The sequence below is a fragment of the Xylanimonas allomyrinae genome (genome assembly GCF_004135345.1).
Classification (GTDB): Bacteria; Actinomycetota; Actinomycetes; order Actinomycetales; family Cellulomonadaceae; genus Xylanimonas; species Xylanimonas allomyrinae.
Window position 1 is genome coordinate 2,014,779 of the sequence record NZ_CP035495.1, and the last position, 115,343, is coordinate 2,130,121.

General features: G+C 72.8%; 94 protein-coding genes and 5 pseudogenes (2 of these 99 cut by a window edge). 62 read left to right on the plus strand and 37 right to left on the minus strand.

What is annotated here, in order from left to right; translation table 11 throughout:
• From ET495_RS09190 to ET495_RS09245, 12 genes are all read left to right on the plus strand, one after another.
• Positions 1 to 1,085 carry the 3' portion of a hypothetical protein gene (locus ET495_RS09190; protein ID WP_129204454.1) on the plus strand. 307 nt of this gene lie to the left of the window's left edge, so only the last 1,085 of its 1,392 coding nucleotides appear in the window; its start codon lies beyond the left edge, outside the window; it ends in the stop codon at positions 1,083 to 1,085.
• 1,038 nt (positions 1,086 to 2,123) lie between these two features.
• A complete protein-coding gene (locus tag ET495_RS09195; RefSeq protein ID WP_129204456.1) occupies positions 2,124 to 2,768 on the plus strand; it encodes a hypothetical protein in 645 nt (214 codons plus the stop codon).
• Between the two features lie 479 nt (positions 2,769 to 3,247).
• Entirely contained in the window at positions 3,248 to 3,949 is a 702-nt protein-coding gene (locus tag ET495_RS09200; RefSeq protein ID WP_162616422.1) for a sugar phosphate nucleotidyltransferase, read from the plus strand.
• Positions 3,946 to 4,794, plus strand: a complete 849-nt coding sequence (locus ET495_RS09205; protein WP_162616423.1) for an NAD-dependent epimerase/dehydratase family protein — start codon at positions 3,946 to 3,948, stop codon at positions 4,792 to 4,794. The genes ET495_RS09200 and ET495_RS09205 overlap by 4 nt, the downstream gene beginning before the upstream one ends.
• Positions 4,791 to 5,984 (plus strand): polysaccharide biosynthesis protein, encoded by a 1,194-nt coding sequence (locus ET495_RS09210; protein ID WP_162616424.1) that lies wholly within the window; start codon positions 4,791 to 4,793, stop codon positions 5,982 to 5,984. Before ET495_RS09205 ends, ET495_RS09210 begins: the two co-directional genes overlap by 4 nt.
• A complete protein-coding gene (locus ET495_RS09215; protein WP_129204464.1) occupies positions 5,981 to 7,117 on the plus strand; it encodes a glycosyltransferase family 2 protein in 1,137 nt (378 codons plus the stop codon). Before ET495_RS09210 ends, ET495_RS09215 begins: the two co-directional genes overlap by 4 nt.
• Entirely contained in the window at positions 7,110 to 7,544 is a 435-nt protein-coding gene (locus ET495_RS09220; RefSeq protein ID WP_162616425.1) for a GtrA family protein, read from the plus strand. The genes ET495_RS09215 and ET495_RS09220 overlap by 8 nt, the downstream gene beginning before the upstream one ends.
• 136 nt (positions 7,545 to 7,680) lie before the next feature.
• A complete protein-coding gene (locus tag ET495_RS09225; protein ID WP_162616426.1) occupies positions 7,681 to 8,643 on the plus strand; it encodes an FkbM family methyltransferase in 963 nt (320 codons plus the stop codon).
• The gene (locus tag ET495_RS09230; RefSeq protein WP_129204470.1) at positions 8,640 to 10,169 is read left to right on the plus strand and encodes a glycosyltransferase; all 1,530 of its coding nucleotides are present in this window, start codon (positions 8,640 to 8,642) and stop codon (positions 10,167 to 10,169) included. The genes ET495_RS09225 and ET495_RS09230 overlap by 4 nt, the downstream gene beginning before the upstream one ends.
• A complete protein-coding gene (locus ET495_RS09235) occupies positions 10,166 to 11,653 on the plus strand; it encodes a glycosyltransferase family 4 protein (protein WP_129204472.1) in 1,488 nt (495 codons plus the stop codon). Before ET495_RS09230 ends, ET495_RS09235 begins: the two co-directional genes overlap by 4 nt.
• 48 nt (positions 11,654 to 11,701) lie before the next feature.
• Entirely contained in the window at positions 11,702 to 12,616 is a 915-nt protein-coding gene (locus ET495_RS09240) for an ABC transporter permease (RefSeq protein ID WP_245993000.1), read from the plus strand.
• Positions 12,616 to 13,836, plus strand: a complete 1,221-nt coding sequence (locus ET495_RS09245) for an ABC transporter ATP-binding protein (protein WP_129204474.1) — start codon at positions 12,616 to 12,618, stop codon at positions 13,834 to 13,836. Before ET495_RS09240 ends, ET495_RS09245 begins: the two co-directional genes overlap by 1 nt.
• A 64-nt stretch (positions 13,837 to 13,900) precedes the next feature.
• Here ET495_RS09245 and ET495_RS09250 read toward each other — a convergent pair whose 3' ends face one another.
• From ET495_RS09250 to ET495_RS09260, 3 genes are all read right to left on the minus strand, one after another.
• The gene (locus ET495_RS09250) at positions 13,901 to 15,358 is read right to left on the minus strand and encodes a DUF4214 domain-containing protein (RefSeq protein ID WP_129204476.1); all 1,458 of its coding nucleotides are present in this window, start codon (positions 15,356 to 15,358) and stop codon (positions 13,901 to 13,903) included.
• Positions 15,355 to 15,891: a hypothetical protein gene (locus ET495_RS09255; protein WP_129204478.1), complete on the minus strand. Its 537-nt coding sequence runs from the start codon at positions 15,889 to 15,891 to the stop codon at positions 15,355 to 15,357. The genes ET495_RS09250 and ET495_RS09255 overlap by 4 nt, the downstream gene beginning before the upstream one ends.
• 94 nt (positions 15,892 to 15,985) lie before the next feature.
• Positions 15,986 to 17,995, minus strand: a complete 2,010-nt coding sequence (locus tag ET495_RS09260) for a DUF4214 domain-containing protein (protein WP_129204480.1) — start codon at positions 17,993 to 17,995, stop codon at positions 15,986 to 15,988.
• 196 nt (positions 17,996 to 18,191) lie between these two features.
• Here ET495_RS09260 and rfbB point away from each other — a divergent pair, with 196 nt between their 5' ends.
• From rfbB to ET495_RS09275, 3 genes are all read left to right on the plus strand, one after another.
• Positions 18,192 to 19,187: a dTDP-glucose 4,6-dehydratase gene (gene rfbB / locus ET495_RS09265; protein WP_129205960.1), complete on the plus strand. Its 996-nt coding sequence runs from the start codon at positions 18,192 to 18,194 to the stop codon at positions 19,185 to 19,187.
• 275 nt (positions 19,188 to 19,462) lie between these two features.
• The gene (locus tag ET495_RS19160; protein ID WP_281276117.1) at positions 19,463 to 20,689 is read left to right on the plus strand and encodes an LCP family protein; all 1,227 of its coding nucleotides are present in this window, start codon (positions 19,463 to 19,465) and stop codon (positions 20,687 to 20,689) included.
• Positions 20,690 to 20,693: 4 nt separating this feature from the next.
• Positions 20,694 to 21,959 (plus strand): LCP family protein, encoded by a 1,266-nt coding sequence (locus tag ET495_RS09275; protein WP_245993001.1) that lies wholly within the window; start codon positions 20,694 to 20,696, stop codon positions 21,957 to 21,959.
• 251 nt (positions 21,960 to 22,210) lie between these two features.
• Here the strand turns inward: ET495_RS09275 and purE are convergent, their stop codons facing one another.
• The 5 genes and pseudogenes from purE to ET495_RS09300 all read right to left on the minus strand — a co-directional run bounded on the left by purE (position 22,211) and on the right by ET495_RS09300 (position 26,509).
• Complete coding sequence (purE, locus tag ET495_RS09280) at positions 22,211 to 22,714, minus strand: 5-(carboxyamino)imidazole ribonucleotide mutase (protein WP_129205962.1); 504 nt, start codon at positions 22,712 to 22,714, stop codon at positions 22,211 to 22,213.
• A gap of 54 nt (positions 22,715 to 22,768) precedes the next feature.
• Positions 22,769 to 23,952, minus strand: a pseudogene (locus tag ET495_RS09285) (5-(carboxyamino)imidazole ribonucleotide synthase).
• 47 nt (positions 23,953 to 23,999) lie between these two features.
• A complete protein-coding gene (locus tag ET495_RS09290) occupies positions 24,000 to 24,482 on the minus strand; it encodes a GtrA family protein (protein WP_129204482.1) in 483 nt (160 codons plus the stop codon).
• A gap of 3 nt (positions 24,483 to 24,485) precedes the next feature.
• Positions 24,486 to 25,822 (minus strand): annotated as a pseudogene (locus ET495_RS09295) (ATP-binding protein).
• A 3-nt stretch (positions 25,823 to 25,825) separates the two neighbouring features.
• The gene (locus ET495_RS09300) at positions 25,826 to 26,509 is read right to left on the minus strand and encodes a response regulator transcription factor (protein ID WP_129204486.1); all 684 of its coding nucleotides are present in this window, start codon (positions 26,507 to 26,509) and stop codon (positions 25,826 to 25,828) included.
• Positions 26,510 to 26,669: 160 nt separating this feature from the next.
• On the opposite strand from ET495_RS09300, the gene ET495_RS09305 reads away from it, so the two are divergent.
• From ET495_RS09305 to ET495_RS09325, 5 genes are all read left to right on the plus strand, one after another.
• Positions 26,670 to 28,046, plus strand: coding sequence for a sensor histidine kinase (locus tag ET495_RS09305; protein WP_129204488.1), 1,377 nt, complete (start codon positions 26,670 to 26,672; stop codon positions 28,044 to 28,046).
• Positions 28,047 to 28,164: 118 nt separating this feature from the next.
• A complete protein-coding gene (locus ET495_RS09310; protein WP_245993436.1) occupies positions 28,165 to 28,821 on the plus strand; it encodes a response regulator in 657 nt (218 codons plus the stop codon).
• Positions 28,822 to 29,006: 185 nt separating this feature from the next.
• Complete coding sequence (locus ET495_RS09315) at positions 29,007 to 29,843, plus strand: ABC transporter ATP-binding protein (protein ID WP_425471125.1); 837 nt, start codon at positions 29,007 to 29,009, stop codon at positions 29,841 to 29,843.
• The gene (locus ET495_RS09320; RefSeq protein ID WP_129204492.1) at positions 29,843 to 32,410 is read left to right on the plus strand and encodes an ABC transporter permease; all 2,568 of its coding nucleotides are present in this window, start codon (positions 29,843 to 29,845) and stop codon (positions 32,408 to 32,410) included. Before ET495_RS09315 ends, ET495_RS09320 begins: the two co-directional genes overlap by 1 nt.
• Positions 32,411 to 32,656: 246 nt before the next feature.
• On the plus strand, positions 32,657 to 37,312 hold the full coding sequence (locus tag ET495_RS09325) for an FtsK/SpoIIIE domain-containing protein (RefSeq protein ID WP_129204494.1): 4,656 nt from the start codon (positions 32,657 to 32,659) through the stop codon (positions 37,310 to 37,312).
• Here ET495_RS09325 and ET495_RS09330 read toward each other — a convergent pair.
• The gene (locus ET495_RS09330; RefSeq protein ID WP_129204496.1) at positions 37,275 to 37,739 is read right to left on the minus strand and encodes a hypothetical protein; all 465 of its coding nucleotides are present in this window, start codon (positions 37,737 to 37,739) and stop codon (positions 37,275 to 37,277) included. The two genes, ET495_RS09325 and ET495_RS09330, sit on opposite strands and share 38 nt — an antisense overlap.
• Positions 37,740 to 37,989: 250 nt before the next feature.
• Here ET495_RS09330 and ET495_RS09335 point away from each other — a divergent pair, with 250 nt between their 5' ends.
• The gene (locus ET495_RS09335; protein WP_066133069.1) at positions 37,990 to 38,238 is read left to right on the plus strand and encodes a WhiB family transcriptional regulator; all 249 of its coding nucleotides are present in this window, start codon (positions 37,990 to 37,992) and stop codon (positions 38,236 to 38,238) included.
• A gap of 113 nt (positions 38,239 to 38,351) precedes the next feature.
• Here the strand turns inward: ET495_RS09335 and ET495_RS09340 are convergent, their stop codons facing one another.
• Complete coding sequence (locus ET495_RS09340; RefSeq protein WP_129205964.1) at positions 38,352 to 39,833, minus strand: sensor histidine kinase; 1,482 nt, start codon at positions 39,831 to 39,833, stop codon at positions 38,352 to 38,354.
• Between the two features lie 108 nt (positions 39,834 to 39,941).
• On the opposite strand from ET495_RS09340, the gene ET495_RS09345 reads away from it, so the two are divergent.
• From ET495_RS09345 to ET495_RS09370, 6 genes are all read left to right on the plus strand, one after another.
• Positions 39,942 to 40,448, plus strand: a complete 507-nt coding sequence (locus ET495_RS09345; RefSeq protein WP_129204498.1) for a DUF2505 domain-containing protein — start codon at positions 39,942 to 39,944, stop codon at positions 40,446 to 40,448.
• A 349-nt stretch (positions 40,449 to 40,797) separates the two neighbouring features.
• Positions 40,798 to 42,129, plus strand: coding sequence for an ABC transporter substrate-binding protein (locus ET495_RS09350; RefSeq protein WP_245993002.1), 1,332 nt, complete (start codon positions 40,798 to 40,800; stop codon positions 42,127 to 42,129).
• A gap of 119 nt (positions 42,130 to 42,248) precedes the next feature.
• Positions 42,249 to 43,328, plus strand: coding sequence for a carbohydrate ABC transporter permease (locus ET495_RS09355; protein ID WP_211340813.1), 1,080 nt, complete (start codon positions 42,249 to 42,251; stop codon positions 43,326 to 43,328).
• On the plus strand, positions 43,325 to 44,242 hold the full coding sequence (locus ET495_RS09360; RefSeq protein ID WP_129204502.1) for a carbohydrate ABC transporter permease: 918 nt from the start codon (positions 43,325 to 43,327) through the stop codon (positions 44,240 to 44,242). Before ET495_RS09355 ends, ET495_RS09360 begins: the two co-directional genes overlap by 4 nt.
• A gap of 128 nt (positions 44,243 to 44,370) precedes the next feature.
• Positions 44,371 to 45,924, plus strand: coding sequence for a glycoside hydrolase family 1 protein (locus ET495_RS09365; protein ID WP_129204504.1), 1,554 nt, complete (start codon positions 44,371 to 44,373; stop codon positions 45,922 to 45,924).
• A complete protein-coding gene (locus ET495_RS09370) occupies positions 45,921 to 46,928 on the plus strand; it encodes a LacI family DNA-binding transcriptional regulator (RefSeq protein ID WP_129204506.1) in 1,008 nt (335 codons plus the stop codon). Before ET495_RS09365 ends, ET495_RS09370 begins: the two co-directional genes overlap by 4 nt.
• Positions 46,929 to 46,936: 8 nt before the next feature.
• Here ET495_RS09370 and ET495_RS09375 read toward each other — a convergent pair whose 3' ends face one another.
• The 3 genes from ET495_RS09375 to ET495_RS09385 all read right to left on the minus strand — a co-directional run bounded on the left by ET495_RS09375 (position 46,937) and on the right by ET495_RS09385 (position 55,066).
• Positions 46,937 to 49,420 (minus strand): glycoside hydrolase family 94 protein, encoded by a 2,484-nt coding sequence (locus ET495_RS09375; RefSeq protein WP_129204508.1) that lies wholly within the window; start codon positions 49,418 to 49,420, stop codon positions 46,937 to 46,939.
• Between the two features lie 162 nt (positions 49,421 to 49,582).
• Positions 49,583 to 51,205, minus strand: coding sequence for an amino acid permease (locus tag ET495_RS09380; RefSeq protein WP_129204510.1), 1,623 nt, complete (start codon positions 51,203 to 51,205; stop codon positions 49,583 to 49,585).
• Between the two features lie 366 nt (positions 51,206 to 51,571).
• Positions 51,572 to 55,066: a proline dehydrogenase family protein gene (locus tag ET495_RS09385; protein ID WP_129204512.1), complete on the minus strand. Its 3,495-nt coding sequence runs from the start codon at positions 55,064 to 55,066 to the stop codon at positions 51,572 to 51,574.
• A 42-nt stretch (positions 55,067 to 55,108) separates the two neighbouring features.
• On the opposite strand from ET495_RS09385, the gene ET495_RS09390 reads away from it, so the two are divergent.
• From ET495_RS09390 to ET495_RS09400, 4 genes are all read left to right on the plus strand, one after another.
• Positions 55,109 to 55,879, plus strand: coding sequence for a helix-turn-helix domain-containing protein (locus ET495_RS09390; RefSeq protein ID WP_129204514.1), 771 nt, complete (start codon positions 55,109 to 55,111; stop codon positions 55,877 to 55,879).
• Positions 55,880 to 55,976: 97 nt separating this feature from the next.
• Positions 55,977 to 57,242 carry a Glu/Leu/Phe/Val family dehydrogenase gene (locus ET495_RS09395; protein ID WP_129204516.1) on the plus strand — a complete coding sequence of 422 codons (1,266 nt, stop codon included), beginning with the start codon at positions 55,977 to 55,979 and terminating at the stop codon, positions 57,240 to 57,242.
• Between the two features lie 14 nt (positions 57,243 to 57,256).
• Positions 57,257 to 57,421, plus strand: a complete 165-nt coding sequence (locus tag ET495_RS17645; RefSeq protein ID WP_162616427.1) for a hypothetical protein — start codon at positions 57,257 to 57,259, stop codon at positions 57,419 to 57,421.
• A complete protein-coding gene (locus ET495_RS09400; protein ID WP_129204518.1) occupies positions 57,418 to 58,362 on the plus strand; it encodes a class I SAM-dependent methyltransferase in 945 nt (314 codons plus the stop codon). Before ET495_RS17645 ends, ET495_RS09400 begins: the two co-directional genes overlap by 4 nt.
• A 144-nt stretch (positions 58,363 to 58,506) precedes the next feature.
• On the opposite strand, the gene hemQ is transcribed toward ET495_RS09400, so the two are convergent.
• Positions 58,507 to 59,274, minus strand: coding sequence for a hydrogen peroxide-dependent heme synthase (hemQ, locus tag ET495_RS09405; protein WP_129204520.1), 768 nt, complete (start codon positions 59,272 to 59,274; stop codon positions 58,507 to 58,509).
• Positions 59,271 to 60,416, minus strand: a complete 1,146-nt coding sequence (locus ET495_RS09410; protein WP_129204522.1) for a ferrochelatase — start codon at positions 60,414 to 60,416, stop codon at positions 59,271 to 59,273. The genes hemQ and ET495_RS09410 overlap by 4 nt, the downstream gene beginning before the upstream one ends.
• A gap of 139 nt (positions 60,417 to 60,555) precedes the next feature.
• On the opposite strand from ET495_RS09410, the gene ET495_RS09415 reads away from it, so the two are divergent.
• Complete coding sequence (locus ET495_RS09415; protein ID WP_129204524.1) at positions 60,556 to 61,722, plus strand: AAA family ATPase; 1,167 nt, start codon at positions 60,556 to 60,558, stop codon at positions 61,720 to 61,722.
• Positions 61,723 to 61,810: 88 nt separating this feature from the next.
• Here the strand turns inward: ET495_RS09415 and ET495_RS09420 are convergent, their stop codons facing one another.
• The 4 genes from ET495_RS09420 to ET495_RS09435 all read right to left on the minus strand — a co-directional run bounded on the left by ET495_RS09420 (position 61,811) and on the right by ET495_RS09435 (position 64,898).
• Complete coding sequence (locus ET495_RS09420; protein WP_129204526.1) at positions 61,811 to 62,254, minus strand: transferase; 444 nt, start codon at positions 62,252 to 62,254, stop codon at positions 61,811 to 61,813.
• A gap of 104 nt (positions 62,255 to 62,358) precedes the next feature.
• Positions 62,359 to 63,537, minus strand: coding sequence for a glycerate kinase (locus tag ET495_RS09425; protein ID WP_129204528.1), 1,179 nt, complete (start codon positions 63,535 to 63,537; stop codon positions 62,359 to 62,361).
• 102 nt (positions 63,538 to 63,639) lie between these two features.
• The gene (locus ET495_RS09430) at positions 63,640 to 64,140 is read right to left on the minus strand and encodes a MarR family winged helix-turn-helix transcriptional regulator (RefSeq protein WP_129204530.1); all 501 of its coding nucleotides are present in this window, start codon (positions 64,138 to 64,140) and stop codon (positions 63,640 to 63,642) included.
• Entirely contained in the window at positions 64,137 to 64,898 is a 762-nt protein-coding gene (locus ET495_RS09435; protein ID WP_129204531.1) for an isoprenyl transferase, read from the minus strand. Before ET495_RS09435 ends, ET495_RS09430 begins: the two co-directional genes overlap by 4 nt.
• A 212-nt stretch (positions 64,899 to 65,110) precedes the next feature.
• Between ET495_RS09435 and trhA the strand changes: the two genes are divergently transcribed.
• From trhA to ET495_RS09455, 4 genes are all read left to right on the plus strand, one after another.
• Entirely contained in the window at positions 65,111 to 65,869 is a 759-nt protein-coding gene (gene trhA, locus ET495_RS09440) for a PAQR family membrane homeostasis protein TrhA (protein WP_129204532.1), read from the plus strand.
• 66 nt (positions 65,870 to 65,935) lie between these two features.
• Positions 65,936 to 66,193, plus strand: a complete 258-nt coding sequence (locus ET495_RS09445; RefSeq protein WP_129204533.1) for an exodeoxyribonuclease VII small subunit — start codon at positions 65,936 to 65,938, stop codon at positions 66,191 to 66,193.
• A gap of 53 nt (positions 66,194 to 66,246) precedes the next feature.
• Positions 66,247 to 66,939 carry a carbonic anhydrase gene (locus ET495_RS09450; protein WP_129205966.1) on the plus strand — a complete coding sequence of 231 codons (693 nt, stop codon included), beginning with the start codon at positions 66,247 to 66,249 and terminating at the stop codon, positions 66,937 to 66,939.
• Between the two features lie 44 nt (positions 66,940 to 66,983).
• Entirely contained in the window at positions 66,984 to 68,414 is a 1,431-nt protein-coding gene (locus tag ET495_RS09455; RefSeq protein ID WP_129204534.1) for a class II fumarate hydratase, read from the plus strand.
• Positions 68,415 to 68,463: 49 nt separating this feature from the next.
• Here ET495_RS09455 and ET495_RS09460 read toward each other — a convergent pair whose 3' ends face one another.
• Positions 68,464 to 69,093, minus strand: coding sequence for a TetR/AcrR family transcriptional regulator (locus ET495_RS09460; protein ID WP_129204535.1), 630 nt, complete (start codon positions 69,091 to 69,093; stop codon positions 68,464 to 68,466).
• A 184-nt stretch (positions 69,094 to 69,277) separates the two neighbouring features.
• Here ET495_RS09460 and ET495_RS09465 point away from each other — a divergent pair, with 184 nt between their 5' ends.
• From ET495_RS09465 to ET495_RS09490, 6 genes are all read left to right on the plus strand, one after another.
• Positions 69,278 to 70,957: an ABC transporter substrate-binding protein gene (locus ET495_RS09465; protein ID WP_129204536.1), complete on the plus strand. Its 1,680-nt coding sequence runs from the start codon at positions 69,278 to 69,280 to the stop codon at positions 70,955 to 70,957.
• Positions 70,958 to 71,071: 114 nt separating this feature from the next.
• The gene (locus tag ET495_RS09470) at positions 71,072 to 71,965 is read left to right on the plus strand and encodes an ABC transporter ATP-binding protein (protein ID WP_129204537.1); all 894 of its coding nucleotides are present in this window, start codon (positions 71,072 to 71,074) and stop codon (positions 71,963 to 71,965) included.
• Positions 71,962 to 72,810: an ABC transporter ATP-binding protein gene (locus ET495_RS09475; RefSeq protein ID WP_129204538.1), complete on the plus strand. Its 849-nt coding sequence runs from the start codon at positions 71,962 to 71,964 to the stop codon at positions 72,808 to 72,810. The genes ET495_RS09470 and ET495_RS09475 overlap by 4 nt, the downstream gene beginning before the upstream one ends.
• Complete coding sequence (locus ET495_RS09480; protein WP_245993004.1) at positions 72,807 to 73,799, plus strand: ABC transporter permease; 993 nt, start codon at positions 72,807 to 72,809, stop codon at positions 73,797 to 73,799. Before ET495_RS09475 ends, ET495_RS09480 begins: the two co-directional genes overlap by 4 nt.
• 2 nt (positions 73,800 to 73,801) lie before the next feature.
• A complete protein-coding gene (locus ET495_RS09485; protein ID WP_129204539.1) occupies positions 73,802 to 74,830 on the plus strand; it encodes an ABC transporter permease in 1,029 nt (342 codons plus the stop codon).
• Positions 74,827 to 77,067 (plus strand): exo-beta-d-1,3/1,6-glucosidase, encoded by a 2,241-nt coding sequence (locus ET495_RS09490; RefSeq protein WP_129204540.1) that lies wholly within the window; start codon positions 74,827 to 74,829, stop codon positions 77,065 to 77,067. Before ET495_RS09485 ends, ET495_RS09490 begins: the two co-directional genes overlap by 4 nt.
• A 66-nt stretch (positions 77,068 to 77,133) precedes the next feature.
• On the opposite strand, the gene phoH2 is transcribed toward ET495_RS09490, so the two are convergent.
• A complete protein-coding gene (phoH2, locus tag ET495_RS09495) occupies positions 77,134 to 78,504 on the minus strand; it encodes an RNA 5'-3' helicase PhoH2 (RefSeq protein ID WP_211340814.1) in 1,371 nt (456 codons plus the stop codon).
• Positions 78,505 to 78,917: 413 nt separating this feature from the next.
• On the opposite strand from phoH2, the gene ET495_RS09500 reads away from it, so the two are divergent.
• Both ET495_RS09500 and nhaA read left to right on the plus strand, forming a co-directional pair.
• Entirely contained in the window at positions 78,918 to 79,337 is a 420-nt protein-coding gene (locus ET495_RS09500; protein WP_129204542.1) for a pilus assembly protein CpaE, read from the plus strand.
• 138 nt (positions 79,338 to 79,475) lie between these two features.
• Positions 79,476 to 80,729, plus strand: a complete 1,254-nt coding sequence (gene nhaA, locus ET495_RS09505; RefSeq protein ID WP_129204543.1) for a Na+/H+ antiporter NhaA — start codon at positions 79,476 to 79,478, stop codon at positions 80,727 to 80,729.
• A 63-nt stretch (positions 80,730 to 80,792) separates the two neighbouring features.
• Here nhaA and ET495_RS09510 read toward each other — a convergent pair.
• A pseudogene (locus ET495_RS09510) lies at positions 80,793 to 82,294 on the minus strand (helix-turn-helix domain-containing protein).
• Positions 82,295 to 82,460: 166 nt separating this feature from the next.
• Here ET495_RS09510 and aceA point away from each other — a divergent pair.
• From aceA to ET495_RS09525, 3 genes are all read left to right on the plus strand, one after another.
• The gene (gene aceA, locus ET495_RS09515; RefSeq protein ID WP_129204544.1) at positions 82,461 to 83,780 is read left to right on the plus strand and encodes an isocitrate lyase; all 1,320 of its coding nucleotides are present in this window, start codon (positions 82,461 to 82,463) and stop codon (positions 83,778 to 83,780) included.
• 37 nt (positions 83,781 to 83,817) lie between these two features.
• The gene (aceB, locus tag ET495_RS09520; RefSeq protein WP_129204545.1) at positions 83,818 to 85,479 is read left to right on the plus strand and encodes a malate synthase A; all 1,662 of its coding nucleotides are present in this window, start codon (positions 83,818 to 83,820) and stop codon (positions 85,477 to 85,479) included.
• Between the two features lie 192 nt (positions 85,480 to 85,671).
• Complete coding sequence (locus ET495_RS09525) at positions 85,672 to 86,952, plus strand: hypothetical protein (protein WP_129204546.1); 1,281 nt, start codon at positions 85,672 to 85,674, stop codon at positions 86,950 to 86,952.
• Between the two features lie 314 nt (positions 86,953 to 87,266).
• On the opposite strand, the gene ET495_RS09530 is transcribed toward ET495_RS09525, so the two are convergent.
• The gene (locus ET495_RS09530) at positions 87,267 to 87,923 is read right to left on the minus strand and encodes a response regulator (protein WP_129204547.1); all 657 of its coding nucleotides are present in this window, start codon (positions 87,921 to 87,923) and stop codon (positions 87,267 to 87,269) included.
• Between the two features lie 32 nt (positions 87,924 to 87,955).
• A complete protein-coding gene (locus tag ET495_RS09535) occupies positions 87,956 to 89,212 on the minus strand; it encodes a sensor histidine kinase (protein WP_129204548.1) in 1,257 nt (418 codons plus the stop codon).
• A gap of 181 nt (positions 89,213 to 89,393) precedes the next feature.
• Between ET495_RS09535 and ET495_RS09540 the strand changes: the two genes are divergently transcribed.
• Positions 89,394 to 90,308, plus strand: coding sequence for a DUF4190 domain-containing protein (locus ET495_RS09540; RefSeq protein ID WP_129204549.1), 915 nt, complete (start codon positions 89,394 to 89,396; stop codon positions 90,306 to 90,308).
• A 222-nt stretch (positions 90,309 to 90,530) separates the two neighbouring features.
• Here the strand turns inward: ET495_RS09540 and ET495_RS09545 are convergent, their stop codons facing one another.
• Positions 90,531 to 92,219 (minus strand): acyl-CoA dehydrogenase family protein, encoded by a 1,689-nt coding sequence (locus tag ET495_RS09545; RefSeq protein ID WP_129204550.1) that lies wholly within the window; start codon positions 92,217 to 92,219, stop codon positions 90,531 to 90,533.
• Positions 92,216 to 93,046, minus strand: coding sequence for a TetR/AcrR family transcriptional regulator (locus tag ET495_RS09550; RefSeq protein WP_129204551.1), 831 nt, complete (start codon positions 93,044 to 93,046; stop codon positions 92,216 to 92,218). The genes ET495_RS09545 and ET495_RS09550 overlap by 4 nt, the downstream gene beginning before the upstream one ends.
• Positions 93,047 to 93,166: 120 nt before the next feature.
• Here ET495_RS09550 and ET495_RS09555 point away from each other — a divergent pair, with 120 nt between their 5' ends.
• Together ET495_RS09555 and ET495_RS09560 are read left to right on the plus strand one after the other, a co-directional pair.
• A complete protein-coding gene (locus tag ET495_RS09555; RefSeq protein WP_129204552.1) occupies positions 93,167 to 94,681 on the plus strand; it encodes a class I adenylate-forming enzyme family protein in 1,515 nt (504 codons plus the stop codon).
• 179 nt (positions 94,682 to 94,860) lie between these two features.
• A complete protein-coding gene (locus ET495_RS09560; RefSeq protein WP_129204553.1) occupies positions 94,861 to 95,250 on the plus strand; it encodes a DoxX family protein in 390 nt (129 codons plus the stop codon).
• Here the strand turns inward: ET495_RS09560 and ET495_RS09565 are convergent.
• The 5 genes and pseudogenes from ET495_RS09565 to ET495_RS18695 all read right to left on the minus strand — a co-directional run.
• Complete coding sequence (locus ET495_RS09565) at positions 95,247 to 95,633, minus strand: DUF779 domain-containing protein (protein WP_129204554.1); 387 nt, start codon at positions 95,631 to 95,633, stop codon at positions 95,247 to 95,249. The two genes, ET495_RS09560 and ET495_RS09565, sit on opposite strands and share 4 nt — an antisense overlap.
• Positions 95,634 to 95,719: 86 nt before the next feature.
• A pseudogene (gene exaC, locus ET495_RS09570) lies at positions 95,720 to 97,241 on the minus strand (acetaldehyde dehydrogenase ExaC).
• 203 nt (positions 97,242 to 97,444) lie between these two features.
• Positions 97,445 to 97,681: a hypothetical protein gene (locus ET495_RS18685; RefSeq protein WP_245993539.1), complete on the minus strand. Its 237-nt coding sequence runs from the start codon at positions 97,679 to 97,681 to the stop codon at positions 97,445 to 97,447.
• Complete coding sequence (locus ET495_RS18690; RefSeq protein ID WP_245993542.1) at positions 97,630 to 97,983, minus strand: hypothetical protein; 354 nt, start codon at positions 97,981 to 97,983, stop codon at positions 97,630 to 97,632. Before ET495_RS18690 ends, ET495_RS18685 begins: the two co-directional genes overlap by 52 nt.
• Before the next feature lie 203 nt (positions 97,984 to 98,186).
• Positions 98,187 to 98,789 (minus strand): annotated as a pseudogene (locus ET495_RS18695) (transcriptional regulator); the annotation flags it as partial.
• 230 nt (positions 98,790 to 99,019) lie between these two features.
• On the opposite strand from ET495_RS18695, the gene ET495_RS09580 reads away from it, so the two are divergent.
• Positions 99,020 to 99,916, plus strand: coding sequence for a sulfurtransferase (locus ET495_RS09580; protein WP_129204555.1), 897 nt, complete (start codon positions 99,020 to 99,022; stop codon positions 99,914 to 99,916).
• A gap of 44 nt (positions 99,917 to 99,960) precedes the next feature.
• On the plus strand, positions 99,961 to 100,404 hold the full coding sequence (locus ET495_RS09585; RefSeq protein WP_129204556.1) for a SufE family protein: 444 nt from the start codon (positions 99,961 to 99,963) through the stop codon (positions 100,402 to 100,404).
• 79 nt (positions 100,405 to 100,483) lie between these two features.
• On the opposite strand, the gene ET495_RS09590 is transcribed toward ET495_RS09585, so the two are convergent.
• The 3 genes from ET495_RS09590 to eda all read right to left on the minus strand — a co-directional run bounded on the left by ET495_RS09590 (position 100,484) and on the right by eda (position 103,356).
• The gene (locus tag ET495_RS09590) at positions 100,484 to 101,467 is read right to left on the minus strand and encodes a bile acid:sodium symporter family protein (protein ID WP_129204557.1); all 984 of its coding nucleotides are present in this window, start codon (positions 101,465 to 101,467) and stop codon (positions 100,484 to 100,486) included.
• 138 nt (positions 101,468 to 101,605) lie between these two features.
• A complete protein-coding gene (locus ET495_RS09595; protein ID WP_211340815.1) occupies positions 101,606 to 102,709 on the minus strand; it encodes a sugar kinase in 1,104 nt (367 codons plus the stop codon).
• Between the two features lie 2 nt (positions 102,710 to 102,711).
• Positions 102,712 to 103,356 carry a bifunctional 4-hydroxy-2-oxoglutarate aldolase/2-dehydro-3-deoxy-phosphogluconate aldolase gene (gene eda, locus ET495_RS09600; protein WP_129204558.1) on the minus strand — a complete coding sequence of 215 codons (645 nt, stop codon included), beginning with the start codon at positions 103,354 to 103,356 and terminating at the stop codon, positions 102,712 to 102,714.
• Positions 103,357 to 103,493: 137 nt separating this feature from the next.
• Between eda and ET495_RS09605 the strand changes: the two genes are divergently transcribed.
• The 3 genes from ET495_RS09605 to ET495_RS09615 all read left to right on the plus strand — a co-directional run bounded on the left by ET495_RS09605 (position 103,494) and on the right by ET495_RS09615 (position 105,392).
• Positions 103,494 to 104,261 (plus strand): IclR family transcriptional regulator, encoded by a 768-nt coding sequence (locus ET495_RS09605; RefSeq protein ID WP_129204559.1) that lies wholly within the window; start codon positions 103,494 to 103,496, stop codon positions 104,259 to 104,261.
• Between the two features lie 13 nt (positions 104,262 to 104,274).
• A complete protein-coding gene (locus ET495_RS09610; protein ID WP_129204560.1) occupies positions 104,275 to 104,658 on the plus strand; it encodes a universal stress protein in 384 nt (127 codons plus the stop codon).
• Between the two features lie 71 nt (positions 104,659 to 104,729).
• Entirely contained in the window at positions 104,730 to 105,392 is a 663-nt protein-coding gene (locus tag ET495_RS09615) for a vitamin K epoxide reductase family protein (RefSeq protein ID WP_245993005.1), read from the plus strand.
• 33 nt (positions 105,393 to 105,425) lie between these two features.
• Here ET495_RS09615 and ET495_RS09620 read toward each other — a convergent pair whose 3' ends face one another.
• Positions 105,426 to 105,914 (minus strand): dsRBD fold-containing protein, encoded by a 489-nt coding sequence (locus ET495_RS09620; protein WP_129204561.1) that lies wholly within the window; start codon positions 105,912 to 105,914, stop codon positions 105,426 to 105,428.
• Between the two features lie 72 nt (positions 105,915 to 105,986).
• On the opposite strand from ET495_RS09620, the gene ET495_RS09625 reads away from it, so the two are divergent.
• Complete coding sequence (locus ET495_RS09625) at positions 105,987 to 106,583, plus strand: dihydrofolate reductase family protein (protein ID WP_129204562.1); 597 nt, start codon at positions 105,987 to 105,989, stop codon at positions 106,581 to 106,583.
• 107 nt (positions 106,584 to 106,690) lie between these two features.
• Here ET495_RS09625 and ET495_RS09630 read toward each other — a convergent pair whose 3' ends face one another.
• Complete coding sequence (locus tag ET495_RS09630; RefSeq protein WP_211340816.1) at positions 106,691 to 107,281, minus strand: biotin transporter BioY; 591 nt, start codon at positions 107,279 to 107,281, stop codon at positions 106,691 to 106,693.
• 224 nt (positions 107,282 to 107,505) lie between these two features.
• On the opposite strand from ET495_RS09630, the gene ET495_RS09635 reads away from it, so the two are divergent.
• From ET495_RS09635 to ET495_RS09660, 6 genes are all read left to right on the plus strand, one after another.
• The gene (locus tag ET495_RS09635; RefSeq protein WP_129204563.1) at positions 107,506 to 109,395 is read left to right on the plus strand and encodes a VanW family protein; all 1,890 of its coding nucleotides are present in this window, start codon (positions 107,506 to 107,508) and stop codon (positions 109,393 to 109,395) included.
• A gap of 141 nt (positions 109,396 to 109,536) precedes the next feature.
• The gene (locus ET495_RS09640; protein WP_129204564.1) at positions 109,537 to 111,624 is read left to right on the plus strand and encodes a primary-amine oxidase; all 2,088 of its coding nucleotides are present in this window, start codon (positions 109,537 to 109,539) and stop codon (positions 111,622 to 111,624) included.
• A gap of 2 nt (positions 111,625 to 111,626) precedes the next feature.
• The gene (locus ET495_RS09645; protein WP_129204565.1) at positions 111,627 to 112,133 is read left to right on the plus strand and encodes a hypothetical protein; all 507 of its coding nucleotides are present in this window, start codon (positions 111,627 to 111,629) and stop codon (positions 112,131 to 112,133) included.
• A gap of 20 nt (positions 112,134 to 112,153) precedes the next feature.
• The gene (locus ET495_RS09650; protein ID WP_129204566.1) at positions 112,154 to 112,696 is read left to right on the plus strand and encodes a TetR/AcrR family transcriptional regulator; all 543 of its coding nucleotides are present in this window, start codon (positions 112,154 to 112,156) and stop codon (positions 112,694 to 112,696) included.
• 172 nt (positions 112,697 to 112,868) lie between these two features.
• Positions 112,869 to 113,747 carry an AraC-like ligand-binding domain-containing protein gene (locus ET495_RS09655; protein ID WP_211340817.1) on the plus strand — a complete coding sequence of 293 codons (879 nt, stop codon included), beginning with the start codon at positions 112,869 to 112,871 and terminating at the stop codon, positions 113,745 to 113,747.
• A gap of 50 nt (positions 113,748 to 113,797) precedes the next feature.
• Positions 113,798 to 114,481, plus strand: a complete 684-nt coding sequence (locus ET495_RS09660) for a FadR/GntR family transcriptional regulator (RefSeq protein ID WP_129204570.1) — start codon at positions 113,798 to 113,800, stop codon at positions 114,479 to 114,481.
• Positions 114,482 to 114,533: 52 nt separating this feature from the next.
• Here the strand turns inward: ET495_RS09660 and ET495_RS09665 are convergent, their stop codons facing one another.
• Positions 114,534 to 115,343 carry the 3' portion of an ABC transporter substrate-binding protein gene (locus ET495_RS09665; RefSeq protein WP_129204572.1) on the minus strand. Its footprint extends 150 nt past the window's final position, so only the last 810 of its 960 coding nucleotides appear in the window; its start codon lies beyond the right edge, outside the window; it ends in the stop codon at positions 114,534 to 114,536.

Sequence of the window (115,343 nt, forward strand, 5' to 3'; positions counted from 1 at the left end):
GGTGGCCAGCCGGACAGGTCCTTAGATTCCTCCCCGCTCAGGTTTCCGCGCTCGCCGTAGTTCTCTGGATCGGCGCGTCGATCAGGTTCCTCGCGGGTCGTTCAACCTTATGGCAAGTCCTTGCCATCGGAGCACCGCTCGCCGGTCTCCTCACCTACCAGGCACCGGCCGGAGCTCTCTGCGTCGGGGCGGTCGCGATTTCCGCCGTGCATGGCTCAACAATACGTCGCCGCCTTTGGCACGTCGGATTGACAGTGTGCACGGTTGTAGCCGCAATGGCTTGGTCCGCGGTGATCGCTCCCAGAATATCGCCTGATTCCTACGAATCTGGCCTGATGACTGCACCCCTGGATGTACGCCGGGCGTTGTGCGCAATCGCACGGACGTTGGCGATCGAGTCTCCTGAACTTCTCATCGTCGGCGCGATCTTGGCGCTCATCATCATCGTCTTGCTGGGTCGCACCGCAATCGCGACATGGCAGGCACTTGTCCTACTCGCGTGCGTCTTCATGGCTCCGTTGACAGCGATGTCGTTCGCATTCAATCTCGCCCACCTGAACGACCCAGAGCGCGTTGCCCAGCCTGTTGGGATGACTCTCTGGATCGTCGCAACAGCCGTCTCCATACTGGGGGCATGGCGCACACGGTTGCCTCACCTCATAGCATCTGTCGGGATCGTCGCAAGCACCGCGGGAGCGATGGGGGCATACTCGACCTGGACTGCTTTCGCGGAGCTTCAGCAAGCCCTCTTAACATCTGTCGCGCCTATTCGAAGCGATGCATCGCCCTCGACCCGCCTAGTGGTCGAGGATCTCAGTGGTGAGTTCGGTGATGTCTATACCTTCCTTCCGCCGCATCTCAATATCGCCTTCTACGTCGAGGAGGGCCCGGGCGCAACTGTCACGTTATGTACGCCCGCGGACGTTCCTCGCGACCACCCCATTGCCGCACGATTCCCGATCACAACGACCCCCACCTGCGAGGATCTGCTCGTTGGAAAGACGGTCGAGAGGGTCGAAACGGTGGACGCCGACGGCCGGGCACTGCGAGTGCTGATCGTCAGTCAGCGATCGCTGATTGACTGAGGGTTCGGGGGCACCGCCACCACGAAGTGAACCTCGCACACCTGACCGTCCGTTCTTGATCGTTCCCGATCGTCGGCACGTTGAATGCCCTCCCCGACATGGCGATGCGGCTCATCGTGCCGGGCAGGGAGCCGGCCCAAACTGGGCCGGCGGAACGTGACCGCAGGCGGGCTGGCCCTCAGTTCCTCATGAAGGGAGTCTTCGCCGCGATGGCCGATGTTCTGCAGGCGACCCGACAGCGGGCCATCGAGTTCGCGGCTACTACGCCCGCGAGCCTCCGGCTCATCCATCGTCTGTTCGTCACCGTTCCCAGTGCGCATTTGCCCACGGAGTCCCGGACGCAGAGCGTCTCTGCTGGCAGGTAGGGCAGGTGCCACCATCGAGACAATCATCTGGAACCACTCACCGCACCGTCGCCTCACCTTTTGAACGCTGGCATCTGTACACGCTGTCGTTTGACCACTCGACCGCGCCGAACATGGACCCTTTCCATGCCCCAGCGCCAACATCAGTCAGCAAGGAACTGGAGAGCGGCTATAGTCATTCCGTGCCCGAGCCGCTGCCAACGCCACACGCGATCAGCATCGCGGCAACCCGTCTATCGGAGAAAACTGTCGCTCCGGGCGTTGATCACAAACGTCACTCCGATCGCCCAGGACCCCTTGTTGCCAGGAGGCCTCAAGGCTCATGCCAGAGAGGGCCTGCGGGGCGTGGCTACCTTCGGTTTCGCGGCCGCCAGAGAGCGAGTCGGCGCTGTCGAGCGTTCGCCACGCGATGTCACGCTGACTCCAGGGCCAGGCTGCGTTCGTGCGCGGACGTTCCACTCACGAAGTGGGCGACCGAGCACGCCATCGCGGCGGTCGTGCACTCGCAGTGGCACGCCGCGCGCATCGACGGAACACTGATCGGCGACGTCACCGTGGCGCCCCTGCCCATTCCCCGGCCCGAGTCGGTTTCGACGACAGCCAGAACCACGAACTAGGGACGCTCCTCGCCGAGCTCCCCCCAGACGCCATCCTCGTCGTCACAGTCGGGCACATGAATGCGAACCGGGGCCTCAACATCCAGCTTCGTGCCATGCCTGGCGACGAACAGTTGATTCGTGTTCATCCTTGGGCTGCCGGCCCTCGCCAGGGTTCGGCAGCGGCCGCGACGCTGCGCCGTGCGTCAAAACCGGAACTCGCGGGCCACTTCGCCGCTCCGGGCGCGGTCGGAGATGCCGAACTCGCTCGCGTGCTCAGTCGCGCCGACATCGCCACGGCGTTCCGCGACCCCGTCGTTGAAGGGCAGTCGGCATCCGTGATGACCCCGGAGCTCGCCGGTAGACCGGTCATCGTCTTCGACCACGCGCACTACTCCGAGTTCTCCGACGACGCAGCGTTCATGATCGAATCTGCTGCGGGCGTCGGCGGCGTCGGGGCCGCGCTCCGCGACCTGGTCCACGACCCCGACTGCAGAGCGAGACTCGGAGAGGCAGGGCTCGACTTCATGCTCACGACTCGCAGCGGTGCTGCGTACGCCGAGGCACCATTCCGCGCAGGCGACTTCGCACTCGCGGCGCGCCCGCGCATGCCACTCGCTCGGGACGGCACGCAACTGCGGCGCAGACTCGGCGTCGAGAAAGAAGCCATCGTGACCGACAGGGTCGGCGAGCCCGCATTCGATCTCCTTGAACTTGCATGAATTGGCGAAAATGTCATTAGCACCCCCCTGCCCGGATGGGAGCACGTTCTTGATGTCGAACCCCACCGTTCAGCGAGCCCGAACAGTGGATCTCGCACACCGCACCTGGCTGGTGGCGGCGGTCGCTGTCTCATGCCTAGTCGCGTTCTTCGCCCACTTCCGACCTTGTTTCACGACCGTCAGTGGGCGACTCCGCGCCGCCGAGTGTTCGCCACGCGAGGTCACGCTGACGCTGGTCTCTGGGCCAGAGTCCGTTACCAAGACGGTCCATCTGGACTCCTTCGCCCTCGGGACGTTCACTCTCTCGCTTGACCATGCCGCGACAGTGGGCGAACTGGTCGTCGAAATGCCCGCTGACGGGGGCTGCTCGTCCGACGCCGATCCGCAGCCCCGGGCAGTTGCGCTCCTTGACCCGGTCGCCACTGGCTAGCCTGCTCGCCAATAATCCCCCTCAGGTCCGCTCAGACAGGAACTCAGACGTGCGCTACGGATTCATTCTCGCCGGAGGCCTTGGTACGCGGCTCCGCCCTTATACGTTCGTTCTTCCAAAACCGTTGATCCCGCTCGGCAACGAGACGATCATCGAGCGAGTCCTCCGGTCGTTCCGGCAGGCCGAACTCAGAAACGTTGCCGTCAGCCTCGGCTACCTGGGCCATCTCTTGGAAGCCGTGGTCGGCAATGGCGCGAAGTACGAGCTTAACGTCGAGTACACGCACGAGGATGAACCCCTCGGCACAGCGGGCGCTCTCGGCCTGCTTCCTTTCAACGTCGCGGACGACGACGTCGTCCTGGTGATGAACGGCGATACGCTCACGTCACTCGACCTCAATGAGTTCCTCACGTGGTTCGAACAGAGTCACGCGGACGCAGCAATGGCCTGCGTTCAGCGCGAAGTCAGAATTGATTACGGTGTCGTAACGACAGATGTCAACGGAAACCTCGAGGCGATCGCCGAAAAGCCGTCGAGCGTTAATCTACTAAGCACGGGGATCAACGTCTTCCGAGGGTCCGCGCTTCGTGAGCTCCCTGCGGGCCGGGTCGATATGCCGAACTTCCTGGTTCAGCTCGCGATGTCGGGAAAGACCATCGCATGCAAGACGATCGACGACCTATGGATGGATCTCGGGCGCGTCGAAGATCTCACGGCCGCAAACGAACTAGTCGATCGGGGTGTCCTGTGAGCACTGACAGGCCGGTATTGATCATCGGCGGTTCCGGCTACTTGGGCGGACGGATCGTGGATGCTCTCCCGGGAGCGTTAGCGCTTTCGGACGTGGCTGCCCGTGGGCACACCGCACTGCGCGCCGCAGTGGAGGACCTCCGCCCAGAAGTCATCGTGAACGCCGCAGGGGCACTGAGAGGGGATTTGGCCGACCTCAAGGCCGCCAATGTCGACCTGCCGCGTCAGCTTGCCCAGATCTCGGACTTTGTCGGCGCTCACCTGGTGCACCTTGGCTCTGCCGCCGAGTATGGGACAAGCCAACCCAACGGCTGGTGCACAGAGGCTGCCGAGCCGCGTCCCGAGTCGGACTACGGCCGCACGAAACTCCAAGGGACGCTCGCCGCGGCGTCTGCTTGTTCGTCGACGGTACTGCGGGTCTTCAACCTGGCGGCCGAGCCGACACAGTCGGGCACGCCCCTTGAGGACGTGATCACGCGGACCTCCGACGCGCTAAATCGTCAGTCGCCAGCCAATCTCTGGTCACCGGGGACTATCCGCGACTGGGTCCTCCCCGCCTTCGTCATCCATAGCGTCGCCCGAGCCGTCGAGATTCGACCGCGCGGCGTCTTCAACGTCTGCTCGGGTGTCGGAGTCTCGTTCGGGGACGCCGTCGATTCCGCACTGCGGTCGCTCGGGTCAGACCTCGGGGTCAGGGCGGGCCGCCCTCCGGGTGGGCCTGTGATTGGTGATCCGCAACAGTGGGAGTCGGTGTCTGGGCTGGCAGAGCAAGTGACCACCGAGGTGCTTGCCGGCGTCATCGCTCGTCAAGCCTCCTCCCGACGACCGAAAATGGAGACAAGGTGACCCCGATCACTTCGCACGACATCGAGATCCTGAGCGAGTCCGTCACCGGTCGCACCGAGTCGGTGTTCGCTGCCGCGCAGGCCGCGACCACACAGACCGCCCGCGAGGTTTACACGGGCGCCCGAGTGTTGGTAACAGGAGCTGCCGGCTTCATTGGCGGCCAAACGCTCCGTCTGATCCTCGATCTCGAACCCTCACTCGTCGTTCTCGCCGACACCTGGGAGAACGGCCTTGCCGAGAGGGTGCGCCACCTGCGCTCAAGCGGCGCCGTTCGACCTGGCACGCGCATCGAACCGCGCCTTGTCGATGTCACCAGTCCGCTCATGGACCGAGTGGTAGCTGAAGAGGGGCCGTTCGAGATCGTCTTGGCGTTCGCTGCAGCCAAGCACGTCCGCAGCGAGCGCGACGCCGCCTCAGCGCTACACATGCTCAGCGTCAACGTGAACGGCACATTCCGAGTGATCGCCGCAGCCGCAAAGCAGAACCCGGCCTGTCGGCTGTTCATGGTCTCGACGGACAAGGCAGCGGACCCGTCGAGCCTCATGGGCGCGAGCAAGCGCCTTATGGAGCGGGCGGTCTACTCCCGGTTCCCGACCGCGACATCGACCCGTTTCGCGAACGTGGCGTTCTCCAACGGGTCGCTTCTCGAGAGCTGGCTCATCCGGCTCGCAAACGGCCAGGTGCTGCCGGTACCGACTCAGACGTCGCGCTTCTTCGTTCAGCCTTCCGAGGCTGGACAGCTCTGCCTCGTTTCTTCGCTCGCCCCGCAGGGCAGCATCGTCGTCCCCGCAGCTGGCGTCGTCGAGGACACGCTGCTAGAGGATGCCCTCGAGCGCGTACTCCAGCGTCTCGCGCTCCGTGCCGAGCACGTCGATGACGAGTCCAAGGCATCTCCGTCGGTGGTCCCCGGCGTCGTGACTGTCCTGCGCACGCCGCGTGACACGGCAGGTGAGAAGGCCGCCGAAGTCTTCGTCAGCGCCAACGAGCAAGCCACTCGCTGGCTCCCCGCCCTTGAGACCATCTCCGGCACCGCCGAGAATCCGGACGTCGGCGACACCCTCGCGTGGATTACCGACGCCTGCGAGGGGCGGAGCGCACCGACACTGCACGAGATCATGGCGCGCGTCGCCAACGCGGTCCCAGAGTTCCATCACGTCGACAGCATCAAGCGATTGGACGACCGGATATGAGCGCCGAACCGGCCGAACCGGCCGAACCTTCCGAACCGGACACCGAGACCGGACGCTCGCGAACGCTTGACGTCGTCGTGCCGTTGTACAGGGAGGCCGAGGGGCTCAGGAACTTCCACCGCGTACTCACCTCGCAACTGAACGACCTCAACGACCGATACGACTGGAACGTCGTCTACGTGGCCGACCCGAGCCCGGACGCGACCGCGGACATCGTGCGGGAACTCGCCTCGCGCGACCGGCGCGTCCGCGGCGTCGTCATGCTCAGGCGCGCTGGCCACCAGATGTCGCTCATCGCAGGCATGGAGTGGTCGACGGCAGACGCGGTCATCACGATGGACGGAGACCTCCAGCACCCGCCCGCGCTTATTCCCCAACTCCTGGAGCACTACGAAGCCGGGGTCGACGTCGTCCAGACCATTCGCACCAGGAGCGCCGGTCGCAGCCGGCTGGGCGGTGCGATGTCGCGCGGCTTCTACCGTGTGATCCGGGGCATCTCCGACGTGCCGATCACGGAAGGCGGTGCAGACTTCCGCCTCCTGTCCGCTCGCGCGGTGCGGATCCTCACGGCAGAGGTTCGGGAAAGCGACCGCTTCATTCGCGGACTGGTGCCCTGGATGGGGCTGCCGACCGCAACCGTCGAGTTCGAGGCGCCAGCACGCGAGCACGGCACGTCCAAGTACAACCTCGCGCGCAGCCTCGACTTGGCGGGCTCTGGTGTCGTGTCGTTCAGCAAGGCGCCCCTTCACCTTGCGATGGTGCTGGGCCTCATCGTGAGCGGCCTCGGTCTGCTGATCGGCATCGCCGCTCTCCTGGCGCGGCTGGCAGGCAGCAACGTCCCGGCCGGCTGGGCAACACTCGTAGTCATGGTCGCGGTGCTCTCTGGAGTGCAACTCGTCTGTATCGGGTTCATCGGCCTTTATCTAGGGGTTGTCTTCGACGAGGCGAAGCGTCGACCGCAGATCCTGGTGGAGGAGTACGTCTCAAGTTCCGAAGACCCGCACTCCGGCAAGGCGCCCACCGCATCGAGACGCATTCGCGCGGTGCCGCCGCGCACCTCGCACCCGGCCCTCGACTCGTGCGAGCGTGGCGGCAGTCGCGTGTCAGTCGCAGGTGGGAGCCACGGTGCCTGACGGCGCGACTCCGCTCCGTCGCTCCAGAACTGCTTCGATCATCCAGAGCAGGCTGACGCGGTTTGCCGTCGTCGGCGGCGGGGCAGCGCTGCTTGAGTTTGCCGTGTTTGCTGGACTCATCGCGGTCGGCACATGGCCTGCGCTGGCGAGCCTGTTGAGTTTCGCAGTCGGAATGACTTCAAGCTTTGTCGGCTACCGCCGGTGGACCTTCTCCGGAGATCAAGCCCTGCCGATGTTCAGCCAGTTCGGCGCGTACCTTGCCTTGGCCGTGGTCAACGCTGTGGTGTCAGCGACTCTGGTCCAGGTCATGGTCAACGTCGGCCTGGACGCCCGCCTTGCAAAGGTGGTCATGATGGCCGCGGTCGCGTGCTGGAACTTCGCGATCCTGGACCGTCTGGTGTTCCGTCGCGATCTCCCGAAACCGTGACTGCGTCAGCGGGCGAACCCGGTCTCGCCCGCTGGCGCCCTCAGTTCGGCCGGCGAGGGCGACCACACGTAGGCGTCGGTCGATCCTCAACGCGACTGCCGCCTACCCGGAAACTTGCGCCGATATGATGCCCACCATGCCTCAGCCCCCCCTTACCTCGTACGCACAGAACCGTGAGGACGTCGTCCTCTGGCGTGCGCTCGGCACCCTGAAGTCAGGCCGGTACGTCGAGGTCGGGGCGAATCACCCGGAGCAGGACTCCGTCAGCAAGTCGTTCTACGACCACGGCTGGCACGGCATCACGATCGACCCGGTGGAGGACTTCGTCGCGATGCACCGCGAGCGGCGGCCGCACGACGTACAGCTCGCCGCTGCGATCACCGCGCGCCCCGTGGACTCCGTGACCCTCCACGCCGTCCCCGGAACCGGCCTTTCCACCCTGGTCGACTCCGTGTCGGAGAAGGCCTCGCGCGACGGCTACCAGCCCGTCGACGTGACGGTGCCCGCGCGCCGCCTCGACTCCGTGCTCGAGGAGGCGGGGTGGGCCGGGACCGACATCCACTTCCTGCTGATCGACGTCGAGGGCGCCGAGGCCGACGTGCTCGCCAGCATCGACCTTTCCGTCTGGCGTCCTTGGGTCCTGGTGATCGAGGCGACCGATCCTCGCTCGACGACGCCGACGCACGAGGCGTGGGAGCCGGCGTTGCTGGCAGCCGGCTACGAGTTCTGCCTCTTCGACGGGCTGTCCCGGTTCTACGTTTCCACCGAGCACGCGGATCTGAAGCCCACCCTGAGCTATCCCGCCTGCCCCCTCGACTCCTTCGAGATCGCCGGAGCCGCGGAACGGCGTGCGGCTGAGATCGTCGAGAAGGAGCAGGAGATCGAGTCGCTGACCCGGCAGCTGGTCCACTGGCGCTCGACCGCGCTCCGCGGCTGGGCCGATGCTCTTGCCGCGTCCGCCGTAGGCGCGGCGAACGCGGCGAACGCGGCGGACGCTGGCGCAGCGGCAGAGCTCGCCGCGATCCGCCAGACCGTGTCGTGGCGGGTCACAGCACCTCTGCGTGGTGCGCTGCGCGTCGCGCGGCGGGTGCGGCGGTGACGGCCGTTTCGGACGCCCAGAGGCACCTCTCGGCACGGGTCCTGGCCGCGCTCGATGCTCGCGTCGTCGAGGCGTCGCGGGTCGTTCTCCCGCCGTCGGTCGTCGAGTCGGCGCTCGAAGAACCCGCGGGCACCGTGACTGCGGTCCTGCTGCCGCAGCTCGTCGCCGCGGCACGCCGGCCGAACGGGCAGCCGGAGGCGTGGCTCCTCTTCGTCGCGCTCCTCGGCCGGTTCCCGACAACCGCGGAGTTCCTGCGGGTCATGCGCGCCGTCGAGCTTGAGCCGCCCGACATCATGGCGACGACGCTCCTCGCCCAGGCGCTTGGCTCGCGCGGCCCGTACATGGACCGCGGCATGCGCGTCGTCACGGACCGCCCGGTCGTGGAGGTCGCGTACTCGGCGATGCACGATCATCACAGCGGCATCCAGCGCGTCGTCCGGGAGACCGTCCCGCGGTGGGCCGCGGCACACCCGCTCGAGCTCGTCGCGTGGACCACGACAGGGGACGCGTTCCGCACTCTGACTCCGCGGGAGCAGGGCCGGGTCCTCGAGTGGACGGGACCGATCGACGACCCGACCGTTGACGCGGCCTTTCCATACGAGCTCGTCGTGCCGTTTCGCACCGACGTCCTGCTTCCCGACGTCCCCGTGGCGGCCCAGGCGCCCACCCTCGCGGCCGTGGCCCGGTTCAGCGGCAACCGCCTCGGCCACGTCGGCTACGACCTGATCCCGATGACCAGCGCAGACCTGCGCCCTGACGGTGAGGCGAGTGCGACCGCCTCCCAGTTCTCCGTGGTCAAGCACTCGCACCGTGTGGCATGCATCTCGGGCTCGGCGGCCTCGGAGTTCTCCGGGCTGGTCCAGGCCTTGCCCACCCAGGGGCTCGTCGGGCCGGAGGTTCGCACGGTGCTGCTGCCCGCGGTGGGTGCGCCGCTCCCCGCGAGCGGCGGTTCCCGCCGACAGTCGACCCGACCCGTCATCCTCGTGACGGGCACCCGCGAACCGCACAAGAACCAGCGCACCGTGCTCCATGCTGCCGAACGGCTGTGGCGTGAGGGGCTCGACTTCGAGGTGCGGCAGGCGGGCGGCGAAGGCTGGAGCGACCGGGACTACGCCCCGGCAGTCGAGCGCCTCATCGCGGCGCGTCGCCCGCTCACGCTCCTTGGCCGCGTGTCGGAGCAGACCCTCTGGGACGAGATGCGGGCAGCGGACGCCGTCGCCTTCATCTCGCTGCACGAAGGCTACGGACTCCCCATCGCGGAGGCACTGTCGGTCGGCACGCCCGTGATCACGACGAACTTCGGCAGCCAGGCCGAGGTCGCCGCCGAGGGTGGCTGCCTCCTGGTCGACCCACGCGACGACGACGACGTCACGGCGGCCCTGCGCCGCATCGTGACGGAGCCGGCACTGCGTGCGTCGCTCGCCGCAGAGGCAGTCCAGCGACCCGTACGGACCTGGGACGACTACGCCTCGGCACTGTGGGCGTTCCTCGTCGACGGCGTCACCACGGAAGGAGGCCAGCGATGACCCGGAGCCACCGCACGGCGGGGGTGAGACTCGACCGCACCGTCCTCGCACCGCGTCTCGCGACCCTGGCGGCCACGCTCGGCAGACCTTCCCCTGCCGTGGACGACCCCGGCGAGGCCGTCAGCCGGCTTGTCGACGCATCCGACCGCGCGGAGGTCTGGCTCGCGCTCGCGGTGCTCAGCGGACGGCTCCCCGACGAGTCGACGGTCGTCGAGACGGTGCGCGCCGCCGAGTTCGACCCCACCGCACTGCTCGCCGCCGCAGAGGCCGAGGCGACCGATCTCAGCGTCGCAAGGACGGTCCGCGTGGAGAGCGAGCGCGTCCTGGTCGACGTCGCCCACACGGCGAGCACCACGCTCATGACGGGGATCCAGCGCGTCGTCCGGGAGACCGTGCGGCGCTGGCAACGCGACCACGACGTCCTGACGGTCTCCTGGACCGCCGAGTGGGACGCGCTGCGAACGCTGACCCCGGCCGAGGCAGACCGCATCGCTCACGCGAAAGCTGCCGACGAGGACGAGACCGTCAGGGGCACGCAAGAGATCGTGGTGCCCTGGCGGTCGCGCTACGTCCTGCCCGAGGTCGCGCTCGACACTCCGCGCGTTGCACGGATGCGAGCGCTCGCGCGATTCTCAGGCAATGCCTTCGCCGCGATCGGCTACGACCTCATCCCGCTGACGACAGGCGAGACCACGGCTCCGGCCATGCCGGGCGCCTTCGCCGGCGCGACGACGGTGATGCGGTACGCCGAGCATGTCACGCCCATCTCGGAGGCCTCCGCGGTCGAGTACCGCGGCTGGCGCACGACGCTCGCCGCCACTGGCATCCAGGGCCCGCGGATCACCGCCGTCGAGCTCCCTGTCGAGTCGGTCGCGGTGTCCGACGCGGCGATGGAGGCCACCGCCGAGCGGCTGCTGGTCGGCGGGCTGCCGATGGTGCTCGTCGTCGGCAGCCACGAGCCACGGAAGAACCATCTCGCCGTGCTGCACGCCGCCGAGGTGCTGTGGCGAGAAGGCCAGAGGTTCTCCTTGACGTTCGTCGGCGGGAACTCGTGGGGTAGCGAGGAGTTCTCGGCGCAGCTCCTCGATCTCCAGCGCGCGGACCGCCCCGTCGAGTCGATCTCGAAGGTCTCCGAGGACCTGCTCTGGGCGGCCTACCGCCTCGCCCGGTTCACGGTCTTTCCGTCGTTCAACGAGGGTTTCGGGCTGCCCGTGGCCGAGTCGCTCTCCGTCGGCACGCCGGCCATCACATCCGACTTCGGAAGCATGGCCGAGATCGCCGCGCTCGGCGGGGCGCTCACCGTCGACCCCAGGTCCGACGTGTCGATCCGTGACGCGATGCGCCGCCTGCTCGCCGACGACGACCTGCGCGCCCGGCTGTCGGAGGCAGCGCTCGGCCGCCCGCGGAGGTCCTGGGACGAGTACGCGAAAGGTGTGTGGGCGCACCTTGGCACAGCGCCTACGACGTCCGACTCCGGTTCCTGAAGCCGTAGGCTGTGTGGCGCTGCGCCTGAGCGCGGCGTCTCTGAGACGATGGGAAAGACAATGGTCGACCCGCGTGACGTTCGTGCGTCCGCGCTCGCATCCGAGCCCCTCCGCCCTGCCGGTCCCCGCCCCGGCTTCGTCGGTGGAACCGTTCAGTCCGTCAAGGACATCTGGACACACCGAGAGCTGCTCGGCCTGCTGACCCGGCGAGAGATCAAGGCGCGCTACAAGGACAGCGCGCTCGGCCTCGTCTGGAGCCTGTTGAAGCCGATCGCGCTGCTGTGCGTGTACTGGCTGGCCATCGGCAAGTTCCTCGAGGCCGACCGCAGCATCGACGACTTCTCCGTCTACATCTTCGCCGGCCTCACGGCCTGGCAGCTCTTCAGCGACATCATCCTCGCGGGGACAAGCTCGATCGTCGGCAACTCAGGCCTCATCAAGAAGGTGTACGTCCCGCGCGAGGTCTTCCCGCTGAGCTCGATCGGGTCCGCGCTGTTCAACTTCTCGCTCCAGCTGATCATCCTCATCGGCTTCACGGTCATTCGAGGCGCCTTCCCGACGGGCACGCGCTGGCTCTACGCAGCGCTGGGCCTTGCCGTGCTGGTCACCTGGGCGACGACGCTCGTGCTCGTGCTGTCCGCGGTGAACGTGTACCTGCGCGACGTGCAGTACCTCGTGGAGATCGCCCTGATGCTCTTCATGTGGGTGTCCCCCATCGTGTACGCGTGGAGCATGGTCGCCGACCGCGTACCGCACTGGCTGGCCGAGGTGTACCTGTCCAACCCGATGACGCAGGTCGTCCTGTCGTTCCAGCGCACGTTCTGGGTTCGCGGTGACGGCTCGCCGATGCCGACACACCTCGCCGCACGCATGGGTGTCACCCTCGTCGTCTCCCTCGTTCTCCTCTGGGTGGCGCAGCGCACGTTCGCGCGCCTCCAGAGCAACTTCGCCCAGGAGCTGTGATGAGCACCCCCGTCATCTGCATCGACGATCTCTCCAAGCGCTTCGTCATCCGCAAGGAGAAGTCGCTCAAGGAGCGCCTGGTCAACTTCGGTCGGTCCGAGCTGCACAAGGACGACTTCTGGGCGCTGCGCAACGTCGGGCTCGAGATCGAGTCCGGGTCCACGGTCGGGCTCGTCGGGCCGAACGGCTCAGGCAAGTCGACGCTGCTGAAGATGGTCGGCGGCATCCTGCAGCCGACCACGGGCACCGTCAGCGTCCGAGGGCGGCTCGCCGCTCTTCTCGAGCTCGGCGCCGGCTTCCACCCCGACCTGACGGGCCGCGAGAACGTCTACCTCAACGGGTCCATCCTCGGCCTCTCGCGCGAACAGACGGAGAAGTACTTCGACGCGATCGTCGACTTCTCGGGGATCGAGAAGTTCATCGACACCCAGGTCAAGTTCTACTCGTCAGGCATGTACGTGCGGCTCGCGTTCGCCGTTGCCGTCCACGTCGACCCGGACATCCTCCTCGTCGACGAGGTCCTCGCCGTCGGTGACGAGCCGTTCCAGCGCAAGTGCATGGACCGGATCCGGCAGTTCCAGTCCGAGGGCCGCACGATCCTGTTCGTCAGCCACGGACTGGACCAGGTCGCGGAACTCTGCGACCGCGCCGTCGTGCTGGAGTCCGGTCACGTGATCGCGGACGGAGAGCCACGCGACGCGCTTCGGGTCCTGCGGACGGAGTTCGACCAGATCCGTGCCGAGGATCTCGCCCGGCGCGCCGAAGGGACGTCGTCCACGGCCGCGAGCGAGCGGATCACCGTCGAGGCCGTCGAGGTGTCCGACCTCGACGACGTGCCCCTCTCGGACGCCGGTCCCGTCGCCGACCTGAAGGTTCGCGTCACGGTCAACGTGCCCACGCGAACCGAGGGCCTCGTCGTCGGTTGCGGCATCGACAGCGCGCTCGGCGTCCCCATCGTGGGCACCAACTCCAAGCTGGTGGGGGTCGACCTCCCCCCTCTTGAGGGCCGCCAGCAGATCGTGTTCACGCTGTCCGACCTCCGGCTGGGCGAAGGCAACTACTCGTTCCACGGGGCCGTCGTCAGCCACTCCGGTGAGGAGCTCGACCGCAAGCGAGACGCGGCGCCTCTTCACGTGTCCGGCGATGGCCGCACCAGCGGGTTCACCTGGGCACGGCCCGAGGTGCGCGTCGCCAGCGCCGTCGGTGGTCCGGCTCGCTGACATCGTCCGCCGGGGCCCGGCACGTCGTCGCGGGGCGCGGACCGCGCCCCGCGACGAGGATCGATCAGGAGTAGTCGCGAATCGCGAGGTTGCGGTACTCGACCGATCCCGCGATTCCTTCCCGGACGGCCCCTTCACCGCTCGCGAGCATCACATGCGCCCACTGGTCAAGCCCGACCGGGTCGGGCGCCCGGCCGAGGAACGTCTGGTAGTACTTTCCGGCACGAATCATCGCGGCCTCGAGCGAGAACCACACCCCGGCCGTCGCGGGAACGACGCCGTAGTGCGCGATCTGGTCGGTCCAGTACGCAATCTCCCACGCCGAAGCCTCACGATTCAGCATGACGCGGTACATGTGCTTGACATAATCCGTCGGGTTGGCGCCACCCTGGAGATAAAACTCCTCGGTGCGATAGAAGACGAACTGAACCTCGTCGACCGTGTACACGCCCTCCTGGATCCACCTCACCCAGTCCACATAGTGCGGGTCAGGCTCCCTCCGAAGAACCTCGCGATACGCCTGAACCACCCGCAGCGTCCGATACTCCGTCGAACTCGTCAACGTCCGCACAAGCTCACTCTGCGAACGGCCGGCACGCAGGTCGTTCGTCCACGTTGCCAAACCTGACGGGTCGACCTCCCTTCCCAGCAGGTCCGCGTACAGCTTCTTGACAATGGGCGCCTCGGATCCTCGCGGGTCGCCGAACCAGTCGCTGAAGATCCTGAAGAAGTTTCGGTTGCCGTACGAGGAGCAGCTGTCACCCGTACCGTAGAAGTTCGCCAGCGCGGCAGCGTTGGGAACGTACGGGGTGTAGTTGTACAGCCCCGCGGTGGCCTGGTTCTGGATGTAGACCTGGGCAGAACCGCAGGCCGTGTTGGGGTTGTAGAGGATCGAGTTGACGCGGCCCGCCTGATAGCCGTAGCCCGTCGGGTTGTTGCGGTAGCGCAGGTACTGACGTGCCGCGCGGTACAGCTGGTTGAAGAACCCGTAGTACGCCGCGTCGCAGTTCGCCGTGTGGTTGGGCCCCGTGTCCGGGCACCCGAAGCCGGTCGCCCGGTTGTAGTTCGACGTCGTCGGGCGCGTCTTGGTGACGAGCGACGTCTCCTTCTGCAGCAGGACCAGGAGCACCTGCTGGTTGATGCCGCACGCCCGGCCCACGTTCGTGATGATCTCGGCGGCCGACTGGCTGCCCGAGCCCGAGTACGCGCCGCAGAGGCCCGCCTCCGCCGCCATCGACGGTGTCGCGGTCCGGTAGTCCTTGAGACACGGCTGCTCGCCCGCCACGCATCCTGCGCCCTGCTGGTTCAGGAACGCCTGGACCTGCCCGGCGTCCATCGTGCTCGGGGCGTAGAAGACGCCGTCGGCGATGATGTTGCCCGCGTCGAACTGGCTTGCGCTCGTGGCCGTGCGCAGCGGCGCCGCATCCGCGCGGGGCTCGCCTGGCAGACCGGGGAGAGCCGCGAGCACGAGCGCACCGACCAGCGCCGTCGCGATAGCGCCGGCCGTGTTCGTTCGCCTCACGAGACTTCTCCGGTCGACGTCACGGTGCCGGTCCCCACGGAGGTGGGCGACTCGTAGCGCATCTCGAGCGACCACGGCTGGTCGGCGACAGGCAGCGCAAGGTCCACGTTGGCACACCACGTCGTCGTCGCGTCAGGCTCGGCGGCCGACTCACCGGTCACCGACTGCTCGCCCTGCGTCAGCGTGTAGCGGCACGTCCCACCCAGTTCGATGACGCCTCGGACGTAGCCGCCCGCCGTGACGACTGCCGGCCCGCCGACCGTCCCCACGGGGACCACGTCGACGACGGTGCGGCCGTCGGGCACTGCTTGCGTCTCCGTGGGGGCCGGAACGTCCGGCTGCTCCGGCGCTCCCGACTGCTCCGGCTGCTCCGGCTGCGGCGTCGTGTCCGCCGGCGTCGCGTCGTCCGACTGACCCACCTCGGGTGGCTCGCCACCCGCAGCGGTGATGCCTGCGCACCCGGACATCGCCCACGCGATGGCCGCGATGACCCCTGTTGCACCGACCAGCGCTCGCGTTCTCGACGTACGCATCCTGCCTCCATGTTCTTCGATGTGCGGTCGACCGATCGGCGGCGCACCGCACAGGAATGCTCACTACGAGTCTGGGTGTGCGAGGCCTGAGGTCCTACGCTCCGGAGTGGGACAGCGCGAGGTTGCGGTACTCGACCGATCCCGCGATTCCTTCCCGGACAGCCCCTTCACCGCTCGCGAGCATCACATGCGCCCAGTCGTCAAGCCCGACCGGGTCGGGCGCCCGGTCCAGGAACGTCTGGTAGTACTTTCCGGCACGAATCATCGCAGCCTCGAGCGAGAACCACACCCCGGCCGTCGCGGGAACGACGCCGTAGTGCGCGATCTGGTCGGTCCAGTACGCAATCTCCCACGCCGAAGCCTCACGATTCAGCATGACGCGGTACATGTGCTTGACATAATCCGTCGGGTTGGCGCCACCCTGGAGATAAAACTCCTCGGTGCGATAGAAGACGAACTGAACCTCGTCGACCGTGTACACGCCCTCCTGGATCCACCTCACCCAGTCCACATAGTGCGGGTCAGGCTCCCTCCGAAGAACCTCGCGATACGCCTGAACCACCCGCAGCGTCCGATACTCCGTCGAACTCGTCAACGTCCGCACAAGCTCACTCTGCGAACGGCCGCTCATGAGCAGGTCCGTCCACGTTGCCAGGCCCGAGGGATCGACGTCCCGTCCGAGCAGGTCCTGATAGAGCGCTCGGACCAACGCCGCGGCCTCCTCCGGCGAGACCGTCGAGCCCAGGTTGGCCGCCGCGACCGCCCGGATCGCCTCCAGCTGCGTGTACCCCACGTTCCCCGGGCACTCCGTGTACGCGACGTCGCGGTGTCCGAAGATCGTCCGCAGGTTCACGGTCGACCCGGCGGGATAGCGCGAGTTCTCGCCGCCACCGGTCGTGTACGAGATCGACCCGGCCGGGTTGACCCCGGCGAGCCCGAGTTTCCACCCGAGGATCCTCCCGACGGCGTAGACGGCCTCCTGCGGCATCGCAACCGTCGAGAACGTCCCCAGCACGGACACACCCACGGTCCCGGTGTTGAACCCGCCCGCGTGCACGCCGATGACGGCGGCGTCCATGCTGCCCGCGCGGCCCTCGTAGATGTTGCCCCACTTGTCGACGACGAAGTTGTACCCGAGGTCGCACCACCCGCGGGTCTTGATGTGGTACGCCTGGTCGTTGCGAATCTGCGTCATGGCAGCGGCCTGCGTCGCGTAGTTGTTCGACCCTGCCGTGTGGTGGACGACGCCGCCGACGAGGCGGGCAGCGTTGGGCATGGAGCATGTCGGTGGGGCGGCGCCCCACTGGGCCCGCGTGACCACCGCCGGACGCGCCGCCGCCTGCTGCACCGATCGCTCCGTGGTGAACACCGCGGAGGTGGCGGCCCCCGGCTCGGCCGAACGGTTGACGGCGTCACGCGCGCGAGCGCCGTCGATCACGGTCGGCTCGGGCGAGCCGATGAGGGTGAGCTGGACGTCGGGAGCCAAGGGCGACCCGTCGGCGGGCCCGACCGTCGCGACCTGAACGGCGTCGGCCTCGCCGACGTGCACCGACTCGGTTCCCGCGCGCGTCTCCTGCTGCTCGTCGGGGGTGCCCGCGTCCGGGGCGTGGTCGTCAGCCTCCAGGGCGAACCACTCACCCCACTCGCCGTCGATGCTGCTGCGCACGCGTGCCTGGAGCTCTGGCGTGGCCTGAGCGTCCAGGGGCCAGGTCACCGCGACGGTCTGGAACGTCGAGTCGGGGACCACCGCCGCCCCGGCCACACGCGAGCTCTCGTCGACCGTGTCGAGCTGGAGCGCCGCTCCGGCGTCCGGCACCTCGACCTCTGCCTCCGGCTCGGCGGACAGCACGTCGGGCACGATGTCGACGGGTCCGCTCGCTCCTGGCGTCGGCGTCGGGCTCTCCGGCTGCTCGCCGTCGAGCACGGCCGCGACGTCGTCGGGCACCTCGAGCGGGATCTCGGTGATGGTGGGGGCTTCTTCAGGAGCCTGGTAAGCGAGCGCCGCAGAGACGCCGGCCACCGGCCGGCCCAGGATCCAGCGGTCGCCGCTGCCTGAAACCTCGCCCGGGGCGCACCCGGTGAACGTGAGAGCGAGAACGACCATGCCACCCGCTGCTGTCCGACGACGCATGCTTCCCCCTTTCGAGTCGATTGCTTGCCGAAGAGTCAAGGGCGGCAGGCGCCGACCGGCAACCGGCCGCGCCTGCCGTTGCTGTTCCGTGACCTGCGCCAGATCCCGGGCGCGCGCCCTGGCCTCCGCTAGGATTTGCCGGTCGCCCTCACCCTTGGAGACCAAGAACATGCGCGTACTCGTCACCGGCGGAGCCGGCTTCATCGGCTCGAACTTCGTCCACCAGACCGTCCGGGAACGCCCCGACGTCCAGGTCACGGTTCTCGACGCGCTCACCTACGCGGGTGACCGCGAGTCGCTGGCCCCGGTCGCGGACAAGGTCGCCCTGGTCGAGGGCTCCATCACGGACGCAGCGCTGGTCGACGGTCTCGTCGCGAGCAGCGACCTGGTGGTCCACTTCGCGGCCGAGTCGCACAACGACAACTCGCTCAACGACCCGAGCCCGTTCGTCCAGACGAACCTGGTGGGCACGTTCACGCTGCTGGAGGCGGTGCGCAAGCACGGTGTGCGCTTCCACCACATCTCGACCGACGAGGTCTACGGCGATCTCGAGCTGGACGACCCGGCGAAGTTCACGCCGACCACCCCGTACAACCCGAGCTCCCCGTACTCCTCCACCAAGGCAGGCTCCGACCTGCTGGTGCGCGCGTGGGTCCGCTCCTTCGGCGTGCAGGCCACGATCTCGAACTGCTCGAACAACTACGGCCCGTACCAGCACATCGAGAAGTTCATCCCTCGTCAGATCACCAACCTGATCGACGGCGTGCGCCCCAAGCTGTACGGCGCCGGCCAGAACGTCCGCGACTGGATCCACGTCGAGGACCACAACTCGGCCGTGTGGGCGATCATCGAGAAGGGCCGCATCGGCGAGACGTACCTCATCGGCGCAGACGGAGAGAAGAACAACCTCGAGGTCGTCGAGACGCTGCTGGAGATCTTCGGCCTGGCCAAGACGGACTTCGAGCACGTCAACGACCGCCCGGGGCACGACCTGCGCTACGCGATCGACGCGTCCAAGCTGCGCGACGAGCTCGGCTGGACCCCCCGCTACACAGACTTCCGGACCGGGCTCGAGGCGACCGTCGACTGGTACCGCGCGAACGAGTCGTGGTGGCGCCCGGCCAAGGAGGCGACCGAGGCGAGGTACGCCGCCCAGGGGCAGTAGCCCCGCGGCGGCGCCGCACGCCCCCGCGGCCTGCACTCCCCTTCGAGCAGAAGCCCAGGGCCGCTTCACAAACCCTGCACCGTCTGAACGCCGCCGACCCCGATGCTCCGCCGATGCGCCACGTATGCTCATCGACCGTGACGAGCACGAACCGACGCGACTCCACACCCCGGCACGCGCGTCTGTCGACGCCGGGAACTCTCGCGGAGGAGGCCGCCATTCCCCACGGTGCACCTCGCCGTCCTGCCCACGCGCGCTCGCTGCAACGCCACCGCGTGATCCGCGGCATCGCGATGGGCGTGACCGCCGTCCTCGCGTTCGGCGTCGGCGGCGCCGCCGCCGCGACGCTCCGGTTCACCAACAACATCCAGACGGTCGACGCCGACGCGGCTCTCGCCGTCGTCGAGCGCCCCGAGGTCGTCGTCCCCGAGGACCCGAACGCGGGCACCGCGCTCAACATCGTGCTCATGGGCAGCGACGACCGCAGCGGCGAGAACGCCGCCCTCGGCGGCGAGAACGAGGGCATGCGGTCGGACACGACGATGATCCTGCACATCTCGGCGGACCGGTCCCGGGCGGAGATGATCTCGATCCCCCGCGACTCCATCGTCGACACGCCGCAGTGCCCGACGTCGGGCGGCAAGCTCGCGCCCGCGATGAAGAACACGCGGTTCAACGCGGCCTTCGCGCAGGGCGTCATGTACGGCAAGGACGTCCAGTCGGGCGCGCTGTGCACCATGACGACGATCGAGAACCTCACCGACGTGCGGATGGACGGGTTCGTCGTCATCGACTTCGCCGGGTTCAAGAACATGATCGACGCGCTCGGTGGCGTCACGATGTGCATCCCGCAGGACGTCTACTCGCCCAAGGCCGACCACCTGCGACTGGCGGCCGGGAACCAGGCCCTCAACGGGACGCAGGCCCTCCAGTACGCTCGCGCGCGCACCGGCCAGGGCCTGGGCGACGGATCCGACATCAGCCGCATCGGCCGCCAGCAGGAGATGATGGCCGCCATCGCACGTGAGGTGCTCAGCAAGAACCTGCTCACGGACTCGCCTGCGCTCATCTCCTTCCTGAACGCGGTCACGAGCTCGCTGACGATGTCGAGCAACCTCTCCTCGCTGACGGGACTCCCCGGCCTCGCCTACAGCCTGCGCAACGTCCGGCCTGACACGATCACGTTCATGACCGTCCCCTGGGGAGCCAACCCCGCCGACAAGAACACGGTCGTCTGGACCGCCGACGCGGACACGCTGTGGGACAACCTCAGGAACGACCGCCCGATCACCACCCCCGTGGGCGGTGCCGACCCCGCCACCGACGGCGCGGCCGGGTCCGCCACCACGCCCGACACCGGCGACGCCGCGTCCGGCACGCCGACGAGCGCCGCACCACCGGCCACGCCCCAGGCCCCGGTCGACACCCCGGCCCCGAGCGAGACCAAATCGGCCGGCAAGGAAGCCTTCACCGGCGCCGACACCACGTCCGTCTGCGGGTGAGACCATGACCGACGCGCCCCGGATCCCCCCGTCGTTCAGTCCGTCGGGCGCCCAGCGCCGCCCGGCGGCGGCCGACGACGTCGTTCCCGTCCGCGGGCAGCGACGCGAGGGCGTCGCGCCTCGCTCGGCCGTGCCCGACGACGCCGTCGTGGGCGGCCAGACGCCGCGCGTGCGGCGGCAGTCGTCGCGCGAGGTGCCGGTCACGCCGCCCGCGAACCGGGCACGCGCGTCCGCGCGCCCCCGCCCGGCAGCCGCGCCGCGCCCACAGTCCTTCGAGCCTGGGTCCGCACCCCGCCGGCCGATGCCCGACACCTCGGGCGGCGCGCCCCGCAGCGCCGACGGCAGGCCTGCGGCACCCCAGGCGTTCCCGCCTCGCGGGTCCGCGGGAGCGACCCGCGCCCCGGTCGGGTCCGCACGGCCGAGCGCCCACCCGACGGCGTCTGGCGGGCCCTCCCTCGCGGGCGGCGGTGCGTCGCGCCCCGGGGTCGCCTCGCCACGCCCGGCCCGGACCGCCCCGGCACCCGTCCACGGGCCTGCCGGCGCTGCCCCGCAGCGCCGACGCCGGCGCAAGGGCCGCATCGTCGCCCTGACCGCCGCCCTCGCGCTGGTGCTCCTGCTGGCGTGGCCGGTCGGCCTGCTGATCTGGGCCAACGGCAAGATCCAGCACACCGAGGCGCTGTCGGGCGCAGCCGGCACGCCGGGCACCACGTACCTGCTCGCCGGCTCCGACGCCCGCGGCAGCGGCGGCATCGAGGACGAGACCTCGGGCGCCCGCACCGACACGATCATGCTCCTGCACAAGCCGTCGAGCGGCCCGGCGGCCCTGCTGAGCCTGCCGCGCGACTCCTTCGTCGAGATCCCCGGTCACGGCTCCAACAAGCTCAACGCGGCGTTCTCGTTCGGCGGCGCACCCTTGCTGGTCCAGACCGTCGAACAGCTCACGGGCCTGACGGTCGACCACTACGTCGAGGTCGGCTTCGGCGGCATCTCCGGCGTGGTCGACGCCGTCGGCGGGGTCAACCTGTGCCTCGACCTCGACGTCGACGACGCCAACAGCGGCCTGCAGTGGACCAAGGGCTGCCACGACGTCGACGGCACCACCGCGATCGCCTTCTCCCGCATGCGCTACGCCGACCCGCAGGGCGACATCGGGCGCACCGACCGGCAGCGGCAGCTCATCAACGCGGTGACCGGGAAGGTCGCCGACCCGGGCCTGGTGTTCCGCCCCGGGCGCAGGTCTCGCTCGCCAGCGCGGGGCTCGGGGCGCTGACGGTCGACGAGGACACCGGCATCCTCGACTTCGCCCGCCTCGCGCTCGCGTTCCGGGCGGCCAACGGCCCCGGCGGGGTCACCGGCACGCCGTGGATCTCGAGCGTCGACTACCGGCCGGGCAACGGCGTCGGATCGACGGTGAAGCTCGACGCGGACCGCAACGCCCAGCTCTGGTCGGACCTGCGCGACGGCCGGCTCGAGCCCGGCCAGGTCGGCGGCATGCCGTCCTGACCGGCGTCGTGCGCGGCGCTACGCGCTGAACCCCGGCGTCTGGCTGCGGCGCGCCCGCAGGGCCGCGCCCTTGGCGTGCGCGACCTCCCCCAGCTCGGCCTGGAACGCCTCCATGCGAGCGCGCAGCGCGACGTCGTCCGGCGTCGTCCCCGCACCGAGGATCCGCGCCGCGAGCAGGCCCGCGTTGCGCGCCCCGCCGATCGACACCGTCGCGACGGGCACCCCCGCCGGCATCTGCACGATCGACAGCAGCGAGTCCATCCCGTCGAGGTACCGCAGCGGCACCGGCACCCCGATCACCGGCAGGGGCGTCACCGCGGCCAGCATGCCGGGCAGGTGCGCGGCGCCCCCGGCGCCCGCGATGACGACCCGCAGCCCGCGCGACGACGCCGTCCGCCCGTACTCGATCATCTCCACGGGCATGCGGTGCGCGGAGACGACGTCGGCCTCGTAGGCGACGCCGAGCTCGTCGAGCGCGACGGCGGCGGCCTCCATCGTGGGCCAGTCGGAGTCCGACCCCATGACGATGCCGACGACAGGCTGTGCGGTCACTGCGTTCTCCTCAGGTTCGGTCGGTCATTCGCCGCGCAGCAACGCCGCCGCGGCCACGGCCCGACGCCGGACCTCGTCGAGGTCGGTGCCGCTCACGTTGACGTGGCCGAGCTTGCGCCCGGCACGGATGCCCTTGCCGTACAGGTTGACCCGCGCGTCGGGGAACCGCTCCATGAGCTGCGGCAGGGCGTCGGTCAGCTCGTCGAGCGACGATCCCAGCACGTTGGCCATCACGGTCCAGGGGGCGACGGCGTCGGTGGCGCCCAGCGGCAGGTCGAGCACGGCACGCAGGTGCTGCTCGAACTGGCTGGTCACCGCCCCGTCGATGGTCCAGTGACCCGAGTTGTGCGGCCGCATCGCGAGCTCGTTGACGAACACCTCGGGCTCGCCCGCGGCACCGGGCGCCTCGAACAGCTCGACGGCGAGCACGCCGGTGACGTCAAGGCCCTCGACGACGGCGGCGGCCAGGGCGCGCACACGCGCCTCCAGCTCCGCCGGCAGGCCCGGGGCGGGCGCGATGACCTCGGAGCACACGCCGTCGCGCTGGATCGACTCGACGACCGGCCAGGTGCGCACCTCGCCCGACGGGCGGCGCGCGACCAGCGCGGCCAGCTCGCGGGTGAACGGCACCTTCTCCTCCACCAGGAGCTGCGGCGCCCCGGCGGCAGCGGCGGCGATCCAGTCCGCGACGTCGTCGGGCGACGAGACGACGCGCACCCCCTTGCCGTCGTAGCCGCCGCGCGACGTCTTGACGACGGCCTCGCCGCCCGGCTCCCCGGCGAGGAACTGCGCGAGCGTCTCGCGGGCGGACGCGGGGTCGAGGGGCAGGGGCGCCCAGCGCGGGCACGGCAGCCCGAGCGCGCTCAGGCGGGTGCGCATGACGATCTTGTCCTGCGCGTGGACCAGCGCGTCGGGACCGGGACGCACGGGAGTGCCGTGGTCGAGCAGGTCCTGCAGCAGCGCGTTCGGCACATGCTCGTGCTCGAAGGTCAGGACGTCCGCGGCGTCGTCGCCGGGCGGGGCGATGAGCGATCGGATCGCGGCCTCGTCGGACGCGGCGCCCACCGGGGCGTCGGTGACGACCTGCGCGGCCGAGCTGCCCGGCTCCTCGACCAGCACCCGGAGCCGGATGCCGAGCTCCCCGGCCGCGGGGCCATCATGCGGGCGAGCTGTCCTCCGCCGACCACGGCGATCACGGGTGCTGTCACGGGTGACCAGGGTACCCGCGGCGGGCCGGTGACCAGTGCGCGATGCCTCAGTCGCCCGGGCACTCGGCGTTCGGCGGCGCCGCCCCCGTGAACACCCACCGGCGGTAGGCCAGATACCGGAACGCCGTGCCGAGCACCAGCCCGACGACGTTGGCCGAGATGTTGTCCGCGAGCTGCGAGCGGAAGCCCAGCACGTAGTGCGACACCGCGAGGCACGCCACCGCGACGAGCATGCCGCCCACGTTGACCACGACGAAGCCCAGCAGCTCACGCGCGTGGGTGTCGGTGCGCCGGTCGGAGAACGTCCAGTACCGGTTGCCGAGCCAGGCGACGAGCGTGGCGACGGCCACCGAGACCACCTTGGCGGTGATCGGCTTGTGCCCCAGCATCTCCGAGCCGCGGATGAGGTTGAAGATCCCCAGGTCGACGACGTAGGCGACCGCACCGACCGAGCCGAACCTGATCAGCTCGAGCATCCGCGTCCAGGCACGCCGTCGCAGGTCCGGCTCCTGTGCCGTGGTGCTCGTCATCCGTCAGTCTCCCGTTCGGCGCCGCCCTCGACGGCCGTGTGAGGAGATCGTAGTGCCGGGGGGAGCACGACCCTCGGATCGAGCGACTTTGGCACTCCCGCGAGGAACACGGCGAACACCGGCGGACGCCGCTGCGCGAGCTCCAGCCGACCGCCGTCGGCCGCCGCGAGGTCGCGCGCCAGCGCGAGGCCCAGCCCGGTGCCCGCGCCCGAGGTCGTGCCGCGCTCGAAGATCTTGCCCGCGAGCTCGTCCGGCACGCCGGGCCCCTCGTCCGTGACCTCGACGGCCACGGCACCCGTGGTTCCCGACGGACGCGAACGCACCGTGGTGGCCCCCTCGCCGTGGCGCAGCGAGTTCTCCAGCAACGTCGCCAGCACCTGGGCGAGCGCCCCCGGCGTCGCCAGCACGAGCTGGTCGTTCGACACGTCGACGACGAGGCGGCGGCCCTCGCGAGCGAAGGTCGCGCCCCACTCCTCCTCCTGCTGGCGCACGATGTCGACCAGGCGGACCGGCTCGGTCGTCCCGCCCTGCGTGCGCCGCGACGCGACGAGCAGGTCGTCGACGACGGCGACCAGCCGCTCGACCTGCTCGAGCGAGATGCGTGCCTCCTCCTGCACCTGCGGGTCCTGCGACGACACCTGGATCTCCTCCAGGCGCATGGTCAGGGCCGTCAGCGGCGTGCGGAGCTGGTGGGAGGCGTTCGAGGTGAACTGCCTCTCGGCGGCCAGGCGGGCCGCGAGGCGGTCGCTCGTGCGGGCCAGCTCGGCCGCGACGAGGTCGATCTCCTCGACGCCGCTCGGTTCCAGGCGCGGGCGCACCTGGCCGCTCGCGAGCTGCTCGGCCGATGCCGCGAGATACACCAGCGGCGCCGCGAGCCGGTTCGCCTGCCACACCGCCATCAGGACGCCCGCGGCGATCGCGACGACGCTCGCGGCGACGACCAGCGCCACGAGGTAGGCGGCCCTGATCCACGCCGACCAGCTCGAGACGGTGAGCGAGACGCTCGCACTCAGCGTCGTCGCGTACCCGACGGTCATCGCCGGTCCGTCGACAGGCTCGCCCGCCTCGACCAGCGTGCCGTCGGGCAGCACCACGCTCACGTAGGCGGGGATGTCACCCGCGCGGCCCTCGACGGCACGCCGCATCGCCACCTCGGGGATGGGATACCCGCCCTCCTGCGCCGTCTGGACGTTGCTGACCAGGCGGTCGAGACGGTCCGAGAGCCGCTGCCGCTCGTTGTCCATGACGTACTGCGCACCGAAGATGCCCAGCGGCACCCCGAGCAGCAGGACGGCGACGGCGACCGCGGCGATCGTCGCGAGGAGGACCCTGCGACGCACGCGTCAGCTCGCTCCGGCCTCGAACCGGAAGCCCAGCCCCCGGACGGTCGAGACGTAACGGGGAGCGTTGGCGTCGTCGCCGAGCTTGCGCCGCAGCCACGACACGTGCATGTCGAGGGTCTTCGTCGACCCGACCGGGTCGGAGCCCCACACGTCGCGCATGAGCGTGTCGCGCACGACGACGGAGCCGGCGTTGGCGACCAGCACGCGCAGCAGGTCGAACTCCTTGGTGGTCAGGTGCAGCTCCCGCTCGCCCTGGAACGCGCGGTGCGCGGAGACGTCGACGCGCACGTCCTGCGCGTGCAGCTCCTCCTCGTCGACGACCTCGCCGTGCGTGCGGCGCAGCAGCGCGCGGACGCGGGCCAGGAGCTCGGCAAGACGGAATGGCTTGGTGACGTAGTCGTCGGCGCCGGCGTCGAGGCCCACCACGAGGTCGACCTCGTCGGCGCGGGCCGTGAGCACGAGGATCGGGACGGTCAGCCCGCTGCCGCGCACCTTGCGCGCGACGTCGAGCCCGTCCATGTCGGGCAGGCCCAGGTCGAGGACGACGACGTCCGCGGTGCCCGCATGGTCGAGAGCACCTTGACCAGTCCCTTGCACGATGACGTCGTAACCCTCACGCGTGAGGGCCCGAGCCAACGGTTCGGCAATCGCCGGGTCGTCCTCTGCTAGCAACACGTGGGTCATTCCGCCATGGTAGCGGCATCGCGCCTGGCGACAGCCCTCGACTGCGGCGCCACGCCGGGACCCTGGCCGCGCGCACACCCGACCCCAGGGGGAGGATCGCGCGCGCCGGACCATCCCCTGGTCTGACGCGCTTCCGCCGCGCGCCCCCTAGCCTCGGGGCATGGGCTGGTACGAGCGGATGCAGCGCTGGGCGGAGGCGCACCGCTTCGGCGTCGACATCACCGCCACGCTGGTGCTCGGCCTGCCCGCCGCGGCGCTCTCGTGGGGCTTCGCCGGCGGCGGGGTCCTGTTCGATCTGAGCTGGTGGAGCGGGCGCGCGAGCCTCGTGCTGACGCTGGCCCTCATCGTGCCTCTCGCGTGGCGGCGCGTGCGGCCCGTGCACTCGACCGCGGTGATCGCCGTCGTCGCCGTCGCGCACGTCGTGGTCGGCGTCCCGATGATCTTCCCCGCCGACCTCGCCATCCTCGTCGCGCTCTACTCGGTGACGGTCAACGGTCCCGTCTGGGCGCACCGGGCAGCCCTCGCGACAGCGATGTGCGGGGCCGGGCTGCTCGGCCTCGCCGTGCTCCGCGCCGGCCAGTGGTCGAGCACCTACCTGGACCAGGCGGTCACCTTCTCCGTGTTCGCCGCGATCGCCGCGTTCGCCGCCTGGGCGTTCGGGCTCGTGCGCCGCTCACGGCGGGAGATGCTGGAGACCCTGCGCGACCGCGCGCGCAGGCTGGAGATCGAGCGCGACCAGCAGGCCCAGATCGCGACCGCCGCCGAGCGCGCGCGCATCGCCCGTGAGCTGCACGACATCGTCGCCCACTCGCTGTCCGTCGTCATCGCGCAGGCCGACGGCGGACGGTACGCCGCCGCGAGCGACCCCGACGCCGCGGGGCGGTCGCTCGGCGTGATCGCCGAGACCGGTCGCGCCGCGCTCGCCGACATGCGCCGGCTGCTGGGCGTGCTGCGGTCCGACGACGGTCCCGGAGGCGGGCGCGCACCCCGGGCGCCCCAGCCGGGGATGAGGACGGCGGGCGCGACGACGGGCGGCGCCGCACCGCCGTCTGCGGACGGCGCGGGCGGCATCGCTTCCCCGCCCGACGACGCCAGCCTCGAGTCCCTCCTCGACCAGGCGCGGGCTGCCGGAGCGCGCGTGTCTTTCGTGCGGGTCGGCGATCCGCGACGCCTGCCACCGGGCGCCGGCCTGACGTTGCACCGTGTGTGCCAGGAGGCGCTGACCAACGTGCGCAAGCACGCCGGGCCCGACGTGTCGGTGACCGTCGTCATGCGCTGGAGCCGCCAGGGCGTCGAGCTGGAGGTGTCCGACGACGGACGCGGCGCGGCGGGCGAAGACGCCCCGGGTGCGGCGCCGGGCTACGGTCTGCTCGGCATGCGTGAGCGCGCCACGCTGTTCGGCGGCACGGTCACCGCAGGGCCACGGCCCGGCGGCGGGTGGCGGGTGCGGTTCACGCTGCCGCTGCCGCCCGACGCGCGCGACGGGGACCCGGCACCCGACGTGACCGATCAGACGACCGCGCAGACGAAGGGGTGACCAGAGAATGGAGACCGTGAACCCGGCGAACGGCACTGTCGGCCCTGTTGGCTCTGTCGGCTCTGTCGGCACCGGCGGCCCGGACGAGGCCGCGAGCGCCGACGCCCCGGTACGGGTCGTGCTGGTCGACGACCAGCAGCTCGTCCGCGCGGGGTTCCGCATGGTGATCGACTCGCAGCCGGACCTGAGGGTCGTCGCCGAGGCGGGCGACGGCGTCGAGGCGCTGCGGGTCCTGGCGCGCGAGCGCGCCGACGTCGTGCTCATGGACGTGCGCATGCCCCGCATGGACGGGCTGGCCGCGACGGCACGGCTGACCGAGGCGCCCGACGCGCCGCGCGTCGTCGTGCTGACGACGTTCGATCTGGACGAGTACGTGCTCGAGGCGATCCGCTCCGGGGCGTCGGGGTTCCTGCTCAAGGACGCGCCGCCCGAGGAGATGCTGTCGGCGATCCGCACGGTGCACCGGGGTGACGCGGTGATCGCGCCGTCGTCGACGCGGCGGCTGCTGGAGCACCTGGTGACGGCGTTGCCGGAGCCTCCCGACGGCGCCTCGCCCGCGCACGAGGCGCTCGCGACGCTCACCGACCGCGAGCGCGAGGTGCTGGTGCTCATGGCCAGGGGCCGCTCGAACACCGAGATCGCCTCCGACCTGTTCGTGGCCGAGGCGACCGTCAAGACGCATGTGGGTCGCATCCTGGCGAAGCTGGGTGCGCGCGACCGCGTCCAGGCCGTGGTGCTGGCCTACGAGACGCGCCTGGTCCGCCCGACGGCGTAGGCCGGGCGCGCGGCTGGGTCGCAGGCCGGGATCACGACCCGGGATGACGGCCTCGCCCGCGGGTCCACCCGGGGGATGACCCGGGCGCCGCGAGGACCAGACCGAGGGGCGACGACCGGCGGCACGTCCGTTCATTAGCGTCGACGTGACCTGATCGACCCGCGACCTTGAAACCGGAGCTTCCCGTGGACACCACCGTGTTCGTCCCGCTCGTCGAAGGCGCGTCGCGCGCCGACGGCGCCCGCACCGTTGCCGCCGTCCGTGCTCGCACGCTGGCCAAGACCTACGGCCGGGGCGCCGCCGAGGTGCGCGCTCTCGACGCCGTGGACGTCGACTTCGAGGCCGGCCGCTTCACCGCGATCATGGGCCCGTCCGGCTCGGGCAAGTCGACCCTCATGCACCTGCTCGCCGGGCTCGACTCGGCCACGAGCGGTCAGGCGTTCATCGGCACGACGGAGATCACCGGCCTGGGCGACAAGGAGCTGACGCTGCTGCGCCGCAAGCGCGTCGGGTTCGTGTTCCAGCAGTTCAACCTGCTGCCGATGTTCACGGCCGAGAAGAACATCACGCTGCCCGTCGAGCTCGCGGGCGGGGCCGTCGATCGCGAGTGGTTCGCGACGCTGACCCGCACGCTGGGCATCTCGGACCGCCTGGAGCACCGGCCGTCCGAGATGTCCGGCGGCCAGCAGCAGCGCGTCGCCATCGCACGCGCGCTCATCGCCAAGCCCGACGTCGTCTTCGCCGACGAGCCCACGGGCAACCTCGACTCGCGCAGCGGCGCCCAGGTGCTCAGCTTCCTGCGGCGGTCGGTGCGCGAGCTGGGCCGCACGATCATCATGGTCACGCACGACCCGGCCGCGGCCGCGTACGCCGACCGCGTCATCCTGCTGGCCGACGGCCGCATCGCCGGCGAGATCACCGACCCCACGCCCGAGGCCGTGCTCGCCGGCCTCGACGCGCTGCGCTCGCTCGAAGAGCCCCTCGACGGGTCCGGCGACGCGACCACGACGGCGGGTGCGTGATGCTGCGCCTCACCCTGGCGCAGATGCGCCGCAGCATCGGGCGGCTCACCGCCGCCGGCATCGCCATCGTCATCGGCACGGCGTTCGTCGCCGCGACGCTCCTGGCCGGCGGTCTCATCACCCGTTCCACCTACGACTCCATCGCAGCCCAGTACGCGTCCGCCGACCTCGTCGTCGAGGCGCCGCCCGGCGCGTCGCTGACAAAGGCCCAGCTCGACTCGATCCGCACGACGGCGGGCGTGGCCGCCGCCGCCGACCAGTTCGAGGCTGCCGAGTGGTTCGAGCAGGGCAACCGCACCATCTACCAGCGGACGATCGGCACGACCGACCCTCGCCTCATGCCGCTCACGCTGGCCGAGGGCGCCTGGCCCAGCGGGCCCGGCGAGGTCGCGCTCCCGCCCGACCTCGCACGGCGCCTGAACACGAGCGTCGGCGGGACGGTCGGCATGTCCGAGTACGACGAGGACGGCGAGGCGACGACCGGACAGGTCATGGTCACCGGTCTGGTCGAGGACCCCAAGGGCGCGTTCGGCGCGCAGGGCGGCGCGGCCGTCATCGACAGCGCCACCCTGCACGCCCGCGCGGCACCCGTCACCCAGGTCGCGGTGCTGCTGGCCGACGGCGCCTCGCTGGCGCAGGTCCGCGACGCGCTCGACCAGGCCCTGCCCAGCGGCGTCGGCGTCGTCACCCCGCACGAGCACGCGGCCGCCACCGCCCGCGCGATGACCGGAGGCCAGGACGTCATCTTCCTCGTCTTCGTGCTGACGTTCGCCGCGATCGCGCTGCTCGTGGCCGGGCTCGTCATCACCAACACGTTCCAGGTGCTGGTCGCCCAGCGCACGCGCACGCTCGCGATGCTGCGCGCCGTCGGCGCCGGCAAGCGGCAGGTCGGCGCGGGCGTGCTGCTGGAGGCGGCGCTGCTGGGCGTGGTCGCCTCGGCCACCGGGGTCGCCGTGGGCTGCGGGCTGGGGCAGGCCGCGCTCCTGGTCGCGGGCGCCGGGGACGGCGCCGCGACCCTGCCGTCGGCCATCACCGTGACCTGGCAGGTGGTGGTGATCCCGTTGCTGGTCGGGACGGCGGTGACCGTGCTCGCCGCGCTCGTGCCGGCGCGCGCGGCGACGCGCGTCGCACCGCTCGCGGCGCTGCGCCCCGACACCGGCCCCTCGGTCGAGAAGGGTTCGGGCGGGCGCGTGCGGCTCGTGCTGTCGCTGCTCGCGATCGTCGGCGGCCTGGGCCTGCTGGGCGGCGGCGTCGCGCTCGGCCTCCTCGCCGACCAGCCCGACTACGGCCTCGTGCTGGGGATCGCGGGCGGCGCCACGTCGTTCGTCGGCGTGGCCGTCTCGGCGGTGTTCTGGCTGCCGCGGGTGGCGTCGGCCGCCGGGCGCCTCGTCGGCCTCACCGGGCCGACGGCGCGCCTGGCCGCCGCGAACACGCTGCGCAACCCGCGGCGCACGGCGACGACGTCGACCGCCCTGCTCATCGGCGTCACGCTCGTGGCCATGATGTCGACGGGCGCGGCCAGCGCGCGGGCGAGCCTCGACGCGATGCTCGACGGCCGCTTCCCGGTGGACGTCCTGATCGCATCAGGCACCATGGACGACGACGGCCCGGTGTCCCTGCCTGCGAGCATCGTCGCGGCGGTCGAGGGGTCCGAAGGGGTGACGTCGGTGGCCCAGCCTGCGTCCGCGGAGGTCACCATCGACCGGTACTTCGACGCCGACGGCAACGTCGTCACCGGCCACGCGCCCGAGGGCGTACGCAGTCTCGAGGCCACGGTGACCGGCGTCGACCCGGCCGCGGCACAGCGCACGCTCGCGGACCGGTCCGCACTCGACGCGCTCACCCCCGGAACCGTCGTCGTAGGCACCCACACCGCCGACGCGTGGTCGCTCGCCGACGGCGACCGGATCACGCTGCGGGGCGCCGACGGCTCGGCGGAGCTGACGGTGGCCGTCGCCCCGGTCGACCAGCTCGCACCGCTGATGGTCGTTCCCGCCGACCTGTCGGCCATCGACACGCACCCGGACACCTCGACCCTGTGGGTCTCGCTGTCCGGTGACGCGGCCGCGGTCGGCAACGTCCAGGACGCCGTCGCAGACACCGGCGAGCCGGCCTCGGTCGAGGGTGCCGCGATCGACCGGGCCACGTTCGACCAGGTCATCGACACCGCGCTCGGCATCGTCGTCGGGCTGCTCGCCGTCGCCGTCGTCATCGCGCTCATCGGCGTGGCGAACACGCTCTCGCTGAGCGTGCTGGAGCGGCGCCGCGAGTCGGCGACGCTGCGCGCGATCGGCGTCACCCGCGGGCAGCTGCGGTGGATGCTGGCGGTCGAGGGCATGCTCATCGCGGGCGTCGGGGCGGTGCTCGGCATCGTGCTCGGGCTCGTGTACGGGTGGGCGGGGTCGCTCACCGTCCTGAGCTCCATCGGGCCGATCGAGCTGTCCGTGCCGTGGCGGGACGTCGCGCTGGTCGCCGTGATCGCGCTGGCGGCGGGGCTGGTCGCATCGGTCGCACCGGGACGGTCGGCGGCCCGGCCGTCGCCGGTGGCGGCGCTCGCCACCGAGTAGCGCCCCGCGCGGGGTGCGTGCCGCGGGGCTTCCGTCGTGGCACCCACCCGCTGCCGGCAGCCCGCGCGCGTGCGGCCCTCGGCCTCCTGGCCGGGGCCGCACGCGCGTCCACGGCACGCCCGTGACTCTCGTCCGGTCCCCCGGCGGCGGCGCACCGCCCGTGGCGTCGCTGGGGACGCGCGCCCCGGGCCGAGTTGTCCACAGGCCGCCCGCGGGAGTCGCCCGCAACGCGACATCCTGTCCGGCGTGAACACGACCCAGGCGGACGACGTACGCGTGACCGTGCATCCCGGCGAGGACGTGCTGCTGCCGGTCGGCCGCACGATCGCGCTGCTGCGCGACCCTCTCGCCGACCTGCTGCGCCGGCCCGAACTGCGGCACGCCGCGCTCACGGCCGACGGGGTCGCGCTCGGGGCCCACGACGTCGTCGGCGAACGCCCGCTGCTGAACGGCGCGACGCTGCGCGCCGCGCTCGGGGACGGCGGCACGGCACCTCCCGACGACGACGCGGTGCGCGCGCCCTGGCTCGTCATGCGCCTGACCGGCCCCGACGCGGGCGAGCTCGCACCGCTGGCACCGGGCAGGGCGCTCGCGCCGGCCCGCGGCGTCCGCGTGCGGGTCACGGCGCGCGGCACGGTGCGCGTGCGCCGGCCGCTGCGCGAGAGAGCAGGCGTGCTCACGCCGGCCTCCGTGCCGGCAGGCACGCACCGCCGAGACGAGCGGGCATCGCTGCCCGCGGCAGCGGACAGCGCGACCCCGCGGGCGCGACGGCCGAGGTGCGCGCCTGGTGACGGCGCCGCGAGCGCCCTCCGGGGCCTGGGTCCGTCGCGCGCGCCTGAACCGCCGAGCCTCGCCCCGGGGCGTCCGGCGCTCGCGCGGCAGCGCGGGCGGGCAGCCCGTGCGTCGGTCTCGATGGTCAGGCGCTCGCCCGGCGGACGGCAGCGGCGCCGACCGATCGGCCCGCTCGGCACGTCGTGGCGGCCGGGCGACGTGCTGGAGGCCGCCGAGCAGTACGCGCTCCACGCGTCCGGTGACGCCGCCGCGCTCCTCGAGGGCGCCCGCACGCCGGCCGCACCCGCGCGCTCCGCCGAACACCCGGGATCGGGCACCGCCCTGGCGGCGGCGCTGCTGCCGGTGCTCGGATCCGTCGGGCTCGCCGTGGCGCTGCGGCAGCCGACCTTCGCCCTCTTCGCGCTCGCCGGCCTCCTCACGAGCCTGCCAGGAGCCGCCGCAGCGCTGCGACGGCGCAGGCAAGCCTCGCCGGCCGCACCCGCCGCGGCCAGCCCCGCCCACGACGACAGTGCGCCGGCGGACGCCCGCGTCGCCGCGCCCGAGCGGCTCGCACTGGCCGCGCTGGGCGCCGTCCACGCACCCGAGGGCACCTGGCGTGCGGCCCTCGCCGAGGTCGCCCCGACGCCCCGGGCCGACCCGCTGCCCGACGGTGCGCTCGCCGTGCGCGGACCGCTCCCCCTCGTGCGGGCGACCGCACGCGCCGTCACCGCCGGACTGGCAGCTCGCGGCGCGACCGTCACCGCGCTCGGAGCGGGGCGAGGGCACTGGGCGTGGTGCCGGTGGCTCACCGCTCCGACGGCAGGAAGCCCGGACCGCGCACCCGGGACGTTCACGAGGGCGCTGGTCGCCGACGGCGCGTCGGGGCCGGAGCTGGACGCCGCGCAGGCCGCCTACCGGGCGGGTGACGCCGTCGTCCTGTGCCTCGCCCCCGGCGACACCGTGCCGTCGTGGTGCCGGGCGGTGCTCGACGTCGTCGCCGACGAACCGGGCGCCCCGTGGGTGCGCCGCACGCGACCCGGCGGCGGCACGGCCGCCGAACCGCTCGTCGGCGTCGGCACGGCGTGGGCCGAGCGGTTCGCACGGCACCTTGCCGCCGCGCGCACGCTCGGCCGCGACGTCGCACGACTGTGGGCGCAGGCCACCGACGTGACCTCCGGGGCCGCGGCCCTGCCCGCAGGGGCCGATCCCGCGGACGCGCGGCTGCCCGCGGTCGTTCCGCTCACGCACCTGCTGGCCGCGACGGGCACCGTTCTGCCAACCGGGGCGCACGCCGGAACGCGCGGGCCGGCAGGCGGGGCGGCGGGCGGGGCGGCGGACGGGGCGGCGGACGGGGCGGCGGACGGGGCGACGGGCGGGCCGCCGGGCGGGGCGACGGGCGGGGCGACGGGCGGGGCGACGTCGGGTGCCCGGCCGGACCCGGCGATGGGCGCGGGCCCGGTCAGCGGGCCCGCGGCCGGCACGCCCCCGTGGGCCGTGCCCCTCGGCGTCGACGCCACGGGCCGGGTCGTGTCGTTCGACCTCGTCGCCGACGGGCCGCACCTGCTGGTCGCGGGCACGACGGGCGCCGGAAAGTCGGAGCTCCTCCAGTCGTTCGTCCTGGCCCTCGCGCTGCGGCGCAGCCCGTGCGACCTCGCGCTCGCGCTCGTGGACTTCAAGGGCGGTGCGTCGTTCGGCGCGTGCGCCGACCTCCCGCACGTCGTCGGGCAGGTCACCGACCTCGACGCCGTGCTCGCCGCGCGGGCTCTGGACGGGCTGCGCGCGGAGCTGCGTCGCCGCAAGGAGGTGCTGGCCGCGCACCAGGTCGCGGACGTCGACGCGCTCGCTCCCGGCATCCTGCCGCGTCTGGTCGTCGTCGTCGACGAGTTCCGGGCGCTCGCCGACGACCTGCCCGAGCTGCTGCCCGGTCTGCTGCGGGTCGCCGCCCAGGGCAGGTCGCTCGGGGTTCACCTCGTGCTGGCGACGCAGCGGCCTGCGGGTGCCGTCTCGGCCGACGTGCGCGCCAACGTCTCGGCGCGGCTGGCGCTGCGCGTGGTCGACGTCGCGGACTCCCACGACGTCCTCGACTCCCCGGCCGCCGCCCGCGTGCCCGCGGGGGTCCCCGGCCGGGCCGTCCTGCGCGTCGGCGCCGCACCGCCCGTCGCGCTCCAGTGCGCGTACGCCGGCGCCCCGCTCGACGACGGCGCACCGTCCGTGAGGCGGGCACGGGCGTGGCTGGACGGCGAACCGGAGCCTCGGCAGGCCGAGCGCGGACGTGACGAGAGTCGCGAGCCCGCGCACGACGACGACCGGCACGGCACCGCACCGGTCGGAGAACGGACCCCGGCGCCGCAGCAGTTCGCCAGGCCCGACCCCGTCGCCAGACTCGTCGCGTGCGCCCGCGCGGCGGCCGGAGACGCGTGGCCGCGCTGGCCCGCGCCCTGGCTGCCCCCGCTGCCCACGACCGTCGGCACCACCGAGATCCCGACGGCGGAGGTCCCGACAGCAGAGATCTCAACGGCAGAGGTCCCGACGGCACGAGTCCCGACGGCACGAGTCCCGTCGCCAGGAACCCCGCCGCCAGGAACCCCAGCGGCCGAGGGTCCCCCCGCCGACGGCTCTGCGGCCCGGGACCTCGTGCCCGTGGTGCGTGCCGCCGCCCCCGCCGCACCGGGGTCGCTCCCCCTGGCCCTCGGCGACTCGCCGTCGACCCAGTCGCGCGTCGCCGTCGCCTGGGACCCCTCGGCGGGCCACCTGGCGGTCCAGGGCCGCGCCCGCTCCGGACGCACCTCCGCCTTGCTCACGCTCGCCCATGCCGCGCTCGCCCGCGGGTGGCACGTGCATGCTCTGGCACCAGCCCCGGCCCTCGCCGCGTTCGGCGCGTTCGCCGCCCACCCGGGCTTCGGCACCCTCGCCGGCCCCGACGACCCGCGCCGCGCACGGCGGCTGCTCCGACTCGTCGAGGACCCAGCGGCACCCGTGCCGGCACTCGTGCTGATCGACGGCATCGAGGACCTGCGGGCGGCGCTCGCCACGCCCACGCACGACCCGCTCGCGGCGGCGCTCGCCTCCGCCGGTGCCTCGTTCGCCGTGACCACACAGTCCGGCAGCGTCGGCGGGCTGGCGGCGCGGTTCGGGCCCCGACTCGTGCTCCTGTCGTCCGACGCCACCGGCGACAGCATGCTGGGCGCCCCCTCGTCGTTCGCGGGTCGCGGTCGCGCGCCGGGTCGCGGCGTGTGGCTCGGCGGGGGCGACCCGGTCGAGTGCCAGGTCGCGCTCGCGCCCGCCGGCGCACCGCTCGACCCGGCACCGGGCGCGCAGCCGTACGGACCGGCACGCGTGCTGCCGCTGCCGTACCGGGTCGCGCTGCCCGACCTCGACCGGCCCGGGGCCGGCCCGCACGAACCGGCCCCCGGCGCGGTCTCCGGCAGGCGTCCCGCGGTCGGCATCGGCGGCGACGGCGCTGGCCCGGTGCACCTCGACATCTCCCTGGGTGCGCTCGTCACCGGACCGCGCGGGTCGGGCCGCACCGAGACGCTGCGCGTCCTGCTGCACGCCGTGTCCCGGGCGGGTGGCGACCCGGCCCGGCCCTGCGTCGTCGTGTCGCGCGAACGTTCGCTGTGCGCCGACGCCGCACGCCTCGGTGCGCGCTGCGTGCCTCCGGCTCCGAGCGCGCTGCGCACGCTGCTCGACTCCCTCGATCCACGGGCCTCGCGCGCCGAGCGCGACACGCTCCCCCCGATCGCCTCCCCCGGCGCCGTGCCGGCCCCGCTGCTCCTGCTCGACGACGCCGACGCCCTCGCCCAGAGCTGCCCGCTGGAGTGCGACCGCCTGGCCGATCTCGCGGCCGACGGTGTGGTCACGGTCGTCGCGTCGGCCACGACTCTCGCGGCCACGCTGGCGCACCGTGGCCTGCTGGCGCACCTGCGGTCGGTCCGGTCCGGGGTGGTGCTCGCGCCCGCGGAGCGTGGGGCCGAGGAGGTGTTCGGCACGCCGCTCGACGACGTCGCCGACCCGGGCGTCCCGCGCCCCGGGCGCGGTGCCCTCGTCGTCGGCTCTGCCGTCGTGCCCGTTCAGGTCGCGGCGGTCGGCGACCTCAGGAGCGCGTCGTCGCCTCGACCACACGCGGCGTGAGCAGCAGCGCGGCGACGACCAGCGCGAGCGCGAGCAGCACCGCACCCAGCACCATCGGCAGCCCGCTGCCGGACGCGACGGCCGACGCCCCGATGACCGCCTGGAAGATCTGCCAGGTCATCGCGACGGCCCGGCCTGCCCGACGACCGCTCCCGAGCGCCCGAGCGGCCGCCCAGAGCGCCCACGCGACGCCGAGCGCGCACGCCGCGAGGAACGCACCCATGCCCATCTCGCGGGAGCCGTCGCCACCGCCCCGAGCCAGCAGGTCGACGACGAGGACGACGGCGGCGGCGACCAGGACGGCGGCCTCGACGACCAGCAGCGAGAGCAGGACGCGCAGCGCGCGCGTCGAGGGAACTGGCGCGGCATGATCGGTACGGGTGTCCGGAGCACCGGGTTCCCGTGACGGCTCAAGGCTCGGAGGCATGACCTGTCAGGTTACTCGCGACCTGGGGTTTCACGACAGTGTGAGGAAAACCTCACGGTTCACACACCAGAAACCCGCCTGACACCTCTTGTGCGCTCCTTCACGAGATGTGACCCTAGTTGGAGTTTCCACCGCTTCAGGTGGAGTCCCCACCCAACGGCGATCTCCCCGGCCGATCTGCGCCCTCACGCGACTTTTCAGTCTCGTGCACGAGGCGCGCGCCGGGGGCCTCACGACGCAAGGAGATGACATGGACTGGCGCCACAAGGCTGCCTGCCTCGACGAGGACCCCGAGCTCTTCTTCCCGATCGGCAACACGGGCCCGGCCCTGCTCCAGATCGAGGAGGCGAAGCAGGTCTGCCGTCGGTGCGAGGTCGTCGACACGTGCCTGAAGTGGGCGATCGAGTCGGGTCAGGACGCGGGCGTCTGGGGCGGCATGTCCGAGGACGAGCGCCGCGCGCTCAAGCGGCGTACCGCGCGCGCCCGCCGCGCCGGCTGATTCTTCGCGCGCCGTCGGCGCGCCGTCTGGCCCGGTCCCTCGACGGGGACCGGGCCAGAGTCATGTCCAGGGCATCGCGGCGCGCCGCGCACGGCCCGGCCGCGCGCGGCGGGTCATGATCGCGGCCCGTCGCGCAGGCGGGCCCGGATCTCGACCTCGGTGCCGCCACCCTCGCGCTTGCGCCAGTCGATCGACCCGCCGAGCTCGTTGGTCACGAGCGTTCGCACGATCTGGTTGCCGAGCCCTGACCGGGACGTCCGCCCGAGCTGGGAGATGTCGCCGTCACCGAGGCCGACGCCGTCGTCGGTGACGCGGACGGACAGCTGCGACCCGGAGCGCTCGACGTCGATCTGGACGGTGCCGTTCTCGCGCTCGTCGGGGAAGCCGTGCTCGACGGCGTTGGTGACCAGCTCGGTCAGCACGAGCGCGAGCGGGGTCGCGTCCTCGGCGGGGACGAGACCGAACGAGCCGTTCTGCACGGTGCGCACCGAGGTGCGCGTCGAGGCGACCTCGGCCGTCATGCGCAGTGCGCGCTGGAGCATGCCGTCGAGCTCGACCTGCTCGTCGAGGGTCTGGGACAGGAACTCGTGGACGAGCGAGATGGTGGCCACGCGCCGGGTCGCCTCGGCGAGCGCCTCGCGCGCCTCGGGGATCTCGACGCGCCGGGCCTGCAAGCGCAGCAGCGCGGCCACGGTGGCGAGGTTGTTCTTGACGCGGTGGTGGATCTCGCGGATCGTCGCGTCCTTGGTCATGAGCTCGCGCTCGCGTCGCCGCAGCTCGGACACGTCGCGGCACAGCAGCACCGCGCCGATGCGCTGGCCGTGGTCGGTCAGCGGCAGCGCGCGCAGCGAGAGCGCGACGCCGCGTGTCTCGATGTCGGTGCGCCAGGGCGCGCGGCCCATGACGACGAGCGGCAGCGCCTCGTCGACCGTCGACTGGTACTCGATGGTCCCGCTGGTGACCTCGACGAGCGACTGCCCGACGAGCGGCCCGATGATGCCGAGGCGGTGGAAGCAGGACAGCGCGTTGGGCGAGGCGTACAGCACCTCACCCTCGGAGTTGAGGCGGATGAGCCCGTCGCCCACGCGCGGGGCGCCGCGGCGCGGCCCCGTGGCGGCGTTGGCCACCGGGTACTCGCCGCGCGCGACCATCGCCATGAGGTCGTCGGCGGACTCGACGTAGTTGAGCTCGAGCCGTGAGGGCGTGCGCCCTGAGCCGAGGTTGGTCTGCCGTGCGACGACGGCGATCGCGTGCCCCGCGTGGACCACGGGCACGGCCTCCTCGCGGACCGCGTAGGCCCCGAACCAGCGCGGTTCGCGCGGGCGTTGCGCCCGCGCCTCGCGCAGCGCGGCCTCGAGCTGCGGGCGCTGCCCCTCGGAGGCGATCGACCCGACGACGTCGTCGTAGTGGATGGTGGCGCCCGTCGAGGGGCGGCACTGCGCGACGGCGACGAACCCGCCGTCGCGCGACGGCAGCCACAGCACCAGGTCGGCGAACGCGAGGTCGGAGACGATCTGCCAGTCGCCGACGAGCAGGTGCAGCCACTCCACGTCGCCCGGGGCGAGGTCGGCATGCTGGGCGATCAGGTCACTCATGGCGGACACGCGTCCAGCCTACGTGCGTCGATACCGCCGTCCCGCCCAACCGGCGCGCGCACCGGGGAGATAGAGTGCAGCCACCGGCTACCCGGCTTGGAGGGCTCCGTGCACCTGACCGTCGAGCAGACCTATCCCGCGAGCGTCGACGACGTCGCGGCGATGCTCGCTGACGCGTCCTTCGTCCGCTGGCGCGCCGAGCGCACGACGGGGGGCGGTTCGGTCGACCAGGCCGACGTCGATGCCGACGATGCGGGGGGCTTCACCGTGCTGGTGCGCCGCACGCTCCCGACGGACCAGATCCCCGCGCAGGCGCGCCCCTTCGTGGGCGCCCGCCTGGAGGTCCGGCAGGCCGAGGTGTGGGAGCCCCCGCAGGGCGACCACCGCGTGGGCACGGTGGCGTTGGAGATCACCGGGGCACCGGTCCGGCTCACGGGCACGGTCGCCCTGGAGCCGTCTCCCGACGGCGGGACGCGGCAGGTGTACACGGGCGACGTCCGTGCGACCGTGCCGCTGTTCGCGTCGGTCGTCGAGCAGGCGACGGTGGGGACGGTGCGTGCCGCGCTGACGGCTGAGGAGCTCGCGGGCCGCGAGTGGCTCGCCGGCGTGCGCTGACCACCGCCGCGACGCGTCGGGTTCCAGCCCGCCACGCGCCGTAACGATCTGGTCACGAACTCGTTTTCCGTCGACCCCTGACCTGCGGCGATGCCGCTCGGATCGAAATGCGGGCGCGATGCACCCGCCCGGACCACTTGACGGCGCGCATGCGCGGACGAATAGTTCAGGCAACGGCATGGGAGCGCTACCACACCATCGTGGGATCGCTTCCAGCCGCGGACGCTGATGAGACGAGGGAGTCGTGATGCACACGCATCGCCACGCTCCGCGGGATGCACGTGCCCCGCGCTCACGGCGCGCGACTGGCAGGGCCGCCGACCGGCCGCCCTCGGACAAGGAGGTCACTGTGAAGAACGCGACCAGGAGGGGCTTCGGCGTCGTCGCAGGCGTCGCTGTCCTGGCGCTCACCGCGACGGCGTGCTCGGGCGACGGCTCGGACGACGGGTCGGGCGACGCGGCCGACGCAGGCGGTCAGGTCACCATCAAGGTGAGCACGTTCAACAACTTCGGCTTCGGCGCCCCCAGCGGCACCCGCCCGGGTGCCGACCTGTGGAAGAAGTACGAGGCCGAGCACCCGAACGTGAAGATCGAGGAGACCGTGGCCGCGTCGTCGGACGACGCGCGCGCCGCGTTCAACACGGCCATCTCGACCGGCACGGGCGCCTACGACATCCAGGCGGTCGACGTCGACTGGATGCCCTCGATCATGGCCCAGCCCGACGCGTTCGTGGACCTGGGCTCCGTCGCAGGCACCAACGACTGGCTCGACTGGAAGAAGGAGCAGGGCACCACACCCGACGGCAAGGTCGTCGGCCTCGGCACCGACATCGGCCCCGAGGGCATCTGCTACCGCTCCGACCTGTTCGCGGCCGCCGGCCTGCCGACCGACCGCGCCGACGTCGCGGCCCTCCTCGGCGGCGACAGCGCGACGTGGGACACGTACTTCGAGGTCGGCCAGCAGTACACCGACACGACCGGCAAGGCGTGGTTCGACTCGTCGGCGGCGATCTTCCAGGGCATGGTCAACCAGATCCAGTACTCGCACGTCGATGCGGACGGCAACATCATCGCGGGCACCAACCCCGACGTGAAGGCCGCCTTCGACAAGGTCACGGCCGCCGCGCTCAAGGGCCAGTCCGCCGGCCTGCAGCAGTGGAGCGACGACTTCAACGCGGCGTTCAAGTCCGACAAGTTCGCCACCACCCTGTGCCCCGCGTGGTTCGTCAACAACATCCGCGGCAACGCGGGCGACGACTTCAAGGGCTGGGACATCGCGGACGTCTTCCCCGGCGGCGGCGGCAACTGGGGCGGCTCGTTCCTGGTCGTCCCCGAGCAGTCGAAGGTCAAGGACGAGGCCGCCAAGCTCGCCGCGTGGATCACCGCACCCGAGCAGCAGGCAGCCGTCTTCGCCGCGGCGTCCAACTTCCCCAGCTCGCCGACGGCGCAGGCCGACCCGACGGTCGCGGGCAAGACGGACCCGTTCCTCAACGACGCGCCCGTGGGCACGATCTTCGCCAACCGCGCGAAGGCCGTGACCGTCGTCCCGTTCAAGGGGGCGCAGTACTTCGACATCCAGACCAAGATGGCCGACGCGCTCAACCGCGTCGACGTCACCAAGGAGCAGACCCCCGAGCAGTCGTTCGACCAGTGGCTGCAGGACGTCAAGGCGCTGTCCTGACGGCACCCCGTCGGGCCTGACGGCCCGGCCACGCGGTCCGGGGGTGCACGCCTCGTGCGGGCTCCCCCGGACCGCCCTACCCCTCCGACCGAGGTCGAGAACCCGCCCAAGGATGTGCCGTGACCGCCACCCCCGTCGCCCCCGACAAACCTCAGCAGAGCCCGCGGCCCGCGCATGACGCGACCCTGGAGCGACGCCTGCGTGCCCGCGGCCGGCGCGGGCGCCTCGACGTCCGGCTCTCGCCCTACCTGTACATCTCCCCGTTCTTCCTGCTGTTCCTCGTCACCGGCCTGTTCCCGCTGGGGTTCACCGCGTGGGTCGCGACCCGGCAGTGGAACACCATCACGGGCGACGGCGGCGTGGCCGTCTGCGGCGCGACGTGCGGCACGACGGACCCCTCGGTCCTCGCGAACTTCCAGTGGGTGCTGCACCAGCCGGCGTTCTGGGACGCGCTGCGCAACTCGTTCTCGATCTTCCTGATCTCCACGATCCCGCAGATCGTCGCGGCCCTGGTCCTGGCCGCGATCCTCGACGCCAACCTCAAGGCCAAGACGTTCTGGCGCATGGGGGTGCTGCTTCCGTACGTCATCGCGCCCTCCGCGGCGGCGATCATCTTCTCGCAGATCTTCAGCGACCAGTCGGGCCTCATCAACACGTTCCTCGGCTGGGTCGGGATCTCCCCCGTGCCGTGGCACGCCAACACGCTCGCGAGCCACATCGCGATCGCCTCGATCGTCAACTTCCGGTGGACGGGCTACAACACGCTCATCTTCCTGGCCGCCATGCAGGCGATCCCGCGCGACGTGTTCGAGGCGTCCGTCGTCGACGGTGCGGGCCGCGTGCGCCAGTTCCTCTCGGTGACCATCCCGATGCTGCGGCCCACGCTCATCTTCGTGATCATCACCTCGACGATCGGCGGCCTGCAGATCTTCGACGAGCCGCAGATGTTCACGCAGGGCACCTCGGGCTACGGCGGGCCCAACCGGCAGTTCCTCACCGTGTCCCTCTACCTGTGGGACCTCGGCTTCAACCACGTGTCCATCGGGCAGCCCAACCTGGGCCGCTCCGCCGCGGTCGCGTGGCTGCTGTTCCTCATCGTCGTGGTGTTCGCCATCGTCAACTTCCTGCTGACCCGGCGCATCGCGTCGGCCGGCGGGGCGCACGCCACCAAGTCCCGCACGAAGGAGGTGGCCCGATGAGCCGCGAGGTCTCCGTCGCCACGCTCCGCCAGATCGGCGGCAACGGCGTGGCCAACGCGGCCGCGCGCAAGCGCAGGCTCGCCGTCACGAGCGAAGGACGCCGGCCCGGCTGGGTGTCCTACACGATCCTGACGGTCGTCATCCTGATCTCGGTGTTCCCGCTGTACTACGCCGTCTCGATCGCGTCGCAGGCCACGACCGACACGCAGTACGGGGTGCCGGCGCTGCGGCCGGGCTCGGGCCTGTTCCGCAACCTGAGCACGGCGTTCGGCGAGATCGACTTCCTGACCGCGCTCGGCGGGACGGTGCTCGTCTCGGCCGTGTGCGCGGCGTCGACGGTGCTGTTCTCGACGCTGGCCGGGTACTCGTTCGCCAAGCTGCGCTTCCGCGGGCGCGGCCCGCTGCTGTTCTTCGTCATCGGGACGATGGCGATCCCGACGCAGCTCGCCGTCGTCCCGCTGTACATCATGATGGCCCGCCTGCACCTGTTCGGGACGTTGTGGGCCGTCATGATCCCCGGCCTGGTCACGGCGTTCGGGGTGTTCTGGATGACGCAGTACCTCGAGGGCGCGCTGCCGTTCGAGCTCATCGAGGCGGCCCGCGTCGACGGCGCGTCGATGATCCGCACGTTCTGGTCGGTGGCCCTGCCGGCCGCCCGCCCGGCCGCGGCGATGCTGGCGCTGTTCACGTTCGTGGCCCAGTGGACCAACTACTACTGGCCCATGCTGATCCTCGGCCCGAACAAGAACGCGATGCTGACGGTCGCCGCGGCGGCCCTCAAGGGCGCCCGGTTCACCGACTACACGCTGGTCATGTCGGGCGTCGTGCTCACGGCGTTCCCGCTGATCGTCGTGTTCTTCTTCGCCGGGCGCCAGCTCGTGTCCGGCATCATGGCCGGCGCCGTCAAGGGCTGACCTGCGTCCAGCGCCACGGGCGGTCGGCGAGCAGCATGCCGCCGACCGCCCGCCGTCGTCGCCTGACACACTGGCGAGGACTCGCACCCATCCACGGGCGGCAGCGCCCCGCGACCTGAGGAGCATCGATGTCGATCGTCGTGCCGGGCACCGGCGCCCGCCGCCCCGCACCGGGCACCACCGTCCCGTTCACGCCGAGCACGCCGCTGCCGGCGACGTCGCCCACGGGCGACGTCGCGTTCCCGCCCGGCTTCCTGTGGGGCACCGCGACCGCGGCGTTCCAGATCGAGGGCGCCACCCGTGAAGGCGGCCGCACCGACTCCATCTGGGACACGTTCGCGCGCATCCCGGGGGCCGTCACGGGAGGCGACGACGGCACCGTCGCGTGCGACCACTACCACCGCTACCGCGACGACGTCGCGCTCATGCGGTCGCTGAACCTGGGCGCCTACCGCTTCTCGACGTCGTGGGCGCGCGTCCGGCCCGACGGCGGCGCACCCAACCCGCAGGGCCTCGCGTTCTACGACCGGCTCGTCGACGAGCTGCTGGACGTCGGCATCCTGCCGTGGGTCACGCTCTACCACTGGGACCTGCCCCAGGCCGTCGAGGACGCGGGCGGCTGGCCGGTGCGCGACACCGCGTACCGGTTCGCGGACTACGCCATGACCGTCCACGACGCGCTGCACGACCGCGTGCGCGTCTGGACCACGCTCAACGAGCCGTGGTGCTCGTCGTTCCTGTCGTACACCGGTGGCGAGCACGCCCCCGGGCGCACCTCGCGGCACGACGGCGTCGCCGCGGCGCACCACCTGCTGCTGGGCCACGGCCTGGCCGCCGCGGCGATCCAGGAGGTCGACCCGGCCGCCGTCGTCGGGCTCACCGTCAACCTCACGGTGGCCGACCCGGCCGACCCGTCGAACCCCGACGACGTCGCCGCTGCGGCCAAGCACGACGGGCTGTTCAACCGCATGTTCCTCGACCCGGTGCTGCGCGGCGACTACCCCGCCGACGTGCGCGACTGGGTCGCCCCGTACGGGCTCGACGACCTGATCCACGACGGCGACCTGGCGATCATCTCGACGCCCCTGGACGCGCTCGGCGTCAACTACTACAACGGCTCGTGCATCGCGGCCACGCCGCCCGCCGTCGTCGACGAGGCCGTGACCGACCGCCCCGACGGCGTGCGCGACGACGACGACGCCCCCGTGCGCGCGACGCTCCCGCCCACGCCGTCGCCCGAGGGCGTCCACCACCACGCGCGCGGCCTGCCGCGCACCGCGATGGGCTGGGAGGTGCAGCCCGAGGGGCTCACGCGCCTGCTCACGCGCGTCCACCGGGACTACACCGGGCCGCGCGGCATGGCGCTGTACGTCACCGAGAACGGAGCCGCGTACGACGACGTCCCCGACGCCGACGGCTTCGTCGACGACGCGGCCGACCGCCTCGCCTACCTCGACGCGCACCTGCGCGCCGTCAAGGACGCCATCGACGCCGGGGCGGACGTGCGCGGCTACTTCGCCTGGTCGCTGCTCGACAACTTCGAGTGGGCGCACGGGTACTCCAAGCGTTTCGGTATCGTCCGTACCGACTACGAGACACAGCGACGCACCATCAAGGCGTCGGGCCGGTGGTACGCCGAGGTGGCGCGCACCGGCGTCGTCCCGGGACGGGAGGAGTCGTGAACGGCGGGCCGCCCACGCTCGACGACGTCGCCCGCGAGGCCCAGGTCTCGCGCTCGACGGCCTCGCGGGCGATCAACGGCGGCGAACGTGTCTCGCCGGAGGCGCAGGCCGCGGTCGACGGCGCCGTCGCGCGCCTGGGGTACTCGCCCAACCGCGCCGCGCGATCCCTCGTGACCCGGCGTACCGACTCGATCGCCCTCGTCGTGCCCGAGCCCGACACGCTCGTGCTCACCGACCCGTTCCTCACGGGCGTCATCCGTGGCGTCACCGACGGCCTCGCGGGCACCGACTTCCAGCTCGTGCTGCTGCTGAGCCGCGCGGGCGAGTCGCCGGGGCGCATCGCCCGCTACCTCGGGTCGGGCCACGTGGACGGGGCGATCGTCGCCTCGCACCACCGCCGCGACCAGCTCGAGACGGCGCTGGCGCGCGCGCAGCTGCCCGCGGTGTTCGTGGGCCGGCCCTTCGGCGACGCCCGGCACCGCTACGTCGACGTCGACAACGTGGCCGGGGGCCGCCTGGCCGCCCAGCGTCTCCTGGACCGCGGGTGCCGGCGGATCGGCACCGTCTGCGGCCCGCTCGACATGTCCGCGGGCATCGACCGCCTCCAGGGGTGGCGCGAGACGCTCGACGCGGCGGGCCTGCCGACCGACGCCGTCGTCGAGGGCGACTTCACGGCCGTGGGAGGTGAGGCCGCGGCCGAACGCCTGCTCGACGCGCACCCCGACCTCGACGGGATCTTCGCGGCCTCGGACCTCATGGCCGAGGGGGTGCTGCGCGTGCTCCACTCGCGCGGCCGGCGCGTGCCCGACGACGTCGCCGTCATGGGCTTCGACAACCTGGGCGTCGCCCAGCACACCAACCCGCGGCTGACCACGGTCCAGAACCCTGTCATCCACCAGACGACGACCGCCACCGCGGCACTGCTGGGCCTGCTGGCGGGCGCGCCCGTCCCGTCCGCCCCGCTCGTCTTCGAGCCGACGCTCGTCGAGGGCGAGTCCGCCTGACGCGACGCCTACAGCGTCGCCTCCACGCGCACGCGCGCGCCCGCCGGGGCGTACGGCACCGTGCGGCCCTCGACCGGCTCGCCGTCGACCGTCAGCGTCGCCCGCGAGCCCGGGCGGCCGCTGTTGTGGACCGTGATCTCGTACGTGGCGCCACGGGCCACCCTGGTGACGGTGAACTCCCCCACCTCGGGGCCGAGCTGCGGGTCCACCACCAGGCCGTCGAAGTCGGGGCGCACCCCCAGCAGGTACTGCGAGACGGCGACGAAGTTCCACGCCGCGGTGCCCGTGAGCCACGAGTTCTTGGCCTCGCCGTGCCGCACGGCCTCTGCGCCCGCGATCATCTGCGCGTACACGTACGGCTCGAGCCGGTGGACGTCGGAGATGTCCTCACGGTAGGCGGGCGTGATCCGCTTGTAGTGGTCGAACGCGCGCGCACCGTCACCGGCGACGGTCTCCCCGATGACGACCCACGGGTTGTTGTGACAGAAGATGCCGCCGTTCTCCTTGTACCCCGGCGGGTAGGTCGACACCTCGCCCAGGTGCACCTGGTAGGTGGTGTACGCCGGGTGCTGCAGCACCAGGCCGTGCTCGGTGCCCAGCAGCTCCTCGACGGCGGTCAGCGCCTTGCCTGCGGGCGAGGCGGCCCACTCGGGGGTGCCCGGGTCCGTGGACTCCACGCCGATGCCTGCCATGACCGCGAAGCCCTGCGGCTCGATCCAGATCTTGCCCTCGTCGTGCGCGTCGGTGCCGACCGGGCGGCCGTCGTAGTCGTAGGCGCGCAGGAACCAGCGCCCGTCCCAGCCGTGCGTGAGCATCGCGGCCCGCATGTCGTCCACGTGCTTTCGCGCCTGGGCGGCGACGTCGGCGAGCCCGCGACGCTCGGCCAGGGCGACGTACTGCGCGCCGTAGAGCACGAACTGCGCGCCGATGAACGTCGACTCGGCCACGCCGCCCGTCTTGTTCTGCGTGGTCTGGAAGCTCTCGCCCGGTGAGGTCGAGAACGCGTTGAGGTTGAGGCAGTCGTTCCAGTCGGCGCGGCCGATGAGGGGCAGGCCGTGCGGGCCGAGGTGGCTCACCACGAAGCCCACCGAGCGCGACAGGTGCTCGAACAGCGGCACCTCGGAACCCTCGGCGTTGTCGAACGGGACCGGCTCGTCGAGGATCCCCCAGTCGCCGGTCTCCTTGAGGTAGGCGACCACACCGGCCACGAGCCACATCGGGTCGTCGTTGAAGCCCGAGCCCAGGTTGTGGTTCCCGCGCTTGGTCAGCGGCTGGTACTGGTGGTACGCGGAGCCGTCGGGGAACTGCGTCGACGCGATGTCGATGATGCGCTCGCGCGCCCGCTCCGGCACCAGATGCACGAACCCGAGCAGGTCCTGGTTGGAGTCCCGGAAACCCATGCCGCGGCCGATGCCCGTCTCGAAGTAGGAGGCCGAGCGCGACATGTTGAACGTGACCATGCACTGGTACTGGTTCCAGATGTTGACCATCCGGTCGAGCTTCTCGTCCGAGGACCGCACCGTGTACGTCGACAGCAGCGACGTCCAGTGCTCGCGCAGCGCGGCCAGCGCGTCGTCGACGGCGCCCGCCGTCGCGAACCGCCCGAGCAGCGCGTGCGCCCGCTCCTTGTCGACGACCTGGTGCGCGGCGTCGGCCCACTTCTGGTCCTCGGGGTTCTCGACGTACCCCAGCACGACGACGACGTCGGTGCTCTCGCCCGGCGCGAGCACGAGGTCGACCTGGAACGCGCCGACCGGGTACCACCCGGAGGCGATGGACCCGGTGGCCTTGCCGGCGCGCGGCACGGCGGCCTCGCCGAGCGCGTTGTAGGCGCCCACGAACTCGTCGCGGTCGGTGTCGAAGCCCGCGGCCGGCACGTTGACGGAGAAGACGGCGTAGTGGTCGCGGCGCTCGCGGTACTCGGTGCGGTGGTAGATCGCCGAGCCGCCCGACGGCGTCGCCTCCTCGACCTCGACCTCGCCGATCGACAGGTTGCGCTGGTAGTTGGTCTGGTCGTCCTCGGCGTTCCAGAGGCAGAACTCGACGTAGGGGAACGCCGAGAACGCCTTGGTCTGCGCAGAGGTGTTGGTGAAGGTGACCTTCTGCACCTCGGCCGTCTCGCCGAGAGGCACCAGGAACGTCGAGGTCACGCGCAGGCCCCCGCGCTCACCCGTGATGACCGAGTACCCCAGGCCGTGGCGGGCCTCGAAGTGGTCGAGGCCCGCCTTGACCGGCAGCCAGGACGGCGTCCAGACGTCTCCGCCGTCGTTGACGAACAGGTACCGGCCCCCGACGTCGGTGGGGACGTTGTTGTAGCGGTAGCGGGTCAGACGGCGCAGCTTGGCGTCGCGGTAGAACGAGTAGCCGCCCGCCTGGTGGCTGAGCAGCGAGAAGAACTGCTCCGAGCCGAGGTAGTTGATCCAGGGGTAGGGCGTGTGCGGTGTGGTGATGACGTACTCGCGCGCCGCGTCGTCGAAGTGGCCGTAACGCATCGCTGCGCCTCCCGTACGGGTGCTGGACGAGGTGTGGGAGCGTTCCCACGCCGACCGTCAGCATAACGGACGCGGCGTTCCCGGCGCCCTGGGACGACGAACGCCGGCACCCCTGGGGCACCGGCGTTCGCCGCCGCGGCGTCAGCCGCCGTCAGGCTCGTCTCAGCGGCGCGGCTCCTCGACCCCGATGGCCTCCTGGAGCGCCTCGCGGTAGTCCGCCGCGATGTCGTCCGGGTTCTTGTGGAGCTGCGAGTTGCGGTAGCTGTAGCCGAAGTAGATGACGAAGCCGACCGCGAGCCACACCAGGAACCGCACCCAGGTCTCGACGTCGAGCTGGAGCATGAGCCAGATGCACGCCAGGCCGGAGATGATCGGCAGCGCGGGCGACCACGGCACCTGGAAGCTGTCGGTCGTGTCGGCCTTGCCCGCCGCAGCCAGCGCGCGGCGGCGGCGCGTACGCAGCAGGGGCACGCCGAAGGAGACCAGCACGAACGCCGACAACGTGCCGATGTTGACCATGTCCGCCAGCACGTCGACAGGGAAGAACGCCGTGACGGCCGCGATGAGCACGCCGGCGCCGACCTGGAGGTGGACGGGCGTGCCGAACCGCTGCGACGTCCGGGACAGGCCGCGCGGCAGCAGGCCGTCGCGGGACATCGCGAACACGACGCGCGTCAGGCCGAGCATGAGCACCATGACCACGGTGGTCAGCCCCACGAGGATGCCGACTGCGATGACCTTGGTGGCCCAGCCGGGCGCGTCGGGCTGCAGCTCGAACGCGGTGACGATGGTGGCCGACTCGCCGCCGTCGGGCGTGGCGTCGCGCAGCTGCTGCGGCGTGGCCATGCCCGACAGCGCGACCGACACCAGGATGTACAGCACGGTGCACACGAGCAGGCCGCCGATGATGCCGCGCGGGACGTTGCGCCGCGGGTTGCGGGTCTCCTCGGCGGCGGTCGCGACGACGTCGAACCCGATGAAGGCGAAGAACACCGTGCCGGCGCCCGCGAGGATCCCGAACGTGCCACCCACGGACAGGTCGGCTCCCGAGAAGAACGAGAAGAGCGTCTGCGTCCACACCGAGCCGTGGCCGCTCGACGTGCCGAAGGACTCGCTCGACGGCACGAACGGCGAGAGCTTCGAGGCGTCGAAGTACGCGAACCCGACCGCGATGATGAGCACCACGATGCCGAGCTTGATGGCCGTGAGCACACCCGTGAACCGCGTCGAGAGCTTGGTGCCGACCGACAGGAGGGTCGCCAGGACGGCGATGAGCAGCACGGTCGCCCAGTCGAACGTCACGCCGCCGCCCAGGCTGATCGTGTTGTGGACGCCCGAGGCCACGCCGTCGGGGCCGACGCCGCCGAGCCCGAACACGTGCAGCACGTTGTCGAAGTACAGGCCCCACGCCTTCGCGACGACGCCCGCGGCGAAGAACATCTCGAGGATCAGGTCCCAGCCGATGATCCACGCCACGAGCTCGCCCATCGAGGCGTAGGAGAACGTGTAGGCCGACCCCGCGACGGGCATGAACGACGCGAACTCCGCGTAGCACAGCGCCGCCAGCGCGCAGACGATGCCCGCGATGACGAACGAGATGACGACGGCCGGACCGGTCTGGGTGGCCGAGACCATCGCGGCCTTGGAGAAGATGCCGGCGCCGATCACCACCGAGATGCCGAGGACGACGAGGTCCCAGGCCCCGAGAGACCGGCGGAGATGGCGTTCGGGTTCGTCTGAGGCGGCGATCGTTGCTTCGATCGACCGCCTGCGCAGGAGCTGCATGCGGGATACCTCTCTCGATCACGCGGTGCGCTGCGCCGCGCCATGGGTGGTGCGCGAAGGGGCCGGAGGCCGACCGCCGCCAGACATTACCGCAGGCATCTCAGATCGTGAACGGGGCATTCACGATATGACTGAATGGCCCGTTCAGAACGACTCATCCTGCAATCGGTACCACCGCGCGACCCGCACGCGTCCGCACCCTGGGGTGAAACCGTTCCCCGTGAACCCGGTATCGGCCCGCTCGCGCGGATTCCCGCGCCTGGGACCCCCGGCGCCCGAGCGCCCGCCCGTCCCGCCGCCACGGCCCGCACGCACGACGCTCGGGCGGCCCGCCGGCGCACCGCGGGCCGCCCGAGGTGACCAGCCTCACGCCGTGAGGTGCACGTGCCCGTACCGGTGCCGCGTCCGGCTGACCGCCTGCTCACGCACGAACACCAGCAGCTCGCGCTCGCCCGACGCGACGACCGGCGCGTCGAGCACCGTCGTCGTCCCCAGGCGGGTGGCCGCCGCAGCCCGCAGCCCGGGCGCGTCGCCGACGACGCGGATGCGGCCCCGCACCGCGCCCGCGGCGACCGCCGCGGCGAAGTCCTCGTGGCTCGCCGCGGGCTCGTGCGGCACGCCCCACCCGTGGTCGGCGGCAGGCACGACGACGACGGGCACCCCGGCGCGTCGCGCGGCCGCGACCACGCGCGCGACCTCGACGGGCAGCGCCCCCTCGCCGACGCGCACCGTCACGCGGTCGACGGGCCGCAGCCGGAACGTGTTCTCCTCGGTCACCAGGCCCGACGGGTCGTGCCCCGCGGCCAGTCCCGGCCAGGCGCGCTCGTCGTCGGCCTGCGCCCAGGCGAGCCAGCCGGCCGGGTCGGCGGTGCGCGACGGCACCCCGGCGCCGTCGGACCACGCACCGAGCTGGGCCACATAGTGCGGGCCACCCGCCTTGGCGCCCGGGCCCACGCTCGACGCCTTCCAGCCGCCGAACGGCTGGCGGCGCACGATGGCACCCGTGATGTGGCGGTTGACGTAGAGGTTGCCCGCCTCGACGCGGTCGCACCACGTGGCGACCTCGTCGTCGTCGAGCGAGTGCAGGCCCGCGGTGAGGCCGAACGCGACGCGGTTCTGCAGCGTGATCGCCTCGTCGAGGTCGCGTGCGGTCATGAGGCCGAGCACCGGGCCGAACACCTCGGTGAGGTGGAAGAACGAGCCGGGGGCGACGCCGGTGCGCAGACCCGGAGTCCACAGGCGCTGCGGGTCCAGGCCTGCGGCGGTGGCGTCGTCGTCGAGGCGGTGCGGACGCACCAGCCACGACTCGCCGGGCTCGAGCGTCGTCAGCGCCCGCAGCAGCTTCCCCGCGGCGGGCTCGGTGAGCGGCCCCATGACGGTGGCGAGGTCGGTCGCCGGGCCGACACGCAGCGACCGCACGGCGTCGACGAGCTGGCGGCGGAACCGCTCCCCGGTCGGCGTGGACGGGTCGCCCACGGACCCGACGAGGATCGCCAGCGACGCCGCCGAGCACTTCTGCCCCGCGTGCCCGAACGCGCTGCGCACCAGGTCGGCGACGGCCAGGTCGAGATCGGCCGACGGCGTCACGACGATCGCGTTCTTGCCGCTCGTCTCCGCGAGGACGGGACGCTCGGGCCGCCAGCCCGCGAACAGCTCGGCGGTCTCGATCGAGCCGGTGAGGATGACCCGGGCGACGTCGTCGTGCGTCACCAGGTGCCGGGCGACGTCACGGTCGCGCACCCGCACGAACTGGACGACGTCGGCGCACTGCGCGGCCGTGAGCCCGGTCGCGGACGCGGCGTCGTCGAGCCCCGCCAGGATCGCCGCGACCGCCACCTCGAAGCAGCGCGGGGTGGGCGAGGCCGGCTTGGCGAGCACCGAGGACCCGGCCGCGAGCGCCGCGACCACCCCGCCCACCGGGATGGCGACCGGGAAGTTCCACGGCGGGGTCACGAGCGTGACGCCCTCGGGGGTGAAGACGGCGCCGGGGACGGCGTCGAGCGCCTCGGCACGGTGGGCGTAGTAGCGCGCGAAGTCGACGGCCTCGCTGACCTCGGGGTCCGCCTCGGCCACCGTCTTGCCCGCCTCGTGGACCATGGCGGCGACGAGCTCGCCGCGGCGTTCCTCGAGCCGCTCGGCGACGGCATGCAGGGCGGCGGCCCGGGCGGGAGCCGGCACGGCCCCCCAGACGTGCTGGGCGGCGACGGCGCGCGCGACGGCGGCGTCGACCGCGGCGCGGTCGGGCACCGCGGCGGCCTGCACGGGCCGGTACCCGGACTCGCCGCGCGAGGTGACCCTGCCCGCCCAGGCGCGGTGCTCCGCGACGGCGGGATCGGTGTCGGCCGCGTTCGCGAACCGGGCGTCGGCGCCGCCCGGGTGCGCGCCGGGCGCCTCCGGCGTGGCACGCGGGGTGCGGCGCGGGGCGACGTCGGCGGCGGTGAACGGCACCGCCGCGGCGACCGACGCGCGGAACGCCCGCTCCTGCGCCGTCATCGCGGTGCCGTCCGACGGCGCCGCCGCGGCCGCGTGCAGGAAGTTCTGCGGCGCCGCGTTCTCCTCCAGCCGCCGCACCAGGTAGCTGATCGCGACGTCGAAGTCCTGCGAGCGCACCACCGGCGTGTACAGCACGACGCGCCCTCCGTCGGGGACGACCTCGTCGCGCACCGCGCGCGACTCCCCGGGTGCCATGCCTTGCAGCATCTCCAGGTCGAGCGCCTCCGTCACGCCGCGCTCGCGGGCCACGAGCACCGCCAGCGCCAGGTCGAACAGGTTGTGCGACGCCACGCCCAGGCGCACCGCTGCGGCGCGCGACGGCGTCAGCGCGGCGTCCAGGACGCGCACGTAGTTGGCGTCGACCTCGGGCTTGGAGCCGTAGGGCGCCAGGGGCCAGCCGTGCAGCTCGGCCTCGACGTGCTCCATCGCGAGGTTCGCTCCCTTGACCAGCCGCACCTTGATCCGGGCGCCGCCCGCGGCGACGCGCGCCGTGGCGAACCGGGTGAGCTCGTCGAGCGCGCCGAGGGCGTCGGGCAGGTACGCCTGGAGCACGATGCCGGCCTCGAGGCCGTGGAACTCGTCGCGCGAGAGCAGGTCCTCGAACACCGCGACCGTCAGGGCGAGGTCGCGGTACTCCTCCATGTCGAGGTTGACGAACACGCCGTGCTCGCGCGCCGCCCGGTACAGCGGCAGGAGGCGCTCGACGACGCGTGCGCGCGACCCGTCCAGGTCCCACGTCACGAGCTGGGCCGCGACGGACGACACCTTGACCGAGACGTAGTCGACGTCCGGCCGCTCGACGAGCGCGATGGTGCGGGCCAGCCGGGCGCGCGCCTCGTCCTCGCCGAGCACCGCCTCGCCCAGCAGGTTGACGTTGAGCGCGAACCCCTCCGCGCGGGTGCGTGCCAGGTGCCGGCCGAGCCCGGGCCCGGCGTCGGCCACCAGGTGCCCCACGAGCTGCCGCAGCCGCAGCCGGGCAGCGGGCACGACGGCGCTCGGTAGCGCGGGCGCGAGCAGGGCCCCGGCGCGGAACAGCGCCCGGTCGACGCCGCCGAGGAAGCTCGCGTCACCCGCGCGCTGCCCGAGCCGGGCCAGCGCCTTGGCGGCCACGCGCACGTCCTGCGGCCGTGCGACGTCGTCGACGAACCCGACGGCGAGCTCCAGGCCGGCCGGGTCGGAGACGAGCCGGGCCAGCCGTTCGGCGTCGGCGCGGGCATGCCTGTCCGCGCGCCCCGAGCTCGACCCGGCCGAGGCCGCGGACCAGCGCCCGGCGAGGGCGACCGCGGGCTCGACGAGGTCGGCGATCGGGGCCGGCTGCCGGCCGTGGGCGGCCGCGGGCGACGGTGCGGGGATGGCGTGGCTCGTCATGTTCCCAGGGTGCCTCCCGTGTCTTGTACCGTACGTCCCGCGATGACGCGTGAAAACGACAAGGCGACCTGGCCGGAGGGCGAGGCGCTGCTGGCTGCGCTCTCCCCGGCCATGGTCGCGCTCATGGACGAGCTGGCGGCCGTCATGTTCTGCGCCAAGGACACCTCGGGCCGGTACGTGCTCGTCAACGAGGTCTTCGTGCACCGCGCGCACGCCCGCTCGCGGCGCGACGTCGTCGGCCGGCGTGCCGCCGACCTGTTCGTGCCCGACCTCGCCGAACGGTACGAGAAGCAGGACTCGTACGTGCTGGGCACGGGTCGCCCGCTGCGCGGCGAGCTCGAGCTGATCCGGCGCCCGGGCGGTGCGCCCGGCTGGTTCCTGACGTCGAAGCTCGCTGTGCGGGCCGACGACGGCGGCGTCGTCGGCCTCGTCTCGATCTCCCAGGACCTGCGCTCGCAGGACGCCGACGACGCGACCATGGAGGCGATCTCACGGCTCGTCGCCGGGGTGTCGGCCCACCTGGACGCGACGCCGTCGGCGCCGCTGACGGTCGCCGCGCTGGCCGCCCTGGCGGGGTGCGGCGAGCAGGCGCTCGACCGGCGGGTGCGGCGCGTGTTCGGGCTGTCGCCGCGCCAGCTCGTGCTGCGCGCACGGACCGACCGTGCGGCGCACCTGCTCGCGGAGACGACGACGCCGCTCGCGCAGGTCGCGGCCGCGGTCGGCTTCTACGACCAGCCGTCGTTCACCCGCCAGTTCGCCCGTCTCACGGGCGAGACACCGTCGTCGTTCCGGCGCCGGGCGCGGCGCCGCTGAGCCGAGGACGGTCGGCGAAGGCTCAGTTGCCGACGCCTGCGGCACTTCCCGGCCCTGACAGGCGACAGCGTGGGGCGAGCCTCGCTAGGTTGGGAGGGTGACGACGACGTCCGAAACCCACACCCAGACCCCCCTGGCCACCGCTCACGCCCAGCTCGCCGCTGCCGTCCGGCATCTCGGGTACGACGACGGGCTGCACGCCAACCTCGCCACGCCACGCCGCGAGGTCCACGTCTCCGTGCCGTTGCGCATGGACACGGGCGAGGTGCGCCTCTTCCACGGCTTCCGCGTGCAGCACAACGTCTCGCGAGGCCCCGGCAAGGGCGGCCTGCGCTACCACCCCTCGGTCGACATCGAGGAGGTGCGCGCTCTCGCCATGTGGATGACGTGGAAGTGCGCCATCGCCGACCTGCCCTACGGCGGCGCCAAGGGCGGCGTGGCGATCGACCCCCGCGAGCACTCGAGCTCCGAGCTCGAACGCGTGACGCGGCGCTACACCTCCGAGATCATGCCGCTGATCGGCCCCGACACCGACATCATGGCCCCTGACGTCGGCACCGACGAGCAGACCATGGCCTGGGTCATGGACACCTACTCGGTCAACCGCGGGTACACCATCCCCGCCGTCGTCACGGGCAAGCCCGTCGCCGTCGGCGGCTCCCTGGGGCGCAACACCGCCACGAGCGCCGGCCTGGTCCACGTCACCGAGGCGGCGCTGCGCACCGCCGGTGAGGCGCTCGAGGGGCGCACCGTCGCGATCCAGGGCTTCGGCAAGGTCGGCGCGCACGCCGCGCAGATCTTCGCGCGGCGCGGCGCGCGCATCGTCGCCGTCTCCGACGTCGACGGCGCCGTGCGCGCCGACGACGGGATCGACGTGCCACGGCTGACCGAGCACGTCGCCGCGACCGGCACGGTCGCCGGGTTCGACGGCGCCGACCCGATCACGAACGCGGACCTGCTGCGGCTCGACGTCGACGTGCTCGTGCCCGCGGCGACCCAGGGCGTCATCGACGAGGAGACGGCCCACGACGTGCGCGCCCGCATCGTCGTCGAGGGCGCCAACGGCCCCACCACGACCGAGGGCGACGCCGTCCTCGCGCGCAACGGCGTCGTCGTCGTGCCCGACGTGCTCGCCAACGCGGGCGGCGTCGTCGTCTCGTACTTCGAGTGGGTCCAGGCCAACCAGGCGTACTGGTGGACGGAGCGCGAGATCGCGGAGAAGCTCGAGCACCGCATGGTCACCGCGTACGACGCCGTCACCGGGCTCGCGCGGCGCGAGGAGCTGTCGCTGCGCGACGCCGCGCTCGCCATCGGCGTCCAGCGGGTCGCGGAGGCGCACAAGATCCGCGGCCTGTACCCCTGACCTCCGATCGCGAGGTGATCCGCGAGCACGCCGCCCTGCTGCGCGGCGACCGGGAGCCGGTCGAGGCGCACGTGGCGGGCCTCCGCGGGTCGCCGCGGTGTGCACTCCGGCGTGCGCTGCCGCACCCCTGCCACGAACGGCTCGCCGCCGTCGAGCACGTCGCGGCGGTGCCCGCGTGAGCGACCCCGCCCGGCTCGTCGCCCGGCTGCGGGCAGCGGGATGCGTGTTCGCGGAGGAGGAGGCGGCGCTGCTGCTGGAGGCGGCCGGTGCCCCGGCCCAGGGGGTGCCGGCCCAGGGGGTGCCAACCCAGGGGGTGCCGGCGGGTCCGGCTGAACCGCCGTGGCCGGTGCGCCTCGAGCGCCTCGTCGCACGGCGGGTCGCGGGCGAGCCGCTCGAGCACGTGCTCGGGTGGGTCGCCTTCGCCGGCCGGCGATGGGCGGTGGCGCCCGGGGTGTTCGTGCCGCGCCAGCGCTCGCAGCACCTGGTCGCCGAGGCGCTGCGAGCCGCCCGGTCCGGGGTCGACGCCGCGCACGGCCGTGCCGCCGGGAGCGCCTGCGCCCACACGGGCAGCGCTGCCCCGGAGCGGGCCCGCCCGCTCGTCGTCGTCGACCTGTGCTGCGGCAGCGGCGCGCTCGGCGGAGCCGTCGCGTCCGCGTGGCGCGACGACGGCGGCGACGTCGTGCTGCACGCCGTCGACCTCGACCCGGTGGCGACCGCGTGCGCCGCGCGCAACCTCGCCCCGCTCGGCGGCGTCGTCCGCACGGGAGACCTGGACGCCCCTTTGCCCCCGGCGCTGCGCGGCGCCGTCGACGTGCTCGTGTGCCACGCCCCCTACGTGCCGACGGCGGCGATCTCGCTGCTCGCGCCCGAGGCGCGCGAGCACGAGCCGTCGCACGCGCTCGACGGCGGCGCCGACGGGCTCGACATCCTCCGGCGGGTCATCGCCCTGGCCCCCCGCTGGCTGGCGTCGTCGGGCGCGCTGCTGTTCGAGCTCGGCGACGACGGCCAGATCGCCGAGACCGCACGACTGCTCGCGGCGGCGGGCCTGCGCCGGCGGGTGACGCGTGACGAGGAGTCGGCGGCGATCGTCGTCACGGCCACCCGGGCACGGCCCGTGTGAGCACCGCACGAGTGAGCACCGCACGTGTGAGCACCGCACGGCTGGGCACCGCACGGCTGGGCACGCCGGACGTCGTCGCGGCGACGTCCGGCGCGGCGGCCCCTGGCGGTGTCCTTCGGACGCGAACGCCGCCAGGAGCGCCGGTCAGGCGAGCGGCTGAGCGGCCGCCCACGCGGCGAGCGTCACGCGCGGGCCCGTGAAGAACGGGACCTCCTCGCGCACGTGGCGCCGGGCCTCGGTGGCGCGCAGGTCGCGCATGAGGTCGACGATGCGGTGCAGCTCGTCGGCCTCGAACGCGAGCAGCCACTCGTAGTCCGAGAGCGCGAAGGTGCTCATGGTGTTGGCGCGCACGTCGGCGTAGCCGGCGGCGGCCAGGCCGTGGTCGCGCAGCATGACACGGCGCTCGCTCTCGGGCAGCAGGTACCAGTCGTACGAGCGCACGAACGGGTAGACGCACAGGTAGCCGCGCGGCGCCTCGCCCGCGAGGAACGCCGGCACGTGACCCTTGTTGAACTCGGCGGCACGGTGCAGCGCGACCACGGACCACACGGGCTCGAGCGCGGCGCCCAGGTCCGACGCGCGCAGGCGGTGGTAGGCGCCCTGGACGGCCTCGACCGACGGCCCGTGGACCCAGATCATCAGGTCGGCGTCCGCGCGCAGGCCCGCGACGTCGTACACGCCGCGCACGACGACGTCGCCGTCGGCGCGCGCAGCGTCGCGCGCGGCCTCGGGCTGGCCGTTCCACAGCGCGTCCTCGGCGGCCCGGACGAGCGCGGCCCGCTCGGCGTCGTCGCCGGGCAGGGGCTGCGTCGTCGCGAAGGTCGCGATGATCGCGTAGCGGATGGACTCGTTGATCGCGGCGGTGTCGACGGCCTCGCCGGTGTCGCCGTGGATGTGCGTCAAATCGGTCATCGGTGCATGTCCTCACTGCAGAGTGCGGGAATGCCGCTGGGCTGCTCGTGCACACGCAGGCAGCAGTCGGGCGGCGTGACGGACGGGAATGCGGGGAACGATCCCACGGCGGCCTGCTCGACGTCCTCGCCGCGCGCGAGCGCGGCACGCTCGAGCACGAGGTCGACGAGCTGACGGACGAACTCCGGTCGCGTGCCGACGGTCCCGGCGCGCACGGCGGCCATGCCGAGCTCGCGGGCCGTCGCCAGGGCCTCGGTGTCGAGGTCGTAGGCGACCTCCATGTGGTCGGAGACGAACCCGACGGGCGCGAGCACGACGTCGCGCACGCCGTCCGCGGCGAGCACGCCGAGGTGGTCGTTGACGTCGGGGTCGAGCCACGGCTGGTGGGGCGGGCCGGAGCGCGAGCAGTACGCGAGGTCCCACTCGACGGTTCGGCCCACGCGTGCGGAGACGTCCTGCGCGACGAGCGCGCAGATGTCGAGGTGCTGCTCGCGGTAGGTCGCGTGACCGACGCCCGAGGCCGCCTCCATGGTCGCCGGGACGGAGTGCGTGACGAAGACGAGGCGGGCCACGGCGGGATCGCCGCCGTCGTCCCCGAGCCGGGTGAACGCCTCGACGACGGCGTCGGCGTTGCCCTGCACGAACCCCGGGGTGTTGAAGTAGGAGCGGATCTTGTCGAACTGCACGCCCGTCGAGCCGTCGGGGCCGAGCTGGCCGCGCCGGTCGAGCACCGTGGCGAGATCCTCGCGGTACTGGCGGCACCCGCTGTAGGACGAGTACGCGCTGGTCACCAGGGCCACGGCGCGCTTGGCGCCCATCGCCTCGAGCTCGTCGATCGCGTCGGTCGTGTACGGCGCCCAGTTGCGGTTGCCCCACACGACCGGCAGGTCGAGGCCGCGCTCGGCGAGCTCCTTCTCGAGAGCGCCCTTGAGCGCGAGGTTCTGCTCGTTGATGGGGCTCTTGCCGCCGAACGCGTAGTAGTGCTCGCCGACGGCCTCGAGCCGCGAGTCGGGGATCCCCTTGCCCGCGGTGACGTTGCGGAGGAACGGTACGACGTCCTCGGGCTTGTCGGGCCCGCCGAACGAGTACAGCAGCAGGGCGTCGTAGGGGAGCACGCCGAGTTCCGGGGAGGTCGAAGGCATGGCGGCATCCTCCCACCACCGCCGGGACGTTTCGGGCACGAGCGGCCCGCCGAGATGTGACGTTGTTGGGACGTCGCGTCAGGACTCGCGTTGTCGGTGGTCAGCCCTACCGTGGCCGTATGAGCCACCGGAGCCCGGCGTGATCCGCACCCTCGCCGTCGACGGGTACCGGTCGATCCGCAGCCTCGTGCTCGGGCTCGACCGGCTGACCGTGGTCACCGGAGCCAACGGCGTCGGCAAGTCGTCGCTGTACCGGTCGCTGCGGCTGCTGGCCGAGTGTGCGCTGGGCGGAGTCGTCGGCGCGGTCGCACGCGAGGGCGGGCTCGCCTCGACGCTCTGGGCCGGGCCCGCGGTCATCGGGCGCGCGGTGCGCGCGGGCGAGCACCCGGTCCAGGGCACGACCCGTGCGGGACCGGTCGCGCTGCGGCTGGGGTTCGCGTCCGACGACCTCGGCTACGCCGTCGACCTGGGGCTGCCGCCCCCTCCCGCGGGCGCCTTCCAGCACGATCCCGAGATCAAGGTGGAGGCCGTCTGGTCGGGCCCGCTCCCCCGCCCGACGACGCTCGCCGCGCAGCGCCGCGGGCCCAGCGTCCGCGTGCGCGACGACGACGGCGCCTGGCGGCAGCGACCCGGCCGCCTGCGCAGCTTCGAGTCGATGCTCACCGAGGTCGTGGACGCGGCCGGCGCGCCCGAGCTGCTCGACGTGCGCGAACGCCTGCGCGGCTGGCGCTTCTACGACCAGCTCCGCACCGATGCCGAGGCCCCCGCACGACGCCCGCAGATCGGCACGCGCACCCCCGTGCTGGGACCCGACGGCGCAGACCTGGCGGCGGCCCTGGCGACCATCGCCGACCTGGGGCAGGGGCCCGCCCTCGACCGAGCGGTGTCGCGCGCGTTCCCCGGCTCGCGGCTGGAGGTCGACGCGCGCGACGGACAGTTCGAGGTGCGGCTGCACCAGCACGGGCTGCTGCGCCCGCTCACCGCGGCCGAGCTGTCCGACGGCACGTTGCGCTACCTGCTGTGGGTGGCGGCTCTGCTGACGCCGCGCCCGCCCGAGCTGCTGGTGCTCAACGAACCCGAGACGAGCCTGCACCCCGACCTGCTGCCGGCGCTCGGGGAGCTCGTGCGCGAGGCGGCCGGGCGAACCCAGGTCGTGGTCGTGACGCACTCGGCGCGTCTCGTGGCCGCGATCGGCACCGGGGACGGCATCGCGCGGGTCGAGCTGGTCAAGGACTTCGGGGAGACGCAGATCGCGGGCCGCGAGGGTCCGCTGGACCAGCCGCGCTGGTCGTGGCCGTCCCGCTGACGACCGTGCCCGTACCGGCGTCGGGCCGTCGTCGCACCGGTGTCACGCCGACAGGCGGGCCGCCGTCACGCCGACCGGCGGGCCGGTGTCACGCCGACAGGCGGCGGGCGGAGTCCGCCGGGCGCAGGCGACGCGGCCGGATCGCCGCGCGCGCGACGACGGAGCCGGGCAGGACGCTCTCGTCTCCGGCCACGCGGGTGCGTGGCTCGACGCGCACGCCGGCCCCTAGGCGCACGCCGTTCTCGAGGTGGGCGCGGTCGCCCACCTCGGCGCCGGGCCCCACGTGGACGTTGTGCCCGACGACGACGTCGTGTCCGAGGCGCGCGCCCTCGTCGATCCACGAGCCGGACCCGATCGACGAGCCGGGACCGACGGAGGCGCCGGCCTCCACCCAGGCGTCGCGCGCGACGAACGCCGTCGCGTCCACGGACGCGTCCGGGGACACCAGACCACCTCCGTTGCGGTGACGCCGGTAGACGACGTTGCGCCCGTCCTCCTCGAAGGCGACGCGCGTGGTGCTGCGGCCGGACATGCTGACCTCCACTCAGGGCCGTAGGGCGCCGGACCACCCGACACGCGGGCCTCGGCGGACCTGTGAAAGTCAGCGCAATCTCCCCCCGGGGTATTCCCGCGAGGTCAGACCTCGCGCAGCAGCGTCAGCGCCGCGACCGATGCCGCAACCTCGCGCAGCCGCTGAGGCGTGCTGTCCACGAGCTCCTCGAAGCTCACCGGCCCGGGCGCGATCGAGAACGCCGCCCGGATCCCGGACGCCCTCGACTGCACCGACGGCAGCAGCACCTGCCCCGCGATCACGACGACGGGCGGGCGCGCCGGGGACGCGGCCGCCGCACGCGCGACGCCGTCGGGCGCCTTGCCGCGCGACGACTGCGAGTCGAACGACCCCTCACCGGTGATGACCAGGTCGGCGTCCGCGAGCGCCGCGGGAAGACCGACCACCTCGGCGACCAGGTCGGCCCCGCGCTCGACCGACGCCCCGAGCACCGCGACGAGCGCGGCCGGCACGCCGCCCGCGGCCCCCGCGCCGGGCAGCGACCGCACGGCGCGTCCCGTCTCGCGCTCCAGCACGCCCGCCCAGCGCGCGAGCGCCTCGTCGAGGAACGCGACGTCGCCTGGGCTCGCGCCCTTCTGCGGCCCGAACACCGCGGCGGCGCCGTGCTCTCCCGTCAGCGAGTTCGTGACGTCGACGGCGACACGCCAGCGGACCTCGCGCGCTCGCGGGTGCAGCCCCGACAGGTCGAGCGAGGCCACGCGCGCCAGGCCTTCGCCGCCGTCGGGAACCTCGACGCCGTCGACGTCGAGCATGCGGGCGCCGAGCCCGGACAGCAGTCCCGCGCCGCCGTCGGTCGACGCCGACCCTCCGAGGCACACCAGCACCTCCTCGACACCGGCCGAGAGCACGGCGGCCGCGACCTCGCCCGTGCCGCGTGTGTGCGCGTGCAGCGGCCGGGGTGCGGTGTCGGCGACCCCGGGCAGCCCCGACGCGGAGGCGAGCTCGACGACGCCGGTCCGGCCGTCCGGGGACGTGGCCCAGTGTGCCGTCGTCGGGCGCCCGAGCGCGTCGATCGTGTCGAGCTCGTGCCGCCGCACGCCCCATGCGGAGGCGAGCGCGATGAGCGATCCCTCGCCTCCGTCGGCCATCGGCAGGCACGTGACGCGTGCGTGCGGGACGGCCGCGAGCACGCCGTCGGCGATGGCCTTGGCCACCTCGACCGCCCCGAGCGTCCCCTTGAAGGAGTCGGGGGCGATGACGACGTGCGGGCGGGTATGGGCAGGGTCCTGCGGGGTGCCGGTCACGCCGCCGACGATAGCGGCACCCGGGCGCACGCCGTTCTGGTGCGGGCCGGATCTGCGCGGCGGCGCGGGCTCGTGGGGGCGCAGACGCGGGGAGCGTGCCGCTCAGTCGCGCACGACGTCGGGGATGTGTCGCTGGGCCTTGGTGAGCGTGTCGAGCAGGGCGCGCAGGGTCCGCTGCTCGTCGTCGTCGAGCGCGTCGCCCACGTACCTGCCCATGGCCTGCACGTGCCGGGCGCCGACGTCGCGCTGGACGGCGCGTCCCGCGTCGGTGATCGTCACGAGCGTGCCGCGCGCGTCGTCGGGCGGCACGGAGCGGGCGACCAGGCCGCGGGCCTCCATGCGCTCGACGAGGCGTGAGACCGAGGACTGCACCAGGTAGAGCTGCCCGGTGAGCTCGCGCAGGCGCAGGCCGCCCCCTGCCGCGGTGAGCACGAACAGGACGTCGTACTCGCGCAGCGAGACCTCGTCCCAGATCGGGTCGTGCTGCAGGCGGCGCAGCAGCAGCGCCTGCGTCCGGAAGAGCGCCTGCCAGGTCGCGGCCGCGCGGCGCTCGCGCTCGGTCGGCGGCGGGCCGTCGGCGGGCGGGCCGGCGGCGGAGCTCACCGCCCGAGCCTCCGTTCCCGCCGCGAGAAGTCGCGCAGCGCACGCAGGAAGTCCACGCGCCGGAAGTCGGGCCAGTACGCCTCGCAGAAGTACAGCTCGGAGTGGGCCGACTGCCACATGAGGAACCCGCCGATGCGCTGCTCGCCCGAGGTGCGGATGACGAGCTCGGGGTCGGGCTGGCCCGCCGTGTAGAGGTGCTCGGCGATGTCGTCGACGTCGATGCGGTCGGCGAGGTCCGCGAGCGTGGCCCCGGCGTCGGCCTGCAGGCGCAGGTAGGCGCGGACGGCGTCGGCGATCTCGTAGCGGCCGCCGTAGCCGATGGCGACGTTGACGTGCAGGCCGTCGACGGCGGCGGTGCGTTCGGAGGCCTCGCGCAGGGCCGCGGCGAGACGCTCGGGCAGCAGGTCGAGGCGGCCGACGACGCGCACGCGCCACCGTCCGGAGTCGGCCAGCCCGCGCACGGCGTCCTCGATGATGTCGAGCAGGTCGCCCAGCTCGCCGGCCGACCGGCCGAGGTTGTCGGTCGACAGCATCCACAGGGTGACGACCTCGATGCCCAGGTCCTCGGCCCAGCCCAGGAACTCCGCGATCTTGTCGGCTCCGCGACGGTGCCCCGTGGCCGCGGTCTCGCCGAACGACTTCGCCCAGCGCCGGTTGCCGTCGAGGATGACGCCCACGTGCCGCGGCGCGCGGTCGGGGGTGAGGCCGGCGGCCAGGCGCCGCTCGTACAGCCGGTAGAGCACGTGGGGCAGTCGCACAGGCCAACGGTACCGGCCTGCACCGCGACCGCCCGCCTGTCGCGGGCAACCGGCCGCAGGTGCTCGGGGATCTTCACCAACCGCGCACGCGCCGACCCCGTGGACGACGCGGCGCGTCAGGCTACGCTGGCGTAACCTACGGAAGCGTAGGTTTCATCACGCCGACGCACACGACCCGCTCACCACCCGCCAACGACTCCCAGGAGGCCCCCGTGGCAGCACACGCCGACCCCCGCGCCGGGCAGGACGTCGTCCCCGACCCGCTCGACGTCGCGCGCAACGCCGTCTCCCAGACGGTCCAGACCGTCGGGACGTCGGTCAGCACCGCCGTCGCACACGTCAAGCCGAGGCTGCGCGGATGGATCCACGCCGTGACGGCGCCGCTCGCGCTCGCCGCCGGCATCGTGCTCGTCGTGCTGTCGCCGCCTGTCGCGGGGCGTGTCGCCGCGACCGTGTTCATGGTGACGTCCCTGTCCCTGTTCGGCACCAGCGCCGTCTACCACCGCGGCACCTGGTCGACCAAGGTCGCGGCCGTCCTGCGCCGCATGGACCACTCGAACATCTTCCTCATCATCGCGGGCACCTACACCCCGCTCGCGGTGCTGCTGCTGCCGAGCCGCACGGCGACGGTCCTGCTGGCGCTCGTCTGGGGCGGCTCCGCGGTGGGGCTGCTCGCGCGCGTCTTCTGGATGAGCGCCCCGCGCTGGGTCTACGTGCCCGTCTACGTGGCGCTGGGCTGGGTCGCCGTCGCGTACATGGGCCAGTTCTGGGCCAGCGGCGGCCCCGCCGTCGTCTGGCTCATCATCGCCGGCGGCATCGCCTACACGCTCGGCGCGGTCATCTACGGCACCAAGTTCCCCAACCCGTCCCCGCGCTGGTTCGGCTTCCACGAGATCTTCCACGCCCTGACGGTGGCCGGCTTCACCTGCCACACGATCGCGATCTTCATGGCCGCGATCGCGGCCCGCTGACCCGGCTCGCCCCCCGCGCGCGAGACGGCGCCGGGCCTGTCAGGGGCGTGAGGTTGACTAGGTGTCGTGAGCAGCAGCCCCGCACCTGATCTGTCCGCCCTTCCCGACCCGGCCGGCCTCGGCTACGAGCAGGCCCGCGACGAGCTGGTCGCCGTCGTGCAGCGCCTCGAGGCGGGCGGCGAGCCGCTCGAGGTGTCGCTCGCGCTCTGGGAGCGCGGCGAGGCCCTCGCGGCCCGCTGCCAGCAGTGGCTCGACGGCGCCCGCGAGCGCCTCGCGACGGCGTCGGGGGGCGTGGCCCAGCGGCAGGCCGAGGACGAGGCGTGAGCCGGCCCGGTCGCCCCACGCCGCCCGACGGCGGCACGGCCGCGATCCCGACCATCCCGGCCCCGGCGGACCCGTCGCCCAAGGTCCCGGCGACGCGTACGCCCGCGGACTCCTGGGCGGCGTTGCGCGCCGGCAACGACCGGTTCGTGCGTGGTGAACCGCAGCACCCGTCGCAGAGCGTCGACCGGCGCCGCGAGCTGCGGGCGTCGCAGCACCCGCACACCGTGATCTTCGGCTGCTCGGACTCGCGCGTGGCCGCCGAGCTCATCTTCGACCAGGGCCTGGGCGACGTGTTCGTCGTCCGCACGGCCGGTCACGTGCTCGACACGACGGTGATCGGCTCGATCGAGTACGGCACCGAGCTGCTGGGGGCCTCGCTCGTGGTGGTGCTCGGGCACGACTCGTGCGGGGCGATCGCGGCGACGGCGCACACGCTGTCGACGGGCGAGCAGCCGCCCGGCTTCGTGCGCGCGGTGGTCGACCGCGTCATCCCGTCGGTCGCCGGCATCACGGCGCGCGCCAAGTCCGGCGGCGGCGGCGCGCTCTTCGACCCGGACGCGCTGCGCACCGAGCACGTACGCCACACGGTCGAGATGCTCCGCGGCTACTCGGCGGCGCTGCGCGAGCGGGTCGAGAAGGGCACCCTCGCGATCGTGGGCGTCGAGTACGACCTGGCCGAGGGCAGCGCCCGCCTGGTCGAGGTCGCGGGCGACGTCGGCGAGCAACCGCAGGCGCAGGGCGCGTGAACCGGCGTTGCGGAGCACCCGACGGCGTGGGGCACGATAGGAACATGACTTCCGACACCGCCGTCGACGCCGACGCCGACGAGATCGCCTACCGCATCGAGCACGACACCATGGGAGAGGTCCGCGTGCCCGCCCGGGCGCTGTACCGCGCGCAGACGCAGCGCGCGGTCGAGAACTTCCCCATCTCGGGCACCCCCCTGGAGAGGGCGCACATCGAGGCCCTGGCCCGCATCAAGAAGGCCGCCGCGCGCGCCAACGCCGAGCTGGGCGTGCTGCCGCAGGACGTCGCCGACGCGATCGTGGCCGCCGCGGACGCGGTCGCGAGCGGCGCGCACGACGGCGACTTCCCGGTCGACGTGTACCAGACCGGCTCGGGCACGTCGTCGAACATGAACACCAACGAGGTGCTGGCGACCCTGGCCACGCGCAGCCTCGGACGCGACGTCCACCCGAACGACCACGTCAACGCCTCGCAGTCGTCCAACGACGTGTTCCCGACGTCCGTCCACGTGGCGGCGACGTCGGGCGTCGTCCACGACCTGGTGCCCGCGCTGACCCACCTCGCGGGTGCGCTCGCCGCCAAGTCCGAGGAGTTCGCGACCGTCGTCAAGTCGGGGCGCACGCACCTCATGGACGCCACCCCCGTGACGCTGGGCCAGGAGTTCGGCGGCTACGCCGCGGCCGTGCGCTACGGCGTCGAGCGCCTGCAGTCCGCGCTGCCGCGCGCGGCCGAGGTGCCGCTCGGCGGGACCGCCGTCGGGACGGGCATCAACACCCCGGCCGGCTTCCCGCAGCGCGTCATCGCGCTGCTGCGCGAGGACACGGGCCTGCCGCTGACGGAGGCACGCGACCACTTCGAGGCGCAGTCCGCTCGCGACGGCCTGGTCGAGCTGTCGGGGTCGCTGCGGACCATCGCGGTGAGCCTCACCAAGATCTGCAACGACCTGCGCTGGATGGGCTCGGGCCCCAACACGGGCCTCGGCGAGATCTTCATCCCGGACCTCCAGCCGGGCAGCTCGATCATGCCCGGCAAGGTCAACCCCGTGGTCCCCGAGGCCGTGCTCATGGTGTGCGCGCGCGTGGTCGGCAACGACGCCACCGTGGCCTGGGCGGGGGCGAGCGGCGCGTTCGAGCTCAACGTGCAGATCCCCGTGATCGCGCAGGGCGTGCTCGAGTCGATCCGCCTGCTGGCCAACGCCAGCCGCGTGCTCGCCGACAAGACGGTCGCGGGCATCACCGCGAACGCGGCCAAGGCGCGCGCGTTCGCCGAGTCGTCGCCGTCGATCGTCACGCCGCTCAACCGCGTGATCGGCTACGAGGCCGCGGCGAAGGTTGCCAAGCACTCCGTCAAGGCGGGCATCACCGTGCGTGAGGCCGTGATCGCGCTCGGGTTCGTGGAGCGCGGCGAGGTCACCGAGGCACAGCTCGACGAGGCGCTCGACGTGCTGTCGATGACGCGCCCGCCGCAGGGCTGAGGCGCGGGTCGTCGCGGGCCGGGCTCCCCCGTGGGGGCCCGGCCCGTCGTCACAGAGGCGTGTCTCGCGGGGTGAGCACCTGCGCGACGATGGCCTCGATCGCGAACGTGCTCGCCTCGGCCAGCTCGACGGCCGCCGGGTCGAGCAGCCACTGGATCTGCAGGCCGTCCATGACGGCGAGGATCGAGGCCGCGGCCTTGTCGATGGTGTCGGGCTCCGCGATCCCGGCCTCCTCGCAGACGGCGCGGAACGCGTGGCCCACCTCGGCGCGCAGCGTCGTGTACCGCTTCTCGAAGAACGGGCGCGCGGGGTGGTCGTCGGTGACCGACTCGGCCGAGAGCACGGCGTACGCCTGGACGATGCCTGCCCGCTGGGCGTTGAGGAACGCCGTACGCACGAGGTGCCGGAACAGCTCGATGCCATCGGGGATGTGGTGCTCGGGCAGCTCGGCCACGTCGGTGTCGTCGCGGTACTGGAGCACCTCGAGTAGCAGCGCGTTCTTCGAGCCGAAGTGGTGCAGGATGCCCGCGTGGGTCATGCCCACCTGTTCGGCGATCTCGGTGAGCGGGCCCTTGTTGTAGCCCTTGGCCCCGAAGGTCACCATCGCCGCCCGGAGGATCTCCTCGCGGCGCGCGAGCGTCTCGGGCCGTGACCGGCGCTCTGGCTTGCTGGGTCCCATCCGTCCACTTCCCTCCGCCGGCTTCCCGGCAGTTCTCACGGCACCGTTGCCGAACTGTGACTGACATTGTCCCGCACTCGCGTTGAGCAACTTACTAACTGGACTGTAACCTCAACACAACGCGCCCCTCGACGCCGAGGGACACCCAGCCCGGGTGTCGCGCACATCTCGATGAGGAGTTGACATGAGGTCGAAGATCACGGCCGCGGTGGCGACAGCCGCCGCCGCCGCCCTTCTCCTGGCCGCCTGCGGCGGGGGCGGGGACAACGCGTCAGGCGACGACACCGGGGGCTCTGCCACCGCCGGCGCGGCGCTCACGATCGCGAAGCCGGACGGCGCGATCACCACCGAGTCCAACAACCCGTGGGTCGCCGACGCCTCGGCCATGCGCCTGGGCTACATCAACGCGATCCTCGAGCCGCTGGGGATCGTCAACCTGATCAAGCCGTCCGACCCGGTCACGCCCTGGCTCGCGTCCGACCTGGCATGGAACGACGACTTCACCGAGCTCACCGCCACGGCCCGCGACGGCGTCACCTGGTCGGACGGCGAGGCCTTCACCGCCGACGACATCGCGTACACGTACCAGATGATCCTCGACCACCCCGAGCTCAACACGGCCGCGCTGCCGCTCAAGAGCGTCGCCGAGGACGGCAACAAGGTCACGCTCACGTTCACCGACTCGGTGTTCGTCAAGCAGGACAAGGTGCTGCACCGGGCGATCGTCCCCAAGCACTACGTCGAGACGCTCTCCGACCCCACGACCGACCCCATGCTCGACCTGGTCGGCACCGGCCCGTACACGCTGACGCAGTTCACCTCCCAGTCCGTCGAGCTCAAGGCGCGCACCGACTACTGGGGCGGCGACCTTGCCGTGCCGACGTTGTACTACGTGTCGTACAACGACAACACCGCCCTGGCCACCGCCCTCGCCAACGGCGACGCCGACTGGGCGCAGGCGTGGATCCCCAACCGTCAGCAGGCCTTCCTCGACCACGACCCCGACCACAACGTCTTCTGGGCGCCATCCGGTCTCGCATTCGACGGCCTGTACGTCAACACCACGAAGAAGCCGTTCAACGACGTCGCCTTCCGCCAGGCCGTCAACATGGTCATCGACCGCCACAAGTACCAGCAGATCGCCCGTGAGGGCGGCGTCCCCGAGATCACGTCCGTGACAGGGCTGCCCACCCCCGCCGGCAACTCGTTCATCTCCGACGAGTTCCAGGGCAAGGACTTCAAGGTCGACGTCGCCGGGGCCAAGAAGCTCCTCGAGGACGCCGGGTACACGGGCGTCGGCACCGCACTGGTCGACCCCAGCGGCCAGCCGGTCACCTTCGACCTCACGGTCCCGCAGGGCTGGTCCGACTACGTCACCGGCATCTCGCTGATCGCCGACGACGTCAAGGCGCTCGGCGTCACCGCCACGCTGACCACACCAGACGCGGACACGTGGTGGGCCAACAAGTCCAACGGTGAGTTCGACGCGATCCTGCACTGGACCGACACGGGCATGACCCCGTACGACATCTACTCCAACACGATGGACGCCCGCTGGCTCAAGCCGATCGGCGAGGCAGCCGACTACAACTTCGGCCGCTTCGACTCCTCCGAGGCCACGGCGGCGCTCGACGCCTTCGCGAACGCGACGTCCGACGACGAGCGCTCGGCCGCCCTGGCGGACGCCCAGCGGATCTTCGTCAACGAGGTGCCGGTCATGCCGATCGCCTCACGCCCGTTCATCACGCAGTTCAACACCCGCAACTACGTGGGCTGGCCGTCCGACGACGACCCGTACATCAACGCGGACCCGACGCAGCCGACGTCGGTGCTCATCCTCACGAAGCTCAAGCCGGCGAGCTGAGCCCGGTCTGCGCGGGCGGTGTCCCGCCCGCGCAGACCCCCGCCCGCCGATGCGGGCGACAGCAGTCCAGCGAGGCCGGGGCCAGCCGGCCCCGGCCTCGCGCCGCGTCCCGGCATGTACGGGAAGTCCCCTGAACGGAAGATCCCAGTGACCAGCGAGAACGTCCTCACGGTCCGTGACTTCAGCGTGGTGTACGACGTCGATCCGCCTGTCGAGGCGGTCATCGACGTGAGCCTCGACCTGTTGCGCGGCGAGATCCTCGGGTTGGCCGGCGAGTCCGGCTGTGGCAAGACGACCCTGGCCTACGGCATCCAGCGCCTGCTGAAGCCGCCGGCCGTCATCACCTCCGGCTCCGCCGTCTTTCATGACGAGTCGGGCACCGACATCGACCTGCTCGCCCTCGACGAGACGTCGCTCCAGCGCTTCCGCTGGGACAAGATCTCCATGGTGTTCCAGGGGGCGATGAACGCGCTCAACCCCGTGCTGTCGATCGGCAAGCAGCTCGCGGACGTCTTCGAGACGCACCGCCCCGACATGAGCCGCGACGAGCGCCGCGACGAGTGCGCGCAGCTCCTCGACATCGTCGGCGTCCGCCGCGAGCGCCTGCGCTCCTACCCGCACGAGCTGTCGGGCGGCATGCGCCAGCGCGTCATGATCGCGATGGCCCTGGCCCTGCGCCCGCAGCTCATGGTCATGGACGAGCCGACGACGGCACTGGACGTGCTGGTGCAGCGCGAGATCCTCCTGCAGATCTCCGACCTGCGCCGCGAGTTCGGCTTCTCCGTCGTCTTCATCACGCACGACCTGCCGCTGCTGCTGGAGATCTCCGACCGCATCGCCATCATGCGGGAGGGTCGCATCGTCGAGCTCGACACGGCGTCGGCGATCTACCACCGGGCGCAGCACGAGTACACGCGCAAGCTCCTGGGCTCTTTCCCGAGCCTGACGGGTGATCGCGGCGGGTTCCTGCGGGCGAGCGAGACGGCCCTGGGCGAGGGGGCGGCATGAGCCACGACGACGTCACCGGCGCCGAGAAGCGCCCGGACGCTCCCGAGCACACGCTGGAGCTGCGGAACGTCACCAAGAAGTACCACGTGCGCGGCAGCGGCACGATGCTCGCGCTCGACGACGTCGACGTCACCGTCGCCTCGGGGCGCACGGTCGCGCTCGTGGGGCAGTCGGGGTCGGGCAAGTCGACGATCGCGAAGATCATCACGCAGCTCGAACGCGCGACGTCGGGCCAGGTGCTGCTGGACGGCGCCCCGATCCCGCGGCACGGCAAGGCGCTGCGCACCTACCGCCAGCAGGTACGCATGGTCTTCCAGGACCCGTTCGCCTCGCTCAACCCGTACCACGACATCCGCCACCACCTCGCGCGCCCGTTGCTGCTCGACCACGTCGTGCCCAAGGCCGAGGTCGAGGCCGAGGTGGTGCGGCTGCTGGAGCTGGTGCGCCTGGACCCGGGCGCGACCATCGACCGCCGCCCGCACGAGCTGTCCGGCGGTCAGCGCCAGCGGGTGGCGATCGCCCGCGCGATCGCTTCGCGCCCGTCGCTGCTGGTGGCCGACGAGCCGGTGTCGATGCTCGACGTGTCCATCCGCCTGGGGGTGCTCAACCTGCTCGCCGACCTGCAGCGTTCGCACCACCTCGGGGTCCTGTACATCACGCACGACCTGGCCACGGCACGGCACTTCTCCGACGAGATCCTGGTGCTGCACCACGGGCGCGTCGTCGAGCGCGGGCCGTCCGACGAGGTGATCCTGCACCCGCGCAACGACTACACCAGAGCGTTGCTGGAGGCCTCACCCGACCCCGACAAGCACTTCGCGGGCACCGCGGGAGGCACCCGATGAACACCTTGCGCTTCTTCGCGCGGCGCGTCGCCTTCTACCTGTTCACGGCGTGGGCGGCCATCACGATCAACTTCTTCCTGCCCCGGTTCATGAAGGGCGACCCGATCTCGGCGTACCTCGCCCGCAACCAGGGCCGGGTCAGCCCCGAGGCGGCCGACTCGCTGCGCATCCTGTTCGGCCTGAACTCCGACCGCTCGCTGCTCCAGCAGTACGGCGACTACTGGGGCCTGATGGTCTCGGGCGACCTGGGCCGGTCGCTCTCACGCGGCCTCGCCCCGGTGACCGAGGTCATCTCCTCGGCCCTGCCGTGGACCATCGGCCTCGTCGGCATCGCGACGATCCTCAGCTTCGGCATCGGCACGCTGATCGGCTCGCTCGTCGGCTGGAACCGCGGGTCGCGCGCCGACGTGCTGGTGCCCATCTCGACGTTCTTCTCGACCGTCCCGTACTTCTGGATGGGCCTGATCGCGATCGCGGTGTTCGCCACCGGCCTCGGCTGGTTCCCCGCGTCGCACGCCTACGGCCGCGGCTCGATCCCCTCGTGGGACGTCGGCTTCATCCTCGAGGTGATCAAGCACGGCACGCTGCCGGCGCTGACGATCGTGCTCGCCTCGCTGGGCGGGTGGATCCTCGGCATGCGCAACATGATGATCACCATCCTCGACGAGGACTACGTGACGGTCGCACAGGCCAAGGGCCTGCCCGCCCGCCGCGTCCTGACCCGCTACGCGGCCCGCAACGCGGTGCTGCCGCAGGTCCAGAGCTTCGCCCTGGCACTCGGCTTCATCGTCGGCGGCACGCTGGTCATGGAGCTCGTGTTCTCCTACCCCGGCGTCGGCAAGCTGCTCCTGGACGCGACCAACGCCAAGGACTACCCGCTCATGCAGGGTCTGTTCCTCGTCATCACCCTGACGGTGCTCGTCGCCAACATCCTGGCCGACGTCGCCTACGCCGTCCTCGACCCGCGCACGCGCCAGACGGAGGCCTGACCATGACCGCGACCGTCACCAGCCCGACCTCGGTCGAGGCTCCCACGCCCGCACACCGGGCCAGCGCGTTCGCCATGTTCCGCAACGGCAAGTCCGTCACCGGGCTGTGCATCCTCGCGGTGTTCACGCTCATGGCGGTCTTCGCCCCGCTCGTCGCACCGTTCGACCCCCTCGCCAAGGACTTCCAGGCGTTGCGGCAGGCGCCGTCGACCACGCACTGGCTGGGTACCACCCACATGGGCGAGGACGTGTTCAGCCAGATCGTGTACGGCACGCGCGGCGTGCTGATCGTCGGCTTCGCCGCCGGCATCATCGCCACGGTCATCGCCATCGCGATCGGCGTCACCGCCGGTTACGTGTCCGGGTGGAAGTCGGAGTCGCTGTCGGCGCTGACGAACGTGTTCCTCGTGATCCCCGGCCTGCCGCTGATGATCATCATCACCTCCCAGCAGGACAACCCGTCGCTCGTGCTGGTCGCCGCCGTCCTGGCGATCACCGGCTGGGCGTGGGGCGGGCGCGTGCTGCGCGCCCAGACGATGTCGCTGCGCAACCGCGACTTCGTCCAGGCGGCCCGCGCCAACGGCGAACCGCTGTGGCGGATCATCACCGTAGAGATGCTGCCCAACCTCATGGCGATCATCGCGTCGTCGTTCGTCGGCACCGTCACCGCCGCCATCCTCGGCCTGACGACGCTGGCATTCATCGGCGTCATCCCCATCACCAACCTCAACTGGGGCACGATCCTGTTCTGGGCGCAGCAGAACGGCGCGTTCCCGAACTTCTGGTGGTGGTACGTGCCCGCCGGCCTGGCCATCGCCCTGCTGGGCGTCGCGCTGTCGCTCATCAACTTCGGCATCGACGAGTACGTCAACCCGCGCCTGCGGTCCGCGGGCGAGCGCGCCCGCGCGCTGCGCAAGCGCGGCATGCGGGCGACGTCGGCCGTCACGCAGGTGCGCGCCGTCCCGACGGCGCCGCCACCCGTCACGGCCCCCGCCGACGACGCACCCACCACCGAGGAGACACGCGCATGAGCACGCCGCTCTACCTGGACACCACCCTGCCCGTCGCCGCGCGCGTCACCGACCTCCTGGGCCGCATGACGGTCGAGGAGAAGGTGGGCCAGATGCTGCAGCTCGACGCCCGCGAGGGCGTCGAGGACCACATCCTGCGCACGCACGTCGGCTCGATCCTGCACACCTCGCCCGCGCTGGTGCGCGAGGCGCACGACGTCACCGACCGCACCCGCCTGCGCATCCCGCTGCTCATCGGGGAGGACTGCATCCACGGCCACTCGTTCTTCGAGGGCGCCACGATCTTCCCGACCCAGCTCGGCATGGCCGCCACGTGGTCGCCCGCGCTGGTGGAGAAGATGGCACGCGCGACAGCCGTCGAGGTCGCCGCGACGGGCATCCACTGGACGTTCTCCCCCGTGCTGTGCATCGCGCGCGACCTGCGCTGGGGCCGTGTCAACGAGACGTTCGGCGAGGACCCGCACCTCATCGGCGAGCTCGCCAGCGCGGCCGTGCGCGGCTACCAGGGCGACGGGCTGAGCGACCCCACCGCGATCCTCGCCACGGCCAAGCACTTCGCCGGCTACTCGGAGACTCAGGGTGGCCGCGACGCGTCCGAGGCCGACATCTCCCGGCGCAAGCTGCGCTCGTGGTTCCTGCCGCCGTTCGAGCGCGTGGCGCACGAGGGCTGCCGCACGTTCATGCTCGGCTACCAGACCACCGACGGTGTCCCCATCACCGTCAACGACTGGCTGCTGACCGACGTGCTGCGCCGCGAGTGGGGCTACGCGGGCATGCTCATCACCGACTGGGACAACGTCGGGCGCATGGTCTGGGAGCAGAAGGTCCAGCCCGACATCGCCCACGCCGCGGCCGCCGCCGTCAAGGCGGGCAACGACATGGTCATGACCACGCCCCAGTTCTTCGAGGGCGCCCTCGCCGCGATCGACCAGGGGCTGCTCAAGGAGTCCGAGCTCGACAACGCGGTCAGCCACATCCTCACGCTCAAGTTCGAGCTCGGGCTGTTCGAGGACCGCCGCCGCCCCGACCCGGCGCGCATCGCCGCGGTGGTCGGCTCCCACCAGGACCTCAACCTCGAGGTCACCCGGCGTTCGCTGGTGCTGCTGCGCAACGACGGCGTGCTCCCCCTGCCCGCCGACGACGCCGCCCCGCGCCGGGTCGCCGTCGTCGGACCGCTCGCCGACGACGCGCAGACGCAGCTCGGGGACTGGGCCGGCTCCTCCGGCCAGGTCGACTGGCTGCCCGACGGGCAGCCGCGCGCGATGATCACCACGGTGCTCGACGGCCTGCGCGCCGCCGTGCCCGCCGGGTGGCAGGTCACGCACGCACGCGGCGCCGACATCCTCACGCTCGAACCCGATCCCGCAGGCGAGTTCTTCCCCGACGGGCAGCCGCGCCCGCCCGTCGTCGTGCCCGCCGCACCCGATGCGGCGCTCATCGCCGAGGCGGTCGCGGCGGCACAGGAGGCCGACTACGTGGTGGCCGTCGTCGGCGACCGCATCGAGCTGGTCGGTGAAGGCCGCTCGACGGCGACGCTCGAGCTCGTCGGCGGGCAGGTCGCGCTGCTCGACGCGCTCGCCGCGACCGGCAAGCCCCTGGTCGTGGTGCTGCTGGCGTCCAAGCCGCTCGTGCTGCCGCCGTCGGCGCTCGACGCCGCGGCCCTGGTCTGGGCGGCGAACCCCGGCATGACGGGCGGGACGGCGCTCGCCGAGCTGCTGCTCGGGCGGATCGAGCCGAGCGGGCGCCTGCCGATCTCCTTCGCGCGGCACGCGGGCCAGCAACCGACGTACTACAACCAGATCCGCGGCCAGCACGGCGACCGCTACGCCGACCTCACCCAGGCTCCGGCGTTCGCGTTCGGCGAGGGCCTGTCGTACACGACCGTCGAGTACACCGACCTGGTCGTCGAGAGGCCCGAGCTCACGGCGTCCGACGTCGTGCGCGCACGCGTCACGCTCACGAACACCGGGGCGCGTCCGGCGCTGGAGACCGTGCAGGTCTACGTGTGCGACCTGGTCACGTCGGCGTCCTGGGCCGAGCACGAGCTCAAGGCGTTCCGGCAGGTCGCCGTCGCACCGGGCGCGTCGGTGACCGTCCCGCTGGAGCTGCCGGCGAGCGCCTGCACGATCGTGGACGCCCACGGCGGGCGCATCGTGGAGCCGGGCGACTTCGAGCTCCGGGTGGGCCGGTCGTCGCGCCCGGCGGACCTCCTGCGCACCCGCTTCACGCTCCGCTGACCCGGCCGCCGAGGCGGTGCCCTCCCGCGCGGGAGGGCACCGCCTCGGCGTGCGCCGCAGCGCGGCTCACAGCTCCAGGTGCTCGAGCATGTCCGTGACCAGGGCGGCGATCGGGCTGCGCTCCGAGCGGGTCAGCGTCACGTGGGCGAACAGCGGGTGACCCTTGAGCTTCTCGATGACGGCCGCAACGCCGTCGTGGCGGCCGACGCGCAGGTTGTCGCGCTGGGCGACGTCGTGCGTGAGCACGACGCGCGAGTTCTGGCCGATGCGGGAGAGCACCGTGAGCAGCACGTTGCGCTCCAGGCTCTGCGCCTCGTCGACGATCACGAACGCGTCGTGCAGCGAGCGCCCGCGGATGTGCGTCAGCGGCAGCACCTCGAGCATCTCGCGGTGGACGACCTCGTCGACGACCTCGGGCGAGACGAGCGCCCCGAGCGTGTCGTACACGGCCTGCGCCCACGGGTTCATCTTCTCGGACTCGCTGCCGGGCAGGTAGCCGAGCTCCTGCCCGCCGACGGCGTACAGCGGCCGGAACACGAGGATCTTGCGGTGCTGACGCCGTTCGAGCACCGCCTCCAGGCCCGCGCACAACGCAAGCGCCGACTTGCCGGTGCCGGCCCGCCCGCCGAGCGAGACGATGCCGATCTCCTCGTCGAGCAGCAGGTCGATCGCGACCCGCTGCTCGGCCGACCGGCCGTGGACGCCGAAGACCTCCTGGTCGCCGCGCACCAGCCGCACCTTCTTGTCGGCGGTGACGCGTCCCAGCGCGGACCCGCGCGGCGAGTGGATCACCAGGCCGGTGTGGACGAGCAGCGGCGACGCCGCCTCGACGACGGCGGGGTCGAGCTCGGCGACGTCGAGCACCTGGTGCTCCCACAGCGACCCCATCTGCTCGTCCGACACGTCGACCGAGGCCATGCCCGTCCAGCCGGAGTCGACCGCAAGCTCGGCGCGGTACTCCTCGGCGTCGAGGCCCACGGCCGACGCCTTGATCCGCATCGGCAGGTCCTTGGAGACGACCGTGACGCGGCGGCCCTCGGCCGCGAGGTTGGCCGCGACCGCGAGGATGCGCGTGTCGTTGTCACCCAGCCGGAACCCGGTGGGCAGCACCTCGGCGTCGATGTGGTTGAGCTCGACGCGCAGCGTGCCGCCCGCGTCGCCGATGGGCAGCGCCGCGTCGAGGCGCCCGTGCGCGAGCCGCAGGTCGTCCAGGATGCGCAGCGCGGAACGGGCGAAGTACCCCAGCTCGGCGTGGTGCCGCTTGCCTTCGAGCTCCGTCACGACCACGACGGGCAGGACGACGTCGTGCTCCGCGAACCGGAACAGGGCGCGCGGGTCGGACAACAGCACGGACGTGTCGATGACGAACGTGCGGCGTCCGCTCTCGTCACGACCGTGGGGGTCGGCCTGGGGCGTGGCGTTCTGGCTGGTCTCCACGGAGAAGCTCCCTCCGGCGCGGCGGCGCACTCGGTAGGTGGCGCGGGTGGCCGACCCTGGCTGCGGCGCCGTGCCGCAGGGCCGGTACCGGCCTGTGCGCGCGGAGCGACGACTCCATGGGCTGGCCTCCCGGAGGACGGCTGGATGCCGTCCTGTCACCCAAACTACGGACCTGTCATTCGGGCGACCACACCTGGTGAGGCGTGTCGCCGACTTGTCACGCACTGTTCACCGCCGCGACTCGCGTCCGACCCCAGGGCGGCGCGCGCCGACCCTGCGCGCGCCGGCCCTGTGCGCACCGGCCCTGCGCGCACCGACACCGTGCGCGCCGACACTGAGCGCGCCAACACTGTGCGCACCGACACTGCGCGCACGACCCGGCGCGCCGGGGCGCCTGGCGGCAGCATGGACCTATGAGCGGCATCTCGCGCGACGCGGCCGAGCGGCTGAGGCAGGCGGGCCTCGTGTGGCGCCCCGAGACCGGTGACCGGTTCAGCGTGCTGACCGAGCCGCTCGCCGAGGAGGTCTTCACGGTGAGCGACATGGTGGTCGAACGCCACGATCACCCCACGGGCACGATCCTCGGGTTCAACGGCACCACCGAGTGGGCGCTCGACTCGGTGCGGATCGAGGACGCGCTGTGGCTGCCCCGTGAGGACCAGCTCCGCGAGCTGCTGGGCCCCGCGTTCCGCAGCCTGGCCCGGTCGACCACCGGCTGGTATCAGGTGCTGGTCGAGGTACCCGGGCGCCACGAGCAGGTCTTCGACTCCGAGAACCCGGCCGACGCGTACGCCGAGGCGCTGCTGACGCTGGTGCACGCGGCGACCGACTGACCGGGGGCGTCCCGGCGGTCCCGGCCGACCGGCGGCCTCCGGCTCGATAGGCTGTCGGGCGGTGAGCCGGGAAGTCTGGTCGGCGGCGCCGGCGGGAGCGCCGGCGGCCCAGTCGACCGCGACGACCCCGGAGCCACCATGCCAACACCACCGCTCACGCGCGTGGGCACCCGCCTGGGCACCCGCCTGGCCCACACCCTGGCCCGCGACACCACCGGGGGCATGCTGCTGCTCGGCGCCGCCGTGCTCGCGCTCGCCTGGGCGAACTCGCCGTGGCACGGCGCCTACGAGGCCGTGTCCGGCACCGTCGTCGGGCCGCGCGCCCTGCACCTCGATCTGACGCTCGCCGCGTGGGCCGCCGACGGCCTGCTGGCCGTGTTCTTCCTCGCCGTCGGGCTCGAGCTCAAGCACGAGCTCGTCGCCGGGTCGCTGCGCGACGCGCGCGAGGCGGGCGTGCCGATCCTCGCCGCCGTCGGCGGCATGGCGCTGCCCGCGGCCCTGTACGCCGCGACGGTCACGCTGCTGCACGACGCGCCCGCCCGCCACGGCTGGGCCATCCCCACCGCGACCGACATCGCGTTCGCGCTCGCCGTCCTCGCCGTCTTCGGCAAGGGCCTGCCGACGGCGGTACGCACGTTCCTGCTGACCCTGGCCGTCGTCGACGACCTGCTCGCGATCACCGTCATCGCGGTGTTCTACAGCGGCGACCTGCACGGCCTGCCCCTGCTCGGGGCGCTGGCGGCCGTCGCCGCCGTCGGGCTGCTGGTGCGCGTGCGCCGGCCGCCACTGTGGGCCCTGGTGCCGCTCGGGCTCACCGCCTGGGCGCTGCTGCACGCCTCGGGCATCCACGCGACCGTCGCGGGGGTGCTCGTGGGCTTCACCGTCCCGGCGAGGCCCGTCCACGGCGAGGCCGAGGCGCGCACGCACGCCGCCGGGCGTGCGATCGCCCCGTGGTCGCAAGGGCTCGCCCTGCCGGTCTTCGCGTTCTTCGCCGCGGGGGTGTCCCTGGCGGGCGGCGGCGCCGTCGTCGGCCGGCCCGTGGCGCTCGCCGTCGTCGTCGCTCTCGTGGTGGGCAAGCTCGTGGGCGTGCTGGGCACGACGGCGCTGGTCACCCATCTGACGCCGCTGCGGCTCGCGCAGGGCGTGGGGCTGCGCGACCTGCTGCCCGTCGGGTTCCTGGCCGGCATCGGGTTCACCGTCGCGCTGCTGGTCAGCGAGCTGTCGTTCGGGCAGGCGGCGGCCCCGACCGAGAGCGCCAAGGCCGCCGTCCTGGGCGCCTCGGTGGTCGCGGCCGCGCTCGGCGCGGCCTGCCTGCGCTGGGATGCGCGCAAGGCGCGCGGGCCCGACATGAACCGTGACGGCGTGCCCGACGACGTCGTGGACCGCATCTGAGGGGCGGGACCCGTCGACCTGGCGCGGGGCCCCGGCGGCGGCCGGGGCCCGGGCGGCGGCCGGTCAGTGCGGCGACGGCGCGTGCCGGTCGAGGAACTCGTAGACCTCCGTCTGGTCGACACCCGGCATGGCGCCCTGCGGCATCGCCGCGAGCATCGAGGCGTGCGGGCGGGCGCTCGGGAACGCCTGGCCGGCCCAGCGGGCGGCGAGCGGCTCCGGGGGCGGCGGCAGCAGGACTCGTCGGGGCAGCGGGACGTCGCACGTGCCGTCGTCTCGCGGCCCAGGAACCACTTGACCTGCGCGTACGGCACGCCGACCGAGACCGAGAAGAGGCCGTCGGGCGAGTCCTGGACGCGCGAGGTGCACCAGTAGGTGCCGGTCGCGGTGTCGGTGTACTGGTAGTACGGCGCGAGCCGGTCGGGCACCAGGAACACGACGCGGGCCGTCCACTGCTTGCACACGTACTGCCCCTCGACGGTGCCGAGCGCGTCGGTGGGGAACCGGACGCCGTCGTTCTCGTAGGCCTTGTGGATCACCCCGGACTCGTGGATCTTCATGAAGTGCACCGGGATGCCGAGCTGCCGGGTGGCGAGGTTGGTGAAGCGGTGGGCGGCCGTCTCGTACGAGACGGCGAAGGCGTCACGCAGGTCCTCGATCGAGATGGCTCGCTGCTCCTTGGCCGACTTGAGGAAGCGCACGGCGTCGCGCTCGGGCAGCAGCAGCGCGGCGCACAGGTAGTTGGCCTCGACGCGCTGGCGCAGCAGGTCGGCGTAGTCGCGCGGGACGGCGTGCTGCAGGACGTGCGAGGCGAGCGCCTGAAGCAGCGCCGAGCGGGCGTCGGAGCGTCCGCGGATACCGTCGCTCGGCAGGTAGACCCGGTGGAAGCGCCGGTCGATGACGGCACGGGTCGAGTGCGGCAGGTCGGGCACGTAGTGGATCTCGAACCCGAGGTGCGCGGCCAGCTCGCCGGCCTGGCGCTGCGGGAGCGGACCGCCGCGGTGCCCGATGTCGTCGAGCAGACCGCGCGCGACGACCTCCAGGTCAGGGAAGTAGTTGTCCTGGGCGCGCATGTCGGCGCGCAGGACGGTGTTGGCGCGGCGCGCCTCCTCGGGCGTGAGCGCGCGCTCGGTGTGCAGCCTCTCGAGCTCGCGCTGGAGCCTGACGATCGCCTCGAGCGCGTCGGTCGCGAGACCGCGTCCCACGCGCACCGGCCGGATGCCCAGCGACTCGAACAGCGGGCCGCGCTGGGCGCGCTCCAGCTCGATCTCGAGAGCGTCGCGACGCGAGGGCGGCTGCGGCGAGAGCAGATCCTCGACGCTCGCGTCCAGCGCCCTGGCCACGGCCTGGAGCCGGGCGACCGTGGGCTCGCGCTTGCCGTTCTCCAGCAGCGAGACCTGCGAGGACGCCTTGCCGATGGCCGTGGCGAGCTGCTCGAGCGTCATGCCGCGCTGGGTGCGCAGGTGGCGGATCCTGCGGCCGATCGTGAGGGCGTCCGGCTCGTCTGCCAGGGGCACGGGGCTGCCCGGCACCCGTGAATCGGTTTCTCTCGACGTCAAGATAACCATGACTCATGGTGACACACCGCGCCCCTTTCCTCTAGAAGAAATTCCGGAAAACTTCTCCTCTCCTGGGGTGGCGACGCGGCCCTCCGAAGGAGGAACGTCTGTGCCACGGCCCGGTGCGACGGTGTCTCACCCGGGCTCGACGTCGCCACGACCCGAGGAGCAACCCATGACCGCGATCACCGACCGCCACGCCACCGGCAGCCGCCCCGGCGACACGGTCCAGACCGCCGCCGAGCTGGCCCACGAGTGGGCCACCGACCCGCGCTGGAGCGGTGTCGCGCGCACCTACACGGCCGAGGACGTCGTCGCGCTGCGCGGGTCCGTGCAGGAGGAGCACACGCTCGCTCGCCGCGGCGCCGAGCGCCTGTGGGAGAGCCTGCACGCCAACGAGTTCATCAACGCGCTCGGAGCGCTCACCGGCAACCAGGCGGTGCAGCAGGTCAAGGCCGGCCTCCAGGCCATCTACCTGTCGGGCTGGCAGGTCGCCGGTGACGCCAACAACGCCGGCCAGACCTACCCCGACCAGTCGCTCTACCCCGCCAACTCCGTGCCCACCGTGGTGCGCCGCATCAACAACGCGCTCCTGCGCGCCGACCAGGTCGAGTGCATGGACGGCAGCAGCACCGTCGAGGACTGGCTCGCGCCCATCGTCGCCGACGCCGAGGCCGGGTTCGGCGGCCCGCTCAACGCCTACGAGCTCATGAAGGCGATGATCGCCGCGGGCGCCGCGGGCGTGCACTGGGAGGACCAGCTCGCGAGCGAGAAGAAGTGCGGCCACCTGGGCGGCAAGGTGCTGGTGCCCACGCAGCAGCACATCCGCACCCTCAACGCCGCACGCCTGGCCGCCGACGTCGCGGGCGTGCCGACCATCGTCGTCGCCCGCACCGACGCCGAGGCCGCGACGCTCCTGACGTCCGACGTCGACGAGCGCGACCGCCCGTTCCTCACCGGGGGCCGCACCGCGGAGGGCTTCTACGAGGTCAGCAACGGTCTGCAGCCGTCGATCGCCCGGGCCCGCGCCTACGCCCCGTACGCCGACCTGCTGTGGATGGAGACGGGCACCCCCGACCTGGCGCTGGCGAGGGCGTTCGCCGAAGGCGTCCGCTCCGAGTTCCCCGACCAGATGCTCGCCTACAACTGCTCGCCGTCGTTCAACTGGCGCAAGCACCTCTCGGACGACGAGATCGCGAGGTTCCAGCGCGAGCTGGGAGCCATGGGCTACGCCTTCCAGTTCATCACCCTGGCCGGCTTCCACGCGCTCAACCACTCGATGTTCGACCTCGCGCACGGTTACGCCCGCGAGCAGATGACCGCCTACGTGCGGCTCCAGGAGGCCGAGTTCGCCTCCGAGTCACGCGGCTACACCGCCACCAAGCACCAGCGCGAGGTCGGCACCGGCTACTTCGACCGCATCGCCACCGCGCTCAACCCCGACGCCGCGACCCTGGCGCTCGCCGGCTCCACCGAGACGGCCCAGTTCCACTGACCTGCCCGCTGCCACGGCCCTTGCACGGAGGCACACCATGACCACCCTCACCGAACGCCCCATCCCCGACGCCCTGTCCGGCACCCAGGTCGCGCCGACCCGGCGCGCCACCGCGCGCGACGCCGAGATCCTCACGCCCGAGGCGCTGGAGTTCCTGGCGATGCTGCACGAGCGCTTCGCCGACACGCAGGCCGAGATCCTGGCGGCCCGCGAGCGCCGCGCCCGTGCCGTCATCGGGGGCCAGGACCCCGACTTCGACCCGACCACCCGGCCCGTGCGCAACGACGGTACGTGGCGTGCCGCCGGGTGCGCGGGAGCTCCCGGCCTGGAGGACCGCCGCGTCGAGATCACCGGCCCGACCGACCCCAAGATGACCATCAACGCCCTCAACTCGGGTGCCAAGGTCTGGCTCGCGGACGCCGAGGACGCCTGCGCGCCGACGTGGGAGAACGTCGTCGGAGGGCAGCTGTCGCTGCACGACGCGATTCGCGGAACCCTCTCGCTCACCACGCCCGAGGGCCGCGAGTACCAGCTGCGGTCCGCGAACCTGACCGACCTGCCCACCATCGTGTTCCGCCCTCGCGGGTGGCACCTGCCCGAGGCGCACCTGCGCGTGCAGCACTCCGACGGGACGGTCACGGCGGCGTCGGGAGCCCTGGTCGACTTCGGCCTCTACTTCTTCCACAACGCCGCCGAGCTCATCGCCCGCGGCCGCGGCCCGTACTTCTACCTGCCCAAGCTGGAGGGGCACCGCGAGGCGCGGCTGTGGAACCAGGTGTTCGAGGCGGCGCAGGACGCGCTGGGCATCCCGCGCGGCACCATCCGCGCGACCGTGCTCATCGAGACGCTGCCTGCCGCCTTCGCGATGGAGGAGATCCTCTACGAGCTGCGTGAGCACGCCGCCGGCCTGAACGCCGGCCGGTGGGACTACCTGTTCTCCATCATCAAGAACCTGCGCACGCGCGGTGCCTCGTACGTGCTGCCCGACCGCAACCAGGTGACCATGACGGCCCCGTTCATGCGCGCCTACACCGAGCTGCTCGTCTCCACCTGCCACCGGCGCGGGGCCCACGCCATCGGCGGCATGAGCGCGTTCATCCCCGACCGTCGTCGCCCCGACGTCACCGAGCGGGCCCTGGCCAAGGTGCGTGACGACAAGCGGCGCGAGGCCGGTGACGGGTTCGACGGGACGTGGGTCGCGCACCCCGACCTCATCGAGACCGCGCGCGCGCAGTTCGACGCCGTGCTGGGCTCGCGGCCGCACCAGGTGGACCGCCTGCGCGACGACGTCCAGGTGGGGCAGGCCAACCTGCTCGACGTCGCGTCGGCCGGGCGTACCGGGGCCTCGATCACCGAGTGCGGGCTGCGCTCCAACATCTCGGTGGGCGTGCGCTACATCGCCTCGTGGCTGCGCGGCACCGGCGCGGCAGCGCTCGACAACCTCATGGAGGACGCTGCCACGGCAGAGATCTCGCGGTCCCAGGTGTGGCAGTGGATCGCCTCAGGCACCCGCACCGAGCACGGGGCCGTCACCCGGGAGCGGGCACTGGCCGTGCTCGCCGAGGTGCTGGGCGGGCTCGATCGGTTCCCGGGCGACCGGTACGACGACGCCGCCGCCGTGTTCCGCGAGGTCGCGCTCGGCGACGGGTTCCCCGAGTTCCTCACGACGATCGCGTACGAGCGGTACCTGGCGGACTGAGCGCGAGCGGCAGAGGGCACGCACCCATCGGGTGCGTGCCCTCTGCCTTGCGCGGACGTCCGTCGCGCCGTCCTCGACGCGCCAGCCGCGCGCCTGGTCGCGTCATCGCTCGTCGGCGAGGTGTACGTCACCTGTAAACCGTGTGCGACGACCGCGCACGGCGCGCGGACACCGCGAGTGAGGTGAGTGGTCATGTCGAGACGGAAGGTACAGGCGGCGCTCGTCGCCGCGGGCGCCCTCGCCGTCGGCGCCGGGGTGGTGACACCCGCGCTGGCGGCAACGGTCGCGATCGACGCTCAAGACTGCTGGGCCGTCGCCAAATACGCGCCTGGCGGTGTCGACTTCGGCGAGGTCGAGGTCTCGCCCGAGGCATCGACAGTGACCATGGTGCTGCCGGCGGCGCTCGCCAACCTCCCCGGCGTCCTGGACACGGACGCCTGGGAGTGGTGGACCGACGGCGGGACCAACATCGGTGCACCACCCCTGAAGGTCCCCGTCACCGCCTCATCCGCCTCCGGGAACGTCACGGTCACGGCGGTGCTGCCAGACCAGGTGCGAACCGAACTCGCTGCAGGCGAGGACGTGTACCTCCTGTTCGACCGCGATCCCGGCGACGGCACCGTCGCCATCAGCGCGGACGCCACCCTCGTGCCGTCGACGGACACCGGGGCACCCACGGACGTGACGGTCACCGCCACGTTCTCGACCGGATACCGTTCCTGCCTCTCCGACGACACGTCGGCCTCGTGGGGCGACACGCTGACGGTGACGACAGGCAACCACTGGGACAACACCGAGCCGAGCATCGGGCTGAACACACCGTCGTTCGACCCCGCGACGGTGACCGTAGGGAACCTCTACACGTTCGGTCCCACGGACGACGGGTGCAACTACAAAGTCCCGATCACACTGTCGGCGGCGGGCAAGCTGACGGTGACGCTGCCCGCGACAGCACCGCCCGGATGCCCCGAGACCGGCAAGTTCGCGGTCACCGCCGCGACCGACGGCTATGACGATGCCTTCCCCGCAGGCACCATGGGGCAGGCCGCGTCCATCCTCCTGACGATGTCCGTACGCGCTGGTACACACCCCGACACCTCGTCTCCCGGCACGCCACCCGCACCCGCGCCGGGGCCGGCCCCCGCCCCGGGTCAGGCGGCCTCCGGTTCCCCGAGCGTGACGATCAACAACGCCGCACGCGCATCGGTGCCCCAGGACGCCGTCGTGGCACTCGCCGGTCACGGGTTCGCCCCCGGCGAGGCCGTGCAGGTTCGCCTCGACAACGGGGTCGCCACGACCACCACCGCGAACAGCGCCGGGGACGTGGCCCTGCAGTTCCACATCCCGGCGGGTACCAAGGTCGGCGACCACACGATCACGCTCACCGGCACCACCTCGCACCGCACCGTCGACCTCGGGCTGACCGTCACGGCCGCCTCGAAGGGCGCACTCCCGCAGGCCGCCAACGGCTGAGCGAACCGCGGGCAGGAGGGTTCCGGGGGAACGACCAGCTCGCGGACGAGCGGCAGGTTCCGGCTGGCCGGTGTGGTCGACCGGAGCCGTCCATCGGGTCGGCCGTGGGTGGCCGACCCGATGGACGCCGCGGGTGCCGACCTGCGGACCGGCACCCGCGGACCGGCACCCGCGGACCGGCACGGTGTGGCAGTGGAACGACTCAGGCACCGCACCGAGCACGGGTCCGCCTCCCGCGAGCGGGGACCGGCCGTGCCCGCCGAGGTGCTGGGCGGGCTCGATCGGTTCCCCGGCGACGGGCTCCCCGCCCCTCGCTACAGCAGGGCAGCCGCCCCCGCTCGGTCCACGAGCACCGCGAGCTGCTCGCGCGAGGTCACCGCGAGCTTCGACATCGCGCTGCTCAGGTGCGTCTTGACGGTGCTCTCCCCGAGATAGAGCCGACGCGCGATCTGCGGGTTCGACCAGCCGTGCGGGAGCCAGCTCGCGACCTCGCGCTCCCGCTCGGTGAGACGCCCCAAGGCCCGCACCGCCTCACGCTGCTCGCGGCCCGCGCTCGCCTCGGCCGCGTGCCGCACCAGGGTGTCGATGGCGCGCGGGCCGGCGACCGCCCGGCCCGCGGCGGCGTCACGCACCTGCGCGGCGATGCGCTCGGGATCGTCGTCCTTACCGAGGAACCCGGCCGCGCCGGCCCGGATCGCGGCGAGCACGGCGTCGTCCGAGCCGAACGACGTGAGCACCACGACGGCGGTCGAGTGACCGGCGCGGCGCAGCGCCGCGAGCGCGTCGAGCCCACCGACACGCGGCATGTGCAGGTCCAGGAGGACGACGTCGGGGCGGTGCGCGTTCACCAGCCCGACCAGCTCGCATCCGTCGGCACCCTCGCCCACGACCTCGATCTCCTGCGCAGTCAGCACCGTGGTCAGGAGACGGCGGACCAGGGGGTCGTCGTCGACGATCAACGCTCGTGTCACGAGCCGGACACTACGTCAAGGCACCGACAGAGCTACGCGAGGGCCCGCTCCGACCACGGAAGCCGCGCGTCGACCACGAACTGGTTCCCGACGACGCCTGCCCGGAGCGTGCCGCCGAGCGCCGTGGCCCGCTCGCCCATCCCGGTGAGCCCGGACCGCGTCCCCGGGCCGGGGCCGAGACCCGGCACCAGGCCGTTGCACACCCGGACGTGAACTCCGACCGTGCGGCCGGCACGCACCGACACGTCGGCTACGGCGCCGGGGGCGTGCTTGAGTGCGTTGGTCAGCGACTCCTGGACGATCCGGAACGTCGCGCGGGCGAGCACCTCGGATGCCGCTTCGGCATCGGACACGAACACCGTTCCGGTCACGTTGAGGCCCCGCTCTCGCAGACCGTCCAGGAGCGCAACAAGGTCGCCGAGCGACGCGCCGTCCCGCCCCGGACCCTCGCCCGTGCGCAGCGCGGTCAGGAGCGACCGCAGCTCGGCGATCGCATGCTGGGCCGAGCGGCGCACCTGCCGGGCCGCGTCCTTGGCCGCGTCGTCGTGCTGCGTCACCTCGAACGCCGACGCCTGCATCGCGATCGTCGCGATGTGGTGCGCGACGGTGTCGTGGACCTCGCGGGCGATGAGCTCGCGCTCATCCTGCCGCGCCGTCTGCTCGCGCAGCGTCGCGACGGCGTGGTCACGGGCCTCGTACGAGCTGTCGGCCTCCGTCCGGTAGCGGCGCACCAGCCCGGTGCCGACCGCCGCGGCCACGAGCAGCACCCCGGCGACCCAGAACGAGAGCGGCCCGGGCGCGCTGGTCAGCGCGCCCGTCACCTCGTCATGCACCGCGAACACGCGGTCGCCCGGCGCTCGGGAGAGATCGCGGGCGAGCGCGACGGCCGTCGCCGCCGTGGCCGCCGCCCCGCACCACAGCGCCGTACGGACGCGCTGCGAGGCGATGACCCAGGTGAGTGCCAGCAGCGCGACGAACGTGTCGAGCTGGAGCACCAGCGCAGCCCCCGACGCGACCAGCGTCAACACCACCGGATGACGGCGCCGCACGACGAGCCCGCCCGCGATCACCCAGCCCACGAGCAGCGCCACGGCGGCGCGCGCCGAGACGGTGCCGGAATCGTGGCCGTCGATGAAGACGGCCGCGACCGACGAGCTGAACAACGCCGTCACGACTGCCGTCGCGGTGCCCCACCGGGCGGCCCAGCGGCTCAGCCGCCCGCGCGCCCTTTCCCCGACGGCGCCGACGACGTCGTCGGGCGGCAGCAGGGCAGGGCGTGGAGAGCTCACGCGACAGAGGGTACGGACAACCCCCGACAGCCAGGATCGCCCGGTCGGGCGACCCGGCCCCGCCCGACCGGGCGATGTGCCGCACCGGGCTGGGCCGCAAGGGTGGGACGCGTTGCACCGCAGCCGCGGGTCCCGCACCTCTCCCTCGGCCTTCCGGCCCCACCCACCCTGGAGCGAACACATGAGCGAGCAGCTCGTCCCGCCGACGCCCGGCACCGGCCACTCCCCCGCATCGAACGGCCCTGCGTCGAACGGCCCTGCGTCGAACGGCCCTGCGTCGAACGGCCCTGCCTCGAACGGCCTCGCGACCGCGGGCTTCGTGCTCGGCCTCATCGGCCTCGTGCTGTGCCTGATCCCGATCGTCAACAACGTCGCGTTCCCGCTGGCCGGTCTGGGGCTCGTCTTCGGCGTCATCGGGCTCCTCAAGGCCCGCAAGGGAGCGCCCAAGAAGGGCCTCGCGATCGCCGCGATCGTCCTGTCGGTGCTGGCCGGCGTCGGTGTCTTCGCTTCGCAGTCGTTCTACGGCAAGGTGCTCGACGATGTCTCCGACTCCCTCGCGGACACTCCCACAGCCAGCACCGACGACGCCGGTGCGACCGACGCCGGTCCGGCGGGCGACGACGAGGCCGCAGAGCCGAGCACCCCTGAAGCGGGCGACGACGCCGCGGCCGACGACGGGGCGCCGTCCGGCACGCGCCAGAACCCCTACCCCGTCGGAACCCAGGTCACGAGCACGGACTGGACGATCACGCTCGGCACCCCGCGCGAGGCGTGGGGAGAGATCCAGGCAGCGAACCAGTTCAACACCGCGCCCGACGACGGCATGGAGTACTGGATCGTGCCGCTCACCGGCACCTTCACGGGCGACCAGCCCAGCACGCCGTGGGTCGACCTGAGCGTCCGCTTCGTCGGCGACGACAACGTCACGTACGACGGCACCTGCGGCGTCGTCCCCGACTCGCTCATTGATGTCGCCGAGCTGTACGCCGGCGCGGAGCTCTCGGCCAACGCCTGCGTCGCCGTCCCGGCGGGCGCTCCGGGACTGTTCACGCTGCGGACGAGCCTGTTCGGGGACCAGGTGTTCTTCACGCGGTGACGCCTCGGCGACGGCGGGCGGCCCGGAGTTGGGGTCGCCCGCCGTTGCCGTCGGCTGAGCTTGCCTGACCTCGGCTGGCGTCGCCGTCACCGCCGTCGGCCGGACTCGGCTGGCGTCCCCGTCACCGCCGTCGGCCGGACTCGGCTAGCGTCCCCGCCACCGCCGTCGGCCGGACTCGGCTGGCGTCGCCGTCACCGCCGCTGGCCGGACTCGCACCGGTGTTCAGCCGTCGCTGTGCCGCGACAGGATCGCCGCCGCGTCGGTTCCCCGCGGGAGCGTGCCGTACTCGTGACCGCGGTCCGGGCCGAGCCGGGTTGCGACGAACGCGTCCGCCGTGCCGGACGGCGAGTGACGCACCACCAGCGACGCCTGGAGCGCGAGCGCGAGCCGCTCGACGAGGGTCCGCGCGAGCGCCTGCGCGTCGGCCGGTTCCGCCCCCGCGATCTCGCGCAGCAGCGTCTGGGTGCCAGCCACGTGGGCGTCGAGCAGCGGGTGTGCCCCCGCCGTCGTCGCAAGCTCGGCGGCGAAGGCGTCGACCGTCTCGGGCTCGCGTGCCAGCGCCCGCAGCACGTCGAGCGCGATGACGTTGCCCGAGCCCTCCCACACGGCCATGACCGGCTGCTCGCGGTACCGGCGTCCCAGCGGGAAGTCCTCGGTGTAGCCGTTGCCGCCGAGGCACTCCATCGCCTCGTACGCGTGCCGCGGCCCGCGCTTGCACACCCAGTACTTGGCGACCGCCGTCGCGAGCCGCCGGAAGGCACGCTCGGCCTCGGTCTCGGCGTCGTACGCCGCGGCGAGCCGCATCGACGTCAGGGTCGCAGCCTCGGACTCCAGCGCGAGATCGGCCAGGACCGCCGTCATCGCGGGCTGCTCCACCAGCACCGCCCCGAACGCGCGGCGGTACCGCGCGTGCCACAGCGCCTCGGCGACCGACTGCCGCATGCCCGCGGCCGTGCCGTGGACGCAGTCGAGGCGGGTGCGCTGGACCATCTCGATGATGGTGCGCACCCCTCGGCCACGCTCGCCCACGAGGAACGCGACCGTGCCGTCGAGCTCGATCTCGCTGGACGCGTTCGCCCGGTTGCCGACCTTGTCCTTGAGCCGCTGGATGCGGAACGCGTTGCGCGTGCCGTCGTCGAGCACGCGCGGCACGAGGAAGCACGACGGCGCCGGGCGGTCCTCGCCCGCCTCCGTCTGCGCGAGCACGAGGAACGCGTCGGACATCGGCGCCGAGCAGAACCACTTGTGGCCCGTCAGCAGCCACGCGCCATCCTCGCCGCCGATCGCGTGCGTGCGGTTGGCGCGCACGTCGCTGCCGCCCTGCTTCTCGGTCATGGCCATGCCGACGAGCACCCCGGGCTTGGCCGCCGGGGCCGCCAGCGCGCCGTCGTACCCGCGCGCGAGCAGGCGCGGCTCCCAGACCTCGGCGAGCGCGGGCGCGAAGCGCAGCGTCGGCACGGCCGCGTGCGTCATCGACACCGGGCACGAGTGGCCGGGCTCGACCTGAGCGAAGAGCGAGAAGACGGCGCCGCGCACGACGTTGGCCCCCGGGCGCGGCTCGGCCCACGCGCTCGTGTGGGCGCCGTGCGCGACGGCGGCCCCGATGATGCGGTGGTAGGCGGGGTGGTACTCGACCTCGTCGATGCGCTTGCCGCGGCGGTCGTGGGTGTGCAGCACGGGCTCGTGGGTGTTGGCCAGGTCGGCCGCCTGCTGGAGCTCGCCGGTGCCGACGAGCGCGCCGACGGCCGTCAGCCGGTCCTCTCCCCAGCCGCCGCCGAACGCGTGGACCGCGTCGCGCAGCACCGGATGGTCGAGGTACTCGTTGAGGCCGACGCGCTCGGGCGGCTGGTTGGTGACGTCGTGCGTCGTGTGCGGCGCCGGAGCCGGGGTGCGGTGCAGTGCGGTGGTCACGGGATCTCCTTCGACGCCGGGACGGGTGGGCTGGGGTTCGGATCGTGCGCGGGTGTTTCGGGTGCAGGTGCGGATACCACCGGTCGGGCGGGGTGCGGGTCGGGCACGTGAGCGGCCGAGGCCAGCGGCGAGCCCACGGCACCGAGGCAGAAGCGCAGGATCGAGGCGACGACGCGGTCCCGCTCGACGTCGGCATCGGTCGGCCACGAACCGTCACCCGGGCCCCCGCGGCCGTCACCGTCAGGCCCGGCGCCGTCGTCGGCCCGCCCCGCGCCGAGCGGCGAGAGCGGGCCCGTGAGCGACTCGCCGATGACGCCGACGAGCGCCGCCGCCGCGAGGGCGGCGTCCTGCTCGGGAAGCTCGCCCGAGGCGATGCCGTCGCGCACGACGCTGCCGAACGCCTCGGCGTACGCGCGGCGGTACTCCAGCCGCGCGGCGTCGACGGCGGGGTCCACGGGGTCGAGCAGGAGGGCCGCGGCGAGCGTGCGCCCCCGCATGGCACGCCGCGCGAACGTGTCGACGGCGCGGCCGAGCCGCCGCGCCGACCGCTCTCCGGGAGGGTCACCCGGAGCGGGCCGGCACGCGGCCTGCACGGCGTGGAGCTCGACGTCGGCGGCGAGCCGGAACGCCGCGACCAGCAGCGCCGCCTTGTCGGGGAAGTAGGAGTACACGCTGCCGGTGCTCACGCCGGCGCGGGCGGCGACCGACTGGATGCTCACAGCGCCGAACCCGCCGCGTGCCAGGAGCGTGTGGGCCGCGTCGACCAGCGCCGTGCGCTTGGCCTCCTGGGCGGCCAGGCGGGCCGTGGTCTGCCGGTAGGGCACCATGCGCCTCCGCGTCGTCGAGGAACCTCTTCCGCGAAGGATTGAACCATGATTCACTTCTTCCGTCATCCCTGTGACGCCCGTCACTGACGGCGTCCGCGACAGAGCCGTCGAGGAGTCCGCATGCACCTGGCAGCCATGCTCGAGAGCACCGCCCGCAAGTTCCCCACCAAGGAGGCGCTCGTCCACGGCGAGCGCCGCCTGACCTACCGCGACCTCGACGACGGCGCCCGGCGTGCCGCCGCCGTGTTCCGCGACGCGGGCGTGCGGCCGGGTGACCGCGTCGCCGTCGTGACCTACAACACGCCCGGGTTCGTCCTCGCCGCGTTCGGCCTGTGGCGCGCCGGCGCCGTGCTCGTCCCCGTCAACCACAAGCTCCAGGCACCCGAGGTGGCCCGGCTCGTAACCCACTGCGGGGCCGTGCTCGGCATCGCCGACGCCGCGCTGGCCGACGTGGTGCGCGCGGGCGCGCCCGACCTGCGCTGGCTGTGGACCGAGGGGCAGGACGGCGGCGGCTTCGACGGCCTCGTCGCGTCCGCGCAGCCGTGGGACGGCGTCGCACCCGACCACGACGCCGTGGCCCAGATCCTGTACACCTCGGGCACGACGTCAGCCCCCAAGGGCTGCCTGCACACGCACCGTGGCCTGGCGTCCGTGGCGGCCTACACGACGGCCGCGGTGGGGCTGCGCCACGACGACCGGTTCCTGCTCGCGATGCCGATCTGGCACGCGTCGCCGCTCAACAACTGGCTGATGTCGATGGTCTTCCTGGGCGGCACCGTCGTGCTCCAGCGCGAGTACCACCCGGTGGAGTTCCTGCGGACCGTCGCGGCCGAGCGCACCACGGCGTTCTTCGGGGCGCCGATCGCGTACGTCGCCCCGCTCCAGGTCGCGCGCGCCCAGGGCCTGGACCTCGCCTCGTTCGACCTGTCGAGCGCACGGCTGTGGCTCGCGGGCGGCGCACCCGTGGGCGCCGAGGTCGTGGCGCAGATCGCGGACTTCTACCCCGGCGAGTTCCACCAGGTCTATGGCATGAGCGAGATGGGCCCGGTCGGCACGACGCTCGGTCCCGCGCACCAGGAGGTCAAGGCGGGGTCGATCGGCCACGCGGGCATGCCCGGCGTCGACGTGCGCGTCGTCGACCTCGACGGCAACGACGTCGCCCCGGGCGGCACGGGAGAGATCTGGTTGCGCTCGGACACCCGGATGCTCGGCTACCTCGACGACGAGGAGGCGACGCGGGCGGCCTTCGTCGGCGACTGGTACCGCTCGGGCGACGTGGCGCACGTCGACGAGGACGGGTTCTTGTTCATCGTCGACCGGCTCAAGGACGTCATCATCACGGGCGGCGAGAACGTCTACTCGCAGGAGGTCGAGGAGGCGCTGCGCGGGCACCCGGAGGTCGCCGACGTCGCCGTGGTGGGGCGCCCGCACGCCGACTGGGGCGAGTCGGTGGTCGCGTACATCGTCCCGGTGCTCGGCGCCGAGCCGACGCTGGGCTCGGTGCGCGACTTCCTGTCCGGCCGGATGGCGCGCTACAAGGCGCCCCGCCACGTCGTCCTCCTCGAAACCCTCCCCCGCAACCCCTCGGGAAAGCTCACCAAACACGTCCTCCGCAGCCACGCCGCGGAAATCTGACCACATTCACCGCGGCAGTTCGTCGTCACCTCGCCTCCCCGGGCGCACGAGGTGACGACGAACTGCCGCGGTGACTCCCTGCGCGACACGCGGCCTCCGCGCGGCGCACGGTGGCGGCGCGGGCGGGGACGGCGCAGTAGGTTGCCGGAGAGGGCTCGCGTGCGGGAAGAGGGGGTCGGGTGGACGTCGGACTCTGGGTCGTCGCCGGGCTGCTGGCGGCCGTCTACCTCGCCGTCGGCTGCATCAAGCTGCTGCGCGGCGGCACCCTGGCGGACAGGATGCCGTGGGTGGGCGCCTTTCCCGACCCGGTGGTCCGCTTCATCGGCCTGTGCGAGGTCGCGGGCGCGCTGGGGCTCGTGCTCCCCCAGGCCACGGGCAAGCTCGTCTGGCTGACCCCGCTCGCCGCGTCCGGCCTGGCCCTGCTCCAGCTCCTGGCGATCCTCGTCCACACGCGACGCCAGGAGACGCAGCAGCTCGCGGTCAACGTGGTGCTGCTCATCCTCGCGCTCGTCGTCGCCGTCGGCCGGTTCGCGCAGTGGTCGGCGACGGCCGCGCCGCCCACCCCCTAGCCCGCCAGCGCTCGTGCCTCCTCGTCGGTGAGCAGCCGCGAGCGCACCAGGAACCGCAGCCCCTCGGGCGCCTCGAGGCTGAACCCGGCGCCGCGCCCCGGCACGACGTCGATCGTCAGGTGCGTGTGCTTCCAGTACTCGAACTGCGCGCGACTCATCCACACCGGCACCGTGAACGGCTCGCCCTCGGCGGGCGCGACCGCCAGGTCGCCGAGATGGACGTCGGCGTCCCCCGTGAGGAAGTCGCCCTGGGCGTAGCACATGGGGCTCGACCCGTCGCAGCACCCTCCGGACTGGTGGAACATCAGCTCCCCGTGCCGTGCCCGCAAGGTCGCCAGCAGCGCGCCCGCCGCCTCGGTGACGTCGACCCGCTGTCCCGTCATGACTCCTCCAAGCGTGGGGAGCGGCCCCGGACGCCTGCCGCCGCGCCGTCAGGTGCACGCGTCCGGGGCCGCTCGGCTGCGGTGGGCTAGAAGAAGCCCAGCTTCTTCGGGCTGTAGCTGACCAGCAGGTTCTTCGTCTGCTGGTAGTGGGCGAGCATCATCTTGTGGTTCTCGCGGCCGACGCCGCTGCCCTTGTACCCGCCGAAGGCCGCCGCCGCGGGTACGCGTGATAGTTGTTCGTCCACACGCGCCCGGCCTCGATCTGGCGGCCGGCCCGGTAGGCCGTCTCGATGCTGCGCGACCAGACGCCCGCACCCAGCCCGTAGAGCGTGTCGTTGGCGATCTTGATCGCGTCGTCGAAGTCGCTGAACCTCGCGACCGCGACGACGGGGCCGAAGATCTCCTCCTGGAAGATCCGCATCGAGTTCTGGCCCTGGAAGACGGTCGGCGTCACGTAGTAGCCGCCCGCGAGGTCGCCGTCGAGCTCGGCGCGGGTGCCGCCGGTGAGCACCGTGGCGCCCTCGGCCTTGCCGATGTCGATGTAGCTGAGGATCTTCTCGAGCTGGTCGTTGCTGGCCTGCGCGCCCACCATCGTCTCGGTGTCGAGCGGGTTGCCCTGCTTGACGGCCTTGGTGCGTTCGAGCGCGTCGGCGAGGAAGTCGTCGTAGATCGAGCCCTGGATGAGCGCGCGCGACGGGCAGGTGCACACCTCGCCCTGGTTGAGCGCGAACATCGTGAACCCTTCGAGCGCCTTGTCGTAGAAGTCGTCGCGTGCCGCGGCGACGTCCTCGAAGAAGATGTTCGGGCTCTTGCCGCCCAGCTCCAGCGTGACCGGGATGATGTTCTGGCTCGCGTACTGCATGATCAGGCGGCCCGTGGTGGTCTCGCCGGTGAACGCGATCTTGCGGATGCGCGGCGAGGACGCGAGCGGCTTGCCCGCCTCGGCACCGAACCCGTTGACCACGTTGACGACGCCCGGCGGCAGCAGGTCCGCGAGCAGCTCCATCAGGTACAGGATCGACGCGGGCGTCTGCTCGGCGGGCTTGAGCACGACGGCGTTGCCGGCCGCGAGCGCCGGGGCGAGCTTCCAGGTGGCCATGAGGATCGGGAAGTTCCACGGGATGATCTGGCCGACCACGCCCAGGGGCTCGTGGAAGTGGTAGGCGATCGTGTCGCCGTCGATCTCGCTGAGGGAGCCCTCCTGGGCGCGGATGGCGCCCGCGAAGTAGCGGAAGTGGTCGATGGCGAGGGGGATGTCGGCGGCGAGCGTCTCCCGGACGGGCTTGCCGTTCTCCCACGTCTCGGCGACGGCGAGCTGTTCGAGGTGGGCCTCCATGCGGTCGGCGATCTTGTTGAGGATGTTGGCGCGCTCGGTGGCCGTGGTCCGCCCCCACGCGCGGGCGGCGCCGTGCGCGGCGTCGAGCGCCCGGTCGATGTCGGCGGCGTTGCCGCGCGCCACCTCGGTGAAGGTCTGCCCGGTGACGGGGGTCGGGTTCTCGAAGTACTCGCCGCTCGACGGCGGCACGTACTCGCCCCGATCCAGTGGTCGTAGCGGGGCTGGTACTGCGCGACGGCCCCGGTCTGGCCGGGGGCTGCGTAGACGGTCATGCTTCCTGCCTCCCTGCAGCGGTCTCACGGCACGGCTTCGTGCCGCCGCGGGCACGGTAGGCCGCCGCTCGTTGCATCTGCGTTGCATCCGCCCTGCACCCGCGCCGACACGGGCACCGGCACCAGCACCGGCACCGGCACCGGCACCGGCACCGGCACCGGCACGACGTGCATCGCCATACCGGGACCGGCGTGCGCCGCGTTCACCGCAGCAGGTGGTCGAGGACGTTCAGGTGGGCGCGGGCCCGTGCCGCGAGCGGCCCTCCGGCGGGTGCGAGCGCGGCGAGCCGCGTCCAGGCGGCGTGGTCGTCGGCGCCCTCCGGCGTCGAGACCCATGCCGCGAGGGCGTCGGTGCCGGCGTCGAGCACCGCGGTGCGCAGCTCGGCGGTCAGCTCGGCGCGCAGCCGCTCGACGCCGGGTGCTGCCGAGCGCGGCAGCACGGGCCCCCCGTAGGCGGCGAGCGCGCCGACGGCGTCGCCTGCCGCGAGGCGTTCGCGCACGACGTCGACGTCGGTGCGCAGGGGCGTGCGAGCCGGTAGGGGCGTGAGCCCACGAGCAGCGGGCCGACGGTGCGTCGCAGCCGGGACACCTCGGCGCGCACGGCGACGTCGGAGAGGTCGCCGGGGTGCAGCAGCACGGCGAGCTCGTCGGCGCCGAGCCCGCCGGGGTGGTCGCCGAGCAGCAGCAGGATCTCCGCGTGCCGCAGCGGTACGGGCAGCGGGCCGGCGGGTCCGGTGAGCACAGGGCGCGGGCCGAGCACGGACAGGTCGAGGTCGGCACCGCCCCGCGCCGGGTCGCCGCTGCCGGCCGCGGGTGCCGCGTCGAGGGGGCCGGCCGGTCGCGTCCTCGCGCGGGCGGGCCGGCGGGCACGGTGTCGCGGCGGGCGATCTCGGCCTCGACGCTCGCGGCGGTCGCCCGTACGAGCGCGAGGACGACCTGGGACCCGGCGGCGGGCCCGCCGGTCACGTCGAGCACGCCGAGCACGGCCCCTGTGCGCAGGTCCCGGATGGGGACGGCGGCGCAGCTCAGCTCCTGCACGGGCCGCGAGAAGTGCTCGGCGCCCAGCACCCGCACCGCGCGCCGGGTCGCCAGCGCGGTGCCGGGCGCGTTGGTGCCGACGGCGTCCTCGCGCCACACGGCCCCCTCGACGAACCCGACGCGGTCGGCGGCGGCGCGGGTCCGCCCGGTCCCTTCGACCCACAGGAGCCGGCCCGCGTCGTCGGACACGGCGACGACCAGCCCGTCGGCGACGGCGGACTCGACGAGCAGGGCGCGCGCGACGGGCAGGCCCGCGGCGAGCGGGTGGTCGCGGCGGTAGGCGTCGAGGTCGGCGGGTGCGAGGTCGAGGCCGGGGCGCGGGTCGTCCGGGTCGACGCCCGAGCGGCGGCTGCGCAGCCACGACGCGGCGACGACGGGGTCGAGCCCCGCGGGCAGGCTGCCGGTGGCGAGGAACCGTTCGTGTGCGGCCCGGACCCAGCGTGGCCCGCGACGGGAGGAGGCGGCCGGGCTGAGCGGGATCCCGGGGCTGGGGATGGTGCGCGCTCGCATGCTGCCTCCGACGTCGTCGTCCGGGACCGGTGAGCCAGTCTAGGCACGGTGACGTGGATCACACAGCCCCCTGTGGGCGGGCGGCGGCCAGACGCCGCCCTGGACCGGGGTCCCACATGCCGAGATGTGGCAACGGCCGGGGCCGCGCCGGCCCCGGCCCGTGGTTCGGTGGAGTCCTGCGCCCGGCCCCGGACACCGGGACGCACCGCCCACGACCTTCCGGAGGAGTCATGCCCGCCCCGCTCGACCCGTCGCCCAAGTTCGCCGAGTACGCCCGCCCCGAGCGCCTGGTCTCCACGGCGTGGCTCGCCGAGCAGATCGCGGCGGGCACCACCGACCTCGTCGTGGTCGAGTCCGACGAGGACGTGCTGCTGTACGAGACGGGGCACATCCCCGGAGCCGTCAAGGTCGACTGGCACACCGACCTGCTGCACCCCGTGGTGCGCGACTACCTCGACGGCGCGGGCTTCGCCGCCCTGCTCGGCTCCCGCGGCATCGGCCGCGACACGACCGTCGTGCTCTACGGCGACAAGAACAACTGGTGGGCGGCGTACTCGGCCTGGGTGTTCACGCTGTTCGGGCACGAGGACGTGCGGCTGCTCGACGGCGGCCGCAACCTGTGGGTCGCCGAGGGCCGCGAGCTGACCACCGACGTCCCGGCGCCCACCGCCGCGGACTACCCCGTCGTCGAGCGCGACGACGTCACCTACCGGGCGTTCAAGGAGGACGTGCTCGCCCACCTCGGTCACGGGCCGCTGGTCGACATCCGCTCCCCGCAGGAGTACACGGGCGAGCGCCTGCACATCCCCGACTACCCGGAGGAGGGCGTGCTGCGCGGCGGGCACATCCCGAGCGCGCGCAACGTCCCGTGGGCGACGGCGGTGGCCGAGGACGGCACGTACAAGCCGCGCGCCGAGCTCGAGGCGATCTACCGCGACGGCGGCCTGGGCCTGCGGCCCGACGACGACGTGATCACCTACTGCCGCATCGGCGAACGGTCGAGCCACACCTGGTTCGCCCTGCGCCACCTGCTCGGCCTGCCCAACGTGCGCAACTACGACGGGAGCTGGACCGAGTGGGGCAACGCCGTCCGCGTCCCGATCGCGACGGGCCCGGACCCGTCCTGAGCGACGCGTCGCCCACCGGCTCGCGGACCCGGGATGATGGACGGATGAGCGTCGACGAGGTCGGTGGGGTGCTGGGCGAGATCCGGGACGAGTTCCTCGCCGTCGGGGAACGCGAGCGGCTGCAGCTGCTGCTGGAGCTCTCGCGCGAGCTGCCCGAGCTGCCCGAGCGGTACGCCGCCAGCCCCGCGCTGCTCGAACGGGTCGAGGAGTGCCAGTCGCCCGTGCGGGCGTTCGCCGAGGTCGAGGCCGACGGCGTGCACTTCTACGCGACGGCGCCGCAGGAGGCGCCGACGACGCGCGGCTTCGCCTCGATCCTCGCGCAGGGCCTGACGGGCCTGACCCCCGAGCAGGTGCTCGCGGTGCCGGACGACTACCCGATGATGCTGGGCCTGGCCCGGGCGGTGAGCCCGCTGCGCCTGGGCGGCATGGCCGGCATGCTCGGGCGCGCCAAGCGGCAGGTGCGCGAGCAGCTCGCCGAGGGTGCCTGAGCGCCACGCCTCGTAGCGGGACCCCGTCGTCGACGGGGTGGCGACCGCCGCCAGGACGTCGTCGACGCCCGGCGGGGCCTCAGCGCTCCCGCAACGCCAGGCGCCGCGCCAGCACCGAGCACACGACGAGCTGGAGCTGGTGGAACGCCACCACGGGCACGACGACGGAGCCCAGCACGGCCGCCGGCAGCAGCACGCCCGCCATGGGCAGGCCGGTCGCGAGGGACTTCGTCGACCCGCACTGCAGGAGCGCGATGCGGTCGGGCACGTCGAGTCCGAGCGCCCGCCCACCCCACCAGGTCGCGGCGAGCACGGCGCCCAGCAGCACGGCGCACACGCCGACCAGGGCGAGCACGTCCCACACCGAGACGCCCGCCCACGTCCCGGCGGCCGTCGCGCCCGCGACGGCGCCGAGCACGACGACGAGGATCGTGCCCCGGTCGACGGCGAGGGTCAGCGGGCGGTGCGCGCGCACCCACCCACCGGCCCAGGGCTGGACGAGCTGCCCGACGACGAACGGGGCGAGCAGCCCGAGCAGCACGTCGCCCAGGCGCGACAGGCCCACGGTCGCGGCCCCGGTGCCGCCCGCTGCGGCGTCGTGCAGGAGGCCGAGCACGAGCAGCGGCGTGAGCAGCATGCCGAGCACGTTGGAGACGGTGGCGCCGCAGATCGCCCCGGCGACGTTGCCGCGCGCGATCGACACGAACGCGACCGACGACTGCACCGTCGAGGGCAGCAGCGACACGTAGGCCACGCCGATCGCGAAGGCGCTGCCGATCCACGGCTCGACGGCGCGCGCGAGCACGAGCCCGACGAGGGGGAACAGCACGAACGTGGCCGTGAAGATCCCGCCCTGCAGGCGCCAGTGCGCCAGCCCGCGCCAGACCTCGCGCGTCGACAGCCGCGCGCCGTAGAGCAGGAACAGCAGCGCGACCGCGCCGCGCCCGACGACGCCGAGCACGCGCAGCACGCCGTCCCCGAGCGGCACGACCAGCCCGAACGCCAGGACCGCGAGCAGCGCGCCGATGAACGGATCCACCCACTGCCCCAGTACCCGTCGCATCCCGCGACCCTACCGACCCGGCTCCCCGATCCCACGGCTCACCGCGCACGGAGGGGCGCCCACGAGGCGCCCGACGTGCCCGCGCTCCGCGAGGGGCGCCCTCCCGGCGTGCGAGCCGGGAGCACCCCTCGCGGAAGGTCAGCGCTGGACGCGGGCGCTGCCGCCTGCGGCAAGCTTGGCGACCTCGGACAGCGTCGCCGTCGTGGTGTCGCCCGGCGTCGTCATCGCGAGGGCGCCGTGGGCGGCACCGTACTCGACCGCCTCCTGGAGCGTGGTCAGCTCCAGGAGGCCGTAGGCCAGGCCCGAGGCGAACGAGTCGCCGCCGCCGACGCGGTCGTAGATCTCCAGGTCGGGGCGGTGCGTCGCCTCGACGAAGCCCTCGGCGCGCGACCAGGCGATGGCACCCCAGTCGTTGCGGGTCGCCGAGCGGACGCCGCGCAGCGTCGTCGCGATGACCTGGAAGTTCGGGTACGCCTGCGAGGCCGCGCCGATCATGGAGCGGAACGCCGCCGTGGACAGGTCGGTGAGGTCGTCGGTGACGCCCTCGACCTCGAAGCCGAGCGAGGCGGTGAAGTCCTCCTCGTTGCCGATCATGACGTCGACGAGCGAGGCGAGGCGCTTGTTGACCTCCTGCGCGCGCGCCGGGCCGCCGATACCCTTCCACAGCGAGGGGCGGTAGTTGAGGTCGTAGGAGACCACGGTGCCGTGTGCGCGCGCGGCCGTCATCGCGGCCTCGGCGACGTCGGCCGCCGACTCGGACAGCGCGGCGAAGATGCCGCCGGTGTGCAGCCAGCGCACGCCCTGGGAGAACAGGGCGTCCCAGTCGACGTCGCCCGGCTTCATCTGCGCGACGGCGGTGTTGCCGCGGTCGGACAGGCCGACGGCGCCGCGCACCCCGAAGCCGCGCTCGGTGAAGTTGAGCCCGTTGCGCACGGTGCGGCCGATGCCGTCGTAGTCGCGCCACTGGATCCAGGAGGTGTCGAGGCCCCCGGTGAGGATGAAGTCCTCGACCAGGCGGCCGACCTCGTTGTCCGCGAGCGCCGTCACGACGGCGCCGCGCAGCCCGAAGGCGCGGCGCAGGCCGCGGGCCACGTTGTACTCGCCGCCGCCCTCCCACACGTCGAACGTGCGGGTGGTGCGGATGCGCCGGTCGCCGGGGTCGAGGCGCAGCATGACCTCGCCGAGCGAGACGACGTCGTAGCGGCACTCGGCGGCCGGGCGGGTGGTGATCGAGGTGCTCACGGTCAGTCCTCCGTCGTCGGCGCGGCGAGCGCGACGGCCTCGGCCGCGCGCCGGGAGATCTCGGCCCAGTCGCCGGCGGTGACCAGCGGCCGCTCGACCATCCACGAGCCGCCCGCGGCGATGACCGAGGGCAGGTCGAGGTAGTCGTGCAGGTTGGCGGCGTTGACGCCGCCGGTGGGCATGAACCGCACCTGCGGGAAGGGGGCGGACAGGGCCTTGATCGCGGCCGGCCCGCCCGCGACGGAGGCCGGGAACAGCTTGACGGTGCGTACGCCCAGGTCGAGGGCGCGCATCACGTCCGACGCCGTCGCGACGCCGGGCAGGATCGGCACGTCGCGCTCCTGCGCGCGGCGGATCACGGGTTCGAACGTGCCGGGCGAGACGACGAAGCGCGCTCCGGCGTCGACGACCTCGTCGACCTGGGCGGCGGTGAGGACGGTGCCCGCGCCGACGAGCACGTCGGGCTGCTCGGCGGCGACGGCGCGCAGGGCGGCGAGGGCGTTCGGCAGCCGCAGCGTGATCTCGGCGACGGGCAGGCCGCCCGCCATGAGGGCGTCGGCGAGGCGCGCGCCCTCGTCCGCGCCGTCGACGACGACGACGGGGACGATGCGCAGCGCGGCGATCCGGTCGAGGACAGTGGCGTCCATCGGGGCTCCGTTCCTGGTGTCCGGGCGCGTTCGCGGAGGCGTCTGGACGAGCCGGTCGAGCGGGGCTCGGCTCGCCGTTTCGTGATAGCGAACGCGAGTTGTATCCTGTGCAACGTACGCTACCCGAAGGAGGGGCCATGCCCGCACCGAGCCCGATCGGCGCCGTCGACAAGGCGCTCCTCGCACTCGACGCCCTCGCCCGCGCCGGTGCCGGCGGCGCACAGCTCGCCGAGCTCGCCGCCGAGGTCGGCGTCCACAAGACGACCCTGCACCGCACCCTGGCCGCGCTGCGCCACCGCGGGTACGCCGAGCAGACGCCCGACGGCGCCTACCGGCTGGGCGCCGCGGCGCTCGCCCTGGGCAGCACCTTCCTCAGCGAGGAGAACCTGCCCGGCCTGCTGCACCACGCCCTCGCCACCCTCAGCCGCGAGGTCGACGAGCTCGTCCACCTCGGCGCGCTCGCCGGGCGCGAGATCGTCTACCTCGACAAGGTCGAGCCGCAGCGCGCCGTGCGCGTGTGGTCCGCCGTCGGGAGGCACCGCCCCGCGGCGACGACCGCGCTCGGACGCGCCTGGCTCGCGGCCGCCGAGGACGCGGGCGACACGCTCGACGACGCCGCGCTCACCCGGCTCGCGGGCGACGACGCCGACCCGGCGACGCTGCGCCGCGCGATCGACGCGGCCCGCGCCCGCGGCTACGCCGAGGAGAACGAGGAGAACGAACCCGGCATCGCGTGCGTCGCCGTCGCCGTCCTGCGCGCAGGGCGGCCCGTCGCGGCCGTGAGCATCACGGCCCCCGCCGAGCGGCTCACCGGCACCACGCGCCGCGAGCGCGTCAGCGCACTCAGAGAGTCTTTGCCCGGGTGGCTTCCCGCCGGACTGGGCGTGCCCGCGGCGATCGCGTGAGAAGGTGGTGAACATGACGGTGCTCGTGGCGTGCAACGACTCCCCTCACGGCGTGGCGGCGCTGCGCGCCGGCGCTTCCGAGGCAGCCCGACGACGCCTCCCCCTCGCGGTGCTGGTGCTCAACCCCGGCACCCAGCCGCCCGCGACCCTGGCCACGGCGCTCGCGGCCCTCCCGCCCGGCGTCGCCGCCCCCGCCGTCACCTACCGTCCCGCGGACGCCGAGCCCAGCGACGCGATCCTCGACACCGCCGAGGCGGTCCACGCGACGCTGGTGGCCATCGGCACCCGCAACCGGTCGAGCGAGGGCACGTTCGTGCTGGGGACGACGACGCAACGCGTGCTGCTCGACGCACCGGTACCGGTGCTCGTGGTCAAGGCGACCTACACGACGCCCTGAGCGGTCACGGAGGACCTGCGCATTCCGGACGCGCGCTAGCCTGGCACCGAACGCGACCCCGGGGAGTTCTTGTGACCATCACGCCCGCCACCGTGTCCGACGAGGCGCCCGACGACGTCCTCGGCGAACCGCGGCCGACCGGCTTCTTCCACTCGCGGCGCTGGCTGTTCGGCGAGATGCTCGTCGGCGCGCTGATCTCGTTGTTCGCTGCCTTCAAGCTCTCGTCGGAGGCCGTGACGCTCGCAGCCAACCCCGACGCGGTCCTCTCGTGCGACATCAGCACGGTGGTGTCCTGCTCGACGGTCGCGCTGTCGTGGCAGGCGTCGCTCTTCGGGTTCCCCAACGCGTTCCTCGGCCTGGCCGCCGAGCCCGTCGTCATCACGATCGCCGTGCTGGGTCTGGCGGGGACGCGGTTCCCGAAGTGGTTCATGATCGCCGCGCAGACGATCTACCTGTTCGGGTTCGTGTTCGCCTACTGGCTCTTCTTCGAGGCCGTCTTCCAGATCCACGCGCTGTGCCCGTGGTGCCTGACGGTGCAGCTGGCGACCACCGTCGTCTTCTTCTCGATGCTGCACCTCAACATCCTCGACAACAACCTGCACTGGCCGCCGAGAGTCCAGCGCGCAGCGATGGCGGTGGTGCGCAGCGGCGGGCTGGGCTTCCTGCTGTCGGCGTGGCTCCTCGCGACGCTCGCCGTCGTCGTCCTCAAGTACGGCGCCGCTCTGCTCGGCTGACGCGCGCCGCCAGACGCACGCCAGCCGGCGCGGTCAGGCGTGGACGTGCCCGTGCACTCCGGTCTGGGCCGCGATGTCGTGCTCGGCCTGACCGAGCAGGGTGTCGGCCAGGCGCCGCAGCGCCCGCCCGGCGGCGATCTCGTCGCCGACGACGGCGACCTCCACGTCGGCCGGGTCCTTCTGCGCACGTCCGACGGCACGCAGCCTGCCGACGTCGCCTGCCACGAGCGTCGCCTCCGCCGTCGTGCTCGGGCCCGACTCGACCATCGTCACCTGCACGTGCCACGTGCGGCTGCGCGGGTGCGCGACGGTCGCGTCCGCCTGCTCGGCGTGCTCCGCGGCCGGCTGGACCAGGCAGTCGCCGCCGGGGAACACCAGCGACTCCTCGTCCGTGTCCGACCAGCGCACCGTGTAGGGCGGGCCACCGCCCTCGCCGCGCACCGCCGTGACGACGCCGTCGCGCACCGCGCCGTCGACCCGGCCCGACGCCCGTACGATCCGGTCTCCCACTGTCGCCCTCATGGTCGTCCTCCTCGTCGTCGAGTGGTGCCTTCCATCATGCGCCGCGAGGCTGGTCCTCGGGAGGTCGGCACCATGGGAACGGTCACCGTCTACGAGCACATCACACTCGACGGCGTCATGCAGGCGCCGTGGCGAGCCGACACCGACGTGCGCGGCGGGTTCGCCCACGGCGGCTGGGCCACCGGGTACGACGACGACGTGCTCGCGCAGATCACGGCGACGATGCTGGCGTCGAGCACGGGCCTGCTGCTGGGGATCCGCACCTATGAGGACCTGCTGCGGCACGCCACGACCGACGCGCCGGGGCCGCCCCCGCAGGAGCTCCTGGACACGCCCAAGCACGTCGTCAGCCGCGACCCCTCGACGCCGCTGCCGTACCCGAACAGCGAGCTGCACGCGGGCGACGCCCACCTGACCGTGCGGCGCCTGAAGGAGTCGTGGGACGGGACGCTCACCGTGCTCGGCAGCGGCGAGCTGGTGCAGGCGCTCGACGCAGCCGGGCTGGTCGACGAGTACGTGCTGCTGATCTACCCGATCCTGCTGGGCTCCGGCCACCGCCTGTTCGCCGAGGAGCACCACAAGGACCTGCGCCTGCTCGACGCGACACCGACGACGACGGGCGTGCTCGCCTGCCGCTACGCCGTCGGGCGGCTCACGACGGCTCGCTGAGCGCGGCCGACGTGGACCGTCCCCGGCCGCGCGCCGGTGCCGGCAGCCCCCGCCGGCGGCGTCTCGGCCGCGTCTCGGCCGCGTCTCGGCCGCGTCTCAGCGGCGTCTCAGCGGCGCGCGGAGACGAACCGCTGCGCCGCCCACAGCGTCGGCAGCACGCCCGCGACGACCGCGGCCTTGACGGCGTCGCCCGCGAGGAAGGGCAGCACGCCCGCGGCGAGCGTCTCGCCGAGCGAGAGGTGCGCGTACACGGCCAGCCACGGCGCACCCACGGCGTAGACCAGGGCGCTGGCGCCGGCGGCCCCGGCGAAGGTGCGCCACACGGAGCGGTCGCGCCCGGTCCGCGCGAGCCATCCCATCAGGACGGCGGCCGGCAGGTAGCCGAGGACGTAGCCGAACGACGCGAAGGCCCAGCCGCTCGTGCCGCCTGCGAAGGCCGGCAGGCCGCTCACGCCCGCGACGACCAGCAGGCCGATCGACGCCGCGGCCAGCCGCGGGCCGAGCGCGGCTCCCACACCGAGCACGGCGAGCGTGCCCAGCGACAGCGGGACGGGGGTGAAGGGCAACGGCACGGCGACCTGCCCCAGCACGGCGACGGCGACGGCACCGAGCACGACGGCGGTGACGGTGCGCACGCGTCCGGCGGGCAGGATCTCGACGAGGGTGCGGGCAGGCGCGACGGCGATGGTCTGTGACACGAGTGACCACTGTTCCAGACCGGGCAGCATCCGGGAAGCCACGTCCACCGTCCGGGCGCGTCCGCGCACACCGCGGCGACCGGTCACGACCCGCCGCCGGCGGGCACCGATGCGCGACGAGGGGCGCTGGGGCGCCGCGCCGCCGCCTAGGGTCGGGTGGACCCAAGGCGCCGCGACCGCGAGACACGCCCGACCGCCAGTCCCGAAACGTACGGAGCGAAGTGATGGGCCACCCGACCGAGCGCGAGCCCGCGCCCGCGCAGCCGACCCCTGCCCCGGTGACCCCCGCACCCGCGAGCCCTGCACCCGCGAGCCCCGCACCCGCGAGCCCTGCACCCGCGAGCCCTGCACCCGCGACACAGGCCGCCGTGGCCACGCTCTCGCTGCCCGTCGTCCCCGTGCCGGGCGACGACGCCCCCCGGCGGCGGCGCCTGCGCACCGTCGCCGTGGCGGCTGCGGGCCTGGCGCTCGTGGCAGGCACGTACGCCGGCGCCCAGTGGCTGCTCACCGGGCGCGTCCCGGCCGGGACCTCCGTCGCGGGCGTCGACGTCGGCGGGCTCGGGCACGACGACGCCGTCGCGCGGCTCGACGCCGGGCTCGCGGGGGTCACCGGCGATCCGGTCGAGGTGGCGACTGCGGCGGCGTCGGCATGGGCCGACCCGGCCGACGCGGGCCTGGGCTTCGACGCCGAGGCGACGGTCGACGCGCTCACCGGGTTCTCGCTGGACCCGCTGCGCCTGTGGGCGCACCTGACCGGCGGCGGCGAGGCCGCCCCGGTCGTCCGCGTGGACGACGAGCGGCTCGCGTCGGCCGCGCAGGACCTCGCCGGCCTGCTCGCGGTCGAGCCCGTCGACGGCACCGTCGGCTTCACGGACGGGGAGCCCGTGGCCACCGCCGCGCAGGACGGCTCGCGCGTGCAGCCCGAGGACGTGGCCCTGGCGCTGCGCTCGCGGTGGCTGGTCGAGGACGGCCCGCTCGACGTGCCCGCCGAGACCGTCGCGCCCGCGATCCCCCAGGAGGCGACCGACGCCGCCTACGCGCAGGCCCGCCTGATCGTCTCCGCTCCCGTGACCGTCGAGGTCGGCGGGCAGGTCCCCGAGCTGCCCGCCGACGTCCTCGCGTCCGCCGCGACCTTCACGCCGCGCGGCGGCGAGCTCGTGGCCGGGTTCGACGGCGACGCGCTGCGCGACGCCGTCGTCGAGCGCACGACGGACCTGCTGACGCACGCCGAGGACGCCCGGTTCGTGTTCGCCGACGGGCGGCCGCAGGTCGCCGGAGGCGCGCCCGGGACGACACTCGACGCCGCCGCACTGGCCGAGGCCGTCCGCACGGCCGCGCTCGGCGACGCGAGGGTCGCTCAGGCCGGTCTCGTGGACCAGGAGCCCGAGCAGACGCGTGCCTCGCTCGAGGCCCTCGGCGTGCGCGAGGTCGTGTCGAGCTTCTCGACGGCGATCACCAACGACGTCGTCCGCACGAACAACCTGCGGCGTGGCGCCGAGCTGCTGACCGGGACGCTCGTGCGGCCCGGGGAGACGTTCTCGCTGCTGGACGCGCTGGGTCCGATCACACCCGCGCGAGGGTTCGGCAACGCTCCGGTCATCGTCGGCGGGCAGCTCCAGCCGGGGCTCGGCGGCGGGCTCTCGCAGATGGCCACCAACGTGTACAACGCGGCGCACTTCGCGGGGTTCGAGATCGTCGAGAGGCAGCCGCACTCGATGTGGATCCCGCGCTACCCGGCGGGCCGTGAGGCGACGATCGCCACCGGGTCGATCGACCTGCGGTTCCGCAACAACACACCGCACGGCGCCGTGCTGCGCTCGTGGGTCGGAGGCGGGCAGCTCCACGTCGAGGTGTGGGGCACCGAGCACTTCCGCGTCGAGTCCACGGCCGGGCCCAAGCGCAACGTCCAGCCGGCCCGGGCGACGCCGTCGGCCGACCCGGGCTGCACCCCGCGCGCGCCCGGGCAGGACGGGTTCACCATCACCAACCACCGCCGCGTGTTCCTCGGCAGCACGCTGGTGAGCGAGAACTCGCACACGTGGACCTACCGGCCCGACCACGGGGTCTCCTGCACGTACCGGCCCGCGGAGGACGCCGAGCCGGAGGCGTCCTGACGGACCGCTGCGGGCCTGGGGCCCGAGCCTGCACGCCGGGGCAAACGGCGAACGCTCTGGGTCAACCACCACCGCGGCCTCCTTCGAGACGCTGGGCGTGATCGCGCGACGTCGCGCCGCCACGCCCGAGGAGGAGACCCGATGCCGCACGCCGGCTTGACCACGACCCGTCCGACGACCCGCCACCCGCTGTCGACGCTCACGGCCGAGGAGATCACCGCGGCGTCCGCCGTCGTCTCGGCGGCCGGGCTGGTGGCCGCGACGACCCGCTTCGCCTACGTGGGCCTGCTGGACGCGCCCAAGGCCGACGTCCTGGCGTGGGAGGCGGGCACGGGCGACCTGCCCGCACGGCAGGTGCGCGTGCAGCTGCTGGACCTGGAGAGCGGCGTCCAGCACGACGTCGTCGTCGACGTGACCGCGGGCGTCGTCGTGAGCGACGAGGTGCTCCAGAGCGCCGAGGTGGGGCAGCTGCCGATCCTCGACGCCGAGTTCGACCTCGTGCCGCAGATCGTCGCCGCCTCGCCCGAGTGGGTCGCGGCGCTGGCCAAGCGTGACCTGACCCCCGAACAGGTCGTGACCGTGCCGCTGTCGGCCGGGGAGTTCGGGATCGAGGGTGAGGCCGGCCGGCGCATGGCCCGCGTCTTCGGGTTCCGGCAGGACTTCCCGACCGACCACCCGTGGGCGCACCCCGTCGACGGCCTGGTCGCCTACGTCGACCTCACGCGCCGCCAGGTCACGCGCGTCATCGACCACGCGACGATGCCGGTGCCCGAGCCGCACGGCAACTACCTCGACCCCGAGGTCGCCGGGCCGCCGCGCACCACGCTCAAGCCCATCGAGATCACCCAGCCGCAGGGCCCGTCGTTCACCGTGGACGACGACGGCCTGATGACCTGGGAGGGCTGGCAGGTGCGTGTGGCCTTCGACGCGCGCGAGGGCCTGGTGCTGCACCGCATGTCGATCGCCGACGGCGACGAGCAGCGCTCGGTGGTCTACCGCGCCTCGATCTCCGAGATGGTGGTGCCCTACGGCGACCCGTCGCCCACGCGGTTCTGGCAGAACTACTTCGACACCGGCGAGTACCTGTTCGGGCGGTACGTGAACTCGCTCGAGCTGGGCTGCGACTGCCTGGGCGAGATCCACTACCTGGACGTCACGCTCGCCGACGAGTCGGGCAACCCGCGCGTGGTCAAGAACGGCATCTGCATGCACGAGGAGGACTACGGCGTCCTGTGGAAGCACTCCGACGGCTTCACCGGGGTGGCGGCGACGCGCCGCCAGCGGCGCATGGTCATCTCGTTCTTCACCACCGTCGGCAACTACGACTACGGCTTCTACTGGTACCTGTACCTCGACGGCACCATCGAGTGCGAGGCCAAGCTCACCGGCATCCTGTTCCCGTCGGCCTACCCCGGCGACGGCCCCGACGGCGAGCCGTACCCGTACGCGACGCTCGTCTCCCCGGGCGTGGGCGCCCCGGTCCACCAGCACCTGTTCTCGGCCCGGCTCGACCTCGACATCGACGGCACGCCCAACGCGGTCGACGAGGTCGACGGCGTGCGCCTGCCGATCAGCGAGACCAACCCCCACGGCAACGCGTTCACCAACCGCCGCACCCGCCTGACGTCGGAGGGCCACGCCGCGCGCGAGGCCGACGGCGCCGTGGGCCGCACGTGGCACATCAGCTCGACCGAGCGCACCAACGGCCTCGGCCGCCCGACGGCGTACGTGCTGTTCGCCGAGCACACCCCCACGCTGCTGGCCGCCGACGACTCGCCCATCGCGCGGCGCGCCGCGTTCGCCACCAAGCACGTGTGGGTCACGCGGTTCGCCGACGACGAGCGCTACGCGGCGGGCACGCACATCAACCAGCACGCCGGCGGCGACGGGCTCGCCGCGTGGCGGGCCAAGGACCGCCCGATCGACGGCGAGGACGTCGTGCTGTGGCACACGTTCGGGCTCACGCACTTCCCCCGCCCCGAGGACTGGCCGATCATGCCGACCGACTACGCGCGGTTCACGCTCAAGCCGTACGGGTTCTTCGACCGCAACCCCACGCTCGACGTGCCGGACAACGCGTCGGCGCACTGCGCCACGCCCGCTCAGCACAACGGCACTGGGCACAACGGCACTGGGCACAACGGCACCGGACCCAACGGCACCGGACCCAACGGCACTGGGCACGACTGCGCAGGGCACAACGGCACGCAGCACCACCAGCACGGCTGAGCATGACCGGCCACGCCGCACTGCACGCGGTCGCCCTGGTCCCGGCCCTGGTCGCGGTCGCGTGCGCCGCGGCCCGGCCGGCCGGGGCCGGGCGCGCGGTCGCCGTCGGGACCGGCGTGGTGATGGTGGCGGGCATGGCCGACCTGGCGCTGGTGCCGGGCGGGCTGCCCGCGCTGGCGTGGTCCGTCGTCCTGCTCGTGGCCGCCGTCGCGGCAGCGGCCACGGGCAGGCGCGGCGGGCACCGGCCGCTGCACCTGCTGCACGTCTCCTGCCTGCTCGCGATGGCGGTGCTCACCGCGGCGAGCGCGCACGACGGCGCGCGCGCCGCGACGGCGGGGCATCACGGGGGCGGCGACCCGCTGCTGGTGCTCGGGCTCGGCGGTGCGGCGGCGTTCGTCGCCGCGAGCGCCGTCGTGGCGGCCGGGGCGCGGCAGCGGGCGGTGGCCCGCGTCGAGGTGGCGGCGGGCGCCGTCGCGGTGGGCTTCATGGCGGCCGCGGCGCTCGGCTGAGGCAGTCATACGCTGAGCCCGTGACCGCCATCTCCAACCGCACCGCGCTGCTGCGGGCGACGATCGCCGTCGTCGCCCGTTCTGGTCTGCGCGCGCTGACCTACCGCGCGGTCGCGGCCGAGGCCGGTGTGTCGCACGGCTTGGTGCGGCACCACTTCGGCTCGCGCGACGCGCTGATCGCGGCGGCGCTGGCGTACGCCGTCGAGCGCAGCCTCGCCGAGTCGACGCCGCAGCCGCGCACCGCGGAGGAGTTCGCGCTGGGTCTCGAGGACCTCGCCGACCGGGAGCGTGAGGCGTTCCAGTACGAGCTGGCGCTCGAGTCGACGCGCCGCCCCGAGCTGCGCGAGGCGGTCCGGCGCTACTACGAGACCTACCGGGACTCGATCGCGGACCGGCTGCGTGCGCTCGGGATCGAGGACGACGACCTGATCGACGTCGTGTGGCTCGCGCTCGACGGGCTGGTGTTCAAGCAGGTGGTCATGGGTGACGTGCCGGAGGCCGCGCCCGTGCTGGACCGGATCCGGCGGATCGTCGTGGCCGCGGGCCGGGCCCCGGCCGCGTGAGGGCGCCTTGACTATCCAGATGGACAGTCCGTAGTGTGACGCGGACCACTGCCGGCTCTCGCGACCGCAACGGTGCGGACCGCGGCCCGGCCCGTCGCCAAGGGCCTAGATGACGCAGGTCGCGACACTCCGTCCACCGGTTCGCCGCGCCTTCGACCACTTCCGTCAGTCGGTGTCCTCGTCGTTCGTGCCGCTGCGCACGACGTCCGACAGGCCCGACACGTTCGACGGACGCATCAGCACCGCGCTCGCCGACGACGTCCACATCGCGATCGTGGAGGCGGGCCGGCACACCGCGGAACGCACCCCGCAGCTCATCGACTCCTCGCCCCGCCACTACTACAAGCTCCAGATGCTCCTGGCGGGCTCCGGCATGCTCGTCCAGCACGGGCGCGACGTCGTCATGCGACCCGGCGAGATCACGCTGTACGACACGGCGCACCCGTACACGCTCGACTTCGCGGGCGACCTGCGCTGCATCGTCGTCATGTTCCCCTCGTCCATGGCCGACCTGCCGCCTGCCGACGTGCTGCAGCTCGTGGCCACGCCGCTGCGCGGCTCCGCGGGCATGGGCTCGCTCGTGGCGCCCTTCCTGCGCAGCCTCGCCGACAACCTCCCGCAGGTCGAGTCGCGCAGCGGGGTGCGGCTGGCGCACGCGACGGTCGACCTGACCCTGACCATGCTCGCGCGCGAGTTGGAGCTCACGCGCGGCGGCCTGGAGCACCGCGACCGGACCTTCCAGGACATCGTCCAGCACATCGAGGACAACCTCGGCTCGACCGACCTGTCGCCGACGACGATCGCCGCGGCCTCCTACGTCTCGGTGCGTCACCTGCACGCCCTCTTCCACGACCGCGGCACGACGGTCTCGGCGTGGGTCCGGCGGCGGCGCCTCGAGCAGTGTCGGCGCCGGCTGACCGACCCGACGCTCGCCGACCAGTCGATCATGACGATCGCGAGCCGGTGGGGGTTCGTCGACGCCGCGCACTTCTCGCGCGCGTTCCGGGCCGAGTTCGGCATGTCCCCGAGCGAGGCGCGCCGCCGCGGGTGAGCACCGGGAGCGCCGCCCAAAGATCGGATGTCTGCCCGTAGACTCGTGCTGTGGCCGTGACCGACGAGGCGATCCTCAAGATCAAGGAGATGCTCCTGGCGGGCGAGCTGCGCCCGGGCGACCGGCTTCCCCCCGAGAAGGAGCTGAGCGAGCGGCTCGGCCTGTCCCGCTCCTCGCTGCGCGAGGCGGTCAAGGCGCTCGAGGTGATCCGCGTCCTCGACGTGCGCCGCGGTGACGGCACCTACGTCACGAGCCTCGAACCGCGCCTGCTGCTCGAGGCCATCGGGTTCGTCGTCGACCTGCACCACGACGGCACGATCCTCGAGCTGTTCGAGGTGCGCCGCATCCTCGAGCCCGCCGCCGCCGCCCTCGCCACCCGCCGCGCGACACGCGAGGCGCTCGCGGAGCTCGGCGCGCTTGTCGCGGCCGTCGACCCGCACACGTCGGTCGAGAACCTCGTCGAGCACGACCTCGCGTTCCACCGCCGGATCGCCGACCTGTCGGGCAACTCCTACCTCAGCGGCATCCTCGACCAGCTCTCCAGCAGCACCCACCGCGCACGCATCTGGCGCGGGCTCACCGAGGCGGGCGCCGTCGGGCGCACGCTCGAGGAGCACCAGGCCATCCTCGACGCGATGCTCACGGGCGACTCCGACCTGGTGCGCTCACGCCTGACCACGCACATCGCGGGCGTCGAGACCTGGCTGGCCCGCGCCGCGGAACGCCCGGCCTGACGGCGCGGGACCCGACGGCGCCGGGCGGCCGCCCGCCCGGCGCCGCGGCCCGCTACTCGTACAGCACCGCGTCGATCTTCGGGTCGTCGATGTTGGACTTGTCGTACCAGTAGAACCCGGTGTCGATCGACGGCGGCAGGTCCTCGCCGTCGATCGCCTTGACGGCCGCCTTGACGAGCTCGGCGCCCATGCCGACCGGGTCCTGGGTGATCGCACCCGCCTCGAGCCCGCTCCGGATGGCGTCGATCTGCGCCTGCCCCGAGTCGAACCCGACGACGACGACCCCCGTCGTCCCGCTCTCCTGGATGCCCTTGACGATGCCGATCGCCGTCCCCTCGTTCGACCCGTAGATCCCGGCGATGTCGGGGTGGGCCTGGAGGATCGACTTGGTGATGTCGGCCGACTTCCCCTGGTCGCTCCCCCCGTACTGCACGGGCAGGAGCGTGATGCCGGGCGCGTTGGCCTTCATCCACTCGGCGAAGCCGTCGCGGCGGTCGGTGCCCGACTGGCTCGTCTGGTCGTGGACGACCATCGCGACGGTGCCCTTGCCGCCCACGAGGTCCGCCAGGTGCTTGGCGGCCTCGGCGGCGGCGGCCTTGTTGTCGGTCGCCGCGATGGTCAGCGGGATGTCGCTGTCGACGCCCGAGTCGAACGCGATGACCGGGATGCCCGCGCCCTTGGCCTGTTCGAGCAGGGGCGCGGCGGCGTTGGAGTCGATGGCGGCGAACCCGAGGGCGTCGGGCTTCTTCGTGATCGCGTTGCCGAGGATGTCGATCTGCCCCTCGATGTCGGTCTCGTCCGCCGGGCCGTCGAAGGTGATGCGGACGTTCTGCCGCTCCGCCTCCTCCTGCGCCCCTTGCTT

Excerpts from the sequence above, each read along its gene's own strand:
- ET495_RS09565 (WP_129204554.1), bottom strand. The coding sequence starts at position 95,633 with ATGACGGGACAGCGGGTCGACGTCACCGAGGCGGCGGGCGCGCTGCTG.
- ET495_RS09225 (WP_162616426.1), top strand. The coding sequence starts at position 7,681 with ATGCCTCAGCCCCCCCTTACCTCGTACGCACAGAACCGTGAGGACGTC.
- ET495_RS09470 (WP_129204537.1), top strand. The coding sequence starts at position 71,072 with ATGTACGGGAAGTCCCCTGAACGGAAGATCCCAGTGACCAGCGAGAAC.
- rfbB (WP_129205960.1), top strand. The coding sequence starts at position 18,192 with ATGCGCGTACTCGTCACCGGCGGAGCCGGCTTCATCGGCTCGAACTTC.
- ET495_RS09320 (WP_129204492.1), top strand. The coding sequence starts at position 29,843 with ATGCTGCGCCTCACCCTGGCGCAGATGCGCCGCAGCATCGGGCGGCTC.
- ET495_RS09640 (WP_129204564.1), top strand. The coding sequence starts at position 109,537 with ATGCCGCACGCCGGCTTGACCACGACCCGTCCGACGACCCGCCACCCG.
- nhaA (WP_129204543.1), top strand. The coding sequence starts at position 79,476 with ATGCCAACACCACCGCTCACGCGCGTGGGCACCCGCCTGGGCACCCGC.
- ET495_RS09340 (WP_129205964.1), bottom strand. The coding sequence starts at position 39,833 with ATGAGTGACCTGATCGCCCAGCATGCCGACCTCGCCCCGGGCGACGTG.
- ET495_RS09375 (WP_129204508.1), bottom strand. The coding sequence starts at position 49,420 with ATGCGTTACGGCCACTTCGACGACGCGGCGCGCGAGTACGTCATCACC.
- aceA (WP_129204544.1), top strand. The coding sequence starts at position 82,461 with ATGACCGCGATCACCGACCGCCACGCCACCGGCAGCCGCCCCGGCGAC.
- purE (WP_129205962.1), bottom strand. The coding sequence starts at position 22,714 with ATGGGGTCGGACTCCGACTGGCCCACGATGGAGGCCGCCGCCGTCGCG.
- ET495_RS09365 (WP_129204504.1), top strand. The coding sequence starts at position 44,371 with ATGTCGATCGTCGTGCCGGGCACCGGCGCCCGCCGCCCCGCACCGGGC.
- ET495_RS09275 (WP_245993001.1), top strand. The coding sequence starts at position 20,694 with ATGACCGACGCGCCCCGGATCCCCCCGTCGTTCAGTCCGTCGGGCGCC.
- ET495_RS09590 (WP_129204557.1), bottom strand. The coding sequence starts at position 101,467 with ATGCGACGGGTACTGGGGCAGTGGGTGGATCCGTTCATCGGCGCGCTG.
- ET495_RS09215 (WP_129204464.1), top strand. The coding sequence starts at position 5,981 with ATGAGCGCCGAACCGGCCGAACCGGCCGAACCTTCCGAACCGGACACC.
- ET495_RS09385 (WP_129204512.1), bottom strand. The coding sequence starts at position 55,066 with ATGACGAGCCACGCCATCCCCGCACCGTCGCCCGCGGCCGCCCACGGC.
- ET495_RS09485 (WP_129204539.1), top strand. The coding sequence starts at position 73,802 with ATGACCGCGACCGTCACCAGCCCGACCTCGGTCGAGGCTCCCACGCCC.
- eda (WP_129204558.1), bottom strand. The coding sequence starts at position 103,356 with ATGGACGCCACTGTCCTCGACCGGATCGCCGCGCTGCGCATCGTCCCC.
- ET495_RS09330 (WP_129204496.1), bottom strand. The coding sequence starts at position 37,739 with ATGCCTCCGAGCCTTGAGCCGTCACGGGAACCCGGTGCTCCGGACACC.
- ET495_RS09585 (WP_129204556.1), top strand. The coding sequence starts at position 99,961 with ATGAGCGTCGACGAGGTCGGTGGGGTGCTGGGCGAGATCCGGGACGAG.
- ET495_RS09260 (WP_129204480.1), bottom strand. The coding sequence starts at position 17,995 with ATGGTCGTTCTCGCTCTCACGTTCACCGGGTGCGCCCCGGGCGAGGTT.
- ET495_RS09500 (WP_129204542.1), top strand. The coding sequence starts at position 78,918 with ATGAGCGGCATCTCGCGCGACGCGGCCGAGCGGCTGAGGCAGGCGGGC.
- ET495_RS09255 (WP_129204478.1), bottom strand. The coding sequence starts at position 15,891 with ATGCGTACGTCGAGAACGCGAGCGCTGGTCGGTGCAACAGGGGTCATC.
- ET495_RS09390 (WP_129204514.1), top strand. The coding sequence starts at position 55,109 with ATGACGCGTGAAAACGACAAGGCGACCTGGCCGGAGGGCGAGGCGCTG.
- ET495_RS09540 (WP_129204549.1), top strand. The coding sequence starts at position 89,394 with ATGAGCGAGCAGCTCGTCCCGCCGACGCCCGGCACCGGCCACTCCCCC.
- ET495_RS09300 (WP_129204486.1), bottom strand. The coding sequence starts at position 26,509 with ATGACCCACGTGTTGCTAGCAGAGGACGACCCGGCGATTGCCGAACCG.
- ET495_RS09360 (WP_129204502.1), top strand. The coding sequence starts at position 43,325 with ATGAGCCGCGAGGTCTCCGTCGCCACGCTCCGCCAGATCGGCGGCAAC.
- ET495_RS09460 (WP_129204535.1), bottom strand. The coding sequence starts at position 69,093 with ATGGGACCCAGCAAGCCAGAGCGCCGGTCACGGCCCGAGACGCTCGCG.
- ET495_RS09610 (WP_129204560.1), top strand. The coding sequence starts at position 104,275 with ATGACGGTGCTCGTGGCGTGCAACGACTCCCCTCACGGCGTGGCGGCG.
- ET495_RS09550 (WP_129204551.1), bottom strand. The coding sequence starts at position 93,046 with ATGGTGCCCTACCGGCAGACCACGGCCCGCCTGGCCGCCCAGGAGGCC.
- ET495_RS09645 (WP_129204565.1), top strand. The coding sequence starts at position 111,627 with ATGACCGGCCACGCCGCACTGCACGCGGTCGCCCTGGTCCCGGCCCTG.
- ET495_RS09625 (WP_129204562.1), top strand. The coding sequence starts at position 105,987 with ATGGGAACGGTCACCGTCTACGAGCACATCACACTCGACGGCGTCATG.
- ET495_RS09480 (WP_245993004.1), top strand. The coding sequence starts at position 72,807 with ATGAACACCTTGCGCTTCTTCGCGCGGCGCGTCGCCTTCTACCTGTTC.
- aceB (WP_129204545.1), top strand. The coding sequence starts at position 83,818 with ATGACCACCCTCACCGAACGCCCCATCCCCGACGCCCTGTCCGGCACC.
- ET495_RS09195 (WP_129204456.1), top strand. The coding sequence starts at position 2,124 with ATGAATGCGAACCGGGGCCTCAACATCCAGCTTCGTGCCATGCCTGGC.
- ET495_RS09475 (WP_129204538.1), top strand. The coding sequence starts at position 71,962 with ATGAGCCACGACGACGTCACCGGCGCCGAGAAGCGCCCGGACGCTCCC.
- ET495_RS09420 (WP_129204526.1), bottom strand. The coding sequence starts at position 62,254 with ATGTCCGGCCGCAGCACCACGCGCGTCGCCTTCGAGGAGGACGGGCGC.
- ET495_RS09335 (WP_066133069.1), top strand. The coding sequence starts at position 37,990 with ATGGACTGGCGCCACAAGGCTGCCTGCCTCGACGAGGACCCCGAGCTC.
- ET495_RS09380 (WP_129204510.1), bottom strand. The coding sequence starts at position 51,205 with ATGCAGCTCCTGCGCAGGCGGTCGATCGAAGCAACGATCGCCGCCTCA.
- ET495_RS09465 (WP_129204536.1), top strand. The coding sequence starts at position 69,278 with ATGAGGTCGAAGATCACGGCCGCGGTGGCGACAGCCGCCGCCGCCGCC.
- ET495_RS09620 (WP_129204561.1), bottom strand. The coding sequence starts at position 105,914 with ATGAGGGCGACAGTGGGAGACCGGATCGTACGGGCGTCGGGCCGGGTC.
- ET495_RS09555 (WP_129204552.1), top strand. The coding sequence starts at position 93,167 with ATGCACCTGGCAGCCATGCTCGAGAGCACCGCCCGCAAGTTCCCCACC.
- ET495_RS09635 (WP_129204563.1), top strand. The coding sequence starts at position 107,506 with ATGGGCCACCCGACCGAGCGCGAGCCCGCGCCCGCGCAGCCGACCCCT.
- ET495_RS09235 (WP_129204472.1), top strand. The coding sequence starts at position 10,166 with ATGACCCGGAGCCACCGCACGGCGGGGGTGAGACTCGACCGCACCGTC.
- ET495_RS09605 (WP_129204559.1), top strand. The coding sequence starts at position 103,494 with ATGCCCGCACCGAGCCCGATCGGCGCCGTCGACAAGGCGCTCCTCGCA.
- ET495_RS09245 (WP_129204474.1), top strand. The coding sequence starts at position 12,616 with ATGAGCACCCCCGTCATCTGCATCGACGATCTCTCCAAGCGCTTCGTC.
- ET495_RS09490 (WP_129204540.1), top strand. The coding sequence starts at position 74,827 with ATGAGCACGCCGCTCTACCTGGACACCACCCTGCCCGTCGCCGCGCGC.
- ET495_RS09305 (WP_129204488.1), top strand. The coding sequence starts at position 26,670 with ATGGGCTGGTACGAGCGGATGCAGCGCTGGGCGGAGGCGCACCGCTTC.
- ET495_RS09580 (WP_129204555.1), top strand. The coding sequence starts at position 99,020 with ATGCCCGCCCCGCTCGACCCGTCGCCCAAGTTCGCCGAGTACGCCCGC.
- ET495_RS09240 (WP_245993000.1), top strand. The coding sequence starts at position 11,702 with ATGGGAAAGACAATGGTCGACCCGCGTGACGTTCGTGCGTCCGCGCTC.
- hemQ (WP_129204520.1), bottom strand. The coding sequence starts at position 59,274 with ATGACCGATTTGACGCACATCCACGGCGACACCGGCGAGGCCGTCGAC.
- ET495_RS09525 (WP_129204546.1), top strand. The coding sequence starts at position 85,672 with ATGTCGAGACGGAAGGTACAGGCGGCGCTCGTCGCCGCGGGCGCCCTC.
- ET495_RS09290 (WP_129204482.1), bottom strand. The coding sequence starts at position 24,482 with ATGACGAGCACCACGGCACAGGAGCCGGACCTGCGACGGCGTGCCTGG.
- ET495_RS09455 (WP_129204534.1), top strand. The coding sequence starts at position 66,984 with ATGACTTCCGACACCGCCGTCGACGCCGACGCCGACGAGATCGCCTAC.
- ET495_RS09410 (WP_129204522.1), bottom strand. The coding sequence starts at position 60,416 with ATGCCTTCGACCTCCCCGGAACTCGGCGTGCTCCCCTACGACGCCCTG.